The organism is Paraburkholderia sp. J94 (genome assembly GCF_905220285.1).
GTDB lineage: Bacteria > Pseudomonadota > Gammaproteobacteria > Burkholderiales > Burkholderiaceae > Paraburkholderia > Paraburkholderia tropica_A.
Window position 1 is genome coordinate 1 of sequence record NZ_CAJMZH010000014.1, and the last position, 115343, is coordinate 115343.

Sequence of the window (115343 nt, forward strand, 5' to 3'; positions counted from 1 at the left end):
GGCGAGCGGCGAGGGCGCCTCGCGCGCTGCCGCTGACGCCGCCTCCTGAGGCGTATCCGGCTTGCTCAAGGCTGCACCTGCGTCGGGCTCGTGAGCGGCTGTTGCTGCTGCACGGGCGACGTTTGCACAGGCACGGTCTGCACCGGAATCGTCTGCACCGGCACGGCGGGCTGCATCTGCGTGGCGTTCGCGGGCTGCGCGCCCTGAATCGTGTGCACGGCCTGCTCGCGGCGCATCTTGTCGAGGTCGAACAGGTTCAGCGCCGAACCGCCTTCAGCCGGGCCGACAGGCATCGGCGGCACGACCGGATCGTCCTTATCCTTGATCAGATTGTTGTCGGACTTGTACGCGCCCGACACGCCCTGGATGTAGTCGTAGCGATTCGACGTCACCGCCTGCGCCGTGCTGCGATCGCTGATGATCACCGGACGCAGGAACACCATCAGATTGGTCTTCGCGCGCGTCTTGTTCTCCGAGCGGAACAGCTGGCCGATCCACGGAATGTCGCCGAGCAGCGGCACCTTGCTGTTGCTGACCTGGTAGTTGTCCTGCATCAGGCCGCCGAGCACGATGATTTCGCCGTTGTCGGCGAGCACGGTCGACTGGATCGAGCGCTTGGTGAATTCGGGACCGGCCGGATTCGTCGACGCGTTGGTCGTGCCGTTCACAATCGCCGAATCTTCCGTGTAGAGCTGCAGCTTCAGAATGCCGCCTTCGGTGATCTGCGGCTTGATGTGCAGCGTCAGGCCCACGTCGACGCGGTCGTAAGTGTTGAACGCCGAACTCGTCGAACCGCTCGTGAGGTTCGAATACGAACCCGTCTGGATCGGCACGTTGGTCCCGACGACGATCTTCGCTTCCTGGTTGTCGAGCGTGATGAGGTTAGGCGTCGAGAGCACGTTCGCGTCGCTCGACTGCGACAGCGCCTGGAGCAGCGCGCCGAGACCCTGCACGCCGAACAGATTGTGGATCCAGCCCACGTTCAGGCCTTGCTGGAGATTGCCCAGCGAGCTCACGAGGCTGCCGCTCGTCACGGCGTCCGCCGTGAGGTTGATGATGCTGTTGCCGCCGCCCGTGGCGAGATTGGTGCCGGCCAGCACGTTGCCCGTGCCGATCTGCCACTGGATGCCCAGGTTGGCGTTGGTGTTCGAATTCAGCTCGACGATCAGCGCTTCGATATAGACCTGCGCGCGGCGCGCGTCGAGCTGGTCGATCACGGCGCGCAGGTTGCGGTACACCGCGTCGGGCGCCGTGATGATCAGCGAGTTCGTCGCGGCGTCGGCCTGGATCATGCCGCCGCCCGAGTTGTCGTCGCCCTTGTCCTTGCTGTTGTCGCCGAGGAAGTCGCTGTTGCCGCCCGACGACGAGCCGCCCGACATCGGATTGCTCGACGCGCTGCTGCCGCCCAGCGAGCTGGGCAGCGGCGGGCTGCCCGACATGCCGGTGGAGTTGCTGTTGCTGCCGCCTGCGCCGCCGCTATTGCCGTTCTGGTTGAACGAATTCGCGCCGCTGCCCGACGACGACGAATCGTTGCCGCCCTTGCCCAGCATGCCGCGCAGCGTCTTCGCGAGCGTCACGGCGTCGGCGTTGCGCAGCGACACGACGTGCATGTTGCCCGGCATGCTCGTGGGCGCGTCGAGCTGCTGCGCGAGCTGCTTCGCCGCGGCGAGGCGCGCGGCGTTCGAGGCGCGCAACATGATGGAATTGGTGCGCGCGTCGGCGAGCACCGTGACCTTGAGCGTGGGATCGGAGCCGCCGATCGCGCCCGGATCGAGCATCTTTTGCAGCGTGGGCGCGATGTCGATGGCGTTGGCGTTGCGCAGCGGCACCACCTGCACCTGCTGGCCCGCGGCCGTATCCACACCGGCGATGATCGCAGCAATGCGGCGCACGTTGTCCGCGTAATCGGTCACGACGAGCGCGTTGTTGCCCGGATAGGCGGCGATCGTGTTGTTCGGCGAGATGAGCGGGCGCAGCACCGGCAGCAGATTGTTCGCCGACTCGTTCTTGAGCTGGAACACCTGCGTGATAACCTGATCGCCGCGCGCGGCGGGCGCGTTGCCCACATAGGTGGGCACGCCTTGCAGCTTGGCGTCGGCTTCCGGCACGACCTTGAGCACGCCGTGGTCCTGCACCAGCGCGAAGCCCTGCATGCGCAGCGCCGATTGCAGCGTCTTGAGCGCCTGATCCTCGGGTACGGTGTTCTCGGAAACGAGATTGAGCTGCCCCTTCACGCGGGGATCGACGATGATCGTTTTGCCCGTGGCCGCGCCGATCGCCTTCGCTACCTGATCGATGTCGGCGTTGACGAAGTTGAGCGTGACCTGGGCATGCGCGAGCTGCGCCGAAATGAGCCCGCTCACGAGCAGCGCCGTGGCGAGGCGACGCAAAGCCATACGATTTCTTCTCATGGATGTCATATCGAAGCCGGCAGCGGACGCCGCCGGCTAGTCGTGCTTATCGTGCTCAACGTGTGCATCGTGCCCGGACGGATGGTTCGCGCGTTGCGCTAGCCGCGCGCCGCTGACCGCACGCGCAAAACGCGCACGAAACGAACCGCAGACCCCTTCGATCGACCCGACTCGAACTGCCGGCGCTCCTCTCCCCGGCAACCGATGCACACCAAAAGGAGGAACAGTAGCAGCTTTTCATGTCGAATTTGTCACAAAGAAAGCCCACCCGGGGATTTCTTCTAAAGAAGAAGCTTTTTGAAGGATTTTGTAAGCATCGGGCGCGCCGGCTGTGAAGACTTTGTGCTGAACCGGCCCGCTTAGGCCTGCGTACGCCGTCCGGTTGGCTTGACGCGTTATCGGCTGCCGGTATGATACGGGCGGTCCGCAAGCTCGAAAATGAGCCGAAGACACGGGTTTTCCCCAGATTCGCGAGCGCGTTCTTCCCGCTTCATGCAGGAAATTGCCGCTTGCCATGTCCTCTTCGGCCCTAGTCCGGCGTCAGAATGAATAAGGTTGCGTCCGCCACGATCGCCGCTCTCGCCCTTGCGCTCGCCTGCGCGAGCACGGCCGCGCGCGCCGATTGCTTCGACGAGGCGGCGCGCTACCAGAAGGTGAATCCGCTGATCCTGCGCGCGATCGCCTGGCAGGAATCGCACAACACGCCCGACGCACTGCACAGGAATGCGAACGGATCGGTCGATTACGGCGTCATGCAGATCAACTCGATCCATTTGCCGGCGCTCGCCCAATACGGCATTTCGCAAAGCACGCTGATGGAGCCGTGCAAGAACGTCTATATCGCGGCCTGGCATCTGCGCCAGAAGATGAACAAATACGGCAATACCTGGGCTGCGGTGGGCGCGTATCACTCGGAAACGCCCACGCTGCGCGATCAATATGCGCAGCAGATCGCCGCGATTCTGCGCAAGTGGAAGCTGATGCCCTGACGGGCGCCGCGTCCGCGCGAGTCCGCACATTCGCCGGCCGGCTCATCCGGCCCCGATCACAGTCTCCCTCGTCACGCCGCACGCCCGCAGCGCCGCCCGCGCGCATGGTGCACAATTGAGGCTTGCGCCGCGCCGCCGCGCGCGGCCCGCTTCTTCCCGTCTTCTCTTACTGCTCACTGCGATGAACCAGCCGCCACTGCCCGTCACCGTGCTCTCCGGGTTTCTGGGCGCGGGCAAAACCACGCTGCTCAACCATGTCCTCGCCAATCGCGCCGGCCTGCGCGTGGCCGTGATCGTCAACGATCTGGCCGCCGTCAACATCGACGCCGCGCTGGTGCGCGACGCCTCCGCGCTCGCGCACGTCGAGGAACGGCTCGTCGAGTTGTCGAACGGCTGCATCTGCTGCACGCTGCGCGGCGACCTGCTGACCGAGATCCGCCGCCTCGCCGATCCGGCCCAGGCGGGCCAGCGCTTCGACGCCATACTGATCGAATCGACCGGCGTCGCCGAGCCCTTGCCGGTCGCCGAGAGCTTCGCGTTCGCCGATGAAGACGGCCACGCGCTCTCCGATTTCGCGCACCTCGACACGATGGTCACGGTCGTCGACGCCTTCAACTTCCTGCGCGACTACGCGAGCGCCGACCCGCTGGCCGAACGCGGCGTGACGGTGGGCGAGGGCGACGACCGCACGATCGTCGAATTGCTGATCGAGCAGGTGGAATTCTGCGACGTGCTGGTGCTGAACAAGGCCGATCTCGTGAGCGCCGAGGACCTGGCGCGCCTTCAGCAGATTCTCAAGCAGATCAATCCGCGCGCCGTGCAGGTGGTGAGCCGCTTCGGCGACGTGCCGCTCGATCTCGTGCTGAACACGGGCCGCTTCGATTTCGACGACGCGGCGAGCGCGCCGGGCTGGCAGGCGTCGCTGCGCGAACATCGGCACGAGCACGGTCACGATCATGATCACGGCCACGCGCATGACCACGCTCACGATCACGACCACAGCGCGTGCGGCGATCCCGATTGCGGCCACGCGCACCACGATCAGACCGACGCCTACGGCATCGGCAGCTTCGTTTATCGTGCGCGCCGGCCGTTCCATCCCGCGCGTCTGTGGGCGCTGCTGAACCAGGAATGGCCGGGCGTGCTGCGCTCGAAGGGCTTCTTCTGGCTCGCCACGCGCAACGACATCACCGGCTCGCTGTCGCAGGCGGGCGGCGTGTGCCGTCACGGCCCGGCGGGCACCTGGTGGGCCGCGCTGCCGCGCGAGGAATGGCCGCAGGACGCCGGTATCGAAGCGGAAATCGCCGCCGACTGGCACGGCGATGCCAACGACACGAGCATCGGCGACCGTCGTCAGGAACTGGTGCTGATCGGCGTGGATCTCGACCGCGCCGCGTGGCAGGCCAAGCTCGACGCGTGCCTGCTGACCGACGCCGAATACGCCGCCGGCCCCGACGCCTGGCAAGGCTACGACGACCCGTTCCCCGACTGGGATTTCGACGACGACGAACACGATCACGACCACGAAGACGAGATCGTTCACCGTCATTGAGCGCGTCGGAAAGCGCTTGAACGCGCTCAATCAGCGCTACGTCGACAATGAAAAACGGCGCCGCGTCGAACTCGATTCGACGCGGCGCCGTTGTCTTTTCAGCCGAAATTCAGGCGAAAAAAAACCCGCCAGGGGCGGGTGTCAACTTAAAGCGGTAATGCCTTAACGCTTGTTGACGGCGTCCTTGAACGCCTTGCCAGCCGTGAACTTGACGGTCTTGGCAGCCGGAATCTTGATGGTTTCGCCCGTCTTCGGGTTACGGCCGGTGCGCGCAGCGCGCTTGCCCGAGCCGAAGCTGCCGAAGCCGATCAGCTGAACCGCGTCGCCTTTCGACACAGCCTTCTTGACCACTTCGAGGAGCGTGTCCAGCGTTTCGCCGGTTTGTGCCTTGCTAGCGCCCGTCTGTGCGGCGACGGCGTCGATCAGTTCCTGTTTATTCATTGAGATGTTCCTTTCTGTGTTTAGGTTGACACGAACAGCGCGAACGCGCCGATTATACGGTCGCGTGCCGCGCCGTCGAGCAGCGACGGACCCGGAGCACCCCGGGGATTTGCGTGCGGTGGCAAGCGTATGGCTCGACCCGCGACGTCCGTGCTGCCGCTTCCCTGGGCGGCGCTTGCTATGATAGCGCAGCGCAAACCCAATAACGACAAGGGTTTCGTAGATTTCGAGGGGTAAGCGCGGGTTTTTTCGCATCGCCGTGCGCTTTTGATGCGCGCAGCACGGCGAACACCCTGCGCAGACGTGTTTTTGCTGCATGCCGCGTTGCGCCGAGCCAACGTTTTGCGCCCGCAAACCCAGAGCGGGCGGGCGTTTGCGGCCTCACCTCGCGCATTTGCCCGCATCGTCGCCGCGCCCGGCACCTCCCGATCTTCACGATTGCCCTCGCTGCCAGCCTTCGCGTAAGTCATGACCGCCACTCTGATTCCCGCCACGCTCGCCTTCCGCGACGACGGCACCCCGTTCTCGCCGCGTTACGGCGACGTCTATCACAGCCCGTCCGGCGCGCTCGAACAATCCGAATATGTGTTCCTGCGCGGCAATCATTTGCCCGGACGCTGGCAAAACAAGCGCGTCTTCACCGTGCTGGAAACGGGCTTCGGCATGGGCGTGAACTTCCTCGCGACGTGGGCCGCGTGGCGCGCCGATCCCGCGCGTTGCGAGCGGCTGCACTTCGTTTCGACGGAAATGCACCCGTTTTCGCGCGACGATCTGCGCATCGCGCTGGCAGCGGTGGTCGAACGCACCGCGCGCGCGGATCTCGCAGATCTCGCGCATGCACTCGCCGACGCCTGGCCCATGCTCGTGCCCGGCACGCACCGGCTCGAATTCGAGGGCGGCCGCGTGACGCTTACGCTCGCGTTCGGCGACGCGCTGGAGGTGCTGCCCAAACTCTGGCTACGCGCCGACGCGATCTATCTCGACGGTTTCGCGCCCGCGAAAAATCCCGAACTGTGGTCGCCGCCGATCTTCAAGGCGCTCGCGCGCGTTGCAGGCGAGGACTGCACGTTCGCGACCTGGAGCAGCGCGGGCGACGTCAAACGCGCGCTTCAGCAAAGCGGCTTCGAATACCACAAGGAAACCGGCTTCGGCGACAAATGGACGATGCTGACGGGCCGCTTCGCGCCGCGCTGGCGCGTGCGCCGTCACGAGCCGCCATTGCCGGTCGCGCTCGACGAACGTCATGCGGTGGTGATCGGCGCGGGCCTCGCGGGCAGCGCGCTGGTCGAACGGCTCGCGGCTCGCGGCTGGCGCGTCACGCTGATCGAGCGTCATGCCGAGCCCGCGCGCGAGGCGTCGGGCAATCCCGCCGGCGTGTTCCATCCGCTGATTTCGCGCGACGACAGCAGCGCCTCGCGCATCACGCGCGCAGGCTTTTTCTACGCGCTGCAGCGCTGGGCCGCGCTCGATGCGGCCGGTCACGCGCCGTCGCGTACGCACGCGGGCCTGTTGCATCTGGCCACCGACGACGAAGCGCAGGCCGTGGCCGCAGCGCTCGAATCGTTTGGTTATTCCGATGAATTCGTGCGCGGCGTGTCGCGCGAAGAAGCCGAAGCCATTGCGGGCACCTCGCTCGCGCAGGGCGGCTGGTTCTATCCGCTCGGCGGCGCGATCGATCCGGCTTCGCTGTGCCGCGCGCAGATCGCCGCCGCGCGCGCGCTGCCCGGCGCGCAAATCGACGTGCGCTACGGCGTGGCCGTCGCTCGCATCGAGCGCGACGAGCGCGACGAAGTCAGCGCGGAAAAAGCAGGAAGCTGGCGCGTCTATGACGATGCGGGCGCACTCGTCGCGCAGGCGGGCGTCGTGATCTTCGCCAACGCGCACGACGCCTCGCGCGCCGCCGCGCTCGACTTCGCGCCCACGCGCAACGTGCGCGGCCAGCTCACGCTGCTCGACGCGAGCCCGCTGGCGTCCTTGCGCGTGCCCGTGATCGGCGACGGCTACGCGGTGCCGCTGCCCGACGACGTCACGCTCGTAGGCGCCACCTACGAAGTCGACGATACCGATACGACACTGCGCGCGGGCGGTCACACGGAAAACATCGAGCGCGTCGCGCAGATGCTGCCCGCGCTCGACGCCTTGCGCGACGCATCGTCGGACGATCAGGAACGGCGCGGCCGCGTGGCGTTGCGCTGCGTGACCAGCGACCGCCTGCCGATGATCGGCCAGCTCGGCGACGAACAGGCCGCCCGCCACGACGCGCAACGTCTCTCGGGCGCCTGGCCGCTCGATCTGCCGCGCACGCCGGGACTGTACGGCGCGTTTGCATTCGGTTCGCGCGGACTCGTCTGGGCCGCGTTGGGCGCGGAGCTGATCGCGTCGCAGCTCGAAGGCGAACCGTGGCCGATCGAACGCGAGCTGGTCGAACATCTCGATCCGGCACGCTTTCTCCAGCGCGCCCTGCGTCTGCGCGCGCTCTGATCGCCGCCAACACAGCGGGCTGCCTACTGTTGAGGCGACCAATACAGTTATCCACGCCGGGCTGTGGATAAGCGCGCGGATTGTGGGCAAGTTCGGCAGGGACACGATGTGGACGTAAACGGGGTAACTCGGCGGCTTTTTCGAGACCCAAAAAAGTTGTTCTTCGCTGCCCCATACCCCCGCACAAGCTTTGCATGCGGTTGTGCGAACGCCAAGCCGATGATTCACATAGGTATACAGGGGTTATCCACAGGAAATCGCCGCCTTTGTTAACTGTTACTACGTATACATACGGTAAACCGTAAACCCGAGGCTAACGCCATCGCTATCGGACGAGCCCAACACCAGCGGCGCTCGCGCGCCGTCTGCACCCGTTCCGGCCGCGACGGTCATTTTTTCCTTATCATCGTGAAAGCTCGGCGATTACGGACGCAATTACCGGCTTCGTGGTCGTTTGCCGCCGGGCGGGGACAATTGCAAAAAAGCTATGGCACAATCGCCGTTCTTTTCCGCGTTGCACGCCGCGCAAGACGGCCGACGCTTTCCACGGAACGGATGTCGCCCGGCCTGAATCTGAGTTCAGACGTACTGGCAGCGTCCGGTCCATCCAACAGCGGGCGCTGACTTCCACACGAATGCGCCCGTACCGGCTGTTCGCCGCGCAAGCGGCACCGGTGCTGAGTTTCCCGTCGTCGTTCGTCGTCCCTGGCCGCTGCCTTGTCTGGCTGCGCGCCTGCGCGCCCCGTGCAGGAGTCGGTGCCGCCGGGCATGATGACGTGGGCGCGAAACTCGCCCGGGATACGTCGCGCATGGCTGCCGCCGGGTCATGCGAGAGCGGCACGCGGCTTGCCTGTCTGCCTGGCCGCCCGTGCCACACGCTGGACCTGCGCGACGGGCGCAGGCAGCACCAGCGGATGCGTTGTGCATCTCGACGTCGGATAGCCGGTTTGTCTTCTGCCAAAGGAGAAACCACCACGATGAAGTCGGCGTTTTCGTTCTTTCCCGACTGGCCCTTGCAGCCAGACGGCATTTTCTGGGCAGGTCTCGCGCTGCTGGCCGCCGGTTTGTGCGGCGAACTCTGCTACCGCGCCTGGCGGCTGCCGCGCATTTCGGGCTATGCGGTCATTGGCCTGATCGCGGGCGCGGCGGGTTTCGGCGTGATCGACGTCGATACCGCCATGGCCGCGCGGCCGCTGCTCGACGTCGCGCTCGGCCTGCTGCTGTTCGAACTCGGCAGCCGCCTCGACCTGCGCTGGATCCGCCGTAATCCCTGGATCATTCTGTCGAGTCTCGCGGAAGCGTCGCTCACGTTCGTGCTCGTGCTCGTCGTGCTGCTGTTCCTTTCGGTGCCCGCGATGGTCGCGATCGTGGTGGCGTCGATCGCCATGGCGACGTCGCCCGCGATGGTGATCCAGCTGAAAACCGAACTGCGCGCCGAAGGCCAGGTCACGCAGCGCCTGCTCACGCTCACGGCGCTCAACAGCATGTACGCCGTGGTGATCGAGAAGCTCGCGTCGAGCTGGCTGCATCAGGAAATCTACGGCAACGTGTTCGCCACGATCATCCAGCCGCTCTATCTGCTGATCGGCTCGATCGTGGTCGCGTACGTGCTCGCGCGCGCCTGCACCTTGTTCTACCGGCGCCTGAGCCCGCAGGACGAGCATTCGTTCGTCGCGCTGTTCGGCCTCGTGCTGCTCGCGATCGCGGTCGCGCACCTGCTCAAGCTGTCGACGATCCTGAGCCTGCTGGCCGCCGGCATCATCGTGAAGAATCTCGAACTGCGCCCGCAGCTGTGGCCGCAGCATTTCGGCACGGCCGGCTGGCTGCTCACCGTGATCCTGTTCGTGCTGACGATGACCACCTTCGAATGGCACGACATTCTCGTGGGCGGCGCGGCCGCGGCGGGCCTGATCGTCGCGCGTTTCGTCGGCAAAATGATCGGTGTGCTGATCTTTGCGCGGCCGAGCGGGCTCGAATGGAAGCAGGGCGTGGCGCTCGGCGTGGCGCTCACGCCCATGTCGGCGCTCGCGCTGCTGCTTGTCGAGGACACCTACGATCTGTATCCGTCGTTCGATCCGCGCCTGCGCGCGATCATGATGTGCGCGATCGTCGCGTTGCAGCTGGTCGGGCCGTGGCTCGTCTACCGCGCGCTCGCGCTCGTCGGCGAACGCGGCGAACAATGACCCCGGCGCCGCCGCCGCCTCGCCCGAGGCGCGGACCGGCCGCCGCACCGTAACACTGCCCGCCGCCGCGCGCGCCTCGCCGGACGATTCGCTCAACGATTCGCTAACGATTCGTCGAACGAGAGGCGAGACGCGTGGCGTGCGGCGTGGCCGAAAGAGAGGACGTCATGTCACTGGAAACTTTTGTCGATTCGAAGCCGTTCACCTTCGGCGTCGAGCTCGAAATGCAGATCGTCAACACGCATGATTACGATCTGACCAAAGCGGGCAGCGACCTCATGCGCCTCATCAAGGATCAGGAGATTCCGGGCAATATCACGCCCGAAATCACCGAAAGCATGATCGAGCTGTCGACCGGCATCTGCACGACGCACGAGCAGGCGGTCGCCGACCTGCGCCGCATCCGCGACGTGCTGGTCACGGCCGCCGACCGGCTGAACGTCGGCCTGTGCGGCGGCGGCACGCACGCGTTCCAGCAATGGAGCGACCGCCGCATCGTCGATACGCCGCGCTTTCAATACCTTTCGGAGCTCTACGGATATCTCGCGAAGCAGTTCACGGTGTTCGGCCAGCACGTGCACATCGGCTGCCCCGACGCGGACAGCGCGCTATTCCTGCTGCATTCGCTGTCGCGCTATATCCCGCATTTCATCGCGTTGTCGGCCTCGTCGCCGTATGTGCAGGGCGTCGATACCGGATTTCACTCGGCACGCCTGAATTCCGTGTTCGCGTTTCCACTGTCGGGCCGCGCGCCGTTCGTGCTGAGCTGGGAGGAGTTCAAGGAGTACTTCTCGAAGATGGTCCACACGGGCGTCGTCAACAGCATGAAAGACTTCTACTGGGACATTCGCCCGAAGCCCGGTTTCGGCACGATCGAGGTCCGCGTGATGGATACGCCGCTGTCGGTCGAGCGCGCGGCGGCGATTGCCTGCTACATTCAGACGCTCGCGCGCCATCTGCTGACCGACCGGCCGATCCAGCCGCTCGAGGACGATTACCTCGTCTATACGTTCAACCGCTTCCAGGCGTGCCGGTTCGGGCTGGGCGGCACCTGCGTCGATCCGCAGACGGGCGAGCGCCGCACCATCTCCGAGGACATCCTCGCGACGCTGGAGACCATCGCGCCGCACGGCGAGGCGCTGGGCTCGATGCGCGCGCTGACCGAGATCGGCACGATCGCGCGGGCGCAGAGCAACGACGCGACCTGGCTGCGCAGCGTGGTCGCCGACGAAAAGTCCTTGCACGAGGCCGTGCGGCAGCAGTGTCTGCGCTGGCGCGCTTGATGCCGGGGCGCTGACGCCGGCGCCACCAGTCGCGTAATCGCGTAAAAAGAGGGCAGCCCACGGGCTGCCCTCGTGCTTTCCGGGCGGACGTGGCGCGATTCGGGTATTCGCATGCCCTCGGAGGGCGCTTCGCATACCGCGTCACATGCCGCTTCAGATGCCGCTTTACATGCCTTTTCGCATACCGATCGGCATTGCGTTAGACGTCGTAAAAAATTTTTTTGGCCGTTGCAAGATACCAGGGGGTTCTTACTTTTTTTTGATCTTTGCCGCTGAATGGCCGATAGTAGTTGACGTGCGCGGGCGAAGCCTGTGGGTAACGTGGAAAATGCCTGAAAACTCAACGGCCTGCACGATGGAAAACTCGGGGAAAAGTCAGGGAAAACCGGGTGTGGTCAGGTGAATGACGGTTCCTTACCGCCTCGAAATTCTGGCTAACGAAGCCTTCATTTCAGAGGTATTGCGCGTTATCAAGAATCCACTCACATAGTATTGGCGCAGTTACCAACGGGTTATCCACAATTCGCGTTGGATAAGTTAGCTGTGCGATTCGCCACTCTCGCATAGAATGTCGGTTTGCCGCGCAGGACCGGGGATATGAAGGATGCCTGGGAGAGCGATCGGTAAGAAAGAATGACTGTGTGCGATGTGGCGCGGTGTGATTCCGGCGCATGCGAAGCAGGAAATTTTTGAGATGGTGCGCTCGATTCCTCGGGATCGAACGCAAAGTTCCCACAAGGCCGTCGGCACGATCGACGGCTGACGATGCAGCGCAAGCTGCCTATAACCAGCGAAAGACTATGAGCGAAGGCGTATACGGAGAGCAGGCAGCCGGGCGGGTGACCCATAGCCTGCTGCGACTTAGCACGGCAATGCGGAGCCAGGCGTGGGACTGGGCCGAAGGCGCAGGACTCACGCCGACCCAGGGCGAAATTCTCGTGCTGCTGATGCAGCGTAAGGGGCCGATGCGCCTCGGCGAGATCGCACGCGAGACGGCACTGACCGCCGCGACCACCAGCGACGCGGTGAGCACGCTCGAAACCAAGGGTCTCGTCGAAAAGCGCCGCGCGCTCGACGACGGCCGCGCACTCGCGGTGCGCTTGACCTCGCGTGGCCGCACGGCCGCGAAGAAGGCCGCGCAATGGCCGGACTTCCTCTCGAAGGCGGTCGGCGGCCTGAAGGCCGAAGAGCAGTCGGCGCTTTATCGCACGCTGCTGAAGACGGTCTACGTGCTCGAAGCCCAGGACACGATGCCGCAGCACCGCATGTGCCTCTCCTGCTCGCACTTCGAGCCGAGCAAGAACCCGAAGAAGACGCCGCATCACTGCACGGCACTGAACATCGACATGGCGGACACCGATCTGCGTCTCGATTGCTCGGTGTACGAACAGGCCGACGCGACGACCCAGAAGAAAAACTGGAAGATCTTCGCGGCTTGATGCCGGATGGCCGCCCGAGCGAGGGCGGCCCGTGGCGGGTGCGGACTCGACCGTGCCGGCCGCCTCGATCGCGCGGCGGCCGCATGGCGCGTCCGCGATCGGCGCCTGGCTTCGGCCTTGCGCGTTTTCTGCCTGTCCCCGTTGACCTTGTTACGCCGCGTTTGTGCACTTGCGCGCCGGTGCGCTCATGCGCCAGGGCGTGGCGTCTGTGTGTCCCCGGCATTCGCGCCACGGCAACGTGGTGCGCCGCGCGCCGGATTGTGTAGCTGACCCAGGGATTTGTCGATGAATCGCGAGGTTTTGGCCGTACGTCACGTCTATTTCGAAGACCTCGGCAGCTTCGAGCGCGTATTCGGCGACCGCGGGCGTCCCGTGCGCTACGTCGATGTCGGCTTCGCGCGCGTGGCCGCGCTCAATCCCGTTTCGCCGTCGCTGATGGTGATACTCGGCGGTCCGATCAATGCGTGCGACGACGCACGCTATCCCACGCTTACTCCCCTTGCCGCGCTGATCGAAAAGCGCATCGCCGCCGGTTTGCCGACGCTCGGCATCTGCCTCGGCGCGCAGCTGATCGCGCGTGTGCTCGGCGCGCGCGTCTACGCTTCGGGTCAGCAGGAAATCGGCTGGACGCCGCTCACGCTCACCGACGCCGGCCGTGCTTCGCCGCTGCGTCATCTCGATGGTGGCGCAACCTCGATGCTGCACTGGCACGGCGACACCTTCGACCTGCCGCAAGGCGCGACGCGTCTCGCGTCCACGCCGCTGTGCGAGAACCAGGCATTCGCGTGGGGCGAGCATGTGCTCGGCCTGCAATGCCATCCCGAAGTGCGCGCCGACCGGTTCGAGCCCTGGCTGATCGGCCATGCCGCCGAAATCGCATCGGCAGGCGTCGACGTCAATGCGCTGCGCGCGCAGACGGCGCAGCACGCGCCGCGACTCGAAGCGCAAGCGAGCCGCATGCTGCATGAGTGGCTCGACGCCGTCGACAAGCTCGCCGCCGCGAAGCAGCCTTAAACCCGCGCGCAATCCTTCGCGAACTCCTGCGCGCGTTCCCTCGCGCATTCCCTCGACTCTTGCATCGAACGCCGCCGTATTCGCGCAAGCCGCCGTGCGCGGGACGGCTTAGGCGCGCGTTCCGCCGTCGCCAGCACCGAAAAAAGCCGCGTGCTATTCTCGGACGCTTCTCATCTTCATCCGCGCCATCCCCGCGCCATCCCCATGAGCAAGCTCTTTACACCGTTCGCGCTGCGTGGCGTGACGCTCGCGAACCGCATCGTCGTGTCGCCGATGTGTCAGTACTCCGCCGAACGCGGCGAGGCAACCGACTGGCACATGATCCACCTCGGCCATCTCGCGCTCTCGGGCGCGGGCATGTTGTGCATCGAAGCCACCGCCGTCGAGCCGACCGGCCGCATCACGCCCGCCGATCTCGGTCTCTGGGACGACGCCACCGAAGCCGCGCTCGAACCGGTGATCGCCGCGATCCGCCGTCATTCGCCGATCCGCATCGCCATGCAGATCTCGCACGCGGGCCGCAAGGCATCGAGTCACGTGCCCTGGGAAGGCGGCCAGCTGATCTCGGTCGCCGATGGTGGATGGCTGCCGCACGCGCCCTCGGCGCTGCCGCACAAGGCCGACGAAACGCCGCCGCTCGCGCTCGACGTCGCGGGCCTGATGCGCGTGAAGGAAGCGTTCGTGGCGACCGCGCGCCGCGCCGCACGTCTGGGTATCGACGCGCTCGAAGTGCATGCGGCGCACGGCTATCTGCTGCATCAGTTCCTCTCGCCGATCGCGAATCAGCGCACCGACGAATACGGCGGCTCGCTCGAAAACCGCATGCGCTTTCCGCTCGAAGTTTTCGACGCGGTGCGCGCCGTGTTTCCCGACGATCGTCCGGTTGGCGTGCGCGTGTCGGCGACCGATTGGGTCGAAGGCGGCTGGACGCCGGAAGAGACCGTCGTGTTCGCGCAGGCGCTCAAGGCGCGCGGCTGCGACTGGATCGACGTGTCGACGGGCGGTGTGTCGCCGCTGCAGAAGATTCCGCTCGAACCCGGTTATCAGGTGCCGTTCGCGCGCAAGGTGAAGCAGGAGACCGGCATCAACACGATGGCCGTGGGTCTCATCACCGACCCGTTGCAGGCGAACCAGATCGTCGAAGATGGCGAAGCCGACATGATCGCGATGGCGCGCGCGATGCTCTACGATCCGCGCTGGCCGTGGCACGCGGCGGCACAACTCGGCGCGACGGTGAGCGCGCCGCCGCAGTACTGGCGCTCGCAGCCGCGCGACCAGAAACATCTGTTCGGCGAGACGACGCTCGGTCAACGTTGAGTCTCTATGCGGCGTACGGGTTGAACGAAGGCGCCGCGAACGTGTACGATTCCAGATGTGACGCGCTTCGCGCTTCGACTCGTGGTTCGAGACCGATGCCTGCGCGTTCACGAGCGCGGCGCCGACAAGGCGCCGCATTCACGTGGAAGCACGCAATGCATCGCGGGGGCAAGGCAACGTAACGCAGCGCCTCGCATTGCACGCGCGCTTTCACGCAGGACGCACGCACCGGGCAGCGAATGCCGCGAGCGGGAAACGTCTCCCCAGTACTTCACAAGGATTCATTCAATGAGTGTACGCAGGATCGTCGTGCGCCAGTCGGGCGTACACGGCAAGGGCGTATTTGCGGTTGGTCCGATCGCGGCTGGCGAACGTCTGATCGAATACAAGGGCGAGCGCATTTCGTGGAAAGAGGCGCTGCGCCGTCATCCGCACAATCCCGACGAACCGAATCACACCTTCTATTTCGCACTCGATGACGGCGACGTGATCGACGGCAAGGTGAAGGGCAACAGCGCGCGCTGGATCAATCATTCGTGCGCGCCGAACTGCGAAGCCGAAGAGATCGACGGCCACGTCTACATTCACGCGCTGCGTGAAATCGACGGCGGCGAAGAACTGTTCTACGACTACGGTCTCGTGATCGACGCGAAGCAGACGAAGAAGCTCAAGCGCGAATACGAATGCCGCTGCGGCGCGCGCAAGTGCCGCGGCACGATGCTCGCGCCGCCCGAGGAAGAGAAGGGCGGCAAGAAGTCGAAGGGCAAGAAAAAGAAGTGATCGAGAAGTCGCGACGCGGCGGGCATGTCTTCCTGCGCGTTCGCTTCACGACTGACGACTGAAATGAACAAGGGCCGCGTTTGCGGCCCTTGTTGTTTGCGATGCGCTTTGACGGCTTAGAGATCGATCGGCGCGTCGTGCGCGGGCTTGTTCGTGGACGCCGGTGTGTCCGCGCTCGCGGCGGGAGCGCTCGTTGGCAGCGCGGTTTGCAGCGCCGTTTGCTCCGGCGTTTGCGGTGTCGTTTGCTCCGTCGTCTGTGCGGCGGCCGGACGCTGCGCGTGATCGCCGCTCGCGATCGCGATGCGACGGTTCACGAGCGGCACGCGCACGATGAAACGCGCGCCGCCTTCGGGCGCATCTTCGTAATGCACGCTGCCGCGATGCAGCGCCATGATGTCGTGCACGATCGCGAGACCGAGGCCCGCGCCGCTATCGACGCCGCTCTCGCTCTGACCGTCGCCGCGGAAGAAGCGCTTGAACAGATCGGCTTGCTGCGCGAGCGGCACGCCGCGGCCATTGTCCTCGACGATGATTTCGGCCATCGGCAAACCTTCGGCGAGCGTCTGCGACACGGTGACCGTGATGCGGCCGCCATCGGCGCGCGCGGGCGGCAGATACTTGAGCGCGTTGTCGAGCAGATTGGCGATCACTTCGTGCAGCAGCACGGGATTGCCGCGCACCATCAGCGGCGTGCCGTTCTCGGGATCGTCGAGACGCTGGAAGCCCAGATCGACGTGGCTCGCGAGCGCGCGCGGCACCCACTCGGCGCCCGTTTCGAACGCGAGCGCGGCCATGTCGATATCGACGAAACGCGCGGCCTGTTCACCCGGCTCCGCGCGTGCGAGCGAAAGCAGCTGATTCGATAGGCGCACCGCGCGGTCGGCGGCGGCACGCAGTTCGCGCACGGCATCGTTGACCTTTTGCGGCTCGCGCGCGTTGACGGCCTGTTCGGCGTGCAGCTTCACGGCGGTGAGCGGCGTGCGCAACTGATGCGCGGCGTCGGCGATGAATTTGCGCTGGCCTTCGAGCGCGGTCTTCAGTCGGCCGAGCAGCGCGTTCAGCGCACCCGTGAGCGGACGGATCTCGACGGGCACGAAGGTTTCGTCGACCGGTTCGAGCGAGGTGTGGGTCTGACGGTTCAGCGAATCGGCGAGATCGGTCAGCGGGTTGAGCTGCTGATTCACCACGCGCCACACAATCACCCAGCCCGCGAGCAGCAGCAGCAACAGCGGCATCATGATCGCGACGAGAAACTCGGCCGCGATGCGGAAGCGATGATGCACGGGCTGGCCGACTTCGACCACGATCGGATTGCCGGTGGGCTGTTCCACGCGCACCTGCGCCACGCGCACGCTCACGCCGTGATACAGGGTCTCGAACACGTAGGCGTAGTGCATGCGGCGCACGTTCGTGCCTTGCAGCGGCAGATCGTGGTCGCCGGCGATTTCGGTTTCGCCGTTGCTGATGCGGTAGACGAGGTGCTCGACCGGATCGGAGAACATCGCCTGCGCGAGCGGCGGCACCGTCACGGGCGCTTCGGGGCCGGCGATCTGGATCTGTTTGGAGATGGCCGTGGCGAGGTCGGCGAGCGAGCGGTCGACCACGTGCTGCGTGTACTGCCACGCCAGCCAATAGGCGATCAGGCCGCTCATCAACGCGAGCAGCGAAAGTGGGGCGGCGAGGCGCCGCAGCAGCGTACGCCGCAGGCTCGTTGCGGCCGGAAGGGACATGATCGATTCGGGCGAAAAGGGAGGGCTCACAGGCGCGGCGCGTGGGCGCGCCGGGCGGTCCCGGACCATTTTACGCGGGTGCGCAGACAAGCGGCAGAGTTGGACCGGTGCGCCCATTTTCTGGGCATGAGCCGGGCCATGCCGGGCGCGCGAACGAGGCGCGAGGCACTGGCCGAAACAATCAGGAGACCTGCCGATTTTGCGGCGAAAAAAACGCGGCGCATGCAGAGTGCGGCGCCGCGTTTTTCGTGGATCGGCCTCAGGCGGCCTGGCGGATTTCCTGCAGCAGATAGCCGAAACCGCGCACCGTGACGATCTCGACACGGCAGTTTTCGAGTTTCTTGCGCACTCGGTGCACGTAGACTTCGATCGCGGTGTCGCCGAGATCGCCGCCGAAGTGCGTGAGGTGATCCTGCAGTTGCGCCTTGCTCACGACGCGGCCGTGACGCAGCAGCAGCATTTCGAGCACGGCGAATTCGCGCGGCGAGAGTTCGAGCGGCTTGTCGTCGTTGAAGATGCGGCGGTCGACGCCCGACAGGCGCACGCCGCCGAGCGACACTTCAGGACGCGGCACGTCGCCGTGCGGGCCGCTGCGGCGCATCACGGCGCGAATACGCGCTTCGAGTTCGGCAGGCTCGAACGGCTTGAGCATGTAGTCGTCGGCGCCCGAATTGAGGCCTTGCACGCGGTCGTTCAGCTCGTCGCGCGCGGTGAGGACGATCACCGGCGTGTGACGGTTGCTTTGACGGAAACGCGACAGCAGCGTCATGCCGTCGATGCCGGGCAAGCCCAGATCGAGGATCACGAGCTCATGGCGATTCTGCGTGAGTGCCTGTTCGGCGAAGATGCCGTCGTGGACCATGTCGACCGTGAAGCCGGCTTGTTCGAGGCTGGACTGGATACCGCGTGCGATGGGGCGGTCGTCTTCGATCAGAAGGAGTCGCATGGATTTCGCTCAAGTACAATGGGTTTAGCGTTCAGGCACGCAGTTCGCAAAGCGCCGCTTGGTTCGAAAGCACAGCGATTGAGCGGCACTGCGTGCGACGGTTGCACGGTCACGACCCCATGTCCGATATTTCGATCACCGAACTCGAAGCCGCAATCAACTTCTGGCGCAACCGTTCGCCATCGAGCGGCGACGAACTCGCGTTGTGCAAGGAGGCAAGCGCGCTCTCCAGGCCGTATGCGCTGCTGATTGTACAGCGTCAGAACGTCTTCTCACCGGAACGTTTAGACCCCGTTGCACGTGCTGCCTGGGAGTCTTACGTGTCCCTCAAGAATGGCCTTCAAAGCTGAAGGTTTGGACGCCTGATTCCCTGCATTATGCTTTCATTGCAGCGGTTTTGCCTGTTGCGCGCCATGCTCACCTCTACCTAACGCGCGATACACGCAATGCGTTTACCTGCGATTCGCGCATTCGTATCGAACACGCTGTGCCGCGCGCGGCGATCGCGTGCTTCAAGGCGTGCTTCAAGGCGTATTTCGCGCCGTAATTAAAGGCGCGTTTAAACAGCGAGCGGTCCCGGCGAAATCGAATCGATGAAACGAGCGAGCGCGACATCGCGTTCGGTGAGTCCGTCGGCTTCGTGCGTCGAGAGCGTGATTTCGACGCGGTTATAGACGTTGAACCATTCGGGATGGTGATTCATTTCCTGCGCCTTGATCGCCACGCGCGTCATGAAGCCGAAGGCCTCGTTGAAATCGGCGAAGCGGAATTGACGCTGGATCGCATCGCGGCCCGCGACGGCATGCCAGCCGTGCAGTTCGGCGAGTTGCGTGGCGCGCTCGTCGGATGTAAGTCGGTTGATCATCGTGGCACCTGTTGAGCTGGGTTGTGCGACTGGGTTGTGCGAGATTGCGCCGGTCCATTTTTTCACGGATGCGCGGCGCGTGCCTGCGAGCCCGGCAGCGCGCGGCGGGCAGGCGGAGTTCGATGGCAGGGCGCGCCGCGCGTCATGCGGCGCTGCACACTCAGACGTCGCCGTCGGCGAGCCAGCCTTCGCGCGTGCCGCGCGTGTAGATCGTGTCGCTGTGCAGCACGTCGCCGGCCGCGTGCGGTTCGGTGGCGATCAGCGCGGCGGGATCGCCCAGACGTGCCGCAATGCCCGCGCCCAACGCGTCGAATAGCTGCGCGAACGAGTCGATCACGAAATACGTCTTCTGGAACGTGTCGATGCGATAGCGCGTGCGCAGCACGCGGTCGAGATCGAAGCCGAGCCGGTTGGGCGCGGCGCTTTCCACACTGTAGAGCGATTCGCCCTTGCTGGAGACGATACCCGCGCCGTAGATCTTCACGCCGTGCGGCGCGCTCGCGTCGCGCATCAGGCCGAATTCGACCGTGTACCAGTAGAGGCGCGCGAGCAGCGGCAGCGCGCGGTCCTCGACGGTCAGCGCGGCGCGTCCGTAGGCGTGGATCGCATCGGCGAAAACGGGGTCGGTCAGCAGCGGCACGTGGCCGAACAGATCGTGGAAGCAGTCGGGTTCCTGCAGATAATCGAGCTGATCGGGGCGGCGCATCCACCATGTGACGGGAAAGCGGCGGTTCGCGAGATGCTCGAAGAAGATGCGGTCGGGCACGAGGCCCGGCACGGCGACGATGCGCCAGCCCGTGGCGGCCATCAGGCGCTCGCTGACGGCGTCGAACGACGGCACGTGCGCGACGTTCAGGCCGATGCGCCGCGCACCTTCGATGAAGGCCTCGGAAGCGTGGCCCTCAAGGAGCGCCATTTGCCGCCGATAAAGCTGGTCCCACACCGCGTGATCGACCGCGCCGTAACGTTCGAGCGGCTGGTCGATGGTGAAATCGGGGCGGGTTTCCAGGCCCGCGTCGAACTGCTCCTGCAGTTTCGCGGTAGCGGCGGCGGCCATGCGTGATGCTCCTTTCAATGCGCTTGCTGAAGCACCAGTGTAGAGCGGAGCCCGCGCGGCATGCGCGCAATATCGGTGTTGTTTCGTCTTGATATGCAATAATCCTGCATCAATCAGTCAATCAATGCAGGATTCATTCATGCTGGAACTCGATCACTTCGATCTCGCGCTTCTCGACGTTTTGCAGCGCTTCGGCCGCGCCACGCATCAGCAACTGGGCGAGCAGGTGCCGCTGTCGCCGTCGCAGATCGGCCGGCGTTTGCAGCGGCTGGAGGCGTCGGGCGTGATCGACGGCTATCGCGTCGTGCTGCGGCCCGAGAAGCTCGGGCTCGGCGTGACGGCGTTCACGAGCCTGAAGCTCAAGCATCACGGGGATTCGATCATCGAGCAGTTCCAGCAGCAGATCGACGTGCTGCCGGAAGTGCTCGAATGCCACGCGGTGGTGGGCGACGCCGATTATCTGCTGCGGATCGTGGCGCCGGATCTGAACGCGCTGTCGTCGTTCGTGATGAAGAAGCTGATGCGCGTGCCCGGCGTGGACAGCGTGCGCTCGAACATCGTGCTCACCACGTTCAAGCGCAATGGGCCGCTGCCGCTCGGGCACCTGGAGCCGGGCGCGGCGGCGCCTTGAAGTGCGTCTTCAAGGGCGCGCGAGGCGCCGCTTCCAGGCGCGCTTTCAGGCGCGCTTGTGGGCGCGTTTGCAGGCGCGTCAGGCCGCCTGCGCGGGCGTATTGAGCAGATCGACGTAGGCCACGGCCACGAGGTCGCTCTCGTCCACGCCAAGCTGCTTGAACACGGCGTGCGCTTCGGCTTCGCCGCCTTGCTCGTCGTCGTCGGGCGCGAGCACCACTTCCAGCTCGACGAAATCGCCGAGACCGTCCACGCGGTCCAGATGAATGCGCGTGCGGCCCGCGAGATACACGTGGCGCTCCTTCGAGACGATGCCGCGCGTGGTCAGCGCCGTCGCCAGCAGCGAGTGCATGGCTTCGGCGTTCGTGACGGGGCTGCGCGTGTAATACGAGGCCTTCGGGCCGTCGCGGTCGTCGCGCTGGTAGAAGATCAGCTCGGGCGGCGTGCCGTCGTCGAACTGGCGCAGCTTCAGGCGGCCGCGCGGCACGTCGTAGAAGAAGTCCTGCTGGCGAAAGATCAGCGGCGCATCGGTGGCGAGCTGGGCGGCGCGCTCGCGCAGGGCGTCGAACTGACGGGCGCGGGCTTTGATTTCGATGTTGCGGGCCATGCAAGCTCCTGTGGAACGAGGGAACAATGGGCGAGGCTCGGAGCGCGCCGCGTCGCGTGCAAAAACGCGGAGCGAATGTCGAATCTAGCAAAACTTGCGTGACCGCGCTGTTACATCCGCTCAAGTCGGCACGCGTCGATGCGTGTTCGATGCGCCTTCGATCGATTTATCCGATTCGTCTGACCAACGGGCGGCCGCAAAGCGCGTGCTCGTCATGAGCGCGGCTCATATCGCGCCTACAAACCCCACTGCGTTTCGATCGACTTGAGCGCGGCCGCGATTACCGGTTCGTCGCGGCGCGCGGCGAGCGTGATGAAGGTGAGTTCGGTCGGCACCGTCACGCCTTCGACGATGGTCAGCCCGTGCGCATGCGCTTCGGCGATGGCGGTCGCGTCGCGCGCGAGCGTGAGGCCCACGCCCGATTTCACGAGATCGAGCATCGACGGTTCCTGATCCACTTCCGCGACCTTGACCGGCTTCGCCTGCGCGGCTTCGAACAGGCCCGAGAGCAGCCGGTTATGCGCCGACGCGGGCGGCGTCCAGATCCACGGCAACGCGGCGAGCGCACGCCAGTCGCGCGCGTCCTTCACGCGCTCCTTCCAGCCCGCGGGCGCGAGCACGCGGTACTGAAAGTGCGTGAGCGTGAGTGTGTGGAAGGTGTCGGTATCGGCAGCGGATTGTGAAGCGGATTGCGAGGCAGGTTGGCCGATGTAATAGCCCACGTCGAGTTCGCGCGCGCGCACCTGATCGAGCACCCAGCCCGACATGCCATGGCGCAGCGCCGTTTCGATCTGCGGCCAGGTTTCCACGAGTTGCCGCAGAAAGCCGCCGAGGCGCAGGAACGCGGGATCGAGAATGGTGCCGATACGCAGCCGCCCGCGCACCTCATGCCGCAATGCAGCAGCGGCGCGCTGCACGTCGCTGGCCGCGTTGAGCGCGCGTTCGGCATGCGGCAGCAGCGCCTGACCATCGCGCGTCAAGGCGAGGCCGTGCGACGTGCGCGTGAACAGCGTCACGCCCAGCGTCTCCTGCAGATGCTTGATCTGCAGGCTCACCGCGGGCTGCGTGAGATGCAGATGCGTCGCCGCGCGCGTGAGGTTGCCCTCGCGCGCGACCGTCACGAATGCCCGCAACAAGGTCAGGTCCATCCACTGATATTAACTCGCCTTATATCGCTGTTGAGGATTAATCATTGGATCGGCGCGGCCTCGCGCGATTACGCTGAATGTCTGAATCCAAAGCGGCCGTGGGCGAAGCGTATTCACGGTGCGCATACAACAACCTCCACCGAAGAGGCACACATGGGCGAGACACATCGAAGCGAGGCCGGCGTCAGCACGCCCGCCACCTTGACGCACTACGTGAACGGCAAGCCGCTCGACGCGACGAGCGGGCGTTACGCCGACGTCTTCAATCCGGCCACCGGCGCGGTCGCCGCGCGCGTGCCGCTCGCGAGCGTCGCCGAAGTCGACGCGGCCGTGGCCGCCGCGCACGCCGCGTTTCCCGCGTGGAGCGAAATGGCGCCCATCAAGCGCGCGCGCATTCTCTTCAAGTTCAAGGATCTGCTCGACCAGCATCACGACGAACTGGCCGAACTCGTCACGCGCGAACACGGCAAGGTGTTCTCCGACGCGAAAGGCGAGGTGATGCGCGGCATCGAGATCGTCGAGTTCGCGTGCGGCATTCCCAATCTGCTGAAGACCGATTTCACCGACCAGATCGGCGGCGGCATCGACAACTGGAATCTGCGCCAGCCGCTCGGCGTGGTCGCGGGCGTCACGCCGTTCAACTTTCCGATGATGGTGCCGTGCTGGATGTTCCCGATCGCGATCGCGTGCGGCAACACCTTCGTGCTCAAGCCCTCGGAACGCGATCCGTCGGCGTCGCTGCGGCTCGCCGAACTGCTGCACGAAGCGGGTTTGCCCGACGGCGTGTTCAACGTCGTGCACGGCGACAAGGTGGCCGTCGACGCGCTGCTCGCGCATCCCGACATCGCCGCGCTGTCGTTCGTCGGCTCCACGCCGATCGCGGAATACATCTACACGGAAGGCACGAAACACGGCAAGCGCGTGCAGGCGCTCGGCGGCGCGAAGAATCATCTCGTCGTGATGCCCGACGCCGATCTCGATCAGGCCGTCGATGCGCTGATCGGCGCGGCCTATGGATCGGCGGGCGAGCGCTGCATGGCGATTTCGGTGGCGGTGGCCGTGGGCCATATCGCCGACGAACTGATCGAGCGTCTCACGCCGCGCGTGAAAGCGCTCAACATCGGCGACGGCATGAACGAGGCCTCGGAAATGGGGCCGCTCGTGACCGCCGCGCATCGCGCGAAAGTGCAGGGCTATATCGATGCCGGCGTGGCCGCGGGCGCGAAGCTCGTGGTGGACGGACGCGGTCACGAAGTGCCCGGACGCGAGAGCGGTTTCTTCCTCGGCGGCACGCTGTTCGACGACGTCAAAACCGATATGTCGATCTATCGCGAGGAGATTTTCGGGCCGGTGTTGAGCGTGGTGCGCGTGCCCGATTTCGCGAGCGCGGTCGAGCTGATCAATGGGCATGAGTTCGCGAACGGCGTGTCATGCTTCACGTCGGACGGCGGCGTGGCGCGCGCGTTCTCGCGGCAGATCAAGGTGGGCATGGTGGGCATCAACGTGCCGATTCCGGTGCCAATGGCCTGGCATTCGTTCGGCGGCTGGAAGCGTTCGCTGTTCGGCGATCATCACGCTTACGGCGAAGAGGGCGTGCGCTTCTACACGCGCTACAAGAGCATCATGCAGCGCTGGCCGGACAGCATCGCGAAGGGCGCGGAATTCACCATGCCCGTGGCGAAGTGAGGCGGTCATGGTGGCATTGAGCGAAACGCCGGGCGCAACGTCGACGGCGCGCCGGCAAGAAGGCGAGTTCGATTACGTGATCGTCGGCGCGGGCACGGCGGGCTGCGTGCTCGCCAACCGGCTCTCGCAGGACGCGGATGTTTCCGTGCTGCTGATCGAGGCGGGCGGCAAGGACGACTATCACTGGATTCACATTCCGGTCGGCTATCTGCACTGCATCGGCAATCCGCGCACGGACTGGCTCTATAAAACCGTCGAGGAAAAAGGGCTCAACGGACGCGCACTGTCGTATCCGCGCGGGCGCGTGCTCGGCGGCTCGTCGTCGATCAACGGCATGATCTATATGCGCGGCCAGCGCGAGGATTACGACGGCTGGGCGCGCGAGACCGGCGACTCGGGCTGGTCGTGGGACGCCGTGCTGCCCGTGTTCAAACGCAGCGAGGATTATCACGGCGGCGCGGGCGAATTTCACGGCGCGGGCGGCGAATGGCGCGTCGAAAAACAGCGCCTCAAATGGAAGATTCTCGAAACCTTTTCGCAGGCCGCGCAGGAGCAGGGCATTCCGGCGACGAGCGATTTCAATCGCGGCAACAACGAAGGCGTCGGTTACTTCGACGTGAACCAGAAGCGCGGCGTGCGCTGGAATGCATCGAAGGCCTTCCTGCGTGCGGCGATGAAGCGGCCCAATCTCACGGTGGTCACGGGCGGGCTCACCGAACGCGTGATCTTCGAGGGCAAGCGCTGCGTGGGCGTGGAATATCGCGGCGATGTGCCGTACTTCGCGCGGGCGCGCTGCGAAGTGATTCTGTGTTCGGGCGCGGTGAATTCGCCGCAACTGCTCGAACGCTCGGGCGTCGGCCAGGCGGCGCGGCTCGCGCAACTGGGCGTGGGTGTCGTGCAGGATCTGCGCGGCGTCGGTGAGAATCTCCAGGACCATCTGCAACTGCGTATGGCGTATCGCGTGAACGGCGTGCGTACGCTCAACACGGCGTCGGCGCACTGGTGGGGCAAGCTGATGATCGGCATGGAATACGCGCTGATGCAAAGCGGACCGATGTCGATGGCGCCGTCGCAACTCGGCGTGTTCGCGAAGTCGGACGTCAGCGATCCGGGACTCACGCGCCCCGATTTGCAGTATCACGTGCAGCCTTTGTCGCTCGATCGCTTCGGCGAGCCGCTGCATCGCTTCAATGCGTTCACGGCTTCGGTGTGCAATCTGCGGCCCACGTCGCGCGGCAGCATTCACGCGGCGTCGGCGGACCCGTCGATTGCGCCCGTGATCGCGCCGAACTATCTCTCGACGGAACACGACTTGTGCGTGGCCGCGAACGCGTTGCGGCTCACGCGGCGCATCGCGGCGTCGCCGGCGCTCGCGCACTATCAGCCGCACGAGATCCTGCCGGGGCTCGCGTTTCAGAGCGAGGCCGAATTGCGCGAGGCGGCGGGCAATATCGGCACGACGATTTTTCATCCGGTGGGCACCTGCCGCATGGGCCGCGCCGACGATGACGACGCCGTCGTCGACGCGCGTTTGCGCGTGCGCGGCGTAGAGGGCTTGCGTGTGGCCGATGCGTCGGTGATGCCGTTCATCACGTCGGGCAATACGAATTCGCCGACGCTGATGATCGCCGAGCGCGCCGCGGACATGGTGCGCGAAGACCGTCGCGCGGGCGCGAGTTCGATGCTGCGAACCGATACGCGCGCGCCGGTTGCGGCTGGTTGAAAAAGGCGTTGTAACAGGGTTTAAAGCAGGGCTCGAAGCGAGATTCGAAACACCGACTTCAGCGCGTGCTTAACTGCCGCGCGCGAGGTCGGAAAAAACGTTTCGGATCACTATCCAGGACGTGCGCCGCTCACGCGGCGTGCGTGTTTTTGCACGTCCGGCATCAAAGCGTGATGCGTCTAACGTGCGCGCATCACGCTGCCAACGCGCGCCTATTTGACGCGAAATCGCGTGCGTTCGATTGGTGTACATCGCCATTCTCCAGTAAGTGCAAATCCCAATGATTGCGGTGCATCATTGGCGAGACAATGGCGCTCACAGACAACAGTGGATAACGACAGCGGGCAGCGCGCGCCGCAACATGGCGCGCGAAACACGAGCCGTACACAGGCCCCGCAATCTGAAGTGTTACGCCTTACTTCACGTGGAAGGGGACATGATTCTCGGCGACACGATTCTGGAAACGCGCGGCCTCACGAAACAGTTCAAGGGCTTCACGGCCGTGAATGGCGTGAACCTGCGCGTGTGCCGCGGCTCCATCCATGCGCTGATCGGACCGAACGGCGCGGGCAAGACCACCTGCTTCAATCTGCTCACCAAATTTCTCGTGCCGAGCGCGGGGCGCATCGTCTTCAACGGCATCGACATCACGCATGAGCGGCCCGCGCAGATCGCGCGGCGCGGCATCATCCGCTCGTTCCAGATTTCGGCGGTGTTTCCGCATTTGACGGCGCTGCAGAACGTGCGCATCGGCTTGCAGCGTTCGCTCGGCAGCGCGTATCACTTCTGGAAAAGCGAGCGCACGCTCGCCGAACTCAACGACCGCGCGATGGATCTGCTCACGCAAGTGGGCCTCACCGATTTCGCCGATGTGCCCACGGTCGAACTCGCCTACGGCCGCAAACGCGCGCTCGAAATCGCGACCACGCTCGCGATGGAACCCGAGTTGATGCTGCTCGACGAACCCACGCAAGGCATGGGTCACGAAGACGTGGACCGCGTGACCGCGCTCATCAAGAAGGTCTCGGCAGGGCGCACGATCCTGATGGTCGAGCACAACATGAACGTGATTGCGGGCATCTCCGACACCATCACCGTGCTTCAGCGCGGCGAGGTGCTGGCCGAGGGCAGCTACGCGGAAGTGTCGAAGAATCCGCTCGTCGCCGAAGCCTATATGGGCAGCGCCGACGCCGCGCTCGCGGGGGCGCACGCATGAGCACCGTGACCGAACAACGCGGCCAGGACGAGAGCCTCGCCGCGCCGCCGGGCGAGAGCGCGCTCGACATCACGGGCTTGCAGACGTGGTACGGCGAATCGCACATCCTGCATGGCGTCGATCTGAACGTCGCGCGCGGCGAGGTCGTCACGCTGCTCGGCCGCAACGGCGCGGGGCGCACGACCACGCTGCGCGCCATCATGGGCCTCACGGGGCGGCGCACGGGCTCGATCCGTATCGGCGGGCGCGAGACCATCAACATGCCGACCTATCGCATCGCGCACTGCGGCGTCGGCTATTGCCCCGAGGAGCGCGGCATCTTCGCGAGCCTGTCGTGCGAGGAGAACCTGCTGCTGCCGCCCGCCATTGGTGTGAAAAACGGTACGAACAGCGGCGCGCAGGGCATGTCGCTCGACGAGATCTACACGATGTTCCCCAATCTCGCGGAGCGCCGCCATAGCCAGGGCACGCGGCTCTCGGGCGGCGAGCAGCAGATGCTCGCGGTCGCGCGCATCCTGCGCACGGGCGCGAACCTGCTGTTGCTCGACGAGATTTCCGAAGGCCTCGCGCCGGTGATCGTGCAGACGCTCGCGCGCATGATCGTCACGCTGAAATCGCGCGGCTACACCATCGTGATGGTGGAGCAGAACTTCCGTTTCGCGGCGCCGCTCGCGGACCGCTTCTATGTGATGGAGCACGGGCGCATCGTCGAGCGTTTCGGCGTCGCCGAGCTTGAGGGCAAGATGCCCGTGCTGCACGACCTGTTGGGAGTCTGACCGTTTCGATCCGCCTCGCGCGCGCTCGTCGAACGCGCCGCGTGATGCGTTTGTCTTGTCTGATCCGCAGCGCTGAATAACACGTAACCAACGAAGGAGACTGCAATGAAGAAGACCCCGTTCGCGCGGCTCGCGGCGCTCTTTACCGCCACGGTGGCCGCAGCGGCGCTCGGCGCAGGTAGCGCGCACGCTGCCGACGACGCGGTGAAGATCGGCTTCATCACCGACATGTCGGGCCTCTATGCAGACGACGACGGCCAGGGCGGCCTCACGGCGATCAAGATGGCGATCGCCGACTTCGGCGGCAAGGTGAACGGCAAGCCGATCCAGATCATGTACGCGGATCACCAGAACAAGGCCGATATCGCGGCGTCGAAGGCGCGCGAATGGATGGACCGCGACGGGCTCGACATGCTGCTCGGCGGCACGAACTCGGCCACCGCGCTCGCGATGAATCAGGTCGCGCAGGAGAAGAAGCGCGTCTACTTCAACACGGGCGCGGGCACCGATGCGCTGACCAACGAGCAGTGCACGCCGTACACGGTCCACTACGGCTACGACACGGTCGCGCTCGCGAAGGGCACGGGCCTCGCGGTGCTCAAGCAGGGCGGCAAGACGTGGTTCTTCCTGACCGCCGACTACGCGTTCGGCAAGTCGCTGGAGAAGAACACCGCCGACGTCGTGAAGGCGAACGGCGGCCAGGTGCTCGGCGAAGTGCGGCATCCGCTGTCGGCCTCGGATTTCTCGTCGTTCCTGCTGCAGGCGCAGTCGTCGAAAGCGCAGATCCTCGGTCTCGCGAACGCGGGCGGCGACACGGTCAATGCGATCAAGGCGTCGAAGGAATTCGGCATCACCAAGACGATGAAGATCGCGGCGCTGCTGATGTTCCTGCCCGACGTGCACAGCCTCGGACTCGAAACCACGCAGGGCCTCGTGCTGACGACCGGCTGGTACTGGGATCAGAACGACGCGACGCGCAAGTGGGCGCAGCGCTATTTCGACCAGACGAAGAAGATGCCGTCCGAGCTTCAGGCCGCCGATTACTCGGCCGTGACGAACTACCTGAAGGCGGTGCAGGCCGTCGGCTCGACCGACGCCGACAAGGTCATGGCGCAACTGAAGAAGACCAAGATCGACGACTTCTACACGAAGGGCGGCTATATCCGCCAGGACGGCGTGCTGATCCACGACATGTATCTGGTCGAGGTGAAGAAGCCGTCCGAATCGAAGAAGCCGTGGGACTACTACAAGATCGTGCAGACGATTCCGGGCGAACAGGCCTACACGACGAAGCAGGAAAGCCGCTGCGCGCTCTGGAAGTAAGCGCGGCGACGCTGGAGCTTGAGCGGTACGCGGCGCGGCGGTCCCGATGGATGAGGGCCGCCGCGCCGCGCGCCGCATGAATGCGATCTTGAGGAGATGGCGGCTTTCATGACGATCTTTGGCATTCCGCTGCCGGCCATGCTGAGCCAGTTGCTGCTCGGGCTCGTGAACGGATCGTTCTACGCGATCCTGAGCCTGGGCCTCGCGGTGATCTTCGGCATGCTCAACGTGATCAACTTCGCGCACGGCGCGTTGTTCATGTTGGGCGCGATGCTCACGTGGATGGGGCTCGCGTATTTCAACCTGCCGTACTGGGCGATGATTGTGATCGCGCCCATCGTGGTGGGCCTGTTCGGCATGGTGATCGAACGCTCGATGCTGCGCTGGCTGTATCGGCTCGATCATTTGTACGGACTCCTGCTGACTTTCGGCTTGACGCTGGTGGTCGAAGGCGTGTTCCGCTCGATCTATGGCGCGTCGGGTCAGCCTTACGACGTGCCCAATCTGCTCGCGGGCGCGACCAATCTCGGCTTCATGTATCTGCCGAACTATCGCGCGTGGGTCGTGGTGGCGTCGCTCGCCGTGTGCTTCGCGACGTGGTTCGTCATCGAGAAAACGCGGCTGGGCGCGTATCTGCGCGCGGGCACCGAAAACCCGAAACTCGTCGAGGCGTTCGGCATCAACGTGCCGCTGATGATCACGCTGACCTATGGCTTCGGCGTGGCGCTCGCGGCCTTCGCGGGCGTGCTCGCCGCGCCCGTCATTCAGGTGTCGCCGCTGATGGGGCAGCCGATGATCATCACCGTGTTCGCCGTGGTCGTGATCGGCGGCATGGGCTCGATCATGGGCTCGATCCTCACGGGCTTGCTGCTCGGTGTGATCGAGGGCTTCACGCGCGTGTTCTGGCCCGAGGCCTCCGCGACCGTGGTGTTCGTGATCATGGCGATCGTGCTGCTGATCCGCCCCGCAGGCCTCTTCGGCAAGGAACGATGATGCAAAGAAAAGCGCTTTATGGGCTGTTGCTGATCGGGTTGATCGTCGCGCCGTTCGCGGGCGCGTATCCGCTGTTCGTGATGAAGGTGCTGTGCTTCGCGCTGTTCGCCGCCGCGTTCAATCTGCTGATCGGCTATACGGGGCTGCTGTCGTTCGGCCACGCGATGTTCCTCGCGAGCGCGGGCTACACCACGGGCTACGCGATCCAGTCGCTCGGCTTCACGCCTGAACTGGGCGTGGCGGCGGGTACGGCGGTGGCGACGCTGCTCGGCGTGATCGTCGGCATTTTCGCGATCCGCCGCCAGGGCATCTACTTCGCGATGGTCACGCTCGCGCTCGCGCAGATGGTCTACTTCGTGTTCCTGCAGGCGCCGTTCACGCATGGCGAGGACGGCTTGCAGGGCGTGCCGCGCGGCAAGCTGTTCGGCGTGCTGCCGCTCGATTCCGATCTCACGCTCTACTACGTCGTGCTCGTGGTGATGGTGCTGGCGTTCGCGCTGATCGTGCGCATCGTGCATTCGCCGTTCGGGCAGGTGCTGGTGGCGATCAAGGAGAACGAGCCGCGCGCCATTTCGCTCGGCTACGACACCGACCGCTTCAAGCTGCTCGCGTTCGTGCTCTCGGCGGGGCTCGCGGGGCTGGCCGGTTCGCTCAAGGTGCTCGTGCTCGGCTTCGAAACGCTCGGCGACGCCTACTGGACCATGTCCGGCCTCGTGGTCCTGATGACGCTCGTGGGCGGCATGGGGACGCTGTTCGGACCGCTGCTGGGCGCGGCGCTGATTGTCGCGCTGGAGGATCGGCTGGGCGATATCGGCACAGCGCTCGCACAGGTGACCGGCGTCGAATGGTTTCGCTCGTTGGGTGAGTCCGCAACGATCGTCACGGGGCTCATTTTCATCGCCTGCGTGCTGGCCTTCCGACGCGGCATCGTGGGCGAGATCGTGGCGCGCGTGCGGCCGCTGAGAGCCTGAATGCGGCGTGAATTACTGTGTGGATGGCGGCCTGCACGAAGGCGTCGAATGCAGTAGGCGAGGGGACGCCGCAGTGGTATGCTCCAAGCCTCGCTCAGACGCTGAAACGCAGGCTGCTCAAGCCTTGCAAACCGCGCCTCCCGTGCGACAAAGCTGTGACGGTGCGCCCCAATTCGGTGCCGCACTGCACCACTAGGGTAAATGCTAGTTGGCAGCCAGGGGGCCGAAGTTTAAAGTTTCACCTAGTTCTGATGCACCGAATTTGCAGGTGGAGAACGAGGAGACAACTGAGGCACAAAGTGCCCGGACAAGGAAGCGCTGTTGGATGGGAATCCAACAGCGCTTTTTATATTCTCTTTCGATTTTCACCGTCCTCAAGCAATGCGTTCGCATTGCTGTTTTTATCCCCGCCTTGTTGTTTTTCTTCGCGCCTTTGTTCGTGCTTTATTCAGCGTGCGCGCCTCTGAATTTTCCCCAATCTGATTTACGCAAATAGCGCGAGAAAAGCGTCGAACGCCCGCCGCACAAGGCCGCGCGCGTTACGCATTTCGGCGCCCTTTTCAGGTGTGTTGCGTTGGCGTTGTAAGCCGATGGAAAGCGCTTGCCGCGCCAAACGGCACTCCGTTACACTCGCCATTCGCCGACCATGCGGTCAGCATTAATCGCCGAAGCGGCCCGCGTGGGACCGCGGCGATTAATCCCGCCATGCTGGTTCTGGCGGCAGCACTGCCTGATTCGAACCCGGAAATCGCCTCAAAATCCGGGGCAATAAAGAAAACGATGATCGAAGGAGTGGAGATGCAGTCGGTTTGGCGTTGGATGAACGCGGCATGCGTCGCGACCGGAATGCTGGCCGCCACGGCGGGCGCCGCGCACGCAGAGGTGAAAATTGGCGTGACCTTGTCGGCCACGGGCCCGGCGGCTTCGCTGGGCATTCCCGAGAAGAACACCGTCGCGCTGCTGCCCAAGGAGATTGGGGGCCAGAAAATCGATTACCTCGTGCTCGACGACGCGACGGATTCCACCCAGGCCGTGAAGAACGCGCGCAAGCTCACGAGCGAGGATCACGTCGATGCGCTGATCGGTTCCACGGTCGTGCCCAACTCGCTCGCCATGATCGACGTCGCCGCCGAAACTGCCACGCCGATGATCTCGATGGCCGCCGCCGCCTCGATCGTCGAGCCGATGGATGCGAAGCGCGCGTGGGTCTTGAAGACGCCGCAGAACGATCAGTTGATGGCCGGCGCGATCGCGCAGCACATGGCCGCTCATGGCGTGAAGTCCGTGGCCTTCATCGGCTTCTCGGATGCGTATGGCGAGAGCTGGTACAAGGAGTTCGGCGCGGCGGCGGCGAAGCAGGGCATCAAGATCGTCGCGAACGAGCGCTTCGCGCGCAACGATGCCTCGGTCACGGGGCAGGTGCTCAAGATGATCTCGCAGCATCCCGACGCCGTGCTGATCGCGGGCGCGGGCACGCCGGCCGCGCTGCCGCAGAAGGCACTCAAGGAGCGCGGCTACGCGGGCAAGTACTACCAGACGCACGGCGTCGCCAACAACGACTTCCTGCGCGTGTGCGGCAAGGACTGCGAGGGCACCTGGCTGCCCGCCGGTCCGCTGCTGGTCGCCGATCAGTTGCCCGATTCGAATCCGGTCAAGCAGTCGGCGCTGGCCTATAAGAGCGCCTACGAAAAGGCCTATGGCGCGGGCTCGATCTCGACGTTCGGCGGTCACGCGTGGGACGCGGGCTTGCTCCTGCAGCACGCGATTCCTGTCGCGCTGAAGGCGGGGCAACCGGGCACGAAGGCGTTCCGCGAGGCGTTGCGCAAAGCGCTCGAAGACTCGCACGACGTCGCGGGCGCGCACGGCATCTTCAACATGAGCGCAACCGATCACGCGGGCCTCGATCAGCGGGCGCGCGTGATGGTGCAGATCGTCGGCGGCAAGTGGAAGCTGGCCGGCGATTGAGTTTCACGGGAAACCACGCGACATTCGCTACTCGACAAAAAAGGCACGCTCAATCGACGTGCCTTTTTTGTTGCCGCTGCAACGGCTTTCGGGCGCAGTTGCATCGATGTGAAACGTGGCAAGGAGCAGGGCAGGGAGCAGTCGATAAAGCGGACGCGCGGGCAGGGAAAACCATGCATCACACGCGCGATCCCGATTACTACACTCGAAGGCCGGCGTTAGCCAACCGAACACGCGGCGCGGCGCCGGAATATAAATCGACACGCAGACAAAGCGTTTGGAGACGCGCAATGAAAACGAAGTTGGCGATGAAGAAGTGGTCCACGAGAGCCCTCCATGCCGGACTCGCAGCGGCATGGATGAGCGTGACCGGTGTGGCCGTCGCGCAAGTGAAGATCGGCGTGACGCTGTCGGCGACGGGGCCGGCGGCGTCGCTCGGCATTCCCGAGAAGAACACGATTGCGCTGCTACCCAAGGAGATCGGCGGCAAGAGCGTGCAGTACATCGTGCTCGACGACGCCTCGGACACGAGCAAGGCCGTGCAGAACACGCACAAGCTGATCGACGAGGATCACGTGGACGCGATCATCGGTTCGTCGGTGACGCCGAACTCGCTCGCGATGCTCGACGTCGTCGCGCAGGGCAAGACGCCGATGATCTCGCTCGCGGCGTCGGCGGCGATCGTGCAGCCGGTGGACGACAAGCGCAAGTGGGCCTTCAAGCCGCCGCAGAACGACAGCCTGATGGCCGACGCGATCGCGGGCTATATGGAGAAGCACGGCGTGAAGACGGTGGGCTTCATCGGTTTCACGGATGCCTACGGCGACAGCTGGTTCAAGGAGTTCAGCGCGGCGGCGGCGAAGCACAACGTCAAGATCGTCGCGAGCGAGCGCTATAACCGCACGGATTCGTCGGTGACGGGGCAGGCGCTCAAGCTGATGTCGGCGAACCCCGACGCGGTGCTGATCGCGGGCTCGGGCACGCCGTCGGCGCTGCCGGCGACCACGCTGAAGGATCGCGGCTACAAGGGCAAGATTTATCAGACGCACGGCGTCGCCAATAACGACTTCCTGCGCGTCTGCGGCAAGGACTGCGAGGGTGAGTTGCTGCCCGCTGGTCCGATTCTCGTCGCCGATCAGCTGCCCGACTCGAATCCGGTCAAGAAGTCGGCGCTCGCCTATAAGGCCGCCTACGAGAAGGCCTATGGCGCGGGTTCGGTCGCGACCTTCGGCGGCCACGCCTGGGACGCGGGCCAGATGCTCCAGCGCGCGATTCCGGTCGCGCTCAAGTCGGCGCAGCCGGGCACCGAGGCGTTCCGTGTCTCGCTGCGCGACGCGCTCGAGAACATCAAGGATCTGCCGGTCTCGCACGGCATCATGAACACCACGGCCACCGATCACAACGGTCTCGACGACCGCGCCCGCGTGATCGTGGAGGTCGTCAACGGCAAGTGGAAGCTGCAGGGCGAGTAAGCGCGCTCGACGCGTGACGCCGCGCCGCGCGCGCGGTGTCACGTGAAACGCGCGCGGCATTTCACGTTGCGCGCTGCCGTTGCCGCTTCATTTCGGCCACCGACAATGGCTGCGTCGCGCTCGCCGGAATCCAGCCGGTGGCGCACACCGATCCGGCGCGGCCGCGCCGCGTGCTTTCCCCACACTGTCCCGCATCGCCGTTTCCCGACGCTACCGCCGACGGTCCGAGTTTCACGCGTTCCAGAAAGAGAGGTTGGAAGGGTATGGATTTATCGATTGCCGCAATCCTCGCGCAGGACGGCATCACCACCGGGGCGATTTACGCGCTGCTCGCGCTCGCGCTGGTGCTGGTGTTTTCCGTCACGCGGGTCATCTTCATTCCGCAGGGCGAATTCGTTTCCTACGGCGCTCTGACGCTCGCCGCACTGCAATCGCAGAAATTTCCGGCGACGTGCTGGCTGCTGGTCGCGCTGGGCGCCGCCTGTTTCGTCGTCGAGACGGCGGGGCTCGTGCGCCACGCCGAGCGCCGCAAGCATGCGCCGCGCACGCTGGTCACGCTCGCGGGCAAGTATCTGCTGTTTCCCATCGCGCTCTACGCGCTGACGCGCGGCGTGGCGGGGCAGTCCTTGCCGATGCTCGCGCAGATCGCACTGACGCTCGCCATCGTGGTGCCGATGGGGCCGTTCGTCTATCGGCTTGCCTATGAGCCGATCGCCGAAGCCACCACGCTGCTGCTGCTGATCGTGGCCGTGGCCGTGCATTTCGCGATGGTCGGCCTCGGCCTCGTGATGTTCGGCGCCGAAGGCTCGCGCACGAGCGCGTTCTCGGACGCCACGTTCAACCTCGGCGCGCTGTCGATCTCGGGGCAGAGCCTCTGGGTGGTCGGCACGGCGGCCGTGCTGATCGTCGCGCTGTACTTCTATTTCGACCGCACGATCTCCGGCAAGGCGCTGCGCGCAACCTCGGTGAACCGGCTGGGCGCGCGCCTCGTCGGCATCGGCACGACCCAGGCCGGGCGGCTCGCGTTCACGCTGGCTGCGGGGCTCGGCGCGCTCTGCGGCGTGCTCGTCGCGCCGCTGACGACGATCTACTACGACTCGGGCTTCCTGATCGGCCTCAAGGGCTTCGTGGGCGCGATCATCGGCGGTCTGGTTAGCTATCCGCTGGCTGCGGCGGGCTCCGTGCTCGTGGGCCTGCTGGAGTCGTATTCGTCGTTCTGGGCGAGCGCGTACAAGGAAGTGATTGTGTTCACGCTGATCATCCCGGTGCTGCTGTGGCGCAGTCTGTCCACGCCGCACGCCGAAGAGGAAGAGGAGTGACGCGATGAAACGACTCGTTTTGCATAACCGCTTCTTCTGGCTGTTCCTCGTGGTGATGTTCGCGCTGCCGGTGCTGCCGGGCGGGGTGCGCGTGCCCGAATACTGGATCACGCTGCTCAACTACATCGGCCTCTATTCGATCGTGGCGATCGGGCTTGTGCTGCTCACCGGTATCGGCGGCATGACGAGCTTCGGGCAGGCCGCGTTCGTCGGGCTCGGCGCCTACGCGACCGCGTATCTGACGACGCAGTACGGCGTCTCGCCGTGGCTCGCGCTGATCGTCGGCGTGCTGATCACGGCGCTCGTCGCGCTCGTGCTGGGCCTCGTGACGATGCGTCTGTCGGGCCACTTCCTGCCGCTCGGCACGATCGCCTGGGGGCTTGCGCTGTTCTTCCTGTTCGGCAATCTGGACATGCTCGGCAAGTACGACGGCATCAACGGCATTCCCGTGCTCAACGTGTTCGGCGTCGCGCTGGAGTCCGGGCGGCATATCTACTACCTGATTTGGGTGGTGGTGCTGGCGTCGGTCGTGTCGGTGCAGAACCTGCTCAACAGCCGCACCGGCCGGGCGATTCGCGCGCTGCGCGGCGGCGGCCTGATGGCCGAGGCGATGGGCGTGAACACGGCCTGGATGCGCGTGGTGATCTTCGTCTACGCGGCGGTTCTGGCGGCCGTCTCGGGCTTCCTGTACGCGCATTTGCAGCGCGCCGTGAACCCGACGCCGTTCGGCCTGAATCACGGCATCGAGTATCTGTTCATGGCCGTTGTGGGCGGCGTCGCGCACGTTTGGGGCGCGGTGCTGGGCGCGGCGATCCTGACGGTGCTGCAAGACTGGCTGCAGACGCTGCTGCCCAAGCTGCTCGGCGAGAACGGCAACTTCGAGATCATCGTGTTCGGCATTCTGATGGTGCTGCTGCTGCAATATGCGCGGCGCGGGGTCTGGCCGTTCGTGGCGCGCTTCTTCCCGCGCGGACCGCAGGCGCACGTGCCCGCGAATGCCGAGCCTTTGCCGCAACGCAGCAAGCCCGAGGCGGGCGAGATGCTGCTCACCGTCGACAAGGCGCGCAAGCAGTTCGGCGGGCTGGTCGCCGTCAACGACGTGAGTTTCGAGGTGAAAGCGGGGCAGATCATCGGTTTGATCGGCCCGAACGGCGCCGGGAAATCGACCACCTTCAACCTTGTCACCGGCGTGCTGCAACCGACGAGCGGCGCCATCACGTTCCGCGGCGAGCGCATCGACCGGCTGACTTCACGTGAAATCGTCGCGCGCGGCATCGGCCGCACGTTCCAGCACGTCAAGCTGCTGCCGACGATGACGGTGCTGGAGAACGTCGCGATCGGCGCGCATCTGCGCGGCCACTCGGGCGTGCTGCGCAGCGTGGTGAAGCTCAACGCGGTGGAGGAGGGGCGGCTGATGAGCGAGGCGGCGAAGCAATTGCGCCGCGTGGGCCTGGAGCAGCATATGTACGACGAGGCGGGCAGTCTCGCGCTCGGTCAACAGCGGATTCTGGAAATCGCGCGCGCGCTGTGCTGCGATCCGACCTTGCTGTTGCTCGACGAGCCGGCGGCGGGGCTGCGTTATCAGGAGAAACAGCAGCTGGCCGCGTTGCTGCGCAAGCTGAGGGAAGAGGGGATGAGCGTGCTGCTGGTTGAACACGACATGGATTTCGTGATGAATCTCACCGACCGGCTGGTCGTGATGGAGTTCGGCACACGCATTGCCGAGGGCTTGCCGGAAGACGTGCAGAAGGATCCGGCCGTGCTCGAAGCCTATCTGGGCGGGGTGGAATGATGGCGACGCCCGTACTCGAAGTCTCCAACCTCGCGGTGCGCTACGGCAAGATCGAGGCGCTGCATCAGGCCGCCATCAAGGTAGGCGCAGGGCAAATCGTCTCGGTGATCGGCCCGAACGGCGCGGGCAAGTCGACGCTCTTGAACGCCATCATGGGCGCGTTGCCCCAGACCGGACATGCGAGCGGCCGGATTGCCTACCTCGGCGAGGAAATCGGCGCGCTGCCGATCGAGCGTCGTGTCGCGCGCGGCATGTGCCTCGTGCCCGAAAAGCGCGAGCTATTCGCCTCGATGACGGTCGAGGACAACCTCGTGCTTGGCGCGTATCGGCGCAAGCGGGCAGGGGAGCGCAACTTCCTCGATCAGCTCGATCACGTTTTTCAGCTGTTTCCGCGCTTGAAGGAGCGACGCGCGCAGGCGGCGGGCACGTTGTCGGGTGGCGAGCGGCAGATGTTGGCCGTCGGCCGCGCGCTGATGGGCAAGCCAGATCTGCTGATGCTCGATGAACCCAGCCTTGGACTCGCGCCGCTCATCGTGAAGGAGATCTTCCATATCATCAGCGCGCTGCGGCAGACGGGCGTTGCCACGCTGCTGATCGAGCAGAATGCACGCGCGGCTCTGCAAATCTCTGACTATGGCTATGTGCTGGAGACCGGTGATTTGGCGCTCGAAGGGCCGGCGAGCGAACTGGCGCAGAACCCGCGAGTGATCGAAACGTATCTGGGCTTGGCCAAGAAACCCGTCTGATCTCGTCAGTTTCTGCAGAGCTGAGCGGCGTGTTTCACGTGAAACACGCCGCTTTTTTTCGCTAAAGCGTGGAACGAAATTCGGGCGTGAACGGCCCAAAACCTGAAACCGTTATAATTCGCGCATACCACTTTTTCTGAGAAGGCTCACGCGGTCAATTTGTCCGTGCGTGAGGTCCCGCCATGCTTTTTCCAACAGAATTTGACGTAATTGTCGTCGGCGGCGGTCACGCCGGCACTGAGGCCGCGCTTGCCGCTGCCCGCATGGGCGTAAAGACGCTCCTGCTCACGCACAACATCGAGACGCTCGGTCAGATGAGCTGCAATCCGTCGATCGGCGGCATTGGCAAAGGCCATCTGGTCAAGGAAGTCGATGCACTCGGCGGCGCGATGGCCGCTGCGACGGACGAGGGCGGCATTCAGTTCCGTATCCTCAACTCGTCGAAGGGTCCCGCTGTGCGTGCGACGCGTGCCCAGGCTGACCGCATTCTGTACAAGGCCGCGATCCGCCATCGCCTGGAGAATCAGCCGAATCTGTGGCTGTTCCAGCAGGCCGTGGAAGACCTGATGGTCGAAGGCGACCGAGTAGTTGGCGCCGTGACGCAGGTCGGCCTGCGCTTCCGCGCACGCGCTGTGGTGCTGACGGCCGGTACGTTCCTCGACGGCAAGATTCACGTGGGCCTCAACAACTACACGGGCGGCCGCGCTGGCGATCCCGCTGCGGTGACGTTGTCGGCGCGCCTGAAGGAGTTGAAGCTGCCGCAGGGCCGCCTCAAGACTGGCACGCCGCCGCGTATCGACGGCCGCACGATCGATTTTTCGGTGCTCGAGGAGCAGCCGGGCGACCTCGATCCGGTGCCAGTCTTCTCGTTCCTTGGCCGCGCGGAGCAGCATCCGAAGCAGATCCCGTGCTGGGTCACGCATACCAACGAGCGCACGCACGACATCATTCGCGGCGGTCTCGACCGTTCGCCGATGTACACGGGCGTGATCGAAGGGGTGGGGCCGCGCTACTGTCCGTCGATCGAAGACAAGATTCATCGCTTTGCGTCGAAGGAGTCGCACCAGATCTATCTGGAGCCGGAAGGCCTGACGACGAACGAGTTCTATCCGAACGGGATCTCGACGAGCCTGCCGTTCGACGTCCAGCTTGAGTTGGTGCACTCGATGCGTGGCCTCGAGCACGCGCACATCCTGCGGCCTGGCTATGCGATCGAATACGACTATTTCGACCCGCGCGGGCTGAAGGCATCGCTTGAAACGAAGGTCATCAACGGCCTGTTTTTTGCGGGTCAGATCAACGGCACGACCGGCTACGAAGAAGCTGCGGCGCAAGGCTTGCTCGCGGGTATCAACGCCGGTCTACAGGTGCAAGGCAAGGACGCATGGTGCCCGCGCCGTGATCAGGCTTACCTCGGCGTGCTGGTCGACGATCTGGTGACGCGTGGCGTGTCGGAGCCGTATCGCATGTTCACGAGCCGCGCGGAGTATCGCCTGAGCCTGCGCGAAGACAACGCCGATATGCGCCTGACCGAAATCGGCCGCGAACTCGGTGTCGTTGAGGACGCGCGCTGGGATGCATTCAGCCGCAAACGCGACGCTGTTTCACGTGAAACCGAACGCCTGAAGTCGACGTGGGTGAACCCCAAGACGCTGGGCGCGGAAGAGGCGACCGCTTTGCTCGGCAAGCCCATTGACCACGAATACAATCTCGCGGACTTGCTGCGCCGTCCGGGTGTGAGCTACGACGGTGTGTGCGGCCTGCGCGGCGGCGCATGCGGCCCCGAAGTGCCGCTTGCCGACGACGAGGTCCTGCTCGCGCAGATCAAGGAGCAGATCGAGATCGGCGTCAAATATCAGGGCTATATCGATCGTCAGGCCGACGAGATCGAGCGCAACGGCACGCACGAGAACACGCGTCTGCCCGAAGGCATCGATTACGCAGAAGTGCGCGGCCTGTCGTTCGAAGCACGCCAGAAGCTCAATCAGTTCCGCCCGGAAACCATCGGTCAGGCCTCGCGTATCTCGGGCATCACGCCCGCCGCGATTTCGCTGCTGATGGTGCATCTCAAGCGTGGCCTCGGCCGTCGCCGCCAGAAGCCCGCCGATTCGGGTAACGACACGACGCCGGTGGCTCAATGAGCGGCCGCGCACGTCAACCCGGGATCGCCGATCGCGGCGCACTCGCGCAGATGCTGAAAGAGGGCGCTCAAGCGCTCTCCATCGAATTGAGCGAGCGGCAGCACGAAAAACTGCTGGACTACGTCGCCTTGCTCGTGAAGTGGAACGCCGTCTACAACCTGACGGCGATTCGCGACCCGCGCCAGATGCTGATCCAGCACATCCTCGATTCGCTTTCGATCGTGCCGCATCTGCCTTCACGTGAAAACGCCGCGGTGCTCGATGTGGGTTCGGGCGGCGGTTTGCCGGGCATCGTGCTCGCGATCGTGCGTCCCGACTGGCAGGTCACGCTGAACGACATCGTGCAGAAGAAGTCGGCGTTTCAGTCGCAGGCGAAGGCTGAACTCGGCCTCGCGAATCTCTCGGTGGTGACCGGACGAGTCGAATCGCTGCGACCTGGTGTCGAAGTTCCGAAAAAATTCGATCTGATCGTCTCGCGGGCATTCGCGGAACTGGCCGATTTCGTTACACTGGCCCGTCACCTCGTTGCGGACGGCGGCGCGATCTGGGCGATGAAGGGTGTGCGTCCCGAAGGCGAGATCGAACGCTTGCCGGAAGGCGCGACGGCAGTCCAGACGATTCGCCTCGCCGTGCCGATGCTCGACGCCGAACGGCACCTGACGGAAGTCACCGTCGAACCGGTTGCGGCAGCCTGAGCGCGGCTTGAGTTATCGCGCAGGCAAGTTCGTTGGCCGATCGGCCGAGTAGTGCGGCAGTGTTGAGCGCGCTATAACGTAAGCAAACTTTTTAAGGCAGTAAAGGGACACCCAAAAGATGGCAAAAATCTTCTGCGTTGCGAACCAGAAGGGCGGCGTCGGCAAGACGACGACAACGGTCAATCTCGCCGCGAGCCTCGCATCGCAGGGACAACGTGTCCTTCTCATCGACCTCGACCCGCAAGGCAATGCCACGATGGGCAGCGGCATCGACAAGGCGGCGTGCGAGTACACCGTCTATGAAGTGCTGGTCGACGGCATTACCGTGCCGCAGGCGCGTACGAGCCCGGAGCAGGTGGGCTACGACGTGCTGCCGGCCAACCGCGAACTCGCCGGCGCCGAAGTGGAGCTGGTCTCCGTGGAACAGCGCGAGCGACGCCTGAAGAACGCGCTGGCGCAGGTGGACGATCAATACGACTTCGTGCTGATCGACTGCCCGCCGGCGCTCTCGCTGCTCACGCTCAATGGCTTGTGCGCGGCGCATGGCGTCGTGATCCCGATGCAGTGCGAGTACTTCGCGCTCGAAGGTCTGTCGGATCTCGTGAACACCATCAAGCAGGTGCACGCGAACATGAATCGCGACCTGAAGGTGATCGGGCTTTTGCGCGTGATGTTCGATCCGCGCATCACGCTGCAGCAGCAGGTTTCCGAGCAACTCAAGGAGCACTTTGGCGACAAGGTGTTCGACGCCGTGATCCCGCGCAATGTGCGGCTTGCGGAGGCGCCCAGCTACGGTTTGCCGGGCGTGGTGTTCGATCGCGCGTCGCGCGGCGCGCAGGCCTATGTGCAATTCGGCGCGGAAATGATCGAGCGCGTACGCGCACTCTGACGCAGACTGGAGAAGCACGATGAACGCAGTAGCACGGAAGAAGGGGCTGGGTCGAGGACTGGAAGCGCTGCTCGGCGGCAGCGCGGACATCACCGAGGCGGTGAAGATCGAGGGCGCGCCCAACACGCTGCCGCTCACGCAGATGCAGGCGGGCAAGTATCAGCCGCGTACGCGTATGGACGAGGGCGCGCTGCAGGAACTGGCCGCGAGCATTCGCGCGCAGGGTTTGATGCAGCCGATTCTCGTGCGTCCGGTTAGCGCGGATCGCTACGAAATCATCGCGGGTGAGCGACGTTTTCGCGCGGCGCATATCGCCGGGCTGACCGAGGTGCCGGTGCTCGTGAAGGACGTGCCCGATCAAGCCGCCGCCGCGATGGCGCTGATCGAGAACATCCAGCGCGAAGACCTGAATCCGCTCGAAGAGGCGCAGGGCATCCAGCGTCTGCTCGACGAGTTCAGTTTCACGCACGAACAGGCGGCGGAGTCGGTGGGGCGCTCGCGCAGCGCCGTGTCGAATCTGCTGCGTTTGCTGAACCTCGCTGCGCCGGTGCAGACCATGTTGCTCGCGGGCGACCTGGACATGGGTCATGCGCGCGCGCTGCTCGCGGTCGATGCCGCCACGCAGATCACGCTTGCGAACCAGGTGGTCAACAAGCGCATGTCGGTGCGTGAAACCGAGAAGCTCGTTTCGGCGACGACCAAGGCCGCACCCGCGGTGAAGGCGAAGGCTGCGCACGACGGCGGCCGCGACACGCGCCGCCTCGAAGAAGAACTGTCGGACTTGTTGTCCGCCACGGTGAAGATCAAGCTCGGCCGTCGCGGTCGCGGTCAGCTTAGCGTCGACTTCGGCGATCTCGATGCACTTGACGGCATTTTGCTGCGTTTGCGCGGCGAAGCCGCCGTTTGACGCACGTTCGCGCCTAAGGTGCGGGAGCCTGACGCCGCGCAACGCGGCCCCCTGAGTCTGCTGCGCCGGGTCGGCGCGTTCGCGGCGGGCGAGCCGGTGCTGACGATACTCGTCGCCGCGCTCGTGCTGCTGCAGGTTTTCGCGCCGCGCGCGTGGAGCACGCTGCCCGCGCTCGTCGACTGGCAAACGGTGATGACGCTCGCGGGCCTGCTCATCCTCACGAAGGCCATCGAATATTCAGGATTCCTGACCTGGGTTGCGCACAAACTCGTGCATCGCATCCGCTCCGAGCGCGCGCTGGCGTTTCTGCTGATCGGTCTGGCGGCGGCCCTGTCGACGGTCGTGACCAACGACGTCGCGCTGTTCGTCGTCGTGCCGCTGGTGTTGTCGCTGCACAAATTGACGCCATTGCCCCTGAAGCGGCTCGTGATCGTCATCGCGCTCGCCGTGAACGCGGGCTCCATCCTGACGCCGCTCGGCAATCCGCAAAACCTGTTTCTCTGGCAATTGAGTGGTGCGGCATTTGGTCGCTTCGTCGCCGCACTGGCGCCGCTGTGCGCGGTGCTGATGGCGATGTTGTTCGCGCTGGCCGCGTTTCTTTTCAGGCCAAAAACGCTCGATCTGAGCCGCGACGCCGAGGCGCATGGCGTCGATCGCGCGCTGGCCGGTGTCGCGGCCGTCCTCTTCGTGGCGTTCGTGCTGCTCGCCGACGCGCATCGCGCCGGCATCGCCCTCGCGGGCGTCGCCGCCGGTTTCCTGATCTGGCGCGCGCGCATCGTGCTGAAGATCGACTGGCTGCTGCTGCTGATCTTCGTGCTGATGTTCATCGTCCTGCGCAGCGCGGCGGCGCTGCCGTGGATCCATCACGCGCTGGAAGGCCTCGCGCTGCAGACGCCGCTACGCGCCTATCTGGCCGGCGCCGTGCTCTCTCAGGCCATCAGCAACGTGCCGGCGGCCATCGTGCTCGCGGGCTTCACGCACGACTGGCGCGCGCTGGCATTCGGCGTGAGCGTCGGCGGCTTCGGTCTCGCGATCGGCTCGCTCGCGAACCTGATCGCCGTGCGTCTGTCGGGCGAGCGCGGCGTCTGGCTGCCGTTCCACCTCATCGCGATCCCGTTCTGGTTCGCTGCGACAATTTGCGGCGGCCTGCTGTTGTATTTTTTCTGACAGAAATGAAACAGATCAGCGACATGAGCGTCGTTACAAGGTAAAATCGCGCCCCGTTTTGCCTGGCTCTCCTGAGTGCAAACCGTGTGTCGAACGCTCCCTTACATTTTCCGTTACCCCGCGGGTAATGGCGCGTTTTCCGCATGATGAAGTAGCATTTCACGGGTGTTATTGAGCGGGCTAAAGTCTTGAATTGGCTGCAACTATCGCTTACAATCGCCCGGATTTATTTGGTTGGCGATGCTGTAAGCACGTTGTAATAAAACGCGCGAAAGGCAAATATCCGGAATAACGCGATGGTGGGTCAGAGGCCAGACGAAGCGCCGCAGGCGCATGAAGGGCCCGATGGTCCGCGTAGCGCGAGCGAAGCATCCCGCCGGGGGCAGGATGCAGGGACGGATAAGGCAGGAGCCGCAGGTTCGCGTGGCGATCACAACGAACGCTGGGACCAGTTGGACGCCGATCAGCAAGATAACAACGACATCGTTCCGCTCACCCGGATTGAGGCCGAGCAGCTGTTCGGCGCACAGGTGAGTCGCCCATCGCGCGTCACGCCGTTTCGCGTCGTGGCGGCGCAAGTGGTTTTGTCCCTGGTTGCTACGTTGTTGTGGTGGCTGTTTTATAAGCCACCGGTTGCGGCTGCGCCGAGCAGTGTGCCGCTCTCCGCGTTGCTGGGTGGAGCGATCTGCTGGGTGCCCGGAGCGTTGTTCGCGGCCCGCCTCAAGCAGTTGAGCGGCGCCGGCACCGTAATGAACTGGATGCTCGGTGAAGCATTCAAGATGGGGGCGACGATTGCGATGTTCGTCGCCATCGCGTTCTGGTATCGCGACGTGCAGTGGATTCCGCTGCTCATCACGTACCTGATCGCACTGAAGACATACTGGATCGCGCTCGCGTGGCGCTGAATCCCGCCAACATCGCGCCGCCTGCGGGCGTAGAGGCGATGGAGGCGAAGATCAGCTGGCCCATGCGGAGCAGATAAGACACGATCCGCGGCGGTGCGTTCCCGCAAACTGGTAGGTGCGGGAACGGCCGGAAACGATTTTCGACAATTTGGGTGGTTTTAACGATATGGCAGCCAGCGAAGGAACGCGCGCTCTGGATCCGTCCGAGTACATTGCGCACCACTTGCAGAATTTTTCCACCTCGCATCAGACGTCGATCGTCGATTTCCACGTCTGGAACATCGACACGCTGTTCTGGTCGATCCTGTGCGGCCTCGCCACCATCCTGCTGCTGTTTGTCGCCGCGCGTAAGGCTACGTCCGGCGTGCCGGGCCGCTTCCAGTGCGCCATCGAAATGCTGGTCGAAATGGTCGAAGACCAGTCGAAGTCCATCATTCACGGCAACCGCAAATTCATCGCTCCTCTGGCCCTGACGGTCTTCGTCTGGGTGGCGCTGATGAACTGCCTCGACTTCATCCCCGTCGACCTGCCGGGCCGCGTGATCGGCTGGCTGGGTCTGTCCGAAGCACTCCCGCACCAGCGCATCGTCCCGACCGCCGACCTCAACGGCACGTTCGGCATCGCGCTCGGCGTGTTCGTGCTGATGATCTATTACAACCTCAAGATCAAGGGCCCCGGCGGCTTCGTTCACGAGCTGCTGTCGGCTCCGTTCGGCTCGCATCCGCTGCTGTGGATCCCGAACCTTGCACTCAACATCATCGAATTCGTCGCCAAGACGGTTTCGCTCGCCCTGCGGTTGTTCGGCAACATGTATGCAGGCGAACTGCTGTTCCTGCTGATCGCCCTGCTGGGCAGTCTGTGGACCTTCGGCGCGGATTCGACGGTGCTTGGCTTCATCGGCCACGTGATTGCGGGCAGCGTCTGGGCGATCTTCCACATTCTGATCGTTCTGCTGCAGGCGTTCATTTTCATGATGCTGACGCTGGTGTACATCGGCCAGGCACACGACAGCCACTAAACGGCGGTCGTACCAGATTTGCAGTTTAAGTTTTAAATCCCCAGTTCCAGAAAATCTCACAAAGGAGTGATCATGCAAGCTTTCATCGCCAACATCCAGGGTTTCACGGCCATCGGTATCGGCATCATCATCGGCCTGGGTGCAATCGGCGCCTGTATCGGTATCGGCCTGATGGGCGGCAAGTACATCGAAGCGTGCGCACGTCAGCCTGAACTGATGAACCCGCTGCAAACGAAGATGTTCCTGCTGGCTGGTCTGATCGATGCAGCGTTCCTGATTGGCGTGGGTGTTGCAATGCTGTTCGCGTTCGCTAACCCGCTGCTCTCGAAGCTCGCGGGCTAAGTTCCCTGGAAGGTTGCGCCTGATCTATAACGGTTAAGGGCGCATGGCGGAACGGGAGACGAGGCGCTGATCGAGTTTCACAACCGATGAGCGCCTTGCCGTTTCAATTCCCCGGAATAGCAACGTTTAAGGAAACACCGTGAATCTCAACGCAACCCTGTTTGCGCAAATGGTCGTGTTCCTGATCCTCGCGTGGTTCACGATGAAGTTCGTGTGGCCGCCGTTGATCAACGCCCTCGACGAGCGCTCGAAGAAGATCGCGGACGGCCTCGCCGCTGCGGAAAAGGGCAAGGCGGAACTCGAAGCCGCGCATAAGCGCGTGGGCGAGGAACTCGCTACGGCCCGTAACGAGGGCCAAAACCGCATTGCCGACGCGGAAAAGCGCGCTCTCGCAGTCGCTGAAGAAATCAAGGCCCAGGCCCACGCCGAAGCAGCGCGCATCATCGCGCAAGCGAAGGCCGACGCGGACCAGCAAGTCGTCAAGGCACGCGAAGTTCTGCGCGCTGAAGTCGCCGCGCTCGCCGTGCAAGGCGCCGAGCAGATCCTGAAGCGCGAAGTCGATCAGTCGGCGCACGCCGAACTGCTGAATCAACTGAAAGCCGAGCTCTGATCATGGCCGAACTTGCAACCATCGCCCGCCCGTACGCAGAAGCCCTGTTTGGCGTGGCCGAAGCTGGTGACACCGCCGCCTGGTCCACGCTCGTTACGGAGCTGGCACAGGTTGCGGCCATGTCCGACGTGCTGTCGGTCGCGACGAGCCCGAAAGTAAGCCATGCCCAGGTCGTCGAGCTGCTGCTCGCGGCGGTGAAGTCCCCGCTCAAGGATTCGGCCGAGGCCAGGAACCTCGTCCAGATGCTGGTCGCGAATCACCGCCTGGAACTGCTGCCGGAAATCCATGCACAGTTCGAAGCGCTCAAGAATGCGAAGGCCGGTGCGGCCGACGCGCTGATCGTCAGCGCGTTCCCGCTCGAAGGCACCCAGTTGAACGACCTCGTGGCCAGCCTCGAACGCAAGTTCAAATGCAAGCTGAAGCCCACCGTTGAAATCGACAAGTCGCTGATTGGCGGCGTGCGCGTCACGGTCGGCGACGAAGTGCTCGATACCTCGGTCCGCGCGCGGCTCGCCAGCATGCAGGTGGCTCTGACCGCTTGAGCGTCCCGGTGAACACACCGAACGCAGCGGCTGGCACGCAACAGAATTGAACATCAGGAGCGAATAATGCAACTCAATCCCTCTGAGATCAGCGAGCTGATCAAGAGCCGGATCCAGGGCCTTGAAGCGAGCGCAGACGTTCGCAACCAGGGCACCGTGATCTCCGTGACCGACGGCATCGTGCGCATCCACGGCCTGTCGGACGTGATGCAAGGCGAAATGCTCGAATTCCCGGGCAACACCTTCGGTCTCGCGCTGAACCTCGAGCGTGACTCGGTCGGCGCCGTGATTCTCGGTGAATACGAACACATTTCGGAAGGCGACATCGTCAAGACGACGGGCCGCATTCTGGAAGTCCCGGTTGGTCCGGAACTGATCGGCCGCGTGGTCGATCCGCTCGGCAACCCGATCGACGGCAAGGGCCCGATCAACGCCAAGGCGACCGACGCGATCGAAAAGATCGCTCCGGGCGTGATCTGGCGTGAAGGCGTGTCGCAGCCGGTGCAAACCGGTCTGAAGTCGATCGACGCAATGGTGCCGATCGGCCGTGGCCAGCGTGAGCTGATCATCGGCGACCGTCAGTGCGGCAAGACCGCAGTGGCCGTCGACACGATCATCAACCAGAAGGGCAAGGACCTGATCTGTATCTACGTCGCCATCGGCCAGAAGGCGTCGTCGATCCAGAACGTGCTGCGCAAGCTCGAAGAAACCGGCGCGATCGAGTACACGATCGTCGTGGCGGCCTCGGCTTCGGAATCGGCTGCGCTGCAGTACCTCGCACCGTACGCCGGCTGCACGATGGGCGAATACTTCCGCGATCGCGGTCAAGACGCCCTGATCATTTATGACGATCTGACCAAGCAAGCCTGGGCCTATCGCCAGATCTCGCTGCTGCTGCGCCGCCCGCCGGGCCGCGAAGCTTACCCCGGCGACGTGTTCTATCTCCACTCGCGTCTGCTCGAGCGCGCTGCACGCGTGTCGGCCGACTACGTCGAGAAGTTCACGAACGGCGAAGTCAAGGGCAAGACGGGTTCGCTGACGGCACTGCCGATCATCGAAACGCAGGCAGGCGACGTCACGGCATTCGTTCCGACGAACGTGATCTCGATTACCGACGGCCAGATCTTCCTGGAAACCGACCTGTTCAACGCAGGCATCCGCCCGGCAATCAACGCCGGCGTGTCGGTGTCGCGTGTTGGCGGTGCGGCTCAGACCAAGGTCGTGAAGAAGCTGTCGGGCGGTATCCGTACCGACCTCGCGCAGTACCGTGAACTGGCTGCATTCGCCCAGTTCGCCTCGGACCTCGACGAAGCGACCCGCAAGCAGCTCGAGCGCGGCCGCCGCGTGACGGAACTGCTCAAGCAGCCGCAGTATCAGCCGCTGCAGGTCTGGGAACTGGCGGTTGCGCTGTTCTCGGCCAACAACGGCTACCTCGACGACATCGACGTCAAGGACGTCCTGCCGTTCGAAAAGGGCCTGCGCGAATACCTGAAGTCGAAGCACGCCGACCTCGTCGCGCGCATCGAGGACAAGAAGGACCTGTCGAAGGACGACGAGAACGCGCTGCACGCGGTTCTCAAGGACTTCAAGAAGTCCGGCGCATATTGATCCGTCCGGGAATCAATCTAGATAAACGGACATTGGGGCGGCGCGGGGTTCGGTGAATCCCGCTCCGCTTCGATCAAGGAGCAAGCAATGGCTGGAATGAAGGAAATTCGCGGCAAGATCAAGAGCGTGCAAAACACGCGCAAGATCACCAAGGCGATGGAAATGGTCGCGGCGTCGAAAATGCGCCGTGCCCAGGAGCGCATGCGCGCCGCCCGCCCGTATGCCGACAAGGTCCGCGACATCGCTGCGCACATGAGCCGTGCGAACCCCGAGTATCGCCACCCGTTCATGGTGGAAAACAACGATGCGAAGGTCGCCGGCGTGATTCTCGTCACCACGGACAAGGGTCTGTGCGGCGGGATGAACACCAACGTGCTGCGCGCGACGCTGCAGAAGTTCAAGGATCTGGAAGCATCCGGCACGTCGATCGAAGCTACGGCGATCGGCAGCAAGGGCCTCGGTTTCCTGAACCGTCTGCGCGCGAAAGTCGTCTCGAATGTCGTGCAACTCGGCGACACGCCGCATCTGGAAAAGCTGATCGGCGCGATCAAGGTGCAGCTCGACCAGTACTCGGAAGGCAAGCTTTCGGCGGTGTACCTCGCGTACACGCGCTTCGTCAACACGATGAAGCAGGAGCCGGTGATCGAGCAGCTGCTGCCGCTGTCGGCCGAGCGCCTGGAAAGCAACGACGACGGCACGACGCCGAAGTCGGCGTGGGACTACATCTACGAGCCGGACGCGCAAACCGTCGTGGACGAACTGCTGGTCCGCTATGTCGAAGCTCTGGTCTATCAGGCCGTGGCGGAAAACATGGCGTCGGAGCAGTCGGCCCGTATGGTCGCGATGAAGGCGGCGTCGGACAACGCGAAGACGGTCATCAACGAACTGCAGCTCTCGTACAACAAGAGCCGCCAGGCCGCGATTACGAAGGAACTTTCGGAAATCGTCGGCGGCGCAGCAGCCGTCTGATAGTCGCGAACCGATTGCGAAACCGCGCCGGTGTTGAACCGGTGGGCGAGTGAAGAATTCAGGTATCTAAAGGAAAATCGATGAGTACAACTGCTTTGGTAGAAGGCAAGATCGTACAGTGCATCGGCGCGGTGATCGACGTGGAATTCCCGCGCGAGACCATGCCGAAGATCTACGACGCGCTGATTCTCGACGGGTCGGAACTGACCCTGGAAGTGCAGCAGCAGCTGGGCGACGGCGTTGTCCGCACCATCTGTCTGGGTGCGTCGGACGGCCTGCGCCGCGGCACCGTGGTGAAGAACACGGGCAAGCCCATCAGCGTGCCGGTCGGCAAGCCGACGCTCGGCCGTATCATGGACGTGCTCGGCCGTCCGATCGACGAAGCCGGCCCGATCGTCAGCGAAACGACGCGCGCGATCCACCAGAAGGCTCCGGCGTTCGAAGATCTGTCGCCGTCGGCTGAACTGCTCGAAACCGGCATCAAGGTTATCGACCTGATCTGCCCGTTCGCAAAGGGCGGCAAGGTTGGCCTGTTCGGTGGTGCTGGCGTGGGCAAGACCGTCAACATGATGGAGCTCATCAACAACATCGCGAAGGAGCACGGCGGTTTCTCCGTGTTCGCGGGCGTGGGCGAGCGTACCCGTGAGGGCAACGACTTCTACCACGAAATGAAGGACTCGAACGTTCTCGACAAGGTCGCGCTGGTCTACGGCCAGATGAACGAGCCGCCGGGCAACCGTCTGCGCGTCGCGCTGACCGGTCTGACGATGGCCGAGCACTTCCGTGACGAAGGCCTCGACGTGCTGTTCTTCGTCGACAACATCTACCGTTTCACGCTGGCTGGCACGGAAGTGTCGGCACTGCTCGGCCGTATGCCGTCGGCAGTGGGCTATCAGCCGACGCTGGCTGAAGAAATGGGCAAGCTGCAAGAGCGCATCACGTCGACCAAGAAGGGCTCGATTACGTCGGTTCAGGCCGTGTACGTCCCTGCGGACGACTTGACCGACCCGTCGCCGGCTACGACCTTCGGCCACCTGGACGCAACCGTCGTGCTGTCGCGTGACATCGCCTCGCTGGGTATCTACCCGGCAGTCGACCCGCTCGACTCGACCTCGCGCCAGATCGACCCGAACGTGATCGGTGAAGAGCACTACTCGATCACGCGCCGCGTGCAGCAGACGCTCCAGCGCTACAAGGAACTGCGTGACATCATCGCAATTCTGGGCATGGACGAACTGTCGCCGGAAGACAAGCTGACCGTCGCCCGCGCACGTAAGATCCAGCGTTTCCTGTCGCAGCCGTTCCACGTCGCGGAAGTCTTCACGGGCTCGCCGGGCAAGTACGTGCCGCTGAAGGAAACCATCCGCGGCTTCAAGATGATCGTCGAAGGCGAGTGCGATCACCTGCCGGAGCAGGCGTTCTACATGGTCGGCACGATCGACGAAGCCTTCGAAAAGGCCAAGAAGATCCAGTAAGGGTCGCGTTGCAGGCAAAGAGGCGAGATTTGTCGCGCGGGTTTCCATCAGCGTTGATCGGTCTCGCCGCCGCAACCCCTTGACCCCAGGAGTTCGACACATATGGCAGCAACCATCAAGGTAGACGTCGTCAGCGCCGAAGAGAGCATCTATGACGGCCAGGCGAAGTTCGTCGCGCTTCCGGGTGAAGCCGGCGAGCTGGGCATTCTGCCTGGCCACACGCCGCTCATCACGCGGATTCGTCCGGGTGCGGTGCGCATCGTCGGTGAAAGTGGCGACGAAGAGTTCGTGTTCGTTGCAGGCGGCATTCTCGAAGTGCAGCCGGGCGCCGTGACGGTGCTCGCCGACACCGCGATCCGCGGCAAGGATCTCGACGAAGCGAAGGCCGCCGAAGCGCGCAAGCGCGCTGAAGAGGCGCTGCAGAACGCCGGCTCGAACCTCGAGTACGCCACCGCGCAGGCCGAACTGGCCTACGCCGTTGCGCAACTCGCGGCGATCCAGCGTCTGCGCAAGCAACACCAGCATTGATTCCCGCGCGCGCCTTCGCGGCGCGTGCGACCGAATCGAAAAGGCTCCCCGGCCGTTGTGCCGGGGAGCCTTTTTTATGCGCGCACGCTGGCTGACGCTTAGCCGCGTCCGCTGTCGTTGAGCACCTCGACGCGCATCACGCCCTGGCGCTCCGCCAACGAGCGCGGATTGGAGAACAGGTAGTCGCCGACCTGCACGTGCTTGAGGATCAGCGCGCGGCCTGCGGGCGTGAGCTTGGGTTCGGCGAGCAGGGCGTCGAGATCGGCTTCGGTGATGCGGCGCTGATGCTCGTTGTCGCGCCAGTCCTCGCCCTGACGCAGCGCACCCTGAAGCTTGAATTCCGAGGTGAACATCAGCGCGCCGTTGAGGCCGTAGACGCTCATGCTGATCGGCATGATGCCGTTGTCGTAGACGTCCTGCGGCACGATCTCGTGGATAAACACGTTATTGCCCGACGTGAAGCCATCGAACCGCACCGTGCCGCCCGGACCCGTCACGCCGAGACGCACGATCGCGCGGTCATTGCCGTTGCCGCTATTGCGGACGTCGGAGAGCGGCAGCACGCCCCGATACGAGCTCGTGGCGATAAACAGGATGCCTTCCTTTTCCTTCGCTTGAGCGCCGGGCGTGAAGCGTTTCTCGATCTGCACGCTCAGCGATTTGTTGATGCCCACGACCTCGACCAGCGAGGTTTGCGCGCCGATCTCGAAGGCCACCGCGCCATCGATGTCGTCGACGGGCGCGCGGCGCTCGCCATCGATCAGCGCCGTGAAGTCCCAGCCGGTGCGCTGGAAGTAGTGCAGCGAGACGCCGTCGTCGTCGCGCGCGATCACGAATTCGTAGAGCCAGTACTGGCCGGGTTCGAGCTGCAATTCGACAGCGTTCGCGCCCACCACCGTGAGCACGCCGCCGATGAGCTTGCTCGTGTCGACCGCGCCGTCGGCCAGCGCGATGTCGCCGTAATGCGTGCCCGCTGGCACGACGCCGAACGCGTACTGAATCGTGTCGTCGGGATTCGAATAGCCGTTGGCATCGGCGCCCGGCACGCCGGCCCAGATCTTCTTCGTGAGCCGCAGCTTGCCCTTCTTGCCGTTGTTGTTCGTCACCTCGACGCGCATCACGCCCTGGCGCTGATAGAAGTAATTCTGGTTCGTGAACAGCCAGTCGCCGACGTGCATATTCGCGCGGATCAACGCGCGCCCGGCTTCGGTGAACTTCGGGCTGCTCAGCAACGCGTTCAGTTCCTCCGCGGTAATTTCGTGCGCATCGGGGAACCCGGCGCTGAACCAGAACGAGCCGTCGAGCTGATGCACGTCCATTTTCTCGGGCCGCACGCCCGCGTCGTAGCTCGCCTTGGGCACGACTTCGTGAATGAACACGTTGTTGCCTGAGACGAAGCCGTCGAGCCGCACCTTGCCGTCCGCGCCCGTGACGCCGAGACGCACAACCGCGTTGCCGTCGAAATTTTCGGATCCCAGTTGCGTGAGACCGCGGTAGGAACTCGTGGCGAAGAACAGCACGCCGCTCGTGCGGCCGGTGCCCGCGCTCATGCGCTTGTCGATTTCGACGCACAGTGATTTGTTGATGCCGACGATGTTCACGTCCACCACATTCGCGCCGATCTCGAACGCGACGGCGCCGTCGATATCGTCGACCGGCGCGTGTCGCACGCCATCGAGCAGCGCCGTGTAATCCCAGCCGCCACGCTGCGAATAGCGCGGCGAAACGCCGTCGGGATCGCGGCCGATCACAAACTCGTAGAGCCAGTACTGGCCGGGTTCGAGCATCAGCTCGACCGTGTTCGCGCCGACCACCGTCAACACGCCGCCGATCAGCTTGCTGGTGTCGACTGCGCCGTCGACCAGCGCGATCTCGCTGTAGTGCGTGCCCGCCGGCACGACGCCGAACGCGTACTGGATCGTATCGGCGGGATCGGAATAGCCGTTGGCGTCGGAGCCCGGCACGCCCGCCCAGATTTTCTTCGACAGCCGCAGCTTGCCCTTCTTGCCGGTGTTGTTCGTCACCTCGACGCGCATCAGCCCCTGACGCTCGGCAAAGTAGTTCTGGTTCGTGAACAGCCAGTCGCCCACGTGCAGGTTCGCGCGGATCAGCGCGCGCCCGGCAGCCGTGAACTTGGGATTGGCGAGCAGCGCGTCGAGTTCAACCTGGGTGACTTCGTGCGCATCCGGGAATCCCGCGCTGTACCAGAACGAGCCGTCGAGCCGGTGCACGTCCATCTTCTCGGGCCGCACGCCCGCGTCGTAACTCGCCTTGGGCACGACTTCGTGGATGAAGACGTTGTTGCCCGAGGTGAAGCCGTCGAGCCGCACCGTGCCGTCCACGCCCGTCACGCCGAGACGCACCACGGCTTTGTCGTCGAAAAACGGCGAGCCCAGCTGCGTGAGGCCAAGATACGAACTCGTGCCGAAGAACAGCACGCCGTTCGTGCGCCCCGTGCCGCTGCTCAAGCGCTTGTCGATCTGCACGCACACCGATTTGTTGATGCCGACGATGCTCAATTCGCGCGTTTGCGCACCGACCTCGAACAGCACGGCGCCGTCGATGTCGTCGACCGGCGCGCGTCGTTCGCCATCGACGAGCGCCGTGAAGTCCCAGCCGCCGCGCTGCGAATAGCGCGGCGAGACGCCGTCGGCATCGCGGCCGATCACGAATTCGTAGAGCCAGTAGCGCCCGGGTGGGAGTTCCAGAGAGGTCTTGTTGTCGCCTGTCACGATCAGGACGCCGCCGGTCAGTTTGCGCGCGTCGACCGAGCCGTCCGCGTTCGCGAAGTCGCGGAAATGCGTGCCTTCCGACACAACGCCGAACGCGTACTGGATCGTGTCGGCGGGATCGGAATAACCGTTGGCGTCGGAGCCGGGCACGGCGGCCCAGATTTTCTTCGTGAGGATGAGGCGGCAATAAGCGGTGGTGTTCATCGAGACTCCAGGTGGCGAAATTTCCTACGCATCAAGTTGATAAGAACTACGAACTAATAGGCCGAAGTCAAAACTTCGTTAGACGTCTGAAAAGCAGCGGCGATTGCATTACGAAACGTCGTTAAAGTCCATCAGACGTTTGAGAGAGCGTGACGCGATGTCGCAATGCGGCGTGGGAAAAGCGCCAAAACTTGCGCGGGAATAAGCCAGAGAGGCGACCCGCAGCGCGCAGATCACCAGCGGAAAAACGAGCCGAAGCGCACCGAAGCGCCGGTCGCCGCGAGCCGGGCGGCAAGCCGGGAACAAACTACTTGACGTTTACGGAAAGGTAATGCGAAATCATGCCTTCGAGCGTGCCGCCGCGCGGCGTTGCGCCCGGGCCTGGCAGCCTGCGCTGCGGGTAAAACTTGATGCCGCCGCCGCCCGTCGCGGTGGAGAATAGATTTCAAAATCATTTCAACGGGAGCGCGACTCCCGCAGGAGACAGCCACCATGGCAATCGACGCAGCACGCGCGGCGGCCGCGCGCGAAGCGCTCATCGCGCCGCAGGACGGTCTTTCCTACGTGCGCGGCACGACCGCCACACCGCTCTCCGACGCCACCATCAGTGATTTCCTGCGCGAAACCGTCAGCCGGTTCCCCGAGCGGCCCGCCGTGGTGTTTCGTGAGCAAGGAATTCGATGGAATTGGCGTGAATTCGCGACCGAAGTCGACGTGATGGCGGCAGGTCTCGCGGAACTGGGCATCGAGAAGGGCGACCGCGTGGGCATCTGGTCGCCCAATCGCTGCGAATGGCTGCTCACGCAGTTCGCGACCGCGCGCCTCGGCGCGGTGCTCGTCAACATCAATCCGGCTTACCGGCTCGCGGAGCTCGAATACGCGCTGAACAAGGTCGGCTGCAAGGCGATCGTGGCGGCGGAAAGCTTCAAGACCTCGAAGTATCTGGAGATGCTGCAGACGCTCGCGCCCGAACTCGCGAGCGCGCAGCCCAGCGATCTGCACGCGGAGCGGCTGCCGGCGCTGCGCACGGTGATCCGCATGTGCGACACCGCGTCGCCCGGCATGCTCAACTTCAGCGAGCTGATCGAACTGGGCCGCGAGCGGCTCGCGCGCGACGGCACCGCCTGGCTCGACGCGCTGGGCGCCACGCTCTCGCCCGACGATCCGATCAACATCCAGTTCACGAGCGGCACGACCGGCAACCCGAAGGGCGCGACGCTCACGCATCGCAACGTCGTCAACAACGGCCGCTTCATTGCGATGGCCATGCGTTTGAGCGAGGACGATTCGCTCTGTATCCCGGTGCCGCTTTATCACTGTTTCGGCATGGTGCTCGCGGTGCTCGCGTGCGTGTCGGTCGGCGCGAACATGGTGTTCCCCGGCGAGGCTTTCGATCCGCGCGCGACGCTCGAAGCCGTGTCCGAGGAAGGCTGCACGGCGCTGCATGGCGTGCCGACGATGTTCATCGCCGAACTCGATCACCCGGACTTCGCGAAGTTCGATCTTTCGCGCCTGCGCACGGGCATCATGGCCGGTTCGCCGTGTCCGATCGAAACGATGAAGCGCGTGGTCTCGAAGATGCATCTGGCCGAGATCACCATCGCCTACGGCATGACGGAGACAAGCCCGGTCTCGTTCCAGAGCGCGACCACCGATCCGCTCGACAAGCGCACGACCACGGTGGGCCGCATCCAGCCGCATCTCGAAGTGAAGATCGTCGATCCGCTCGGCAACGTCGTGCCGGTGGGCGAGACGGGCGAGTTGTGCACGCGCGGCTATTCGGTGATGTGCGGCTACTGGGGCGATGAGGCCCGGACGGCGGAATCGATCATCGACGGCTGGATGCACACGGGCGACCTCGCGACGCTCGACGCCGAAGGCTACTGCAACATCGTGGGCCGCCTGAAGGACATGCTGATTCGCGGCGGCGAGAACATCTATCCGCGCGAGATCGAGGAGTTCCTGTTCCGGCATCCGAAGGTGCAGACCGTGCAGGTGTTCGGCGTGCCGGACGCGAAGTACGGCGAGGAAGTCTGCGCGTGGATCGTGCTGCGTCCGGGCGAGGCCGCGACGGCCGAGGAGATCCAGACGTTCTGCCAGGGGCAGATTGCGCACTACAAGATCCCGAAGTACATCCGTTTCGTCGACGAACTGCCGATGACGGTGACGGGCAAGGTGCAGAAGTTCGTGATGCGCGCACAGATGATCGCCGAACTGAAGATCAGCGAGCCGAAGACGGCGTGAGCGGGCAAGAAGGGGCGGCGAGACTGCCGCTCCTTTTGGGCTTCACGGCGCGTCGGTGTGGCAAAAAGATAATCTGGATGCCGAATCAATCGCGGGGATATGCAAGTGCGCAAACAGTCGAAAGATCGGAAAAACGCGGGAAAAAACCGAGGGAAAACGAGAGGGAAGGGAAAACGCGGACGAAAAAAAAGCGGGCCTGGAGCCCGCTAAAAACCACACGCTACGGGGTTAGCGCGAGGAGACCAAAGGAGGAGCCGGCTGATGAAACGTACGAGACGCCGGTCACGGCTCCAGCAAGGATGCCCCTAAGGAGGGCTTCGGCATAAAGCCGACCGGCTGGTGTATCGTGTCCGCTCACACTTGCACCAAGCCACATCCGTGTTGAAACCGTTGAAGGCATTGTGGGCGAATTAATGAACCTTCGCGGTAACAAAGTGTTTCAGGTTGTAACGCCCGCCAGATAAGGCTCCGCGGGATTTTTTGCCGTCCTGAGCGTTTCCGAGCCGTCATTTTTACCGGCATTTTCGGGCGCTGTCAGACCGCGCGCAAACGTTAGCGTCGAGCGAAATTCCTTTCGCATGAAGAAAGTCCCGCCATGCGGGCGATACGCCGTTTCTGTCACCTGAGTGCCGCGCATATCGCGGCGGATGCATGCGGCATCCGCACATCGTCGCGCGCGCATCGTTTGCGCGACGATCATGTGGCGGTGCAACGAGTCGTTGCAACTCGTCATATCGTTTAACGAATGAGCGAGCGGTGCGAGCCGCGTCAGTGACGCAAGCCGCATCGATGCAGAGCGCGTCGATGCATCGTGAGTCTACGCCTCGTGAGTCTACGCCTCGGCAAGATCCTTGGCGCTCACTTCAGCCACTTGTCCGAGATCGACTGATACTCGCCGCTCGCGCGCGCGAGATGCAGCCATTGATCGACGTACTGCTGGAACACCACGTCGCCGCGCGGCACCATCCACGCTTTCTCGCCGTACTGGAATGGCTTGTCGGGATGCACCGAGCACAGGCCCGGATTGAGCTTTTGCTGCAGGAGCGTTTCGGAGGCGTCGGTCACCATGACATCGGCCTTGCCCGCGAGGATCTGCTTGAAGATCGTCACGTTGTCGGGATACACGGTGAGGTTCGCGTGCGGAAAGAACTGCTTCGCGAAGCGCTCGTTCGTGCCGCCCGGATTCACGATCACGCGCGTGCCGGGCTGATCGATCTGCGCGACGCTCTGATACTTGTTCACGTCGTCGCAGCGCACGATGGGCGTCTTGCCGTCGACCTGATACGCCTCGGTGAAGAACGCGCGCTTCTGACGTTCGAGCGTGGTCGAGACGCCGCCCACCGCGACGTCGCACTTCGCGAGGAAGTCGGTCATGAGGTTGGACCACGTGGTCTTCACGAACTCGGCCTTCACGCCCAGCGACTTCGCGAGCGACTCCGCCATGTCGATGTCGATGCCTTCGAACGTGCCATCCGGCTTGTAGAACGAGTAGGGCTTGTAGTCGCCGGTCGTGCAGGCACGCAGCGTGCCGCGCGCGAGCACGTCGTCGAGACGCGAGGGCGCGGCGGCGTTCGGATTCGAACTCGGGGCCGCACCGGGATTCGACTGCGCGAATGCGCTCGGCGTGCCCGCGAGCGCGGCCAGCAAGGCGGCGATGAGCGCGCCAGTGGCGGCGAGCGCCTTGTTCTTCTTCATGCTGCGTGTCTCCTCGTCCTTTGTTGGATGCGATGTATTGATTCGGAAAGGCAGTCGATCATAGTCCGCGCGTCCTCACGCGTTAAGCATGGACAGACCTGGTAGCGCGCGGGCGCGGCGGCGGCATCCCGGTGGTGCGGCGAGTGGTCGCCGTTCCATGGCCGCAGGCGCGACGCAGCGCCTGATCGAGACCTTTTGGGGCCTTCGTGGTGTCCGTGTCTTGCGCTTATGCCGTCCATCAACGCCATGCCGTACGCGCCGGTCCGGTAAAATAGCGGTCTGCTTCCGAATCTCGCGCGCAAGCGCCTCCGCACGTGGCCCACACCCTTCTGAACGACACCTTCCTGCGCGCATTGCTGCGTCAGCCGACCGAGTACACGCCGATCTGGCTGATGCGCCAGGCAGGCCGTTATCTGCCGGAATACAACGCCACGCGCAGCCGCGCGGGCAGTTTCCTCGGCCTCGCGAAGAATCCCGATTACGCGACCGAAGTCACGCTGCAGCCGCTCGAACGCTATCCGCTCGACGCCGCCATCCTGTTCTCGGACATCCTCACGATTCCCGATGCGATGGGTCTCGGCCTGTCGTTCCAGGCGGGCGAGGGTCCGAAGTTCGCGCATCCGGTGCGCACCGAGGAAGACGTGGCGAAGCTCGCCGTGCCCGACATCGGCGAGACGCTCGGCTATGTGACCGACGCCGTGCGCGAAATCCGCCGCGCGCTCACCGACGGCCAGGGCCGTCAGCGCGTGCCGCTGATCGGATTCTCGGGCAGCCCGTGGACGCTCGCGTGCTATATGGTCGAAGGCGGCGGCTCGGACGATTTCCGCACCGTGAAGTCGATGCTGTACGCGCGCCCCGACCTCATGGAGCGCATTCTCGAAGTCAACGCGCAGGCCGTGGCCGCGTATCTGAACGCGCAGATCGAAGCGGGCGCGCAGGCCGTGATGATCTTCGACACGTGGGGCGGCGCGCTCGCGGACGGCATCTATCAGCGCTTCTCGCTTGCTTACATCCAGCGCGTGGTCGCGCAGCTCAAGCGCGAGCACGACGGCGAACGCGTACCGGTGATCACCTTCACGAAGGGCGGCGGGCTGTGGCTCGACGAGATCGCCAACACGGGCGTCGACGCGGTCGGCCTCGACTGGACCGTGAACCTCAGCCGCGCGCGCGAGCGCGTGGGCGACCGCGTGGCGCTGCAAGGCAATCTGGACCCGAACGTGCTGTTCGCGTCGCCGGCCGCGATCCGCGAACAGGCGCGCGCGGTGCTCGACAGCTTCGGCGCGCATCCGGGTCACGTCTTCAATCTCGGCCACGGCATTTCGCAGTTCACGCCGCCCGAAAGCGTCGCTGAACTCGTCGACGAAGTGCATCGCCATAGCCGCGCGCTGCACGCTGCGTCTGCGTGAAGTTTTTGTTGCAACGCAGCGCGTAGGGCAGGGGCTGGGCTCCGGGCACCAGGGTAACACCGGGCTCAAGAGGCCAGCCAGACGCCCTCCGGGCTCTGTCAAGCATTGACTTATGCACACTTGTCTCGTTGCGGCGCGCAAGAGGGAAAAATTGCCGCAGCGAGCGAGGACGGGCTCGAAAGAATCAATCAGACCCTTGACAGATAAGGCTTTCGCCGCTCCATGGCGTTTTGTGCGGTTTCCCACATAGGCGCGTCAAAATGGCTGGCGCGGCGGGCCGACATCAAGTTCTCAACAAAGTTATCCACAGGCGCGACGACGGGGAGCGCGATTGTTCTGCGGAATCCAAAACTTAGCGCGCAAAGTGAAGGTTTACTTTAAGTTCGGGCGTCGGTGCGCCAGCGCACATAGCGCAGCCGCTGCGCGCGGGGGCGCTGCATGAGCACGCGTTTCGCGCGGGTCGCGCTCGACCATCCGCTGGATGCGCTCTACGACTATCGCTACCCCGACGGCTGGCCCGAACCCCGGCCGGGTATGCTCGTGCGCGTGCCGTTCGGACGACGAGAGTCCGTGGGCCTCATCGTGGAAGTGAGCACTCACAGCGAGGTGCCCGCGAACAAGCTGCGCGACGTGATCGAGGTCTGCGCGTCGTGCCCGCCGCTGTCGCAGCAATGGCTCGCGCTCGTGGAATTCGCCGCCGATTATTACCAGCGCGGTCTGGGCGAAGTCGCGTTGCCGGCGCTGCCGCAGGCGTTGCGCGATCCGCCGCGCTGGCCGCGTCTGCTGGCGCCCGAGGAGCGTTACCGGCTGCTGCCTGCGGGCCGCGAGGCCTTGCCCGACGCACTGCCCGCCCGCGCGGCCGCGCTGCGACGTCTCGCCGAAGCGCTCGTGGCTGCGGGCGAACTCGATCTCGGCGATGCGCGCGCGCTGCATCCGAAGGCCGCCGCAACGCTCGATTCGTGGCGCGATGCGGGTTGGGTCGAATACGAGTGCGTCGAGTTCGGCGCCGCGCCGCGCGCATCCGGGCAAATCCCGACCGTAAAATCTACCGACGAATGCGACGGTGCGAGTGGCGGCGCAATCTCGTCCGTCAGCACGAATGGAAACATCGGTGCCCGCGCAACGATCGCGCCGCATCGGCTCAGCGACGAGCAGCAGGAAGCCGTCGAAGCGATTGTCGATTCGAGCGGTTTCGCGCCGTTTCTGCTGCATGGCGTAACGGGCAGCGGCAAGACCGAGGTCTATCTGCGCGCGCTGGCCGCGCGGCTCGAACGCGAGCCCGACGCGCAGGCGCTGGTGCTGGTCCCCGAAATCAATCTCACGCCGCAGTTCGAGGCGGCGTTCCGCACGCGCTTCGCGGGCGTGCTGCCCGAAGGCGCGATCGTCACACTCCACAGCGGGCTGGCCGAAGGTGAGCGCGCGCGCCACTGGCTCGCCGCGCACACGGGCCGCGCGCGCATCGTGCTGGGCACGCGGCTGGCCGTGATGGCTTCGCTGCCGCGTCTGGCGATGATCGTCGTCGATGAGGAGCACGATCCCGCCTACAAGCAGCAGGAAGGGCTGCGCTACTCGGCGCGCGATCTGGCCGTCTGGCGCGCCAAGCAGCTCGCCATTCCGGTCGTGCTGGGCTCGGCCACGCCGTCGCTGGAAAGCTGGTGGCAGGCCGATCAGGGCCGCTATACGCGCCTCACGCTGTCACGGCGCGCGATGGCCGACGCCGTGCTGCCGACGGTCAAGCTGATCGATCTGGAAGAGGAGCGGCGGCGCGGGCGCGCCTCGTTCGAGGGGCTGTCCGGTCCGCTGGTCGCGGCCATGAAGGCGCGCCTGGAACGCGGCGAGCAGAGCCTGATTTTCCTGAACCGGCGCGGCTATGCGCCGACGCTCGCCTGCGACGCCTGCGGCTGGGTCGCGGGCTGTCCGCGCTGCAGCGCCTACGTCGTGCTGCACAAGCCCGAACGGGCGCTGCGCTGCCATCACTGCGGCTGGGAAGCGCGCATTCCGCATTCGTGCCCGGAGTGCGGCAACGTCGATATCGCGCCGATGGGACGCGGCACGCAACGCATCGAGGAAGCGCTCGCGAGCGCGGTGCCGGGCGCGCGGGTGCTGCGCATCGACGCCGACAGCACGCGCCGCAAAGGCAGCGCGCAGGCGCTCTTTTCCGACGTGCACGCGGGCGAAGTCGATATCCTCGTGGGCACGCAGATGGTCGCGAAGGGGCACGACTTCCAGCGCGTTTCGCTGGTGGGCGTGCTGAACGCCGACAACGCGCTGTTCTCGCACGATTTCCGCGCGAGCGAGCGCCTGTTCGCGCAACTGATGCAGGTGAGCGGGCGCGCGGGCCGCGCCGGATTGCCCGGCGAGGTGCTGGTGCAGACGCGTTATCCGCGTCACGCGATCTACCACGCGCTCGCGCGCCACGATTACGTGGGTTTCGCGAATTCGCAGGTCAAGGAGCGCCACGACGCGCATCTGCCGCCGTTCGTCTATCAGGCCTTGCTGCGCGCCGAAGGGCGCACGCTCGAAGCCGCGCTCGCGTTTCTCGCCGAAGCGGCCGCCGCGCTCACGGCGATTCCCGCCGCCTCGCGCGTGATGGCCTACGACGCCGTGCCGCTCACCATCGTCAAGGTGATGAACGTGCACCGCGCGCAGTTGCTCATCGAGAGCCAGTCGCGCGCGGCCCTGCAGGCGACGCTGCACGCGTGGCAACCGGCGCTGCGCGCGCTACGCGGCGTGCTGCGCTGGAATCTCGAAGTCGATCCGCTCGATATCTGACGCGCCTGGCGGGCAACCCCCGTTGCCTGCTGTCCGCGCGTTAGCGCTTCGCCGCGCCCGACGCGTCTCCCTGATCGGCGCGGGCGACGCGCAGCTTGCGCGTCTCCGACAACGTCGCGCCACGAATGAACAGCACGGCGCACAGCGCGCACATGCTCCAGACACCTGCCACCACCAGCCACTTTTCCATTTTTTGGTCCTCGCGCCGGTTCGAACGTCCGGCTCCCCGTTGTTCTTTGTATAACGGCACGGCGACAGAAACGATTAGGGTTACCCAGAAAGTGTGGGCCAGGGAAAATACCGAGTGCAGCCGCACTGCCACGACTGGCGGGCATCCGGCGCAAACCCAGGCCACACGGGGCTTCACGCGGGGTGCAACCAGACATTTTGAATGGTTGCACCTTTTTAATTGGAGGGGTACGATTCGCCAACTTTTTCAGTCTTGGCCGGTGCGGGTCAGCCGGCATACGAAGGAAACATGGCTAGCACCACCCTTGGCGTCAAGGTCGACGACCTCCTCCGCTCGCGGCTCAAAGACGCCGCCACGCGCCTCGAGCGCACCCCGCACTGGCTCATCAAGCAGGCCATCTTCGCCTACCTCGAGAAGATCGAGCACGGCCAGCTGCCGCCGGAACTGAACGGCCACGTCGGCGCCACCGATCTGGGCGACGGTTCCACCGACGGCCCCGACGAGTACGCCTCGCATCCCTTCCTCGAATTCGCGCAAAACGTGCAACCGCAGTCGGTGCTGCGCGCGGCCATCACGGCCGCGTACCGCCGCCCGGAGCCGGAGTGCGTGCCGTTCCTGATCGGCGAAGCGCGCCTGCCCGCGAATCTCACCGGCGACGTCACCAAGCTCGCGACCAAGCTCGTCGAAACGCTGCGCGCCAAGCGCACGGGCGGCGGCGTCGAAGGCCTGATCCACGAGTTCTCGCTGTCGAGCCAGGAGGGCGTGGCGCTGATGTGCCTCGCCGAAGCGCTGCTGCGCATTCCCGACCGCGCCACGCGCGACGCGCTGATCCGCGACAAGATCAGCAAGGGCGACTGGAAATCGCACGTCGGCCACGCGCCGTCGCTGTTCGTGAACGCCGCGACCTGGGGCCTCATGATCACCGGCAAGCTGGTCACGACGAATAGCGAAACGGGTCTGTCGTCGGCGCTCACGCGCATGATCGGCAAGGGCGGCGAGCCGCTGATCCGCAAGGGCGTCGACATGGCGATGCGCCTGATGGGCGAGCAGTTCGTCACCGGCGAAAACATCTCCGAAGCGCTCGCGAACAGCCGCAAGTTCGAAGCGCGCGGCTTCCGCTACTCGTACGACATGCTCGGCGAAGCGGCCACGACCGAAGCCGACGCGCAGCGCTACTACGCCTCGTATGAGCAGGCGATCCACGCGATCGGCAAGGCCGCGGGCGGACGCGGCATCTACGAAGGCCCGGGCATCTCGATCAAGCTTTCCGCGCTGCATCCGCGCTACTCGCGCGCGCAGCAGGAACGCACGATGAACGAACTGCTGCCGCGCGTGCGTGCGCTCGCGGTTCTCGCGCGCCGCTACGACATCGGCCTCAATATCGACGCCGAAGAAGCCGACCGCCTCGAACTCTCGCTCGACCTGCTCGAAGCGCTTTGTTTCGACTCGGAACTCGCGGGCTGGAACGGTATCGGTTTCGTGGTGCAGGCGTACCAGAAGCGCTGCCCGTTCGTGATCGACTACATCGTCGATCTGGCTCGCCGCAGCCGTCACCGCATCATGGTGCGCCTCGTGAAGGGCGCGTACTGGGACACGGAAATCAAGCGTGCGCAGCTCGACGGCCTCGAAGGCTATCCGGTCTACACGCGCAAGATCTACACCGACGTCTCGTACCTCGCCTGCGCGAAGAAGCTGCTCGGCGCGCCCGACGCGGTGTATCCGCAGTTCGCCACGCATAACGCGTACACGCTCGCGGCGATCTATCACCTCGCGGGCAACAACTACTATCCCGGCCAGTACGAATTCCAGTGCCTGCACGGCATGGGCGAGCCGCTGTACGAAGAAGTCACGGGCCCGCTCGCGCAGGGCAAGCTGAACCGTCCGTGCCGCGTCTACGCGCCGGTCGGCACGCACGAAACGCTGCTCGCGTACCTCGTGCGCCGTCTGCTCGAAAACGGCGCGAACACGTCGTTCGTGAACCGCATCGCCGATGAAACCGTGCCGGTCGCCGAACTCGTGACGAACCCCGTCGACGACGCCGCGAAGGTCGTGCCGCCGGGCGCGCCGCACACGAAGATTCCGCTGCCGCGCGAACTGTTCGGCGCCGAGCGTCTGAATTCGATGGGCCTCGATCTCTCGAACGAACATCGCCTCGCGTCGCTGTCGTCGGCGCTGCTGGCGAGCGCGCATCATCCGTGGCGCGCCGCGCCGATGCTCGCCGATATCGATCAGGCCGAAGGCACCGCACGCGACGTGCGCAATCCGGCCGATCATCGCGATCTGGTCGGCACGGTGGTGGAAGCGACGAGCGAGCACGTGAGCGCCGCGCTCTCGCACGCCGTGGCCGCCGCGCCGATCTGGCAGGCCACGCCCGTCGATGCGCGCGCCGACTGCCTCGCGCGCGCCGCCGATCTGCTCGAAGCGCAGATGCACACGCTGATGGGCCTGATCGTGCGCGAAGCGGGCAAGTCGCTGCCGAACGCCGTTGCGGAAATCCGCGAAGCGATCGACTTCCTGCGCTATTACTCGACGCAGATCCGCGAGGAATTCTCGAACGACACGCATCGTCCGCTCGGGCCGGTCGTCTGTATCAGCCCGTGGAATTTCCCGCTGGCGATCTTCATGGGCCAGGTCGCCGCCGCGCTCGCCGCCGGCAACACGGTGCTCGCGAAGCCCGCCGAACAAACGCCGCTGATCGCCGCGCAAGCCGTGCGCATCCTGCGCGAAGCGGGCGTGCCTGCCGGTGCGGTGCAACTGCTGCCGGGCGATGGCGAAACGGTGGGCGCGGCGCTGGTCGCCGATCACCGCACGCGCGCCGTCATGTTCACGGGCTCGACCGAAGTCGCGCGCCTCATCAACAAGACGCTCTCGCAACGTCTGGATTCGGATGGCCGTCCGATTCCGCTGATCGCCGAAACGGGCGGCCAGAACGCGATGATCGTCGATTCGTCGGCGCTCGCGGAACAGGTGGTCGCCGACGTGCTGCAAAGCGCGTTCGACTCGGCGGGCCAGCGCTGCTCGGCGCTGCGCGTGCTGTGTCTGCAAGACGACGTGGCCGAGCGCACGCTCGAAATGCTCACGGGCGCGATGAAGGAACTGGCGATTGGCAATCCTGATCGTCTCTCGGCCGACGTCGGCCCGGTGATCGACGTGGAAGCGAAGCGCGGCATCGACACGCACGTCGCGACGATGCGCGAGAAGGGCCGCAAGGTCACGCAGATGTCGATGGCCGACAGCTGCGGCGCAGGCACCTTCGTGCCGCCGACGCTGATCGAAATCGACAGCCTCGACGAACTCAAGCGCGAAGTGTTCGGCCCGGTGCTGCACGTGATCCGCTATCGCCGCAGCCAGCTCGACAAGCTGCTCGAACAGATCCGCGCGACGGGTTACGGCCTCACGCTCGGCATCCACACGCGTATCGACGAAACGATCGCGCACGTCGTGGGCCGCGCGCATGTGGGCAACATCTACGTGAACCGCAATGTGATCGGCGCGGTGGTCGGCGTGCAGCCGTTCGGCGGCGAAGGTCTGTCGGGCACGGGTCCGAAGGCCGGTGGCGCGCTGTATCTGTCGCGTCTGCTGGCCAAGCGTCCGGCGGGTCTGCCGCAATCGCTCACGAAGGCGCTGGTGGTCGACATGCCGCAAGGCGAGAACGGCGAGCGTCCGCAGTCGGCGCAAGCGAATCTCGCGGTGCTGCGCGACTGGCTGATCGCCGAACGCGAACCGGCGCTCGCAGCGCGCTGCGAAGGCTATCTGGAATACGTGCTCGCGGGCGCCACGGCCGTGCTGCCTGGCCCGACGGGCGAGCGCAACACCTACACGCTTTCGGCGCGCGGCACGGTGCTGTGCGTGGCCTCGACGCCGACCGGCGCGCGTGCGCAACTCGCGGTCGTGCTGGCGACGGGCAACCGCGCGCTGTTCCAGGGCGCGGCCGGTGAAGCGCTGGTGACCGCGCTGCCCGCCTCGCTGAAGCCGCACGTTGCGATCAAGAAGACGGCCGATGCCGACTTCGACGCCGTGCTGTTCGAAGGCGACAGCGACGAACTGCTCGGTCTCGTGAAGGAAGTGGCGAAGCGCGGCGGTCCGATCGTCTCGGTGCAAGGCGTGGCGGCGCATGCGCTCGCCAACGGCGACGAAGATTACGCGCTCGAACGCCTGCTCACGGAACGCTCGGTGAGCGTGAATACCGCAGCCGCAGGCGGTAATGCAAATCTGATGACGATCGGCTAAGCACAGTCCATACTGTCGATCGTCTCAAGACAAGGAAGCGGCAAGGCTCGCGCCGAAGCCGCTCATTTGATACCTGGTACCAAGGAGAAGCTATGCAACACACGATGAAGCAGCTGGCAGGCGCAGCGCTGGTTGCGGCCCTGTCGCTGGCGGGGACCGCGCAGGCGCAGCAGGCGGAAGACGTCAAGATTGGTTTCGCGGGCCCGATGACCGGTGCGCAGGCGCACTACGGCAAGGACTTCCAGAACGGCATCACGCTGGCCGTCGAGGAAATGAACGCGACCAAGCCGGTGATCGGCGGCAAGCCGGTTCACTTCGTGCTGGATTCGGCGGACGACCAGGCTGACCCGCGTACCGGCACGACGGTCGCGCAGAAGCTCGTCGACGACGGCATCAAGGGCATGCTCGGCCACTTCAACTCGGGCACGACGATCCCGGCTTCGCGCATCTACGCGAACGCAGGCATCCCGCAGATCGCCATGGCGACCGCGCCTGAGTACACGCAGCAAGGCTTCAAGACCACGTTCCGCATGATGACCTCGGACACGCAGCAAGGCTCGGTGGCCGGCGCGTTCGCGGTGAAGAACCTGGGCCTGAAGAAGATCGTCGTGATCGACGACCGCACGGCTTACGGCCAGGGTCTCGCCGACGAATTCGCAAAGGCTGCGAAGGCAGCGGGCGGCAACATCATCGACCGTGAATACACCAACGACAAGGCCGTCGACTTCAAGTCGGTCCTGACGAAGGCCAAGGCGATGAACCCCGACCTCGTCTACTTCGGCGGCGCCGATTCGCAAGCCGCGCCGATGGTCAAGCAGATGAAGTCGCTGGGCATCAAGGCGCCGCTGATGGGCGGCGAAATGGTCCACACGCCGACGTTCCTGAAGATCGCGGGCGACGCGGCCAACGGTACGGTGGCCTCGCTGGCCGGCCTGCCGCTCGACCAGATGCCTGGCGGCAAGGACTACGTCGAGAAGTACAAGAAGCGCTTCGGTGAAGACGTCCAGACGTACTCGCCGTACGCTTACGACGGCGCGATGGCCATGTTCGACGCCATGAAGAAGGCCAACTCGACGGATCCGGCGAAGTACCTGCCGTTCCTCGCGAAGACGAGCATGCCGTCGGTCACGTCGTCGGACCTCGCGTATGACGCGAAGGGCGACCTGAAGAACGGCGGCATCACGCTGTACAAGGTCGTCGACGGCAAGTGGACGACGCTGCAAAGCGTGGGCGGCAAGTAATCGCTGCCTGACCCTGACCGCTCTGCGCGGTCAGGCACTGTAAAAAAGCCCCGCAGGCTTCAATCCTGCGGGGCTTTTTGTTTGGGCTTCGATCGCGCCGGTGCGTGATTCGCGCGAAAGGTGAGGCTATTCAGGATCGCTAACGACTTGATGACGCTTCACTGCGCCCGCGCCTTGCGCCCCTGTTCGCGAACCTGTTCGAGCGTGGCGGCGGGCGTGCTCGCTTCCTTCGTCACGCGAATCTCGATCAGCGCGGGCTTGCCCGCGTTCAACGCGCGATCGAGCGCGCCCGCAAACTGCGCCGTGCTCGTCACCGTTTCGCCGTGCGCGCCGAACGACTGCGCGAAAGCCGCGAAATCCGGGTTCGTGAGCTGCGTGCCGTGCACGCGGTTCGGATAATTGCGCTCCTGATGCATGCGGATCGTGCCGTAGTGGCTGTTGTTCACGACGATGAACACCACGTTCAGGCCGTATTGCATGGCCGTTGCGAGTTCGGACGAGGCCATCATGAAGCAGCCGTCGCCCGCGAGCGCGACGACGGCGCGTTGCGGATAGAGCGACTTCGCCGCGATGGCCGCGGGCACGCCGTAACCCATCGCGCCGCTGGTGGGCGCGAGCTGCGAGCGGAAGTGCCGATACGCGAAATGCCGATGCAGCCACGTCGCGTAGTTGCCCGCGCCGTTGGTGACGATGGCGTCGTCGGGCAGGCGCGCGCGCAGTTGCTGCATCACTTCGCCGAGTTGCACGTCGCCGGGCATCGGGCGCGGCGCGCGCCACGCGAGATACGCATCGTGCGCCTGCGTCGCGCTGCCGGTCCAGGCGACCGAATCGGGCGCGGGCAGCGCGGCCAGTTGCGCGGCGAACTCCGCGAGACCGGAGACGATCGGCAGATCGGCGGCATAGACGCGCCCGAGTTCTTCCGCGCCCTGATGCACGTGAATGAGCGTCTGCTTCGTCTTCGGAATATCGAGCAGCGCATAGCCCGCCGTGGTGGCTTCGCCCAGACGCGGCCCGAGCGCGAGCAGCACATCGGCTTCGCGAATGCGCGCGCTCAGCGCCGGATTCGCGCCGAGGCCCACGTCGCCCGCGTAGTTCGGATGATCGTTGTCGAGCGTGTCCTGGAAGCGGAACGCGAGGCCCACCGGCAATTGCCAGTTCTCGACGAAACGTTGCAGATCGGCGCAGGCCTGCGGCGTCCAGCCGTGGCCGCCCGCGATCACGAACGGCTGCTTCGCGTTCGCGAGCAGATCGCGCACGCGCTCGATCTGCGCCTGCGACGGCGAGGCCTGCACGCGCTGCGCGGCGGGCGGCGTGGCTTGCGCCTCGGCGGCGGGAATCGCGCCGCTGAGCATGTCTTCGGGCAGCGCGAGCACGACGGGACCGGGACGCCCCGACATCGCCACATGAAAGGCGTGGCTCAGGTATTCGGGCACGCGGCGCGCGTCGTCGATCTGCGCGACCCACTTCGCCATCTGCCCGAACATGCGCCGATAGTCGATTTCCTGAAACGCCTCGCGGTCCATCTGCTCGCGCGCGACCTGGCCGATCAGCAGGATCATCGGCGACGAATCCTGAAACGCGGTGTGCACGCCGATCGAGGCGTGCGTCGCGCCCGGTCCGCGCGTGACGAGCGCCACGCCCGGCTTGCCCGTGAGCTTGCCGACCGCTTCGGCCATGTTGGCGGCGGCGGCTTCGTGACGGCACACGAGGGTGTCGATGCGCGTGGTCTCGTCGGCGAGCGCGTCGAGCACGGCAAGATAGCTCTCGCCGGGCACGCAAAACACGCGCTCGACGCCATTGGCGACGAGCGCATCGACGACGAGGCGCGCGCCGGTCACGCTCGCCTTGTTGTCGTGATCGGCGCGATTCGGTTCGTTCGGCTGCTGCATGGCGATGCAATCTCCTTCGTTCTTGTCGTGAATCGGGTGGATCGTTTCGAGTTGCTTCCAGTCGCTTCGGGTGACGTCAGCAGCCGCACGCACTCACATCAGCATTCGACGATGTTGACCGCGAGCCCGCCGCGCGACGTTTCCTTGTATTTGGTCTTCATGTCGGCGCCGGTTTCGCGCATCGTCTTGATGACCGAATCGAGCGAGACGTAGTGCGCGCCGTCGCCGCGCAGCGCCATGCGCGCGGCGTTCACGGCCTTCACCGAGGCCATCGCGTTGCGCTCGATGCAGGGAATCTGCACCATGCCGCCGACCGGATCGCAGGTCAGGCCGAGGTTGTGTTCCATGCCGATTTCGGCGGCGTTCTCCACCTGCAGCGGCGTGCCGCCGAGCACGGCGGCGAGCGCGCCCGCCGCCATCGAGCAGGCCACGCCCACTTCGCCCTGGCAGCCGACTTCCGCGCCCGAGATCGACGCGTTGAGCTTGTAGAGAATGCCGATCGCGGCAGCCGTGAGCAGGAAGTCGATCACGCCTTGCTCGTTCGCGCCCGGCGTGAAGCGCACGTAGTAGTGCAGCACGGCGGGGATGATGCCGGCCGCGCCGTTGGTCGGCGCGGTGACGACGCGGCCGCCCGCGGCGTTTTCCTCGTTCACGGCGATCGCGTAGAGGTTGATCCAGTCGATCATCGAGAGCGGGTCTTGCAGCGCGCGTTCGGGATGCGCGGTGAGGGCGCGATAGAGCGTCGGCGCGCGGCGCTTGACCTGGAACGGGCCGGGCAGCGTGCCGTCGGCGTCGGGATTGTTGATGCCGCAGCCGCGCGACACGCAGGCCTGCATCACGTCCCAGATGCGCAGCAGACCGGTGCGGATTTCCTCGTCGCTATGCCAGATGCGCTCGTTTTCGAGCATCAGCTGCGCGATGCTCTTGCCCGTCGACGCACACAGCGCGAGCAGTTCCGCGCCGGAGGTGAACGCATGCGGCATCTGCTGCGCGGCGGCCAGCACCTTGGTGTTCGGCGCGCCCGCCGTGACGACGAAACCGCCGCCCACCGAGAGGTAGGTGCTTTCGCGCAGCGTCGCGCCGTTGGCGTCGAGCGCGCGCAGCTTCATGCCGTTCGGATGCTCGGGCAGCGCCTGGCGATAGAAGGCGATGTGCTCCTTCATCACGAACGGAATCGTGTGATGGCCGAGCAGCGCGAGCAGGCGCGAGGTGCGCACGGCTTCGAGACGCTGGTTGATGGTCTCGGGGTCGACGGTGTCGGGCGCGTCGCCCATCAGGCCGAGCATGACGCCGCGGTCGGTGCCGTGGCCCTTGCCGGTCGCGCCGAGCGAGCCGTACAGCTCGACCTTCACCGAGGCGGTGGGCGCGAGCAGCCCGTCGCGCTCGAGTCCTTCGGCGAACATCAGGGCCGCGCGCATCGGTCCGACCGTGTGCGAGCTGGACGGCCCGATGCCGATTTTGAAAAGATCGAAAACGCTGACTGCCATGGGTACTGCTCCTGCTTGATCGTGTCGGTTTCAGGGGATGCAGCGCGGTGCGGTGCGCGGCATCGAATACATGCGCCACCGCTGCAACCCGAAACGCGCGATCAGCGCGCCGGCAACGGCAGGCAGACGGCAAGCCACGCGGGTGGCGTGGCTGCCAGTTTCAGGGCGATCGGCGCATAGCGGCCGTCGAGCCGCGCAGCGAGGTGAAACAGTTCGGCGGCGTTCTTCGGGTCCCAGGCGCCGGTGTAGCCGGGCAGACCGGCCTCGCGGCGCTTGGCGTCGAACGGCACGCTCGAATGCACGAACTCGTCGTGCGTCTTCTCGCCGAGCGCGTACGGCGTGAGCCAGTCGAGCGCGCCCGCGAGCGTCGCGCCGTTGGCCGCGCGCTCGGGCAGCCAGTTGCGGTTGTGGCGGCGCGCGGCGAGCGCGGCCGTCACGAGCGGCTGCAAATCGTAGGTCACGTAGTGCAGCGCGTCGCGCTCGGTGAAATCGAGCGTGGAACCGTCGGGCGCGACGTTGTCGCCGATATGCTCGACGAACAGGCGCTGCGCCGTGGCAATCATCTTGCGGTTGTCGAGCGTGAACGCCGTCATCGCAATGAGTTTGACCCGATGGCTCTGCCAGTTGTTCGCGAACGTGCCCTTGAGCGGGCGCGGCTGCGCATCCACCTGCTGGATGTAGCCGTTTGCGAACTTGTTCAGAAACAGCATGGTCGCGTTGCGCGTTTTCACCGGCAGCGCGCTCGCGGTCATGTCGTAGGCGAGGATCAGCGCCTCGAAGCGCGTTTCGTCGATCGGGTTGAAGCTCGGCTGATAGGTCGTGACCCACGCGAACAGGAAGCGGTCGACGAGCTTCAGGAAGCGGTCGTCGCTGGTGGCGCGCCAGGCGAGCGCCGCGTTGCGCATCAGGTCGAGTTCCTTCTCGGCCTCGACGCTCTGGTCGTAGATGCCCTCGTGCGGCAGCGTGCCTTCCGTATGCAGTTTCGCGAGCGGATGCGGCACGTCGTTCACGTGCGCCTGCACCTCGGCCACCAGCGCTTTCACGCCGGGGTCCGCATTGGTGCGCTCGCTGGTCTGCAGGGCGGGCGCCGCGCAGAAGTTCATCGCCGCGCGCGCCGGCTGCGCCGCGCTCAAGGCCGCGAGGCCCGCACTCACGAGACACGCCGCCGCAAGCGTGCGCGCGCGGCCGCGCGCCATGCGGCCCGTGGCCTGCGTGATTGCCGGATGCCCGGCAAAGGCCGTTCCCACCTTCCGCGCCATGCGCGACTCCCTGGTTCAAGGCTGACAGGTGTGTGATGTTAACGGTTTGGCGGGTTTTGGCGAAGTTTCGCGGCGGCAAATGTAACGAAAGTAATGGCGTCGGTCGGGGCGCAAGGCGAGACACGAGGCGGGTCGCAGGGCGGCGCGCACGCCGCCGCGTCAACCGGAGGTCGCGCGGCGGCATGGCGGTGTCCAACACCTGTGACTCGTTCGTGACCCGACTGTTACTCGCCTGTTACGGTCATTCGCCCGCGGTTTCGTCGGCGTAATCGGCGATCGGCACGCACGAGCAGAACAGGTTGCGGTCGCCGTAGACGTTGTCGGCGCGGCCGACCGGCGGCCAGTACTTGCGCGCGACCAGCGACGCAACCGGATACGCCGCCTGCTCGCGCGAGTAGGCGTGCGCCCAGCCGTCGGCGACCACCACGGCGGCCGTGTGCGGCGCGTGACGCAGCGGGTTGTCTTCCGCGTCGGCGCGGCCGTCTTCCACGGCGCGGATTTCCTCGCGGATCGCGATCATCGCGTCGATGAAGCGGTCCAGCTCCTCCTTCGACTCCGACTCGGTCGGCTCGACCATCAGCGTGCCCGGCACCGGGAAGCTCATGGTCGGCGCGTGGAAGCCGTAGTCCATCAGGCGCTTGGCGACGTCGTCGACGGTGATGCCGCTCGCGTCCTTGATCGGGCGCAGGTCGAGAATGCACTCGTGCGCGACGAGGCCGCCGGGGCCGCTGTAGAGCACCGGGAAGTGCGGCGCGAGCTTGTTCGCCACGTAGTTCGCGTTGAGGATCGCGGTTTCGGTGGCGGCGGTGAGGTTCGCCGCGCCCATCATCGCGATGTACATCCACGAAATCGGCAGGATCGAGGCCGAGCCGTAGGGCGCCGCGCTGACCGCGCCGATGCCGTGGCCCTGATCGGTCGAGCGCTTGTAGCCCGACGAAAGCTGGTTCGGCAGGAACTGCGCGAGGTGCGCGCCGACCGCGACCGGACCGACGCCCGGGCCGCCGCCGCCGTGCGGAATGCAGAAGGTCTTGTGCAGGTTCAGGTGCGAGACGTCGCCGCCGAACTGGCCCGGCGCCGCGAGACCGACCATCGCGTTCATGTTGGCGCCGTCCACGTAGACCTGGCCGCCCGCCGCGTGCACGATCTCGCAGACTTCGCGCACGTTTTCCTCGAACACGCCGTGCGTGGACGGGTAGGTGATCATGATCGCCGCGAGCTTCGCCGCGTGCTGGTCGGCCTTGGCCTTGAGGTCGGCGAGATCGATGTTGCCTTGCGCGTCGCACGCGACCACCACGACCTGCATGCCGGCCATCTGCGCCGACGCCGGGTTCGTGCCGTGCGCCGAAGCGGGAATCAGGCAGACGTTGCGGTGCGCTTCACCGCGCGAGGCGTGGTACGCCTGGATGATCAGCAGACCGGCGTACTCGCCCTGCGAGCCGGCGTTCGGCTGGAGCGAGACGGCGGCGTAGCCGGTCGCGGCCACGAGCATCTGTTCGAGCTGATCGACCATTTCGCGGTAGCCGACGGTTTGCTCGGCGGGCGCGAACGGGTGGATGCGGCCGAACTCGGGCCACGTGACCGGCAGCATTTCCGAGGTCGCGTTGAGCTTCATCGTGCACGAGCCGAGCGGGATCATCGAACGGTCGAGCGCGAGATCCTTGTCCGACAGGCTGCGCAGATAGCGCAGCATTTCCGTTTCCGAATGGTGACGGTTGAAGACCGGATGCGTGAGGTAGGCGCTTTCGCGCGCGAGCGATGCCGGGAAAGTTGCGGCGCTGGCGGCGGCGAGTTCGGCGTCGAGCGCGTCGACCGACGGCGTTTCGCCCGCGAACGCGGCTTGCGCGAACACGGCGAGCAGATCGGCCAGATCGCCGCGCGTGGTGGTTTCGTCGACGGAGACGCCCACGCGCGTGTCGCTCACGCGGCGCAGGTTCATGCCGCGCGCGAGTGCCGCGTCCTGCAGCGCCTGGGTGCGCGCGCCCGCTTCGAACGTGATCGTGTCGAAGAACGACGTGTTGACGAGCGTGTAGCCGAGCTTTTGCGCGCCCGCGGCGAGGATCGCGGCCACGCGGTTCACGCGCTGCGCGATGCGCTTCAGACCCTGCGGGCCGTGATAGACCGCGTACATGCTGGCCATGATCGCGAGCAGCGCCTGCGCCGTGCAGACGTTCGAGGTGGCCTTTTCGCGGCGGATATGCTGTTCGCGCGTTTGCAGCGCGAGGCGCAGCGCCGGGTTGCCCTGCGCGTCGACGGTCACGCCGACGAGACGGCCCGGCATCTGGCGCTTGAAGTCGTCCTTCACCGCGAGGTAGGCGGCGTGCGGGCCGCCGAAGCCCATCGGCACGCCGAAGCGCTGCGAGTTGCCCACAGCCACGTCCGCGCCCCATTCGCCGGGCGGCGTGAGCAGCGTGAGCGCGAGCAGGTCGGCGGCGGCGATCACCGCGCCGCCCGTGGCGTGCACGGCTTGAGCGAGTTCGCGGTAGTCGCGCACGTCGCCGTTCACGCCCGGATATTGCAGCAGCACGCCGAAGGCGTTCGCCTGCGCGGCCTCGGCGGCCGGACCGACCTTCACTTCGATGCCGATCGGTTTGGCGCGCGTCTGCACGACTTCGATCGTTTGCGGCAGCACGTCGTCGGCGACGAAGAACACGTTCGACTTCGACTTGCCCACGCGCTGCACGAGCGTCATCGCTTCGGCGGCGGCGGTGCCTTCGTCGAGCAGCGATGCGTTGGAGATGGCGAGGCCCGTCAGGTCGACGATCATCTGCTGATAGTTCAGCAGCGCCTCCAGACGGCCCTGCGAGATTTCCGGCTGGTACGGCGTGTAGGCCGTGTACCACGCCGGGTTTTCGAGCACGTTGCGCAGGATGACGGCCGGCGTGTGCGTGTCGAAATAGCCCTGCCCGATGTACGAGCGGAACACCTGGTTCTTGTCCGCGAGCACGCGCAGCGCGGCGAGCGCTTCGGCTTCCGAGCGCGGCTGCGAGAACGGCCCGAGCGGCAGCGTTTCGGTGCGGCGGATCTTCGCCGGAATCACCGCGTCGATCAGCGCCGCGCGCGACGCGAAGCCGAGCGCGTCGAGCATCGCCTGCTGGTCGGCCGTGTCGGGGCCGATGTGGCGGGCGGCGAAGGCGTCGTGCGCTTCGAGCGCCGCGAGCGAGAGAGCCGTGGGCGAGGTGTTCATCAGACGATCCGGGTGTTCGAGCTTCATGAGGTTTCCTGCCGGCGCGGGCGGCGCGTCGCGTGTGCCGCGATGCCGCCGCGCCTGTGCGTTGGGACGGGCTTTCGACGAAAGCCGTCCCGGGGTTTAGGCGCCGATGGCCTTCTCGTAGGCGGCGGCGTCGATCAGCGCGTCGAGCTTGGCGTCGGCGGCCGGCTTGATCTTGAACAGCCACGATTCGTAGGGCGCGCCGTTCACGCCTTCGGGGGCGTCGACGAGCGCGGCGTTCGATTCGACGATCTCGCCCGACACCGGCGCGTAGATGTCCGAGGCGGCCTTGACCGATTCGATGACGGCGATGGCGTCGCCCGCCGTGACGGCGCGGCCGGCTTCGGGCAGTTCGAGGAAGACGATGTCACCGAGCGCTTCCTGCGCGTGATCGGTGATGCCGACGGTCAGCGTGCCGTCGGCTTCGGTGCGGATCCACTCGTGCGATTCGGTGTATTTCAGATCGGCCGGGATGCTCATGGTTGCTCCAGTGCGTGGTTCGGTTTTATGGCTTGAAAAAGGGTGGGCGTGCGCGCCGGAATCCTTGCGGATCAGGCGACCAGCACCTTGCCGTTGCGCACGAACGGCAGTTTTACCACGCTTGCGGGAAGGGCTTTGTCACGGATCTGCACCTGCACGACGTCGCCCGGCTGCACGCCCGCGGGCACGCGCGCGAAGGCGATCGATTCCTGCATCGTCGGCGAGAAGGTGCCGCTCGTGATCTCGCCGTCGCCGTGCGGCGTCAGCACTTTCTGGTGGGCGCGCAGCACGCCGCCGGCCTTGCCGTTTTCCTTCTGCAGGATCAGGCCGACGAAGGTCGAGCGCGTGCCGTTCGCTTCGAGCGCGGCGCGGCCGACGAACGCGCGCGGCGTCTTCAGATCGACGGTCCAGGCGAGGCCCGCGTCGAGCGGCGAGACGGCGTCGTCCATGTCCTGGCCGTAGAGGTTCATGCCCGCTTCGAGACGCAGCGTGTCGCGCGCGCCGAGGCCGCAGGGCTTCACGCCCTGATGTTGCAGCGCGTCCCAGAATTCGCAGACGGCGGCGGCGGGCAGCACGACTTCGAAGCCGTCCTCGCCCGTGTAGCCGGTGCGCGCGATCATCAGCTCGCCGAACGGCGTGGCTTCGATCTTCGCGGCGTTGAAGGGCTTGAGGATTTCGGTGGCGCTGCGCGAGGAGGGCGCGACCGCCCAGATTTTCTCGCGCGCGTTCGGACCTTGCACGGCGACGATCGCGAGATCGCGGCGCGGCGTGATGGTGAGGCCGAAGCCGCCTTCGGCGTTGAGCTTCTCGAACCAGGCGATGTCTTTTTCGGCCGTGCCCGCGTTGACGACGGTGCGGAACGTGTCCTCGGCGAAGTAATAGACGATCAGGTCGTCGATCACGCCGCCTTCGGGGTTGAGCATGCAGGAGTAGAGCGCCTTGCCGGGCGTCGTCAGCTTGGCGACGTTGTTGGCGAGCGCGTGCGAGAAGAAGTCGCGCGCCTTGGCGCCCGAGAAGTCGACGACGCACATGTGCGAGACATCGAACATGCCGGCGTCGGTGCGCACGGCGCGATGTTCGTCGATCTGCGAGCCGTAGTTGACGGGCATGTCCCAGCCGCCGAAGTCGACCATGCGGGCGTTCAGCGCGCGGTGCGTGTCGTTCAGCGGGGTGCGTTTGAGTTCGGTCATGAGGCCTCAGGCGGTCGCGAGGTTTTCCGTGCGAAATTCGCGCGAAAACGAAAAAGGCCATGCAGGACTCGCCGCAGGCACGATGCCCGTGGTCGGTTCTTGCATGGCCCCTCTGTCCTCGGTACCTGAGAGATTGCGTCGGGAAAGACGCGCGCCCCTTCGGTGGGCAGCCTGAACGCCAGGGTTACGATCCCTCCGCCGTTCTACTGCCGCTCTCCAGAGTTGCGGACCTGAGTGCCGTCTCGCGCGTCTCGCACGCGGGTGCGAAACAGGCGAAGCAGCGGTCCGGCGCGCACGGTCCTTTTGCCTGAGAGTTTGTGGGTTGCCCCTTCGGCGGCGGCGTTCGGATCTGACTCGCGAACGTCGCGCTCTCCCGGCGCGCGCAGCGATTGTGCGGGACGCCGGCGGGCTGTGTCAATGCGGAAAAATTGGGCGCGCTTTGTGGGCGCGTTGTGTCCACGTTCTGTGCGCTTGGGGCGTGCTTTGGGCGGGGAACGGGTGTGGAACGTGCGGACACCGCTCGCGCTTGCTCGCGGACGATGCGCCGAACGCCGTCGCGCAAGGCTCGCCGTCATGCGGCCCCGAAAAATCCGCGCGCGCGCCGCGAGCGCGATCCGCGAATCCGCGCCAAAAGAAACGGGCCGCGCAGGGCGGCCCGTGGGATCGCGATGAGTTCGCCGACTTATTCGCGGACTTATTCGCCGACTTATTCGCCGATCGCGCGCGCCGCCGTATCGAGTTCCTGATTGAGCACGTGCTGCTCGTCGCCGGAGATGCCGCCACCGTGCTGCGTGGCCATGTCGTGCGCTTCGGCGCGGATCGTGTCGAGACGATGATGGAGCGCGGCGCCCTGCGGCGGCGGATAGTAGCCCTGGCTCACGCGCGCGTCGATGCGGTGGCCGAGGTTGTCGATGCGTCCGTCGATCTGGTGCAGACGGTCGACAGCCGCTTCATGCGGATTCGGGCCGGAGCGCGGCGCGGGCTGCTGGTTGACGACGCACGCGGCGAGCGTCGAAACGAGTGCGGTGGCGCAGACCAGCCGGATGGCACGGTTGAATCGGGTCATTGAGACTCTCCTTGTTGTCGACCTGGCGCGGGCTTGCGCACCGCGCCGGTCCCCCGCAACCCGGAGGTTGCGGAGTGTTGTTGCGCTGTTTTTCGGCGTTGTCCGTCGGCAAACGCGTCGCGCGCGCCGCGCGATGACGTCGCGGCGGCACGGACTTGTAACCGTTTGTATGGACCTTTCGGATGCGTCGGCGGATTGCAAGCCGCGCGGCCGTGGGTGACACGGCGCGCGATTCAGCTTTGGGTTCGGCTTGTGGTACGGCCAGTGACTCGGCCTGTGATTCAGCCCGCGCGCGTGAAAGCGAGCGTGCGGCCTTCCTCGGCGCTTTGCATCGCCAGCTCGACGATCGTCATCACGTCGATGGCGTCCTGCGGGCTCACCGGGAACGGCTTGCCCTCGCGGATCGCGGCAGCGAGCGCGCGGTACAGGTCGGCGTAATTGCCCGCGGCGTTGGGCACTTCGCGATCGGACTCCTGGCCGTCGTCGGCCATGACATGCAGACGGCCTGCTTCGTTGCCGTCGCCGAAACCGGGCTGGCCGGGGCGCAGGCCCGCCTTCAACTGATCTTCCTGCGTATCGAGCCCGTTCTTCAGATAGCTGCCGCGCGTGCCGTGAATCGCGAAGCGCGGCGCATACGCGGCCAGCGCGCTCGCATGCAGCACGGCGTCGAGCCCGGCGTAGCGCAGCACGAGGTGCGCGTAGTCGGGCGCGCTGGCGTTGTCGCGGCGCGTGTGCACAAAGGCCGTGACCGACTCGGGCGCGCCGAACAGCGCGAGCGTCTGGTCGATCAGATGCGGCCCGAGGTCGTAGAGCAGGCCGCCGCCGCGCGTGGCGTCCTCGCGCCAGCGCTGGCGCACCTGCGGACGGAAGCGGTCGAAGTGCGATTCGTAATGCGTGACGCGGCCCAGCTCGCCGTTCTCGATCAGCCGCTTCACGGTGAGGAAGTCGCCGTCCCAGCGGCGGTTGTGGAACGGCGCGAACACGAGGCCGCGCTGCTGCGCGATCGCCGCGAGCGTGCGCGCTTCGTCGGCGGTCAGCGTGACCGGCTTGTCGACGAGCACGTGCTTGCCGCGCTCCAGCGTGCGGCGCGCGAGGTCGTAATGCGTGTCGTTGGGCGTGGCGATCACGACGCATTCGATCGCGTCGAGCGAGAGCAGCGCGTCGAGGTCGGGGACGATCGCGGCGTCCGGGTAGTCGGCTTGCGCGCGCTCGGCCTGGCTCGTGGCGATGGCGGCAAGTTGCGCCGCGCCGCTATGGGCGATCACGGGTGCATGGAAGGTCTGGCCGGCGAAGCCGTAGCCCATCAGGCCGATTTGCAGCGGTGCTGTCATGTAAGCGCGTCCTCTTTCCAGCGTGGGAGCGGCACGGCGGGTAGCGATGCCGCGGGTGGCGGGAGCCCGTTATTGTGGCACGCGCGGTGGCGCTCGGGTGGCACGTACAGCTCGCGGCGCGCCACGCAGCGAACGGGGACGGATCGGCGTATCGGCGTATGGGCATATCGACGTAGCGCCTCGCCGCCCAGCCGTTCCGTCCCGCAAGGGCGCGAACGAGGCGGCACAGGACCCGCCGTCGCGCCATTAGCGGGGCGACATCGGTGCGACGCCGCGTCGTGTTAACATCGCTGCTCTCGCGTGAAGGGCCGCCGCGCCATGAGCATCGTCTGCATCATGCGCAGGTCTTGCGCCGCACGCCTCCCGGCAGTACCACCCGTTTTTCCAATCCAGCAACGATGTCCGCAGGCCTGAATCCCGCCCAGAACGAAGCGGTACGCTATCTCGACGGTCCCTGTCTCGTGCTCGCCGGCGCGGGCAGCGGCAAGACGCGCGTCATTACGCAGAAGATCGCGCATCTGATCGAAGCGAAAGGCTTCGAGCCGCGCCATATCGCCGCCGTCACCTTCACCAACAAGGCCGCCGCCGAAATGCGCGAGCGCGTGGGCAAGCTGCTCGAAGGCAAGACGCTCACGACGCCCGGCAAGGAAGGCCGCAAGGTGCCGGCCAACCAGCTGACCGTCTGTACGTTCCACTCGCTGGGCGTGCAGATCCTGCGTCAGGAAGCCGAGCATCTGGGACTCAAGCCCCAGTTCTCGATCATGGATTCGGACGACTGCTTCTCCATGATCCAGGAGCAGGTGGGCTCGACCGACAAGGGCTTCATCCGCAAGATCCAGTCGATCATCTCGCTCTGGAAGAACGGCCTCGTGATGCCCGAGGAAGCGCTGGCCACGGCCTCGAACGAGGACGAGCACCAGGCCGCCATCGTCTACCGCAACTACATGGCGACGCTGCACGCTTATCAGGCCGTCGATTTCGACGATCTGATCCGCCTGCCCGCCGAGCTGTTCGCGAAGAACGAGCCGGTGCGCGAGCGCTGGCAGAACAAGCTGCGCTATCTGCTGGTCGACGAGTATCAGGACACCAACACCTGCCAGTACGAGCTGCTCAAGCTGCTGGCGGGCCCGCGCGCGGCGTTCACGGCGGTGGGCGACGACGACCAGGCGATCTACGGCTGGCGCGGCGCGACCATCGAAAACCTCGCGCAGCTGGGCAAGGATTATCCGAAGCTGCACGTCGTGAAGCTGGAGCAGAACTACCGCTCGACGGTGCGCATTCTCACGGCGGCGAACAATGTGATCGCCAATAACCCGAAGCTGTTCGAGAAGAAGCTCTGGTCCGAGCACGGCATGGGCGACACGATCACCGTCACGCCCTGTAACGACGAGGAGCACGAGGCCGAATCGGTCGTGTTCCGCCTCTCGGCGCACAAGTTCGAGCGCCGCGCGCAGTTCCGCGACTACGCGATTCTGTATCGCGGCAATTTCCAGGCGCGCATCTTCGAACAGGTGCTGCGCCGCGAGCGCATTCCGTACGTGCTCTCGGGCGGCCAGTCGTTCTTCGACAAGGCCGAAATCAAGGACATCTGCGCGTATCTGCGCCTGATCGCCAATCACGACGACGATCCCGCGTTCATCCGCGCGATCACGACGCCGCGCCGCGGCGTGGGCAACACCACGCTCGAAGCGCTCGGCTCGTTCGCGGGGCAGGCGAAGGTGTCGCTGTTCGAGGCGGTGTACATGGGCGGCATCGAGGCGCGGCTGTCCGCGCGCCAGGTCGAGCCGATGCGCGTGTTCTGCGACTTCATGCAGCGTCTGGCCGAGCGCGCGGTGAAAGATCCGGCGACCGTCGTGCTCGACGAACTGATGGACGCGATCCACTACGAGGCGTATCTGTACGACGCCTTCGACGAGCGCCAGGCGCAGTCGAAGTGGCAGAACGTGCTCGAATTCCTGGAGTGGCTCAAGCGCAAGGGCACCAAGCCCGAGCAGGAAATTGGCGAAGACAGCGAGGCGACCGGTTACGACAACACCGACGGTCTCGCCGACACCGGCAAGAACCTGATGGGCCTGATCCAGACCGTCGCGCTGATGTCGATGCTCGAAGGCAAGGAAGAGGACCCGGACGCGGTGCGCCTGTCGACGGTGCATGCGTCGAAGGGGCTGGAGTATCCGCACGTGTTCCTGGTGGGCGTCGAGGAAGGGATCATGCCGCATCGCGGCGGCTCGGAAGACGACGTCATCGACGATTCGCGCATCGAGGAAGAACGCCGCCTGATGTACGTGGCGATCACGCGCGCGCAGCGCAGCCTGCATCTGAACTGGTGCAAGAAGCGCAAGCGGGCGCGCGAGACGGTGGTGTGCGAGGCGTCGCGCTTCATCCCCGAAATGGGACTCGACGACGCGCCGCCGCCCACCGCCGAGGAAGCGCCGATGTCGCCGAAAGACCGGCTCGCGAGTTTGAAGGCGCTGCTGCAGAAGGGCTGATTTTTTCCCGCTTTTCGCGCGCGCGGGTTTGGCGTGAACTGGAAACGAGAAGGGCCGCATCGAAATTCGATGCGGCCCTTTGTTTTTGCCGCGTGGGTACGTAAGCGGCGGTCGGCTTACTTCGCGGCGCTCACCATGTAATCGACGGCGGCCTTCACGTCGGCGTCCGAGGCGTTCGAGCCGCCCTTGGGCGGCATCGCGCCCTTGCCGTGGAGCGCATAGTTGTAGACGGTGTCCATCGGTTCCTTCAGGCGCGGCGCCCAGTCGTCCTTGTTGCCGAATTTCGGCGCGTTGAGTACGCCTGCCGCGTGGCACGCCTGGCAAACCTGCGTGTAGAGCGCCTTGCCGGCCTGCGAGGCGTCGGCGCTTTGCGTGGCGCCGCCGGCTGCGGCGGCTGCATTGCCCGACGCGGCTTGCGGAATTGCCGCGATGGCGGCTGCGGCGGCGGAAGCCTGCGCGGCGTTCGCATCGGCGCCCGATGCGGCCGGAGCGGCTGCCGCCGCACCCGAGGCGGCGTTCGCCGCGCCCGGCGCGGGTTTCGGCGGGTCCTGGAAGTTCGCGCCGCCGTGATTCGCCATGTAGGCGACGGCGAGGCCGATTTCGTAGTCGCTGTAGTCGTCGGGGCTGGTGCCGCCGCGCGGCGGCATGGCGCCCTTGCCGGAGAGCGCGGTGTGCCAGAGCGTGTCGTAGCCCTGCGCGATGCGCGGCGCCCAGTCGCCCGCGTTGCCGAACTTCGGCGCGCCCGCCGCGCCGCTCGAATGGCAGGCGGAACAGACGGCCTGGTAAACCTGCTCGCCGGTCTTGTAGACGCGCGGCGCGTTGGCGTCGCGGACCGAGACCTGCGCGATCGGTGCGATGCGCGAGGCGATCTGCTGGGCGGAGAGTTCTTCGGTGCCCGCGCCGGTGCGCGTCGTGTTGTCGACGTAATAGGCGAGCAGAACGATGATGACGATAGGGACGGCAAACCCGGCGATGACAGCGGCGATCAACTGGCCGGGCGTTTTGATCGGGGCTCCGTGGGGTGCTTCGCTCATGCTTGTCTCGACTCCCGTTGGTATTGTGGTGAGCGGTACAGCAGGACGGCAATGGCCTTGAGAATGATCAAACAGGAACGATTATAGACGCAAGGTTTCGCGCCCGGTGGCGGCGCGCGGGGGCGCTTAAGCGGGCGTTTACCCGCATTTTTAACCGCATTGCCGCGTGCCGCGCGAGGTGCTGTGTAAACGGTGTCGGATCATAACGCATCGTGTGCCTGTGGTCCGTCGTGCGTCGGCTTTGGGGCCGCGCTGGAACCGTCCGGGACCCGCCGTGGCCGCGATCGCGGCGGCCCGCGCGCGGTGGACGTTGTCACCGAAACCGGGTATCCTCTCGGTCTCTACGGCGCTGCTATCCCCGTATTTTTCGGTCTGGCTGGCAGCGCTTTCGCACGAATAGGCCCGGAGTGCATCACCTGGCCGGTTCGCGCGAGTCTCGCGCCCGTAGCTCAATGGATAGAGTACTGCCCTCCGAAGGCAGGGGTTGCTGGTTCGATCCCAGCCGGGCGCGCCAGAATTTAGCATCACGCGGTATCGAGCAAGGCCCTACGGCGAAAGCCTGGGGCCTTTGTTTTTTGCGCCGCGTTTTGTGTCTGCCAAAACGCGCCCGCCAGAACACGACACCCGCCTCACACGCCCAGCCACTCGGCGCACGCCGCGCGCACGCGCTCCACGACGGCGGGCCACGGCTCATCCCTTCCGCGTCTGAACAGCCGGACCGTCCCCGGATACCACGGCGAGTCGTCGCGGCCATGCATCCAGCGCCAGTCGACGTCGTGCGACGGCAGCAGCACCCAGCACGGTTTGCCCAGCGACGCCGCGAGATGCGCCGTCGAGGTATCCACGCAGATCACGAGATCGAGTTGCGCGATCAGCGCCGCCGTGTCGGTGAAATCGCCAAGCTCCGCGCCGAGCGGCAGGATCGGGAAAAACGCCGGCAAGGACAGCGCCTCGTCTTCCCCCGCGCCTTTTTGCAGGCTCACGAACTTCGCGCCCGGCAGGCTCCAGAGCGGCGAGAGCGCGTTGAGCAGCGGCAACGAGCGATGCGCGTCGTTGTGATGTTTCGGGTTGCCCTTCCAGACGAGGCCGATGCGCGGCCCCGCGCCCAGTTCGTCGAGGCGCGCGCGCCAATGCTCGACGCGTGCCGGACGCGGCGCGATGCGCAGCGGCGGCGGAATCGTGTCGGGCGTGGTGCCGAGTCGCAGCGGCGCGCTCAGCGGACTGATCCAGTAATCGAATTCGCCGGCGCGCGCGATCGCGATCGCGGCTTCGTGACTGAGCACGGCGTCGACGCCATCGGCATCGGCGAACAAGGCGTGCAGCGGCGGCATGCACGCAAACTCGACGCGCGCCGCGCCTAGGGCCTTCAGCATGCGCAGATAACGGCCGAACTGCAGCATGTCGCCGAGCCCGTCCTCCTGCCAGACGAGCAGCGATTTCCCGTCGAGCGGCTCACCTTGCCAGCGCGCGCACGGCAGCATCGACTGCGTCGCGTGCGGCGCGAAGCCGGGCATGCCGTAACGGCACTCATAGAGCAGAAAGCCTTCCTCGAAACGTCCCACGCTGATGAGCAGCATGGCGAGCCGGAACATTGCATCGCCGTAATCCGGGCGCAGCGCGAGCGCGCGGCGATAGGCGGTTTCGGCGTGTTCGAGCTCGCCGAGCTCTTTCATGATGCTGCCGATGTTGAAATGCGTTTCGGCGATGTCGGCACGCAGCGTGAGCGCGTGGTGAAACGCGGCGAGCGCATCGTGCAGACGTCCGCGCGCGAGCAGCGTGCAGCCCAGATTGTTGGCCGCTTCGACGCGGTTCGGCGCCAGCCTGAGCGCGTCGCGATAGGCGGATTCGGCATCGGCCAGCCGCTCCGTCGCGTGCAGCAGGCAACCGAGGTTGTAGTGCGCTTCGGCGAAGTCGGGGCGCAGCGCGAGCGTCTGGCGGTAGGCGTTTTCCGCTTCGGGCACACGCTTGAGCGCGGCGAGCACGCAGCCGAGATTGTTGAGCGCCTCCACGTAATCCGGGCGCATCTGCAGCGCGAGACGGCAGGCGAGTTCGGCTTCCTGATTGCGGCCGCGCTGTTTATAGAGCGCGGCGAGGTTGTTGAGCGCCTCGGGATACTGCGGCTGCGCGAGCAGCGCCTGGCGAAACGCCTCTTCGGCTTCGTCGAGCTGACCGCGTTCGCGCAGCAGATTGCCGAGGTCGTGATGCGCGAGCGCGAACTGCGGATGCGCCGCGATCGCCTTGCGCCAGGCCGCTTCCGCTTCGGCAGGCCGGCCGTGCGCCGCGTGGATCAAGCCGAGGCCGTGATGCGCGTTGGCGCAATCCGGCTTCGCTTCGATGCAGCGCTGCCAGAACGCGTGCGCCTGCGCAGCCTGGCCCGCGCGCATCGCGCACGCGGCGGCGAGTTCGAGCGCATCGATCCGCTGGGCGTCCTCGGACGTGGTCGCCGCGCCGACGAGCGGCGCCAGCAGCGCCAGGGCTTCTTCGAACCGCTGGCTGAGGCCGAGGGTCGCGGCTTCGCTCAGGATGGACGGGAGCGAGGGAGAGCGGGTTGCAGTCACAGTGATCGCGGCAGGGGGAGGCTGCACAGATTAAGCGATGCGCGCGCGCGACGACGGCTCGATCTGAGCGCATAGCACGGCTCAATTCTGCCGATCGGCTATTGCGCGGCGTGTCGGTTAGCCAGGCGTAAGGTGGCCCGCGCGCCCGGCGCGGAACGTCATGACGTTATTGCGGCAATTAAAGCAATACGCATCGCGACACGAAATCGCCGATCAAAGACGCCGTATTTCCGCCTCCGCCGCGCCACCGTGCCGAACCCGCTCGAAACCCGCGCCAGCCCAGCGTGCACGGGCTGTTGCGGCGACTGGCCCACGCCCTGTCCGCGTGAAATATCCGCATCAATCGTGTAAGGAATTGGGCGCGTCGCTAAAGATTTTCCAGGCCGGGTCGTTATCACAAACAAGGCGGCCGGCCATCGCACCGCTGCCGTTACCAGGGCTGACTGGCCCCATCTGGAGAATATCCATGCTTGGAATCAATACCAACATCAACTCGCTCGTCTCGCAGCAGAATCTGACGGGCTCGGGTAGCGCACTTTCGCAGGCGATCACGCGCCTCTCGTCGGGCAAGCGCATCAACAGCGCGGCAGACGATGCAGCAGGTCTGGCGATCTCGAACATCATGCAGACCCAGATCAACGGTCTGAATCAGGGCGTGTCGAACTCGAACGACGGTACGTCGATGGTCCAAACCGCATCGAGCGGTCTGGCTTCGCTGACGAGCAGCCTGCAACGTATCCGCCAGCTGGCTACGCAAGCAGCTAACGGTTCGATGACCGACGACGATCGTGCAGCACTCCAGAAGGAAGTGACGCAGCAGATCTCGGAAGTGAACCGTATTGCGTCGCAAACGACGTACAACGGCATGAACCTGCTCGACGGCTCGATGGGCACGGTCACGTTCCAGGTCGGCGCAAACGTCGGTCAGTCGATCACGCTGAACCTGTCGCAAGACATGTCGTCGGCCAACCTGGGCACGGGCGTTCCGCAAGCTGGCAACACGCTGGGTTCGTTCACGAACCTGTCGCTCGACTCGGCCGGCGCGCTGAGCACGGGCGCAGGCGGCACGGGCGGTACGGCAACGATCACGCAGATCAACGTTCTGTCGGACGGCAGCGGCGGTTTCACCCTCACGGACCAGAACAACCAGGCGCTGGGCACCGACGCAGCCACCGCGCTGTTCACGGGCGGCACGGTCGCGACGGACGCCAACGGCAACACGACTATCACGGGCGTCGCCGGCTCGGATATGTCCGCGGACATCGATGCTGCGATGTCGGCAGCAGCGACGGACGTCGGCTTCACGTCGGCAGCTGACGATGCAGTCGGTACGCAGATCGACTACCTGAACTCGACGTCGAAGGTGTCGGATATCGACATCAGCACGGCGAGCGGCGCAAGCATGGCGATGGAATCGATTGACAACGCGCTGACCACGCTGAACAACCTGCAAGCAACGCTCGGCGCTGCACAAAACCGCTTCAGCGCAATCGGCTCGACGCAGCAAGCTCAGGCAACCGACCTGTCGAGCGCACAGTCGTCGATCCAGGACGCGGACTTCGCACAGGAAACCGCGAACCTGAGCAAGGCGCAGGTTCTGCAGCAAGCGGGTATCTCGGTGCTGGCACAAGCGAACTCGCAGCCGCAGCAGATCCTGAAGCTCCTCCAGTAAGGCGCTTCCGGCTGCAGGCACACGGCGCGTGGCTCATCGCGCGCCGGTCGTGCACCCGTCGGGAGGCTCGCCTCCCGATTGTCGTTTTTAGCGTTACCCCGTTCCAACCGCACGTTACAGCACGCTAACCCGCGCTAACCCGCCTTGCCGACGCACGGAGCCTTTTCATGTCCACCGTAACCGGATCCACCACCAGCGCGATCGCCAGTGCCGTCGCCACCACGACAGCCGCCGCCAACGCAACGGTGCAGTCAGCCGCCCAGTCGATCATCAGCGGCTCGACGAATTCGTCGATGGACACCAACTCGCTCGTTACCGCGCTCGTCAATGCGAAAACTGCTGGCCAGGCTGCGACCATCGCCGCCACGCAGACGCAGGACAACACGCTGATCTCGGCCTACGGCACGCTCTCCGCGGCACTTTCCGCGTTGCAGGCAGCCGTCGAGCCGCTGAGCGATGGCGCGACGCTCGGTACGTTTTCCACCACGCTGAGCGGCACCGGCGTGACCGCCTCGGCGACCACCGGCGCAGTCGCGGGCTCGTACTCGCTCAACGTGTCGCAGGTCGCCACGACCCAGGTGCTCACCTCGGCGGGCTACACGGCGACCACGAGCCTGGCTTCCGGCCCGGCCACGATGACGCTGAGCGTCAACGGCAAGTCCAGCACGATCAACCTGACCAGCTCGAACAGCACGATTTCGGGCATCGCGTCGGCGATCAATTCGGCCAGCGACAATCCTGGCGTGATCGCGACCGTGGTGACCGGCTCGGACGGCGCCCACCTCGTGCTGCAATCGTCCTCGACCGGCGCGTCGAACGGCATCAGCATCAAGGTCAACGACACCAATACCGATTCGAGCGGCAACGCCGACGCGCTGAACAATCTCGCCGTGACGACCACCGCCGGCGGATCGATTTCGAGCGCCAGCGACCTGACCGCCACGGACAGCGGCGGCAAGACGTATAACCCCAGCCAGTCGACCATTTCCGGTTCGGGCTGGACGCAGACGCAGGCCGCCCAGAACGCCTACTTCACGCTCGGCGGCGTGGGCGTGACGAGCGACACGAATGCCGTGAAATCGGCGCTGACCGGCGTGACGGTGAACCTCACGTCGGCGGCCGTCGGCACGACGCAGACGCTCACGATCGCGCAGGATACCGACGCGGAATCCGCGGCGATCGACAATTTCGTCACGCTCTACAACACGCTCGTCACGACGGTGAACTCGCTGACGGCGTACTCGTCGACCTCGACTTCGCAGGGCGTGCTGCTCGGCGATTCGACGGTCAACATGATCCAGAATCAGCTCGCCAAGATCGTGGGCAGCGGCGTGGGCAGCGGCACGGCGAAGTCGACGCTGGCGGCCATCGGCATCACGCTGCAGGCGGACGGCACGCTGTCCGTCGACGACACGACGCTGAGCGACGCGCTGAAGAACAACCAGTCGGTCGTGGCTTCGCTGTTCAATCCGACGACCGGCATCGCCGCGCAGCTCGACGACAGCATCACGACCTACACGTCGGCGGGCGGTATCATCCAGAACCGTACGGATGCGATCAACTCCGACCTGACGAGCCTGACGAACCAGCAGACGCAGCTCACCACGTGGCAGGCGCAGCTCACGAGCATGTACACGGAGAAGTTCTCCGCGCTCGACACGCTGATGGCGACGATGAACAACAACTCGCAGTACCTCACGCAGCTGTTCGGCGGCACCAACAGCGCGGGTGCGCTGGCCACCAACAAGAGCTAACCCTCGGCAGGGAGCGAAGCATGCAGAACGTAAGCACGATCGAGCGCATCTGGGCGATGACGAAGGACCTCGAGCTGGCGGCCGCCGTCGGCGAGTGGGAGCGCGCAACGGAGCTCGCGAACGAGCGCTCGCCGCTGCTGACGTCGCTCGGCGCGCAGCCGTCTCAGGAAGTCATGGCGCGGCTGCGGGCGATCCACGAGATCGACGCGCGCATCGTCGAAGCCGCGCGCGCCGCGCAGGTCGCGCTGGGCAGCGAGTATCAGGCGAACATGCAGGCGAGCCGCAATGCGGGGCGCTATCTGAGCATGGCGCGTTACTGACACGACTGTCGCTCCTGCTCGCTGCGTCCTTCGCGGCGCACACGTTGTTGATGAAGCCCGCCTTGCGCGGGCTTTTTTGCGGCCATCGTTTGGCGCAGCGCCTTTTTTCGTGCCGCCGGGGAGCAGGCCGCACGCGCGCTTCGCGCGGCAGAAAGGAGGGCCGCGCCCGTCCGCTATCTGGCGTTCCCTAATTCCCTTCGGACTCCGCGCGTTTTCGCCGGATTTCCCGCGCGAAACGCACTTCGAGGGCAAATTAGCGCCCGTTTTGGCGCTAGCTCGGCCCATCGACGCGCGAGCCCCCGCCTCATAATTTGACGGTTCCGACTATCCGACGCATGCGCGCCTTTTTGTCATGACCGCCTTCCTTACTCCCGATCGCACGGCCTCGCCTGCGGCCGACGCGCAGCACAATCGCGACCTGGCGTTCGCCATGCAGAGCGCGATCGAACATCATCGCCAGCAGCAATTCGATACGGCCGCCGCGCTCTATCGCTCCGTGCTGCAAATCGCGGGCGATCACGCCGACGCGCACTATCACCTCGGCGTGCTGTTCATGCAAACGGGGCGTCCCGCCGAAGCCGTGCCGCATTTCGAGGCGGCGCTCGGCCAGGTGCCGAAGAACGGACAGATCTGGGTCTATTACATCAACGCGCTGGTCGCCAGCCAGCAGACCGAGGCGGCGCGCATGGCGCTCGACCTCGCGCGGCAGCAGGGCTTGCCGCAAGACGCCGTCGATACATTGCTCGGGCGTATCGCACAGGCGAGCGGGGCGCTTGAGTCTGCGCCGGAACCGGCTTCTGCCCCGACGCAGGATGACGCGCCGGCACTCGAAGAACCCGGTGCGACATCTACCACGATGGTCGACACGCGCCGGGCGAGCGTCAAGGAATTGCGCCAGTTCCAGAATCTCTTCGATAGCGAGAAGTTCGACGCAGCGCTGAAAGTCGCCCGACGTCTGACGGAGAACTATCCTTCGCACGGAGAGTGCTGGTTCGAACTTGGGCGCGTGCTTCAACGCACTGGCGGCTTCGCGGAGTCGATGGTCGCGGGCGAACAGGCTGCTCGCCTGCTGCCAAACCATATCGCCGCTCAGATTGTTCAGGCCGATCGGCTCGTTGTTCTGCGTCAGTTTCAGCGTGCCGAAGTGCACTGTCGCGAGGCGTTGGAGAAGTTCCCCGAGAGCGCGCCGTTGCATCGCGACCTGGGCACGGCGCTGATGGAGACCGGCCGGTTCGCGGAAGGGCTCGTTCATCTTCGCCGTGCGGTCGAGCTGGCGCCGAATAGCTCGGTCGAATTCGACGCGCTCGCCGGTGCATACGGCAAGCATGGGCTGTACGACGAGGCCGAGGCCGCATTGCGCCGTGCGCTCGAGCTGGGGCCCATGCAGGCTGCGACCCACAGCAACCTGCTGTTCTATCTGATGCACAAGCCCGATCTCGATGCCGCTAGCGCATTCGCAGAGTTCAGGGAATTCGCCGCGCGTCACGAGGCGTCACCCAGCGCGCGCCGTCACCGCCACACCAACGATCGTGATCCGTCGCGGCGCCTGCGCATCGGCTTCGTTTCGGGCGACCTCGTCAATCACCCGGTGGCGTCCTTCTTCTTGTCGGTGCTGGAGCATCTGGCGAGTGACACGAGTCTGTCGCTGCACATCTATTCGAATTACTCGGTGACTGACAGCTTTACCGAGCGCGTTCGCGCCCACGCCCAGACGTGGAGCGAAACATTCGGTATGACCAACGAAGCCGTCGTGCAGAAGATTCGCGACGACAAGATCGACATTCTTGTCGACCTGTCTGGTCATACCGGCCGTAACCGCCTTGTCGCCTTTGCGCAGAAAGCGGCGCCGGTCCAGGCGAGCTGGATCGGCAACCCGTCCACGACGGGGCTGGATGCTGTCGACTATTACCTGTCGGACCGGTTTGTCACGCCGCTTGCGCAATTCGAGCACCTGTTCTCGGAAAAGCTGGTGTTTCTGCCTGCGCTCGCGCCGTTCAAGCCGTACGCGCAAGCTCCGGACGTCAACGAACTGCCGGCACTGAAAAACGGCTACATCACGTTCGGGAGTTTCAGTCGCATCGTCAAGATCGGGCCGAAAGTGGTCGCGCTCTGGGCGCGCGTGCTGCGCGAGGTCCCGAATTCGCGCATGTTGATCGGCGCGATCACGGCGCCGGAGCAGATGATCAAGCTGACCGAGCAATTCGTTAGCGAAGGCATCGACGTGAGCCGAGTCAGCTTCTTGAAGCGCGGTGGCGTCACGACCTACTTGCAGCAACACAACCTGATCGACGTCTGTCTCGACACGTTCCCCTTCGGCAATTCGACCACGACCATGCAGGCGCTGTGGATGGGCGTGCCGACGATGACGCTGCCGGGCGGGTCGATGGCAAGCCGCAGCAGCACGGGTTGGCTTTCGCACCTCGGAATCGAGGCGCCTTTCGTCGCGGAGGATAAAGACGACTTCGTGCGTAAGTGCGCTGTACTCGCTGCCGATCCCGAAGCGCTTGCAGTCGTGCGGCGTGAGCTGCGTGAGTACTGCCGGAAGTCGGTCCTCATCGACGCAGCCGCGATTTCGCATGCGGCGTCGCGAGCATTTCGAACCATGTGGCAGCGTTGGTGCAAGGGGCTCAAGCCTGAGCACTTCGAGGTGCTGGTGCAGGAGGAGGACGGCGTGGCAGTCACGCCCGCCGCCCACCCCCCGGCCGTTGAGCCGAAGCAGCCGGACGCGGCATCGCGTGGTGCAATCGCGCCCGCGCCGATCAGGGCCGTTGGCACGCAAGCCGTATCCGCGGCGGTGAAACCCATCCGCTTCGTTTGCGGCACCCGTTGCAGCGGGCAACAGTTTGCGGACAAGACCGCATTGGGTCGCTCGTTGAAGCTCTACGAGCACAAGGCGAACATACAACTCCAGTTGTTCGACAATAATGCGCATGGTTTGTCCAGCATCTACAACGCGGCGATCGATGCGGCGAAGAAGAGTCCCGCCATACTCGTGTTCGTTCATGACGATGTCTGGCTTACCGATGTGTTTTGGGATGAGCGCATCCGCGAATCGCTTGGCCATTTCGATGTGGTCGGTCTGGCCGGCAACGTACGTCGGGTGCCGCGACAACCGGCATGGTGCTTCACGCCGGATATGCGCCCGGAAGAACGCAAATTCCTGAGCGGAACCGTTGCTCACGGCAAGGGTTTCCCGGGCGAGAACGTGTTGAACTTCGGTCCGTCCGGACTGGAATGCAAGCTCCTCGACGGCCTCTTGATGATTGCCGATAGCGACACGCTGGTGAACAGCAAATTGCGTTTCGATGAGCAGTTCAAATTCCATTTCTACGACATGGATTTTTGCCGCCAGGCCGAACTGAAAGGACTGCGCATGGGCACCTGGCCATTGAGCGTCGTTCACGAGAGCAAGGGCGGTTGCGACTCCGCTGACTGGCGTCAGAGCTACGATCTTTATCTGCGCAAATACGAAGGCCGTGAGGCTGCGTTGATGCACGGCGCCGCGTCCGCAACGCCGTTCTTTTCGATCATCATCCCGACGCATCAACGCCCGAAGCTGCTTCGACGCGCACTGCAATCGGTCAAATCGCAAGCGATGCCGGTGCCGTTCGAGATACTGGTGGTCGCCGATACGAGCGACGACGAAACGGATGTCGTTTGCGAGGAGATGTTGGGCGAGGCGGATCGTTACATGCGGCGTATCGGCAAGGCCGGCCCGTCGGAGAGTCGCAATCTTGCGCTCGACCAGGCCAAAGGCCGCTACGTGCTGTTCCTTGACGACGACGATGCGCTGCATCCGGGCGCGTTGGCGGAGTTGTACGCACACCCCTCGGTGCAACGAGGAGAGCCGGTCTACTTCAATTGTTCGGTTGTCGAGGAGCGGCGTTCGCCCGCGCATACTGAAACACTGAGTGAGAAGACAGTCGACCAGCGCGGTCGCCTGACCGACGACAGTTTCACCAAGAATCAGTTGCCGCTCTCTTGCTATGCGTTTCCGCGAGCGCTGATGGACGGTATCCGATTCGATCCGTTCATGCGTGCCTATGAGGATTGGGAATTCCTGCTTGCGGTATTCGAGCGACAGATGCCGACGCACGTTCCTGTCTTGGGGCCGCGCGTGCATCTGGTATCGGAAGGGCCCAGCGACCGGCGCGGTTCAGCCGCCGTGGCGAAGGACTTCAATGCGGTGCTCGACTACCTTTACGTATACCGTCGCCGTCCCGCGCCGACTGAATCGCTCAAGGCGAAGCGTTCGGAATTCCTGCAGCGCATGATCAATCTAAGCGTTCCAGCCGCTACGCTTTGACGCGATGCGGGCGAGTTGCGCACTCGCGAAACGTGATTGTGAGAAGTGCGGAATGCCCGGTGCACCGAACTTCTCACGCTCCGGGACTGTTGGCGTGAATGGCGAGTCGCATCGACGACGCTCGCTGCGGATAGCTTCTTCGCCATGTGACGGACGACGCGAAGGCTGCTCGGCTGTGCGTCGGAGAGTCTGAGCGCCTGCGGCAAGCGCAGAAAATATGTCGGTCGCGCTCAAGCAATTGCGCCGGGCGTCATCGCGCCGATGTTCGATGCGATCCAGCGAAGCGCCGCTGGGCACTGCACCCTGGCGCAAGGCAGCGTATGCTTTTGCGTCTTGGGGCCGCTTCGTGTGGATGGTCCCAGGCTGTTCGCTCTCTACACAATCTGGAGCCACCATGGAACAACGCAGGATCGGCACTTCCGCCTTGCAGGTCGCACCGCTCATGTTCGGCGGCAACGTGTTCGGCTGGACCGCCGACGAAGCCACCTCGTTCTCGATTCTCGACGCCTTCACCGACGCGGGCCTGAACTTCATCGATACCGCCGACGTCTACTCCGCCTGGGTGCCGGGCAACGAGGGCGGCGAATCGGAGACGATCATCGGCAAGTGGCTCGCGCGCAGCGGCAAGCGCGACAAGGTGGTGATCGCCACCAAGGTCGCGAAGTCGGCGCGCCGTCCGGGCCTCTCGGCCGCGAACATCGAGGCCGCCGTCGAGGATTCGCTGCGCCGCTTGCAGACCGATTACATCGACGTGTACTTCTCGCACGAAGATGACCAGAAGGTGCCGCTCGAAGAAACGCTGGGCGCATACCAGCGCCTGATCGACGCCGGCAAGATTCGCGTGGCGGGCGCGTCGAACTACACGGGCGCGCGCATCGAGGAAGCGCTCGCGGTCGCGCAGAAGCACGGCCTGCCGAAGTACCAGATCATGCAGCCGGAGTACAACCTGTACGACCGCGCCGCCTATGAAGCCGATCTGGAACCGGTCGCGCTGGCCCAGCAGATCGCGGTCGTGCCCTATTACAGCCTCGCAAGCGGCTTTCTGTCGGGCAAATACCGTTCGCGCGAGGATCTGTCCAAGAGCGCGCGCGGCTCGCGCGTGGAGAAGTATCTGGATCACCGCGGCATCCGCATTCTCGCGGCGCTCGATTTCGTGGCGGAACGCCACGGCAGCACGCTCGCGGCGGTGGCGCTCGCGTGGCTGATCGCGCGTCCGAGCATCACGGCGCCGATCGCGAGCGCGACGTCGCTCGAACAACTCGAAAGTCTCGTCGCGGCGGTGCGCCTGACACTCGACCCGGCGGATATCCAGGCGCTCAACGACGCGAGCGCCTGATCAGACGATTGCCGGCGAACGACCGCCTGACGGCCGCGCGAGCGGCGCTGGGCGGTTAATCCAGGTGTCCTAACGGACATGGCGGACGGGCCGGATGCCGCCTGCCACGCAAGTCACTGAGTAGAATCAAGAAAGTGTGGTCTGTAAGATCGTTTCCTGATATCATTGAGAGTGAATTGAGATCTTTGCCTGTTTTGTTGCCGTGTTCGTTACTGTTGGCGGCCGCAAACCGGCGGTCAGGTGTGTTGCAGCAAGGTCAACCTGATCGCGTTCCGCTGTGAACCCCCTACTTCTCTTTTCCGGCCTCCGTGGCCGCCTTGCCTCTCGTTCAGCCCCCGTGTGGCGAACGACCGGAGGGCCGGTGCGTGAAACGTCATTCGACGTTTGCGCCTTTGAACATATCAAGTGTTTTGAGTTAGGAAATACATGACGACGATTCTTCTGAAGGAAAACGAGCCGTTTGAAGTGGCTATCCGCCGCTTCCGCCGCGCAATCGAAAAGAACGGCCTGATCGCTGAACTGCGTGAGCGCCAATCGTACGAAAAGCCGACGGCCGTTCGTAAGCGCAAGAAGGCTGCTGCAGTCAAGCGCCTGCACAAGCGCCTGCGTAGCCAGATGCTGCCGAAGAAGCTCCACTAAGAGCTTTTTCAGCGCTTCGGCGTTCCGCCAGACGGCGGCGCATGCTTCGAAAGAAGCTGCGCCGCCGTTTGCATTTCTGCGCGGTTTTCGTCGATTACGTGTTCAGGCGGCTCGCATCAAGTAGCGGCTTGCGCGCGCGATTTCGCGGGTGCCGCCTTGGTCTTCGCCTTCGCTTTTGGCTTGACGCCGCCGAGCGCGGCACAGGCGGCGCGACAACTGCAATCGCGTTCGTGGTCGTTCACCATGCCGACCGCCTGCATGAACGCATAGCAGATCGTCGTGCCGATGAACTTGCAGCCGTACTGCTTGAGCGCCTTGCTGAGCGCGTCCGAAACTTCCGTGGACGTGGGCGCGTCGCGATACGAGGCGAGGTCGTTTTGAATGGGCGTGTCGTCGACGAATGACCAGATGAACTGCGCGAGCGAGCCATGCTCGGCACGAATCTGCTGCACGGCGCGCGCATTGAGAATGGTCGCTTCGATCTTGGCGCGGTTGCGCACGATCGAGGTGTCCTGCATGAGCGCTTCGACGTGCTTCGGCGTGAAGCGCGCGACCTTGTCGACGTCGAAGCCCGCGAATGCGCGGCGATAGCCTTCGCGCTTGTTCAGGATCGTCGACCACGACAGCCCTGCCTGCGCGCCTTCGAGAATGAGCATTTCGTAGAGGTGCTGGTCGTCGCGCGAAGGCACGCCCCACTCTTCGTCGTGGTAGCGCGCGAGTGCATCGCTCGTCACCCAGTTGCAGCGGTGTGTCACGTTGAGTTCTCCTAGCCAGTGGCGCGTGCGGTGATGTCCGGTCGTGGCGCGTTGTGGTCTGCGTTTTGATCTGCGTTGCGGTCTGTTTAGTCTATTGCGCCAGGCAAGGATAGCGGATCGTGCTCGCCGCGCCACCTGGCCGTCCGGCTAATTGTGCGAACGCCGCCAAGCCGTTAGTCTCTGCGGCACGGCGGGATTTCGCGGTTTCGTGATGTATCGGCGAAACTTCGGCCCAACTTCGGCAAAACATCGATTCAACATTCAACGGCGCGCGCGGCGCGGCAAACACTATGCAGACAGAGACCTGGTTGATCGGCGTGGACGGCGGCGGCACCGGCACGCGCGTCGCGCTCGGCAACGTTCAGGGCGAGGAGATCGCGCGGGCGTCGGCGGGACCGTCGGGGCTCGGCCTCGGCATCGCGCGCGCCTGGCAGGCGATCGAGGAAGGCGCACGCGGCGCGTTCGAGCAGGCCGGCATCGCGTTCGACTGGTCGCGCTGCGTGCTCGGCTGCGGGCTCGCGGGCGTGAACAATCCCGACTGGCTCGCGCCGTTTCTCGCCACTGCGCCGCCGGTCGCGGGCCTCGTGGTCGAAAGCGACGTCTACACCACGCTGCTCGGCGCCTACGGCGGCGAACCCGGCGTGGTGGTCGCGCTCGGCACCGGCAGCATCGCGGCGGCGCTCGATGACCAGGGCGTGTGCCGTATCGCTGGCGGCTTCGGCTTTCCGTCCGGCGACGAAGCGAGCGGCGCGTGGTTCGGCCTGCGCGCGATCGCCTGGGCGCAGCAGTCGCTCGACGGCCGCGTCGAGCCCGACGCGCTCTCGCAGGCGCTGCTCGCGCAAACGCAATCGAGCGATCGCGAGAGCTTGATCGTCTGGCAGTGCGCGGCCAACCAGACCGCCTACGCGAGCCTTGCGCCCGTGGTGCTCGCGCATCGCGAGCATCCGTTCGTGCGCAAGCTGCTGGCCGAAGCCGGCGAGGCCGTCGCGCGGCTGATCGATGCGCTCGATCCGGTGGCGTCGCTGCCCGTCGCGCTCGCCGGTGGGCTCGGTCAGCCTTTGCGCGAATGGGTGCCGGAAACCGTGCGCAAACGTCTGCGCGCGCCACTGGCCGATTCCGCGAGCGGCGCGCTGCGTCTCGCCCAGCGCGAAGCGGCGCGGCTCGGGCGCGCTTGAAGGTATTTGAATCGGGTCGAAACCGTTTGAGCGCGCGGCGCGGGTAGCGCCGTGCGACTCACCCCGCCGCTGCCACGCCGCCTCGCACAAGGTGCTAGCATTCGGGGTTTCCCCGCTCATCGACTGAATTGCCATGTACAAGGTCATCGCAACCGATCTCGACGGAACGCTGCTCAACGCCGACCATCAGGTCGATCCGTTCACGGTTGCCACGCTCCAGACGCTCGACGCCCAGGGCATCCAGTTCATCATCGCGACCGGACGCCATTACTGCGACGTCGCGGCCATTCGCGGCGTGCTGGGCGTGCCCGCGTATCTGATCACCTCGAACGGCGCGCGCGTGCATGCGCCCGACGACGCGCTGATCCACGCGAGCAATCTGCCCGAGCCGATGATCCGCCGCCTCGTCGCGCCCGACACCGTGGGCGCGCATGGCCGCGTGATCGTGAGCCTCTACACCGACAAGGAATGGTTCATCGACCGCGACGCGCGCGAACTGCTCGCCTTCCATCAGGATTCGGGCTTTACGTATAACGTCACGGACGATCTGGCGTCGCTCGGCGGCGCGGGCATCGCGAAGGCGTTGTATATCGGCGAACCGGCCGATCTCGCGCATGTGAGACACAGCCTCGAACGCGAGTTCGGCGACGCGCTCTATATCACCTACTCGCTGCCCGACTGTCTCGAAGTGATGGTCGCGGGCGTGTCGAAGGGCCGTGCGCTGCGCGTCGTGCTCGAACGACTCAACGCGGAAGCCGCGCGCTGTGTTGCTTTCGGCGACAACATGAACGACATCGACATGCTCGAAACGGCGGGTCATCCGTTCATGATGAACAACGCGAATCCCGATCTGATCGCGCGCTTGCCGCAGGTGCCGCGCATCGGCAACAACTTCGAAGCGGGCGTGGCGCATCATCTGCGCAAACTGTTCGCGATCGAAGACGAAATCGCGCGTTAATTCCGGCGGTATTTTTAAGCGGTATTTTTTAGGGATTCGGGAGGCTTGTGTGCCGGTCAAGCGCCGCGTGGAATGCGCGGCGCTCGCTCACCTGGCTCGCTGAAATCCTATTGCGCCGAAGGCAGCGCCGCGCACGGACAGTCGTCCGCGCGGCCGTCGAGACCTTCGCGGTCGTGCGCGAAACTCGCGCGCGGCGTCTCCCCGCTCCAGTCGATACGCACCACGTAGATGCTGTCGAAATCGGCACTCTTCCATTTCGGCACATCGGTCGCCGCGCCGCCGTGCTCGGTGACGATCTTGCGCACGAGCGATTCGATCTCGCGATGCTCCCAGCCGATCAATACCGTGCGCTTGTTCCACGTCGGATCGAGCAGCGTTTTTTCGAGCGCGTCGGTGCTCGAATGGCCGTAAGGCGTTTGAATCGGCAAGCCGAACTGGATGGCGGTTGGTTCGACGGTCGCGAGCGGGCGCACATAGTAATAGGCGTGGCCGCGGTCGTCTTTTTGCTCGCCCGGATCGGGTGCGAACACGGCGTCGGGCTTGCCGTATTTCGCGGCGATCACCGCAGGCAGCGCGAGCGCGCGATTCAATCCCTTGCAGTTGAGCTGGCCGAGCCCCGCATCGGGCTTCTCGCCATGGCGCACGAAGATCAGCGTTTCGACATCGTGGCTGGCTTTTGCCTGTGCGGCGCTCGCACCCACAGGCGTACCCACCAGCGTGGCCACGGCCAGGGCGGCGCACATCGCAGCACGTTTCGCGAACGGGATCGGAAGGCGTTTCGCGCGAGGCGCCAGCGCCGAATATCGTGAATGCGTCATGCCGGGCGCCTTGATGTCGGGGTGAACGGGTCGCCCGATTCTAGCCGAGCCAACGAAAACGGGCGCCGCAGCGCCCGTGACCGTCGCGATGCGGGCGTGGCCCGCACCTGCTGTTGCCGTGTTCGATCAGGCTTCGCGGCGGCCCGCGATCATCGGATAAACCACGCCCGCGATCACCGCGCCGATGATCGGCGCAACCCAGAACAGCCAGAGCTGCGAGACGGCTTCGCCGCCCACGAAGAGTGCCGGGCCGGTCGAGCGCGCCGGGTTCACCGACGTGTTGGTGACGGGAATCGAGATCAGGTGGATGAGCGTGAGGCAGAAGCCGATCGCGATGGGCGCGAAGCCGGCAGGCGCACGCTTGTCGGTGGCGCCGAGGATCACGAACAGGAAGAACGCGGTCATCACGACTTCGCAGACGAAGGCGGCGACGAGCGTGTAGTGGCCCGGCGAATGGTCGCCGTAGCCGTTGGTGGCGAAGCCGCTCGCGACGAGGTCGAAGCCCGGCTTGCCCGTGGCGATGCACGCGAGCACCGCCGCGCCGATGATGGCGCCGATGACTTGCGCGACGATATACGGCACGAGGTCACGCACCGGGAAGCGGCCCGCGACCGTGAGGCCGACGCTGACCGCCGGGTTCAGGTGGCAGCCCGAGATATGGCCGATGGCGTAGGCCATGGTCAGGACGGTGAGGCCGAATGCGAGCGCGACGCCCATGAAGCCGATGCCGAGCCCGTGCTCCGGGCCGGCGAAGCTGGCGGCGAGCACTGCGCTGCCGCAACCGCCGAGTACGAGCCAGAACGTGCCGAACATCTCGGCGAAAAGCCGTTTGGATAAGTGCATTGTGTGACGCCTCAATAAGTCATTTGATGGGGCCGCTTAATGCACCGGCTCCAGGAAATGCCAGATTCTAGGCAGTCGCGTAAAGAGTGGGTGTCAAGGATTGTCAATTCTGATGTAATTGTTCTCATTATTGCGACGGATGCGTTCCGAATTTCATCGCCTCTGCCGAATGGCTATTTATCCGAATAACGGCATAAAACAGTATTAATAGCGATTGCTAATTCGCTGCATTGCGTCTAATCTCCGTTCGAGTCGGTTACATTGACAAAGAAGGGGGGAGGAAAAATGTCGCAATATTCAGAACTCAAAGCCCAGATCGCGCGTCTCCAGGAACAGGCCGACGAGGCGCGGCGCACCGAAATCTCCGACGTGATCACCATGATTCGCGAGAAGATCGCGGAATACGGTTTGTCGGCGCAGGACCTCGGCTTTGCCGTGGCCGCACGTCGCGGACGCCCGCCCAAGAAGGCGCCGCTGCCCGCGCGCTATCAGGACCCCAAGACCGGCGCCACGTGGAGCGGGCGCGGCAAGCCGCCGAAATGGATCGCCGGCAAGAATCGCGAACGCTATCTGATCGCCTGAGCGTCGGGGCGTCCGGCCACGCGGCGCGCTCGTCTGCATTCGTGCGCCGCATTAGCGCGCAGACGTTCGCATTCACTCACATTCGCGCGCATTCACTCGCATTTGCAGATTGCTTATCCAATAAAAAGAGCCGCATGGATCATGCGGCTCTTTTTTGTGACATGCGCTAAATCGGTGCTAATGTGCGCTACCGATCGTTCATGCATTGCGCAATTACAGCTGGCGCAAACGATTCACTTTGCGTTTTCTTCTGGTTTCCAGTCATTTATCCCAGAAAAAGGCATGCAGTCTGATTAGCCGCCCGCGGCGACACGGCGCAGCACCGGACGGCGAGCCGCTTCGATCAGCGTCGAATAGCTTTCGAGATAATTACTGGCCATGATGTGCGAAGTGAAACGATGCTCGAATTGCGCGCGAATGGCTTCGCGCGAGAGCGAATCGATGTTCTGCAGTGCCGCCACCGCACCCTGCACGTCCTCGCAGATATAGCCCGTCACGCCCGGCTCGATCACTTCGGGCACCGAGCCGCGGTTGAAGGCGACCACCGGCGTGCCGCAGGCCATCGCCTCGATCATCACGAGGCCGAACGGCTCCGACCAGTCGATCGGGAACAGCAGCGCCTTGGCGCCCGACAGGAACTCGGGCTTCTGCGCCTCGTTGATTTCGCCGACGAACTCCACGTGCGCCTGCGACAGCAGCGGCTCGATCTCGGTCTTGAAGTATTCCTGGTCGACCTTGTCGACCTTGGCGGCGATTTTCAGCGGCAGGCCGGACAGCGCGGCGATCTTGATCGCCGTGTCCACGCGCTTTTCCGGGCAGATGCGGCCGAGGAACGCGAGGTACTCGGGCTTCTTGCCGGTGCGCGGCGTGAGCAGGTCCTTCGGCAGGCCGTGATAGATCGTGTTCAGCCAGTTCGCCTGATGCAGCGGCTGGCGCTGCGAATCCGAAATGGAAATCACCGGCGCTTCGGGGAACGAGTCGAACACCGGCTGCAGTTCGGGCAGGTCGAGACGGCCGTGCAGCGTCGTGACGAACGGCGTGTCGAGCGTCGAGAACAGCGGGAACGGCAGATAGTCGAGGTGGAAATGCAGCACGTCGAACTCGTGGGCCATGCGGCGCACGCGTTCGAGCAGCACGATGTGCGGCGCGAGCGCGTCGCGCACGGTCGGGTCGAGCCGCAGCGCGCGCGGCCAGGCGGATTCGAGCTGGGCCGAGGTGACCGAATCGCCGCTGGCGAACAGCGTCACGTCGTGGCCGAGATCGACGAGCGCTTCGGTCAGGTAGGACACGACACGCTCGGTGCCGCCGTAGAGTTTCGGCGGAACGGCTTCGTAAAGTGGCGCAATTTGGGCGATTCGCATAGGTCTGATCTCCTTGGCAAAGACCGCGTGAAAGGCGTCTGACAACGCGGTCACTGCGGTGGGTCACACAGTGGTTCACTGCGGTTTCGGGTTATCCCTGAGTCCGATTATGAAGATTTGAGGATACGTGACGAGTTGTTTTTCAATCACTTAATGTTGTTACAGCGGGAAACACCCGCTGTAAGGACGCGTTGCAAAGCGTGACGCGCGTCGCGCGGCGATTGAGCAATCCGCGTGCCCGAATAAATGAATAGGTTCCGTCCCTGTGAAATAAAGGCGAATGACCGTGCACATCTCTGTTACGCGTCAATGAATTCGCTTTTATAATCTCCAGAGGATTCGGGCTGTTATGCCAATAACATCGTTAGTTGCCCTTCCTCTCTCCCTTTTCTAGTCTTTGTCAGAAAAACACCTACACAACATGCGGTGTTTTTCTCGCATTGCGTCGCGGCATCCTTCCGATTTCCATTTGGGGCCACCCTAGCCACAATGCGGGGACGACCACTAAACGGGCCGTTCGCCTCGCTTTTGCGCTGTCCGCGCTGCGTCGAACGAGCAAACGTTTCCGCACCAGGCCTGACCAGCCGCTACGTTTCGAATTCGGGGGTATCCATGAGCGCGACGACGCCAAGCGACATGCTCAGCGAGATCAAGGAAGTGAATCTGTCGTACCTGTTGCTCGCGCAACGACTGCTGCGCGAAGACCGGCCGACGGGCATGTTCCGTATGGGCATCTCGGAGCAGCTGGCCGACGTGCTGGCCAATCTGACCTTCGCGCAGACGGTGCGGCTCGCCGCATCGAATCAACTGCTGTGCCGCTTCCGTTTCGACGACCACGCCATCCTCGGCGCGCTCGCCGACAAGGGCAAGGCCGCGCAAACCCATTCCGCCATCCTGATGGCCGGCCAGGGCGTCGAGCAGGTCAACTGACCCGCCGCCCGGCTCACCTCGCGGCCCCCAGGCGCCGCGTCCATCACGGATCCACGCGTGATCCATTCGGGGGTCTATGGCGACACTACCGGCGACGCATGCCGCGGCAGGCGCAGTCTCTCAGGCTGCGCCCGGCGCGCTGCTGAATCCCGCGGCCGGTTCCGCGGACGAGAGCGACACCCACAGCGGCACGCAGAACGCTATCCAGCCGGACAGCGCGACGAAGCCCGCAACGAAGAAAGGCGCGACGAAGAGCGCGACCCGCGGCCCGTCGCGCAGCGTGGTGCTCGAAGTCAAGGAGATCGCGCTCGCGATCGAGATGATCGAACTCGGCGCGCGCCTGCAGATGCTCGAAGCGGAAACCTCGCTGTCGCGCGACCGCCTGATCCGTCTGTACAAGGAAGTGAAGGGCGAATCGCCGCCCAAGGGCATGCTGCCGTTCTCGACCGACTGGTTCATGACGTGGCAGCCGAACGTGCACTCCTCGCTTTTTTACAACACCTTCCTGTTCATGAGCGGGCAGGGGCGCTGCGACACCGTGCGCGCGATCGTGAAAAGCTACCGGCTCTATCTCGAACACATGCGCCTGCACGAAGAGGAGCCTGCGCTGAGCCTCACGCGCGCCTGGACGCTGGTGCGCTATTTCGCCTCCGGCCTGTTGCAGATGACGTCGTGCACGCGCTGCGGCGGCCGCTTCGTCGCGCACGCGCACGATCCGCAGCGCGGCTTCGTCTGCGGGCTGTGCCAGCCGCCCTCGCGCGCGGGGCGCACGCGCCGCAACAGCGTGGCGGCGCACGCTTCCTGAGCCCGGCGCGCGCATGCTCGGGGTAAACACCGCGCACCCGGAAACGGCGACAGATTGCCGCTGTGCGCATCCCCCGTCATCGTCGCTCATCTCGCCGCTGTCTTGCCCGAAGCCGCCCGCACCGCCTGACGCGGGCTGGCGGTCCGGCCCTCCAACGTTTGCGTGCGCGAGGGCCGCGCTCCCATCCAATCCCAAAGTTTTTCGCACCCGTGCCGTAAACCCAACTAAGGGAGCGGGCCAATGACGGCTCGCCACGCATTCTTCCAGTGAGGATCCGGCAGTGCTGATTATCGTGGGAACACTCGTGACGTTGTTGTCGGTCTTCGGCGGCTATGCGATGGAGGGCGGCCATCTCGGCGCGCTCATGCAGCCCGTGGAAGTGCTGATGATCGCCGGTGCGGGCGTCGGCGCGTTCATCCTCGGCAACGGCATCAAGACGATCAAGGCCACGCTCGGCGTCCTTCCGACGCTGTTCAAGGGCGCGAAATACAACAAGGACGTCTACATGGAGCTGCTCGCGCTGCTCTATGTCCTGCTCGCCAAGGCGCGTAAGGAAGGGACGCTCACGCTCGAAGCGGATATCGACGATCCGCAGAAAAGCCCGATCTTCACGCAATACCCGAAGATCCTGGCCGACAAGCACGTCGTCGAATTCCTGAGCGACTACCTGCGTCTGATGGTGGGCGGCAACATGAACGCCTTCGAAATCGAAAGCCTGATGGACGAGGAAATCGAAACCCATCACGCCGAAGGCGAAGCGCCCGCGCACGCGCTCTCGAAGGTGGGCGACGCGATGCCGGCGTTCGGTATCGTGGCCGCGGTGATGGGCGTGGTGCACACCATGGCGTCGGCCGACAAGCCGCCCGCGGTGCTCGGCGAGATGATCGCCCAGGCGCTGGTCGGCACCTTCCTCGGCATTCTGCTTTCGTACGGTCTGATCGGCCCGCTCGCCTCGCTCGCCGAGCAGCGCGTGACCGAGTCGACCAAGATGTTCCAGTGCATCAAGGTGACGATCCTCGCGAGCCTGAACGGCTATGCGCCGGCGATCGCCGTGGAATTCGGCCGCAAGGTGCTGTTCTCGACCGAGCGCCCGTCGTTCTCCGAACTGGAAGAACACGTGCGCCGCGTCAAGGCGAAATAAGGCGGGCGGCCCGATGAGCAACAACAAGGATCGCGCCATCGTCGTGAAGCGCGTCGCCCCGAAAAAGGGCGGCCATCACGGCGGCGCATGGAAGCTGGCCTACGCGGACTTCATGACCGCGATGATGGCGTTCTTCCTGCTGATGTGGCTGCTCAGCTCGGCCTCGACGGTGACGTTGAAGGGCATTGCCGACTACTTCAACGAGCCGCTCAAGGTCACGCTCTGGGGCGGCGACCGCAGCGCCGAAGATTCGTCGATCGTGAAGGGCGGCGGCCGCGACATCTCCTCGCAGGACGACGGCGTCACGCGCCGCAGCGACGGCATGAGCTCGCGCACCGACCGCAGCACGGTCAAGCACAACGACGACGAGGCCTCGAAGACGCAGCAAGGCTCGCTCGAACGCCAGGAACAGGTGCGCCTGCACGATCTGCAGGTGAAGCTGATGGCGGCGATCGAGGCGAATCCGGTGCTGCGCCAGTTCAAGCAGCAGATCCGCATCGATTCGACGCTGCAGGGCTTGCGCATCGAGATCGTCGACTCGCAGAAGCGGCCGATGTTCGCGACGGCGCGCGACGTGGTCGAGCCGTACATGCGCGACATCCTGCAGGCGATCGGCAAGACGCTCAACGACGTGCCCAACCGCATCGTCGTGCAAGGCCACACCGACGCCGTGCCGTACGCGGGCGGCGAGAAGGGCTATAGCAACTGGGAACTGTCGGCGGACCGCGCGAACGCGTCGCGCCGCGAGCTGATCGCGGGCGGTATGGACGAAGCGAAGGTGCTGCGCGTGCTGGGTCTCGCGTCGACGCAGAACCTGAACAAGGCCGATCCGCTCGATCCCGAGAACCGGCGCATCAGCATCATCGTATTGAACAAGAAGTCGGAAGACGCGCTGATGCGCGACGACTCGACCACGACCACGCTCTCCGACGACGCGGCGGGCTCCGGCAAGGCGCTGTCTGCAGGCTCGCTGATGTCGGGCGGTCCGGCGGGCACGACGGGCGGATCGCCGGCGGACGCCGCGCAGGCGCCGCAGAAACTGCCGCCGCTGCTGTCGCCCACGCCCACGAGGCGCGCGCCGGTGGCCGCGGTCGCGCCGCCGGCACCGGCGGTGGCTCCCGCGATTGCTCCCGAGATGGCGCCTGCGTTGCCCGCCAAACCGGAGGCGCCGTGAGGGCGCGGAACAACAACAACGGGACAACGGCGGCGTGGCAAGCGCGAACGAGGAACGGATGATCAGAAATATTCTGGCGATCGACGATTCGGCGTCCATGCGGGAGATCCTGCGTGCGGCGTTCGGCTCGGCGGGTTACGAGGTCACGGTGGCCAACGACGGCGAGGACGGTCTCGAGCATGCGCTCGCGCAGCGCTTCGACCTCGTGCTCACCGACCTGTACATGCCGCGCATGGGCGGGCTCGACCTGATCAAGCGCTTGCGCGACAACCCGTCGTACCAGGAAACGCCGATCCTCGTCTTGACCACGGAGTCGGATGAAGGCTTCAAGGCAGCCGTTCGCGAGGCAGGCGCGACCGGCTGGATCGAAAAACCGGTGGACCCGGAGCTGCTCGTCGATCTGGCGAGCGCCCTCGGTGAAACGAATACATGACATGAGGCGCGCTGCGGCGGTCGATCAGCACTGCCAACGGCAGACGCAGCGGCTACCCACGCATTAATCGCGGTGAAAGAGCAATGACTCTCGACATCACTCAGTTCTATCAGACGTTTTTCGACGAGGCGGACGAGCTGCTCGCGCAGATGGAGCAGCTTCTCCTGAACCTGAACGTCGGCCGCCCCGATCCCGAAGATCTGGCGGCAATCTTCCGCGCGGCGCACTCGATCAAGGGTGGCGCGGCGACGTTCGGCTTCACGGCGCTCACCGAGACGACCCACATCCTGGAGTCGCTGCTCGATCGCGCGCGCAACAACGAACTCGTACTGCGCAAGGACATGATCGACACGTTCCTTGAAACCAAGGACGTGCTCTCCGACCAGCTCGCCGCCTACCGCGCGAGCGCCGAGCCCGACGCGGCGGCCGCAGCGGCCGTGTGCGCGAAGCTCGAGCGTCTCTACGCGGAAAGCCGTGGCTTGCCCGCAGCCGCCGAAGCGGCGCCGGCGCCCGTCGCGGCTCCGGCACCGGTTGCGGCGGCGCCCGCACCCGCACCGGCGATGGATTCGGAAGAAGATCTCGACGCCGCCTTCGAGGCGAACCTGCCGTCGGCGACCGCCGCTGCCGCGTCCGGCAACGGCGCGCCCGAGCACGTCGTCGACGAGGCGATGCAGGCTGCGCCGGCCGCGCCCGCCGCCGCTCCGGCTGCGCCCGCAGCGGGTGCAGCAGGCGGCGCCGCCGAAGGCCCGCATCTGCGCATCACGCTGCGCAGTGTCGACGCGAAGGATCAGGAACTGCTCGCCGAAGAACTGGGCAACCTGGGCCGCATCGTCGGTCAGCTCAAGACCGGCAGCGACATCACGCTCTGGCTCGAAACCGACGTGCCGTCCGACGACATCGTCGCGGTCTGCTGCTTCGTGATCGACGAAAGCCAGATCTCGATCGGCCGTGGCTCCGCGCCGCAGAGCGACGCGCCCGCCGAACCGGCGCCGCTCGCCGAGATTCCCCCGGCGCCCGCGATGCCGGCCGCACCCGCGCCTGTCGCGGCCGCCCCGGTCGCGCAAGCGGCCCCGGCCGCTGTGGCAGTGGCGCCTGCCGCCGCACCGGCCGCGCCGGTTGCTGCGCCTGCGCCGGCCGCACCCGCCGCCGCGCACGCCGACCACGAACGCAAGGCGCGTCCGGCCGCCGCCGCTTCGGCGGAAGGCAGCTCGATTCGCGTCGGCGTGGAAAAGGTCGACCAGCTGATCAACCTCGTGGGCGAGCTTGTGATCACCCAGGCGATGCTGGCGGAAACCAGCAGCGCCTTCGATCCGGCGCTGCACGACCGCCTCTTCAACGGCATGGCGCAGCTCGAACGCAACGCGCGCGATCTGCAGGAAGCGGTGATGTCGATCCGCATGATGCCGATGGATTACGTGTTCAGCCGCTTCCCGCGTCTCGTGCGCGACCTCGCCGCGAAGCTCGGCAAGGAAGTGGAACTGGTCACGTTCGGTCAGGCGACCGAACTCGACAAGAGCCTGATCGAGCGCATCATCGATCCGCTGACCCACCTCGTGCGTAACTCGCTCGACCACGGCATCGAAACCGTGGAAGCGCGCCGCGCCGCGGGCAAGGACGCGACCGGCCAGCTCGTGCTGTCCGCCGCGCACCACGGCGGCAACATCGTGATCGAAGTGAGCGACGACGGCGCGGGCCTGCGCCGCGACAAGATTCTCGCCAAGGCGGCCAAGCAGGGCATGACGGTCAGCGACACGATGACCGACGAGGAAGTCTGGAACCTGATCTTCCTGCCGGGCTTCTCGACGGCCGAACAGGTCACCGACGTCTCGGGCCGCGGCGTGGGCATGGACGTGGTCAAGCGAAACATCCAGGCGATGGGCGGCCACGTGGAGATCAGCTCGCACGCGGGCAAGGGCAGCACGACGCGCATCGTCCTGCCGCTCACGCTGGCGATTCTCGACGGCATGTCGGTGAAGGTCGGCAACGAGATCTTCATTCTGCCGCTGAACTTCGTGATGGAGTCGCTGCAGCCGCGCCACGAAGACATCTACACCGTCACCAACGGCGACCGCGTGGTGCGCGTGCGCGGCGAATATCTGCCGCTCGTCGCGCTGCACCAGTGCTTCAACGTCGATGGCGCGCGCACGGATCCGACGCAGGGCATCGTCACCATCATGGAGACCGAAGGCCGCCGCTTCGCGATGCTGATCGACGAACTGGTCGGCCAGCAGCAGGTCGTGGTGAAGAACCTCGAAACGAACTACCGCAAGGTGCACGGCATTTCGGCGGCGACCATTCTGGGCGACGGCAGCGTCGCGCTGATTGTCGACGTGGCCGCGCTGAACCGCGAAACGCGCGCGTCGCATGGCGTGGGCGCTGGCATGAAGAGCGCCAACGCCGGTTCGTTCCAGGAATTCGCCTGAGCGCGCCCCAACGGGCGGGCGCTTGACGCCCGCTCGAAGCACGCTCGATACAGAACGCATCAACCAACCATTTCCCAACCGTTCAGGGGCTAACGTGGCAGAAGTCCAATCCATCCAGGGCGGCGGCGCACAGGGCGCTGTCGCTGGCGCGCACCGCCGCGACGCGCAACAGGCCGACGCAGGCGGTCAGGAGTTCCTCGTCTTCACGCTGGGCGCGGAAGAGTACGGCATCGACATTCTCAAGGTCCAGGAAATCCGCGGCTACGAGAGCGTCACGCGCATCGCCAACGCGCCCGATTTCATCAAGGGCGTCATCAATCTGCGCGGCATCATCGTGCCGATCGTGGATATGCGCATCAAGTTTCATCTGGGCCGCGTCGAGTACGACCACCAGACCGTCGTGATCATCCTGAACGTCGCGCATCGCGTGGTGGGCATGGTGGTCGACGGCGTGTCGGACGTGCTCACGCTGCAAGCCGACCAGATCATGCCGGCGCCGGAATTCGGCGCGACGCTCACGACCGAGTACCTCACGGGTCTCGGCACCGTGGACGGCCGCATGCTGATCCTGATGGACATCGAGAAGCTCATGACGAGCCGCGAGATGGAACTCATCGAGGCGCTCACCGCTTAACGCGGCGCAGCACACGGCATACGGTATCGGCACGGCAGCGCAGGCACGCACAGTACGAGCAGGCACGACAGGGCAACAAGGCGAGGTAGCTTCGGGGGTGAGGCCGCAAGGCCCGCGTTAGAGGAAAGAGCGGAGAGCCGCCGGCATCAGACCGGTCAGAGCGGCACACCGCCATCGTCCCGACGCGTCCGCACAATCCGGCGCCACCTTGACGAAGCCGCCCGCGAACGTCGCACAGGACAGGAGCAAACGATGTTGCACAGATGGTCGATCCGCACGACGCTCACGGGCGTCGGGGTCATTCTCCTGGCGCTGACCGTGCTGGTCGGCGCGCTCGGGCTCGTCGCGCTCGGCAACGCGAGCGACTCGCTTGCCACGATCGCGCGCGGCGATCTCGTCGCGATGCGCTCGCTCAACGACACGTCGTCGTATCTGCTGCGCTCGCGCGTCTCGCTCGACCGCGCCAACTCGCTCTATGCGGCCGGTCAGAACGACGAGGCGAAGAAGGTCATCGACCGCGCCGACTTCCTGCTCGGCAAATCGAACGACGCCTGGAAGGCTTTCCAGTCCGCGCCGAAGACCGGCCTCGACGCCGCCGCGCTCGATGCGCTCAACACGAAGCGCGCGTCGCTGCTCAACGACGGCGTGCAGCCCGAGTTCGCGGCGCTGCGGGCCAACGATCAGGCGGCCTATCACGCGATCGCGGACACGAAGATCAGCCCGATGTTCGTCGACTACGACAACTCGGCGGCGCCGATCGCTCAACAGCTGCAGGACGGCGCGCAGGCGCGCGAGGAAGGCGCTCGCTCGCAGATCGCGCTGATGCGCACGCTGATCGGCGTGGCGATTGCCGTGGCGCTCGTGCTGGTGGTGGCGATCCGCTTCGCGATGCGCGGTCTGATCGTGCAGCCGCTCGAAGACGCGGTGCAGGCCTTCGAGCGCATCGCGCAGGGCGATCTCACCGAACGCATCGAGGTCTACAGCAACAACGAGATCGGGCGTCTGTTCGCGGGCGTCAAGCGCATGCAGGACAGCCTCGTTTCGCTCGTCTCCGCCGTCCATAACGGCGCGGGTTCGATCGACGTGGGCGCGCGCGAGATCGCGATGGGCAACACCGATCTGTCGCAGCGCACCGAGCAGCAGGCCGCGTCGCTGCAGGAGACGGCGTCGAGCATGGAGCAGCTCACCGGCACCGTGCGTCAGAACGCCGAGAACGCGCGCCAGGCGAGCCAGCTTGCCGTGAACGCGTCCGATATCGCGACGCGCGGCGGCGAGGTGGTCGGCGAAGTGGTGCATACGATGCAGGACATCGCCGCGAGTTCGGCGAAGGTCGTCGACATCATCAGCGTGATCGAAGGCATCGCGTTCCAGACCAATATTCTCGCGCTCAACGCGGCCGTGGAAGCGGCGCGCGCGGGCGAGCAGGGCCGCGGTTTCGCCGTGGTCGCGGGCGAGGTGCGCACGCTCGCGCAGCGCAGCGCGGGCGCGGCCAAGGAAATCAAGGAACTCATCAGCGATTCCGCGCAGAAGGTGCAAAGCGGCTCGCAACTGGTGGGCCGCGCGGGCACGACGATGGACGAGATCCTTCAGGCCGTGCGTCGCGTGACCGACATCATGGGTGAGATCAGCGCGGCATCCGAGGAACAGTCGAGCGGCATCGAGCAGGTCAATCGCGCGGTCACGCAGATGGACACGGTCACGCAGCAGAACGCGGCGCTCGTGGAAGAGGCGGCGGCTGCGGCGGCATCGCTCGAAGAACAGACGCGCAATCTGCAAGGCGTGCTGGGCACGTGGCGCACGAATGGCGGCGATCGCGGCGCTTCGAATGGCGCTTCGAATGCTGCTTCAAGCGGCATGGCACGCAGCCATAACGTAACAAAGCCTTCAGTTTCCGCCGCGCCTGCCGTTGCTGCAAAGACGGATGCGAAGTTTGCGGCGGCGTCCGCGAAGCGCGTGACGCCGACGGCGTCGAAGCCCGCCGCTTCGGCACCGGCTGCGAAGGCGGCGAAACCGGCGGCAGTGCGCGCCGAGCCGCAAGCGGCGCCGGTCAGCGTGGCGGCTTCCGCGAAGGACGATTCCGATTGGGAGACGTTCTGATCGACTCAAGACGGCCACGCAGGCAGAGCACGTAGAACACGCAGTCAAACGGCAGCAAAAAAAGCAGTCGAAAAAGCAGTCGAAAAATTAGCACCGGCAGCACGGCAATCATCCACGCAACAACCAGAAGTAGACATAGGCAGACGAGAACGGCAATGCAACTGAGCGCAACACCCCGGCATGATTCGCACCGCGCCGCTGCCCGCCTGGCAGCGAGCGCACCGCGCGCCGCGCTTACGCTGGCATTGCAGGAGGCCGGAAGTGCGCAGTCACACGCGGCAGTGCGCGCAGCGCGCGTAGGGGCAGGGTCATGAGGTCCCGCACCGAACGCAACACCCAGGCCGATCGTGGCGACGCAACGCGTCTCGCATCCGGCGCATCGGGCGAAGGCGCCACGCGCGACTTCGACTTCACGACGGCGGATTTCGAGCGCATCCGCGCGCTGATCCATCGCCGCGCGGGCATTTCGCTCTCGGACCACAAGCGCGACATGGCCTACAGCCGTCTCGCGCGGCGTCTGCGCGCGCTCGGCCTCGACAGCTTCCGCGAATACCTCGACGAACTCGAAAAGCGCAACGACGCGAGCGAGTGGGAAGCGTTCACCAACGCGCTCACGACCAACCTCACGGCGTTCTTCCGCGAGGCGCATCACTTCCCGATCCTCGCGGATTTCGTGAAGCGCCGCGCGCAGCCGGTCTCGGTCTGGTGCTCGGCGGCCTCGACGGGCGAGGAGCCGTACTCGATCGCGATGACGCTGATCGAAGCGCTCGGCGACCGCGCCGCCCGCGAGGCGCGCGTGCTGGCCACCGATCTGGACACCCAGGTGCTCGCGAAAGCGGACGCGGGCGTCTACGCCTGGGATCAGGTCAAGCACCTGACGCCCGAGCGCCTGAAGCGCTTCTTCCTGAAGGGCACGGGCTCGCACGCGGGTCTCGTGAAGGTGCGCCCGGAACTGCGCCAGATGATCAAGTTCGAGCAGCTCAATCTGACCGATTCGGACTACGGCCTGCGCCAGAACTTCGACGCGATTTTCTGCCGCAACGTGATGATCTACTTCGACAAGCCGACCCAGGCGCAGGTGCTCACGCGCTTCGAGCCGCTGATGAAGCCGGACGGCCTGCTGTTCGCCGGCCATTCGGAGAACTTCACGTACGTCACGCAGGCCTTCCGTCTGCGCGGCCAGACCGTCTACGAACTCACGCGCGGACGCGGCGCGAGTCCGTCGGCTACGAGTACGACGAGCGCCGCGAGCACGGTTAGCGGCGCGAAGACGCCCGCGAAGTCCGAACCGCTGGGAGCGAGCGTATGAGCACCCGTCTGCCGATCGCGACCAACCGCTACTTCGACGCGCACTTTCAACGCCCCGGCGTGAAGCTGCTGCCGAACGAATTCTTCACGACGAACGAAGACATGGTGCTCGTCACCGTGCTCGGCTCGTGCGTGGCGGCCTGCATCCAGGACCGCACTGCCGGCATCGGCGGCATGAATCACTTCATGCTGCCCGACGACGGCGCCGACGCGGGCACCGCGCCGGTCGGTTCCGACGCGATGCGCTATGGCGCCTACGCGATGGAAGTGCTGATCAACGAATTGATCAAGGCGGGCGGCCGCCGCGAGCGCTTCGAAGCCAAGGTGTTCGGCGGCGCGGCCGTGCTGGCGGGCATGACGACGATGAACATCGGCGACCGCAACGCCGCGTTCGTGCGCCGCTATCTCGCGACCGAAAGCATCCGCATCGTCGCCGAGGATCTGCAGGGCTCGCATCCGCGCAAGGTCGCGTTCCTGCCACGCACCGGCCAGGTGATGGTCAAGAAGCTGCGCCTGTCGCAGG

Annotated in this window: 90 protein-coding genes, 1 tRNA gene and 2 riboswitches (1 of these 93 running past the window's edge); of the genes, 63 read left to right on the plus strand and 28 right to left on the minus strand. The window is 65.1% G+C overall.

The window, feature by feature from the left end:
- Window positions 1-65 precede the first annotated feature (65 nt).
- Entirely contained in the window at window positions 66-2396 is a 2331-nt protein-coding gene (gene gspD / locus U4Y88_RS26820) for a type II secretion system secretin GspD (RefSeq protein ID WP_224006738.1), read from the minus strand.
- A gap of 560 nt (window positions 2397-2956) precedes the next feature.
- Here gspD and U4Y88_RS26825 point away from each other — a divergent pair.
- Together U4Y88_RS26825 and U4Y88_RS26830 are read left to right on the plus strand one after the other, a co-directional pair.
- Window positions 2957-3400, plus strand: coding sequence for a lytic transglycosylase domain-containing protein (locus tag U4Y88_RS26825; protein WP_224006735.1), 444 nt, complete (start codon window positions 2957-2959; stop codon window positions 3398-3400).
- A gap of 181 nt (window positions 3401-3581) precedes the next feature.
- Window positions 3582-4952, plus strand: coding sequence for a GTP-binding protein (locus U4Y88_RS26830; RefSeq protein WP_321787552.1), 1371 nt, complete (start codon window positions 3582-3584; stop codon window positions 4950-4952).
- Between the two features lie 162 nt (window positions 4953-5114).
- On the opposite strand, the gene U4Y88_RS26835 is transcribed toward U4Y88_RS26830, so the two are convergent.
- Window positions 5115-5393 (minus strand): HU family DNA-binding protein, encoded by a 279-nt coding sequence (locus U4Y88_RS26835; protein WP_027815965.1) that lies wholly within the window; start codon window positions 5391-5393, stop codon window positions 5115-5117.
- Between the two features lie 468 nt (window positions 5394-5861).
- Between U4Y88_RS26835 and mnmC the strand changes: the two genes are divergently transcribed.
- The 7 genes from mnmC to U4Y88_RS26870 all read left to right on the plus strand — a co-directional run bounded on the left by mnmC (window position 5862) and on the right by U4Y88_RS26870 (window position 15890).
- A complete protein-coding gene (gene mnmC / locus U4Y88_RS26840; RefSeq protein WP_321787553.1) occupies window positions 5862-7874 on the plus strand; it encodes a bifunctional tRNA (5-methylaminomethyl-2-thiouridine)(34)-methyltransferase MnmD/FAD-dependent 5-carboxymethylaminomethyl-2-thiouridine(34) oxidoreductase MnmC in 2013 nt (670 codons plus the stop codon).
- Between the two features lie 977 nt (window positions 7875-8851).
- Window positions 8852-10057, plus strand: a complete 1206-nt coding sequence (locus U4Y88_RS26845) for a cation:proton antiporter (RefSeq protein WP_310632941.1) — start codon at window positions 8852-8854, stop codon at window positions 10055-10057.
- A gap of 167 nt (window positions 10058-10224) precedes the next feature.
- Entirely contained in the window at window positions 10225-11340 is a 1116-nt protein-coding gene (locus tag U4Y88_RS26850; RefSeq protein WP_224006726.1) for a YbdK family carboxylate-amine ligase, read from the plus strand.
- 800 nt (window positions 11341-12140) lie between these two features.
- Window positions 12141-12779: a MarR family winged helix-turn-helix transcriptional regulator gene (locus tag U4Y88_RS26855; RefSeq protein ID WP_310632940.1), complete on the plus strand. Its 639-nt coding sequence runs from the start codon at window positions 12141-12143 to the stop codon at window positions 12777-12779.
- Window positions 12780-13064: 285 nt separating this feature from the next.
- Window positions 13065-13793, plus strand: a complete 729-nt coding sequence (locus U4Y88_RS26860; RefSeq protein ID WP_224006720.1) for a glutamine amidotransferase — start codon at window positions 13065-13067, stop codon at window positions 13791-13793.
- Between the two features lie 204 nt (window positions 13794-13997).
- Window positions 13998-15110, plus strand: a complete 1113-nt coding sequence (locus U4Y88_RS26865; protein ID WP_321787554.1) for an NADH:flavin oxidoreductase/NADH oxidase — start codon at window positions 13998-14000, stop codon at window positions 15108-15110.
- A 288-nt stretch (window positions 15111-15398) separates the two neighbouring features.
- On the plus strand, window positions 15399-15890 hold the full coding sequence (locus tag U4Y88_RS26870) for an SET domain-containing protein (protein ID WP_224006715.1): 492 nt from the start codon (window positions 15399-15401) through the stop codon (window positions 15888-15890).
- A gap of 116 nt (window positions 15891-16006) precedes the next feature.
- Here the strand turns inward: U4Y88_RS26870 and U4Y88_RS26875 are convergent, their stop codons facing one another.
- The gene (locus tag U4Y88_RS26875; protein WP_321787555.1) at window positions 16007-17620 is read right to left on the minus strand and encodes a sensor histidine kinase; all 1614 of its coding nucleotides are present in this window, start codon (window positions 17618-17620) and stop codon (window positions 16007-16009) included.
- 259 nt (window positions 17621-17879) lie between these two features.
- Entirely contained in the window at window positions 17880-18566 is a 687-nt protein-coding gene (locus U4Y88_RS26880; RefSeq protein ID WP_027815974.1) for a response regulator transcription factor, read from the minus strand.
- A 119-nt stretch (window positions 18567-18685) separates the two neighbouring features.
- Here U4Y88_RS26880 and U4Y88_RS26885 point away from each other — a divergent pair, with 119 nt between their 5' ends.
- Window positions 18686-18916, plus strand: a complete 231-nt coding sequence (locus tag U4Y88_RS26885; RefSeq protein WP_224006709.1) for a DUF3717 domain-containing protein — start codon at window positions 18686-18688, stop codon at window positions 18914-18916.
- Between the two features lie 209 nt (window positions 18917-19125).
- On the opposite strand, the gene U4Y88_RS26890 is transcribed toward U4Y88_RS26885, so the two are convergent.
- Window positions 19126-19476 carry a 4a-hydroxytetrahydrobiopterin dehydratase gene (locus U4Y88_RS26890; protein WP_321787683.1) on the minus strand — a complete coding sequence of 117 codons (351 nt, stop codon included), beginning with the start codon at window positions 19474-19476 and terminating at the stop codon, window positions 19126-19128.
- A gap of 115 nt (window positions 19477-19591) precedes the next feature.
- Entirely contained in the window at window positions 19592-20488 is an 897-nt protein-coding gene (phhA, locus tag U4Y88_RS26895; protein WP_321787556.1) for a phenylalanine 4-monooxygenase, read from the minus strand.
- A gap of 139 nt (window positions 20489-20627) precedes the next feature.
- On the opposite strand from phhA, the gene U4Y88_RS26900 reads away from it, so the two are divergent.
- Window positions 20628-21119 (plus strand): Lrp/AsnC family transcriptional regulator, encoded by a 492-nt coding sequence (locus U4Y88_RS26900; RefSeq protein ID WP_065062258.1) that lies wholly within the window; start codon window positions 20628-20630, stop codon window positions 21117-21119.
- Between the two features lie 78 nt (window positions 21120-21197).
- Here the strand turns inward: U4Y88_RS26900 and U4Y88_RS26905 are convergent, their stop codons facing one another.
- Window positions 21198-21725: a class IV adenylate cyclase gene (locus U4Y88_RS26905; RefSeq protein ID WP_065061770.1), complete on the minus strand. Its 528-nt coding sequence runs from the start codon at window positions 21723-21725 to the stop codon at window positions 21198-21200.
- A gap of 236 nt (window positions 21726-21961) precedes the next feature.
- The gene (locus U4Y88_RS26910; protein ID WP_321787557.1) at window positions 21962-22873 is read right to left on the minus strand and encodes a LysR family transcriptional regulator; all 912 of its coding nucleotides are present in this window, start codon (window positions 22871-22873) and stop codon (window positions 21962-21964) included.
- A 153-nt stretch (window positions 22874-23026) separates the two neighbouring features.
- Here U4Y88_RS26910 and U4Y88_RS26915 point away from each other — a divergent pair, with 153 nt between their 5' ends.
- From U4Y88_RS26915 to U4Y88_RS26945, 7 genes are all read left to right on the plus strand, one after another.
- A complete protein-coding gene (locus U4Y88_RS26915; RefSeq protein WP_321787558.1) occupies window positions 23027-24559 on the plus strand; it encodes a CoA-acylating methylmalonate-semialdehyde dehydrogenase in 1533 nt (510 codons plus the stop codon).
- Window positions 24560-24566: 7 nt separating this feature from the next.
- Window positions 24567-26282 carry a GMC family oxidoreductase gene (locus U4Y88_RS26920; protein ID WP_321787559.1) on the plus strand — a complete coding sequence of 572 codons (1716 nt, stop codon included), beginning with the start codon at window positions 24567-24569 and terminating at the stop codon, window positions 26280-26282.
- Window positions 26283-26718: 436 nt separating this feature from the next.
- Window positions 26719-27498: an ABC transporter ATP-binding protein gene (locus tag U4Y88_RS26925; RefSeq protein WP_065061766.1), complete on the plus strand. Its 780-nt coding sequence runs from the start codon at window positions 26719-26721 to the stop codon at window positions 27496-27498.
- Window positions 27495-28274: an ABC transporter ATP-binding protein gene (locus tag U4Y88_RS26930; RefSeq protein WP_321787560.1), complete on the plus strand. Its 780-nt coding sequence runs from the start codon at window positions 27495-27497 to the stop codon at window positions 28272-28274. The genes U4Y88_RS26925 and U4Y88_RS26930 overlap by 4 nt, the downstream gene beginning before the upstream one ends.
- Window positions 28275-28379: 105 nt before the next feature.
- A complete protein-coding gene (locus tag U4Y88_RS26935; protein ID WP_224006687.1) occupies window positions 28380-29597 on the plus strand; it encodes an ABC transporter substrate-binding protein in 1218 nt (405 codons plus the stop codon).
- 108 nt (window positions 29598-29705) lie between these two features.
- Window positions 29706-30590 carry a branched-chain amino acid ABC transporter permease gene (locus tag U4Y88_RS26940; protein WP_224006685.1) on the plus strand — a complete coding sequence of 295 codons (885 nt, stop codon included), beginning with the start codon at window positions 29706-29708 and terminating at the stop codon, window positions 30588-30590.
- On the plus strand, window positions 30590-31561 hold the full coding sequence (locus tag U4Y88_RS26945) for a branched-chain amino acid ABC transporter permease (protein WP_224006777.1): 972 nt from the start codon (window positions 30590-30592) through the stop codon (window positions 31559-31561). Before U4Y88_RS26940 ends, U4Y88_RS26945 begins: the two co-directional genes overlap by 1 nt.
- Before the next feature lie 560 nt (window positions 31562-32121).
- On the opposite strand, the gene U4Y88_RS26950 is transcribed toward U4Y88_RS26945, so the two are convergent.
- Window positions 32122-32472, minus strand: a complete 351-nt coding sequence (locus U4Y88_RS26950) for a hypothetical protein (RefSeq protein ID WP_321787698.1) — start codon at window positions 32470-32472, stop codon at window positions 32122-32124.
- Between U4Y88_RS26950 and U4Y88_RS26955 the strand changes: the two genes are divergently transcribed.
- From U4Y88_RS26955 to U4Y88_RS27045, 19 genes are all read left to right on the plus strand, one after another.
- On the plus strand, window positions 32360-33526 hold the full coding sequence (locus tag U4Y88_RS26955; RefSeq protein WP_321787561.1) for an ABC transporter substrate-binding protein: 1167 nt from the start codon (window positions 32360-32362) through the stop codon (window positions 33524-33526). The genes U4Y88_RS26950 and U4Y88_RS26955 overlap by 113 nt on opposite strands.
- Window positions 33527-33834: 308 nt before the next feature.
- The gene (locus tag U4Y88_RS26960; protein ID WP_415774509.1) at window positions 33835-34998 is read left to right on the plus strand and encodes an ABC transporter substrate-binding protein; all 1164 of its coding nucleotides are present in this window, start codon (window positions 33835-33837) and stop codon (window positions 34996-34998) included.
- A 263-nt stretch (window positions 34999-35261) separates the two neighbouring features.
- Window positions 35262-36317 (plus strand): branched-chain amino acid ABC transporter permease, encoded by a 1056-nt coding sequence (locus U4Y88_RS26965; RefSeq protein ID WP_224006679.1) that lies wholly within the window; start codon window positions 35262-35264, stop codon window positions 36315-36317.
- 4 nt (window positions 36318-36321) lie between these two features.
- Window positions 36322-38109 (plus strand): branched-chain amino acid ABC transporter ATP-binding protein/permease, encoded by a 1788-nt coding sequence (locus U4Y88_RS26970; RefSeq protein WP_321787562.1) that lies wholly within the window; start codon window positions 36322-36324, stop codon window positions 38107-38109.
- Window positions 38106-38855 carry an ABC transporter ATP-binding protein gene (locus U4Y88_RS26975; RefSeq protein ID WP_224006661.1) on the plus strand — a complete coding sequence of 250 codons (750 nt, stop codon included), beginning with the start codon at window positions 38106-38108 and terminating at the stop codon, window positions 38853-38855. The genes U4Y88_RS26970 and U4Y88_RS26975 overlap by 4 nt, the downstream gene beginning before the upstream one ends.
- A gap of 182 nt (window positions 38856-39037) precedes the next feature.
- Entirely contained in the window at window positions 39038-40996 is a 1959-nt protein-coding gene (gene mnmG, locus U4Y88_RS26980; protein WP_321787563.1) for a tRNA uridine-5-carboxymethylaminomethyl(34) synthesis enzyme MnmG, read from the plus strand.
- Window positions 40993-41691 (plus strand): 16S rRNA (guanine(527)-N(7))-methyltransferase RsmG, encoded by a 699-nt coding sequence (gene rsmG, locus U4Y88_RS26985; RefSeq protein WP_321787564.1) that lies wholly within the window; start codon window positions 40993-40995, stop codon window positions 41689-41691. The genes mnmG and rsmG overlap by 4 nt, the downstream gene beginning before the upstream one ends.
- A gap of 118 nt (window positions 41692-41809) precedes the next feature.
- Window positions 41810-42580, plus strand: coding sequence for a ParA family protein (locus U4Y88_RS26990; RefSeq protein WP_205992020.1), 771 nt, complete (start codon window positions 41810-41812; stop codon window positions 42578-42580).
- Window positions 42581-42599: 19 nt separating this feature from the next.
- Window positions 42600-43487, plus strand: a complete 888-nt coding sequence (locus U4Y88_RS26995) for a ParB/RepB/Spo0J family partition protein (protein WP_224006652.1) — start codon at window positions 42600-42602, stop codon at window positions 43485-43487.
- A 51-nt stretch (window positions 43488-43538) separates the two neighbouring features.
- Complete coding sequence (locus tag U4Y88_RS27000) at window positions 43539-44654, plus strand: SLC13 family permease (RefSeq protein WP_321787687.1); 1116 nt, start codon at window positions 43539-43541, stop codon at window positions 44652-44654.
- Between the two features lie 296 nt (window positions 44655-44950).
- Entirely contained in the window at window positions 44951-45559 is a 609-nt protein-coding gene (locus tag U4Y88_RS27005; protein WP_224006649.1) for an ATP synthase subunit I, read from the plus strand.
- A 166-nt stretch (window positions 45560-45725) separates the two neighbouring features.
- On the plus strand, window positions 45726-46577 hold the full coding sequence (gene atpB / locus U4Y88_RS27010; protein WP_224006768.1) for a F0F1 ATP synthase subunit A: 852 nt from the start codon (window positions 45726-45728) through the stop codon (window positions 46575-46577).
- A gap of 72 nt (window positions 46578-46649) precedes the next feature.
- Entirely contained in the window at window positions 46650-46919 is a 270-nt protein-coding gene (gene atpE, locus U4Y88_RS27015) for a F0F1 ATP synthase subunit C (RefSeq protein WP_028203308.1), read from the plus strand.
- 139 nt (window positions 46920-47058) lie between these two features.
- Complete coding sequence (locus U4Y88_RS27020) at window positions 47059-47529, plus strand: F0F1 ATP synthase subunit B (protein ID WP_224006632.1); 471 nt, start codon at window positions 47059-47061, stop codon at window positions 47527-47529.
- A 2-nt stretch (window positions 47530-47531) separates the two neighbouring features.
- Complete coding sequence (locus tag U4Y88_RS27025) at window positions 47532-48071, plus strand: F0F1 ATP synthase subunit delta (protein WP_224006629.1); 540 nt, start codon at window positions 47532-47534, stop codon at window positions 48069-48071.
- A gap of 66 nt (window positions 48072-48137) precedes the next feature.
- Window positions 48138-49679 carry a F0F1 ATP synthase subunit alpha gene (gene atpA / locus U4Y88_RS27030; protein WP_224006625.1) on the plus strand — a complete coding sequence of 514 codons (1542 nt, stop codon included), beginning with the start codon at window positions 48138-48140 and terminating at the stop codon, window positions 49677-49679.
- A gap of 87 nt (window positions 49680-49766) precedes the next feature.
- Window positions 49767-50648 (plus strand): F0F1 ATP synthase subunit gamma, encoded by an 882-nt coding sequence (gene atpG, locus U4Y88_RS27035; RefSeq protein ID WP_224006623.1) that lies wholly within the window; start codon window positions 49767-49769, stop codon window positions 50646-50648.
- 80 nt (window positions 50649-50728) lie between these two features.
- Window positions 50729-52123 carry a F0F1 ATP synthase subunit beta gene (gene atpD, locus U4Y88_RS27040; RefSeq protein WP_224006620.1) on the plus strand — a complete coding sequence of 465 codons (1395 nt, stop codon included), beginning with the start codon at window positions 50729-50731 and terminating at the stop codon, window positions 52121-52123.
- A gap of 102 nt (window positions 52124-52225) precedes the next feature.
- Entirely contained in the window at window positions 52226-52651 is a 426-nt protein-coding gene (locus U4Y88_RS27045; RefSeq protein WP_224006617.1) for a F0F1 ATP synthase subunit epsilon, read from the plus strand.
- A gap of 98 nt (window positions 52652-52749) precedes the next feature.
- Here U4Y88_RS27045 and U4Y88_RS27050 read toward each other — a convergent pair whose 3' ends face one another.
- A complete protein-coding gene (locus U4Y88_RS27050; protein ID WP_321787565.1) occupies window positions 52750-55587 on the minus strand; it encodes a hypothetical protein in 2838 nt (945 codons plus the stop codon).
- 492 nt (window positions 55588-56079) lie between these two features.
- Between U4Y88_RS27050 and U4Y88_RS27055 the strand changes: the two genes are divergently transcribed.
- Window positions 56080-57831 (plus strand): AMP-binding protein, encoded by a 1752-nt coding sequence (locus U4Y88_RS27055; protein WP_321787566.1) that lies wholly within the window; start codon window positions 56080-56082, stop codon window positions 57829-57831.
- Window positions 57832-58270: 439 nt separating this feature from the next.
- On the opposite strand, the gene U4Y88_RS27060 is transcribed toward U4Y88_RS27055, so the two are convergent.
- Window positions 58271-58531: a hypothetical protein gene (locus U4Y88_RS27060; RefSeq protein WP_321787567.1), complete on the minus strand. Its 261-nt coding sequence runs from the start codon at window positions 58529-58531 to the stop codon at window positions 58271-58273.
- Window positions 58532-58689: 158 nt separating this feature from the next.
- Window positions 58690-59526 (minus strand): transporter substrate-binding domain-containing protein, encoded by an 837-nt coding sequence (locus U4Y88_RS27065; RefSeq protein WP_321787568.1) that lies wholly within the window; start codon window positions 59524-59526, stop codon window positions 58690-58692.
- A gap of 314 nt (window positions 59527-59840) precedes the next feature.
- On the opposite strand from U4Y88_RS27065, the gene hemE reads away from it, so the two are divergent.
- Complete coding sequence (hemE, locus tag U4Y88_RS27070) at window positions 59841-60932, plus strand: uroporphyrinogen decarboxylase (protein ID WP_321787569.1); 1092 nt, start codon at window positions 59841-59843, stop codon at window positions 60930-60932.
- Window positions 60933-61370: 438 nt separating this feature from the next.
- A complete protein-coding gene (locus tag U4Y88_RS27075) occupies window positions 61371-63704 on the plus strand; it encodes a primosomal protein N' (protein ID WP_321787570.1) in 2334 nt (777 codons plus the stop codon).
- A gap of 40 nt (window positions 63705-63744) precedes the next feature.
- On the opposite strand, the gene U4Y88_RS27080 is transcribed toward U4Y88_RS27075, so the two are convergent.
- Complete coding sequence (locus tag U4Y88_RS27080) at window positions 63745-64026, minus strand: hypothetical protein (RefSeq protein ID WP_310630943.1); 282 nt, start codon at window positions 64024-64026, stop codon at window positions 63745-63747.
- Window positions 64027-64182: 156 nt separating this feature from the next.
- On the opposite strand from U4Y88_RS27080, the gene putA reads away from it, so the two are divergent.
- Both putA and U4Y88_RS27090 read left to right on the plus strand, forming a co-directional pair.
- Complete coding sequence (gene putA / locus U4Y88_RS27085; protein ID WP_321787571.1) at window positions 64183-68124, plus strand: trifunctional transcriptional regulator/proline dehydrogenase/L-glutamate gamma-semialdehyde dehydrogenase; 3942 nt, start codon at window positions 64183-64185, stop codon at window positions 68122-68124.
- 92 nt (window positions 68125-68216) lie between these two features.
- Window positions 68217-69365, plus strand: a complete 1149-nt coding sequence (locus tag U4Y88_RS27090; RefSeq protein ID WP_321787572.1) for a branched-chain amino acid ABC transporter substrate-binding protein — start codon at window positions 68217-68219, stop codon at window positions 69363-69365.
- 158 nt (window positions 69366-69523) lie between these two features.
- Here the strand turns inward: U4Y88_RS27090 and U4Y88_RS27095 are convergent, their stop codons facing one another.
- From U4Y88_RS27095 to U4Y88_RS27130, 8 genes are all read right to left on the minus strand, one after another.
- Window positions 69524-71254 carry a thiamine pyrophosphate-binding protein gene (locus tag U4Y88_RS27095; RefSeq protein ID WP_321787573.1) on the minus strand — a complete coding sequence of 577 codons (1731 nt, stop codon included), beginning with the start codon at window positions 71252-71254 and terminating at the stop codon, window positions 69524-69526.
- A gap of 98 nt (window positions 71255-71352) precedes the next feature.
- The gene (locus U4Y88_RS27100; RefSeq protein WP_224006583.1) at window positions 71353-72741 is read right to left on the minus strand and encodes an L-serine ammonia-lyase; all 1389 of its coding nucleotides are present in this window, start codon (window positions 72739-72741) and stop codon (window positions 71353-71355) included.
- 101 nt (window positions 72742-72842) lie between these two features.
- Window positions 72843-73937: an alginate lyase family protein gene (locus U4Y88_RS27105; protein WP_405045154.1), complete on the minus strand. Its 1095-nt coding sequence runs from the start codon at window positions 73935-73937 to the stop codon at window positions 72843-72845.
- 304 nt (window positions 73938-74241) lie between these two features.
- The gene (gene gcvP / locus U4Y88_RS27110; RefSeq protein WP_321787574.1) at window positions 74242-77211 is read right to left on the minus strand and encodes an aminomethyl-transferring glycine dehydrogenase; all 2970 of its coding nucleotides are present in this window, start codon (window positions 77209-77211) and stop codon (window positions 74242-74244) included.
- A 96-nt stretch (window positions 77212-77307) separates the two neighbouring features.
- Window positions 77308-77688: a glycine cleavage system protein GcvH gene (gene gcvH / locus U4Y88_RS27115; protein WP_310634199.1), complete on the minus strand. Its 381-nt coding sequence runs from the start codon at window positions 77686-77688 to the stop codon at window positions 77308-77310.
- Between the two features lie 71 nt (window positions 77689-77759).
- The gene (gene gcvT / locus U4Y88_RS27120) at window positions 77760-78878 is read right to left on the minus strand and encodes a glycine cleavage system aminomethyltransferase GcvT (protein ID WP_321787575.1); all 1119 of its coding nucleotides are present in this window, start codon (window positions 78876-78878) and stop codon (window positions 77760-77762) included.
- A gap of 102 nt (window positions 78879-78980) precedes the next feature.
- Window positions 78981-79108, minus strand: a riboswitch (glycine riboswitch).
- A 56-nt stretch (window positions 79109-79164) separates the two neighbouring features.
- A riboswitch (glycine riboswitch) is annotated at window positions 79165-79264 on the minus strand.
- A 320-nt stretch (window positions 79265-79584) separates the two neighbouring features.
- Window positions 79585-79944, minus strand: a complete 360-nt coding sequence (locus U4Y88_RS27125; protein ID WP_310634197.1) for a hypothetical protein — start codon at window positions 79942-79944, stop codon at window positions 79585-79587.
- A 281-nt stretch (window positions 79945-80225) separates the two neighbouring features.
- Window positions 80226-81275, minus strand: a complete 1050-nt coding sequence (locus U4Y88_RS27130) for an oxidoreductase (RefSeq protein WP_321787577.1) — start codon at window positions 81273-81275, stop codon at window positions 80226-80228.
- A 398-nt stretch (window positions 81276-81673) separates the two neighbouring features.
- Here U4Y88_RS27130 and U4Y88_RS27135 point away from each other — a divergent pair, with 398 nt between their 5' ends.
- A complete protein-coding gene (locus U4Y88_RS27135; RefSeq protein ID WP_224006566.1) occupies window positions 81674-83764 on the plus strand; it encodes a UvrD-helicase domain-containing protein in 2091 nt (696 codons plus the stop codon).
- 116 nt (window positions 83765-83880) lie between these two features.
- Here U4Y88_RS27135 and U4Y88_RS27140 read toward each other — a convergent pair whose 3' ends face one another.
- Complete coding sequence (locus U4Y88_RS27140; protein ID WP_321787579.1) at window positions 83881-84798, minus strand: c-type cytochrome; 918 nt, start codon at window positions 84796-84798, stop codon at window positions 83881-83883.
- Between the two features lie 438 nt (window positions 84799-85236).
- Between U4Y88_RS27140 and U4Y88_RS27145 the strand changes: the two genes are divergently transcribed.
- Window positions 85237-85312 (plus strand) — tRNA-Arg (locus U4Y88_RS27145).
- A 115-nt stretch (window positions 85313-85427) separates the two neighbouring features.
- On the opposite strand, the gene U4Y88_RS27150 is transcribed toward U4Y88_RS27145, so the two are convergent.
- Together U4Y88_RS27150 and U4Y88_RS27155 are read right to left on the minus strand one after the other, a co-directional pair.
- A complete protein-coding gene (locus U4Y88_RS27150) occupies window positions 85428-87362 on the minus strand; it encodes a tetratricopeptide repeat protein (protein ID WP_415774510.1) in 1935 nt (644 codons plus the stop codon).
- A 333-nt stretch (window positions 87363-87695) separates the two neighbouring features.
- On the minus strand, window positions 87696-87824 hold the full coding sequence (locus tag U4Y88_RS27155; protein ID WP_321787583.1) for a hypothetical protein: 129 nt from the start codon (window positions 87822-87824) through the stop codon (window positions 87696-87698).
- Between U4Y88_RS27155 and U4Y88_RS27160 the strand changes: the two genes are divergently transcribed.
- The 6 genes from U4Y88_RS27160 to rpsU all read left to right on the plus strand — a co-directional run bounded on the left by U4Y88_RS27160 (window position 87823) and on the right by rpsU (window position 97383).
- A complete protein-coding gene (locus tag U4Y88_RS27160) occupies window positions 87823-89028 on the plus strand; it encodes a flagellin (RefSeq protein ID WP_321787584.1) in 1206 nt (401 codons plus the stop codon). The two genes, U4Y88_RS27155 and U4Y88_RS27160, sit on opposite strands and share 2 nt — an antisense overlap.
- Window positions 89029-89195: 167 nt before the next feature.
- Window positions 89196-90782, plus strand: a complete 1587-nt coding sequence (fliD, locus tag U4Y88_RS27165; RefSeq protein ID WP_321787586.1) for a flagellar filament capping protein FliD — start codon at window positions 89196-89198, stop codon at window positions 90780-90782.
- A gap of 20 nt (window positions 90783-90802) precedes the next feature.
- Window positions 90803-91102 carry a flagellar protein FliT gene (gene fliT, locus U4Y88_RS27170; protein ID WP_224006496.1) on the plus strand — a complete coding sequence of 100 codons (300 nt, stop codon included), beginning with the start codon at window positions 90803-90805 and terminating at the stop codon, window positions 91100-91102.
- Window positions 91103-91454: 352 nt separating this feature from the next.
- The gene (locus U4Y88_RS27175; RefSeq protein ID WP_321787588.1) at window positions 91455-95408 is read left to right on the plus strand and encodes a tetratricopeptide repeat protein; all 3954 of its coding nucleotides are present in this window, start codon (window positions 91455-91457) and stop codon (window positions 95406-95408) included.
- A 394-nt stretch (window positions 95409-95802) separates the two neighbouring features.
- Window positions 95803-96744, plus strand: a complete 942-nt coding sequence (locus U4Y88_RS27180) for an aldo/keto reductase (RefSeq protein ID WP_310634032.1) — start codon at window positions 95803-95805, stop codon at window positions 96742-96744.
- 426 nt (window positions 96745-97170) lie between these two features.
- Entirely contained in the window at window positions 97171-97383 is a 213-nt protein-coding gene (gene rpsU / locus U4Y88_RS27185; RefSeq protein ID WP_006401410.1) for a 30S ribosomal protein S21, read from the plus strand.
- Window positions 97384-97499: 116 nt separating this feature from the next.
- Here the strand turns inward: rpsU and U4Y88_RS27190 are convergent, their stop codons facing one another.
- Entirely contained in the window at window positions 97500-98138 is a 639-nt protein-coding gene (locus U4Y88_RS27190) for a DNA-3-methyladenine glycosylase I (RefSeq protein WP_321787590.1), read from the minus strand.
- 290 nt (window positions 98139-98428) lie between these two features.
- On the opposite strand from U4Y88_RS27190, the gene U4Y88_RS27195 reads away from it, so the two are divergent.
- Complete coding sequence (locus U4Y88_RS27195; protein WP_321787592.1) at window positions 98429-99313, plus strand: BadF/BadG/BcrA/BcrD ATPase family protein; 885 nt, start codon at window positions 98429-98431, stop codon at window positions 99311-99313.
- A gap of 133 nt (window positions 99314-99446) precedes the next feature.
- The gene (locus tag U4Y88_RS27200; RefSeq protein ID WP_224006480.1) at window positions 99447-100271 is read left to right on the plus strand and encodes a Cof-type HAD-IIB family hydrolase; all 825 of its coding nucleotides are present in this window, start codon (window positions 99447-99449) and stop codon (window positions 100269-100271) included.
- Between the two features lie 107 nt (window positions 100272-100378).
- On the opposite strand, the gene U4Y88_RS27205 is transcribed toward U4Y88_RS27200, so the two are convergent.
- Window positions 100379-101014 carry a histidine phosphatase family protein gene (locus U4Y88_RS27205; RefSeq protein ID WP_321787594.1) on the minus strand — a complete coding sequence of 212 codons (636 nt, stop codon included), beginning with the start codon at window positions 101012-101014 and terminating at the stop codon, window positions 100379-100381.
- A gap of 201 nt (window positions 101015-101215) precedes the next feature.
- Window positions 101216-101932, minus strand: coding sequence for an aquaporin Z (aqpZ, locus tag U4Y88_RS27210; RefSeq protein WP_224006475.1), 717 nt, complete (start codon window positions 101930-101932; stop codon window positions 101216-101218).
- Between the two features lie 285 nt (window positions 101933-102217).
- On the opposite strand from aqpZ, the gene U4Y88_RS27215 reads away from it, so the two are divergent.
- Window positions 102218-102514, plus strand: a complete 297-nt coding sequence (locus tag U4Y88_RS27215; RefSeq protein ID WP_224006472.1) for an H-NS histone family protein — start codon at window positions 102218-102220, stop codon at window positions 102512-102514.
- Between the two features lie 293 nt (window positions 102515-102807).
- On the opposite strand, the gene U4Y88_RS27220 is transcribed toward U4Y88_RS27215, so the two are convergent.
- The gene (locus tag U4Y88_RS27220) at window positions 102808-103875 is read right to left on the minus strand and encodes a glycosyltransferase family 4 protein (RefSeq protein WP_321787596.1); all 1068 of its coding nucleotides are present in this window, start codon (window positions 103873-103875) and stop codon (window positions 102808-102810) included.
- 612 nt (window positions 103876-104487) lie between these two features.
- Between U4Y88_RS27220 and flhD the strand changes: the two genes are divergently transcribed.
- From flhD to cheD, 10 genes are all read left to right on the plus strand, one after another.
- Window positions 104488-104805, plus strand: a complete 318-nt coding sequence (gene flhD, locus U4Y88_RS27225; protein WP_253074369.1) for a flagellar transcriptional regulator FlhD — start codon at window positions 104488-104490, stop codon at window positions 104803-104805.
- A gap of 280 nt (window positions 104806-105085) precedes the next feature.
- Window positions 105086-105610 (plus strand): flagellar transcriptional regulator FlhC, encoded by a 525-nt coding sequence (gene flhC / locus U4Y88_RS27230; protein ID WP_224006758.1) that lies wholly within the window; start codon window positions 105086-105088, stop codon window positions 105608-105610.
- Between the two features lie 280 nt (window positions 105611-105890).
- Window positions 105891-106751, plus strand: a complete 861-nt coding sequence (gene motA, locus U4Y88_RS27235; protein WP_224006466.1) for a flagellar motor stator protein MotA — start codon at window positions 105891-105893, stop codon at window positions 106749-106751.
- Window positions 106752-106764: 13 nt separating this feature from the next.
- Complete coding sequence (gene motB / locus U4Y88_RS27240) at window positions 106765-107925, plus strand: flagellar motor protein MotB (protein ID WP_405045148.1); 1161 nt, start codon at window positions 106765-106767, stop codon at window positions 107923-107925.
- Window positions 107926-107983: 58 nt separating this feature from the next.
- Window positions 107984-108358: a response regulator gene (locus U4Y88_RS27245; RefSeq protein ID WP_224006463.1), complete on the plus strand. Its 375-nt coding sequence runs from the start codon at window positions 107984-107986 to the stop codon at window positions 108356-108358.
- Between the two features lie 83 nt (window positions 108359-108441).
- Window positions 108442-110781, plus strand: a complete 2340-nt coding sequence (cheA, locus tag U4Y88_RS27250; RefSeq protein WP_321787598.1) for a chemotaxis protein CheA — start codon at window positions 108442-108444, stop codon at window positions 110779-110781.
- Window positions 110782-110875: 94 nt separating this feature from the next.
- The gene (locus U4Y88_RS27255; protein WP_224015629.1) at window positions 110876-111415 is read left to right on the plus strand and encodes a chemotaxis protein CheW; all 540 of its coding nucleotides are present in this window, start codon (window positions 110876-110878) and stop codon (window positions 111413-111415) included.
- Window positions 111416-111667: 252 nt separating this feature from the next.
- Complete coding sequence (locus U4Y88_RS27260) at window positions 111668-113512, plus strand: methyl-accepting chemotaxis protein (protein WP_224015631.1); 1845 nt, start codon at window positions 111668-111670, stop codon at window positions 113510-113512.
- Window positions 113513-113822: 310 nt separating this feature from the next.
- Window positions 113823-114821 carry a CheR family methyltransferase gene (locus U4Y88_RS27265; RefSeq protein WP_224015633.1) on the plus strand — a complete coding sequence of 333 codons (999 nt, stop codon included), beginning with the start codon at window positions 113823-113825 and terminating at the stop codon, window positions 114819-114821.
- Window positions 114818-115343, plus strand: partial view of a chemoreceptor glutamine deamidase CheD gene (gene cheD / locus U4Y88_RS27270; protein WP_321787600.1) — the 5' portion only. 278 nt of this gene lie beyond the right edge of the window; only the first 526 of its 804 coding nucleotides appear in the window; its start codon is at window positions 114818-114820; the stop codon falls past the right edge of the window. The genes U4Y88_RS27265 and cheD overlap by 4 nt, the downstream gene beginning before the upstream one ends.

What these genes read in the sequence shown, in the direction of transcription:
- gcvP (WP_321787574.1), bottom strand. Translation starts at nt 77,211, where the DNA reads ATGAAGCTCGAACACCCGGATCGTCTGATGAACACCTCGCCCACGGCT.
- gspD (WP_224006738.1), bottom strand. Translation starts at nt 2,396, where the DNA reads ATGGCTTTGCGTCGCCTCGCCACGGCGCTGCTCGTGAGCGGGCTCATT.
- U4Y88_RS27200 (WP_224006480.1), top strand. Translation starts at nt 99,447, where the DNA reads ATGTACAAGGTCATCGCAACCGATCTCGACGGAACGCTGCTCAACGCC.
- U4Y88_RS27025 (WP_224006629.1), top strand. Translation starts at nt 47,532, where the DNA reads ATGGCCGAACTTGCAACCATCGCCCGCCCGTACGCAGAAGCCCTGTTT.
- U4Y88_RS26920 (WP_321787559.1), top strand. Translation starts at nt 24,567, where the DNA reads ATGGTGGCATTGAGCGAAACGCCGGGCGCAACGTCGACGGCGCGCCGG.
- U4Y88_RS27075 (WP_321787570.1), top strand. Translation starts at nt 61,371, where the DNA reads ATGAGCACGCGTTTCGCGCGGGTCGCGCTCGACCATCCGCTGGATGCG.
- U4Y88_RS27265 (WP_224015633.1), top strand. Translation starts at nt 113,823, where the DNA reads ATGAGGTCCCGCACCGAACGCAACACCCAGGCCGATCGTGGCGACGCA.
- U4Y88_RS27050 (WP_321787565.1), bottom strand. Translation starts at nt 55,587, where the DNA reads ATGAACACCACCGCTTATTGCCGCCTCATCCTCACGAAGAAAATCTGG.
- U4Y88_RS27175 (WP_321787588.1), top strand. Translation starts at nt 91,455, where the DNA reads ATGACCGCCTTCCTTACTCCCGATCGCACGGCCTCGCCTGCGGCCGAC.
- aqpZ (WP_224006475.1), bottom strand. Translation starts at nt 101,932, where the DNA reads ATGCACTTATCCAAACGGCTTTTCGCCGAGATGTTCGGCACGTTCTGG.
- U4Y88_RS26875 (WP_321787555.1), bottom strand. Translation starts at nt 17,620, where the DNA reads ATGTCCCTTCCGGCCGCAACGAGCCTGCGGCGTACGCTGCTGCGGCGC.
- U4Y88_RS26965 (WP_224006679.1), top strand. Translation starts at nt 35,262, where the DNA reads ATGGATTTATCGATTGCCGCAATCCTCGCGCAGGACGGCATCACCACC.
- U4Y88_RS26905 (WP_065061770.1), bottom strand. Translation starts at nt 21,725, where the DNA reads ATGGCCCGCAACATCGAAATCAAAGCCCGCGCCCGTCAGTTCGACGCC.
- U4Y88_RS26850 (WP_224006726.1), top strand. Translation starts at nt 10,225, where the DNA reads ATGTCACTGGAAACTTTTGTCGATTCGAAGCCGTTCACCTTCGGCGTC.
- U4Y88_RS26860 (WP_224006720.1), top strand. Translation starts at nt 13,065, where the DNA reads ATGAATCGCGAGGTTTTGGCCGTACGTCACGTCTATTTCGAAGACCTC.
- U4Y88_RS27005 (WP_224006649.1), top strand. Translation starts at nt 44,951, where the DNA reads ATGGTGGGTCAGAGGCCAGACGAAGCGCCGCAGGCGCATGAAGGGCCC.
- U4Y88_RS27155 (WP_321787583.1), bottom strand. Translation starts at nt 87,824, where the DNA reads ATGGATATTCTCCAGATGGGGCCAGTCAGCCCTGGTAACGGCAGCGGT.
- U4Y88_RS27055 (WP_321787566.1), top strand. Translation starts at nt 56,080, where the DNA reads ATGGCAATCGACGCAGCACGCGCGGCGGCCGCGCGCGAAGCGCTCATC.
- U4Y88_RS27090 (WP_321787572.1), top strand. Translation starts at nt 68,217, where the DNA reads ATGCAACACACGATGAAGCAGCTGGCAGGCGCAGCGCTGGTTGCGGCC.
- U4Y88_RS26940 (WP_224006685.1), top strand. Translation starts at nt 29,706, where the DNA reads ATGACGATCTTTGGCATTCCGCTGCCGGCCATGCTGAGCCAGTTGCTG.
- U4Y88_RS27125 (WP_310634197.1), bottom strand. Translation starts at nt 79,944, where the DNA reads ATGACCCGATTCAACCGTGCCATCCGGCTGGTCTGCGCCACCGCACTC.
- atpD (WP_224006620.1), top strand. Translation starts at nt 50,729, where the DNA reads ATGAGTACAACTGCTTTGGTAGAAGGCAAGATCGTACAGTGCATCGGC.
- U4Y88_RS27220 (WP_321787596.1), bottom strand. Translation starts at nt 103,875, where the DNA reads ATGCGAATCGCCCAAATTGCGCCACTTTACGAAGCCGTTCCGCCGAAA.
- U4Y88_RS26995 (WP_224006652.1), top strand. Translation starts at nt 42,600, where the DNA reads ATGAACGCAGTAGCACGGAAGAAGGGGCTGGGTCGAGGACTGGAAGCG.
- U4Y88_RS26910 (WP_321787557.1), bottom strand. Translation starts at nt 22,873, where the DNA reads ATGGACCTGACCTTGTTGCGGGCATTCGTGACGGTCGCGCGCGAGGGC.
- U4Y88_RS27060 (WP_321787567.1), bottom strand. Translation starts at nt 58,531, where the DNA reads ATGATCGTCGCGCAAACGATGCGCGCGCGACGATGTGCGGATGCCGCA.
- atpE (WP_028203308.1), top strand. Translation starts at nt 46,650, where the DNA reads ATGCAAGCTTTCATCGCCAACATCCAGGGTTTCACGGCCATCGGTATC.
- phhA (WP_321787556.1), bottom strand. Translation starts at nt 20,488, where the DNA reads ATGGCCGCCGCCGCTACCGCGAAACTGCAGGAGCAGTTCGACGCGGGC.
- U4Y88_RS27140 (WP_321787579.1), bottom strand. Translation starts at nt 84,798, where the DNA reads ATGAGCGAAGCACCCCACGGAGCCCCGATCAAAACGCCCGGCCAGTTG.
- U4Y88_RS26970 (WP_321787562.1), top strand. Translation starts at nt 36,322, where the DNA reads ATGAAACGACTCGTTTTGCATAACCGCTTCTTCTGGCTGTTCCTCGTG.
- U4Y88_RS26830 (WP_321787552.1), top strand. Translation starts at nt 3,582, where the DNA reads ATGAACCAGCCGCCACTGCCCGTCACCGTGCTCTCCGGGTTTCTGGGC.
- U4Y88_RS26935 (WP_224006687.1), top strand. Translation starts at nt 28,380, where the DNA reads ATGAAGAAGACCCCGTTCGCGCGGCTCGCGGCGCTCTTTACCGCCACG.
- U4Y88_RS27135 (WP_224006566.1), top strand. Translation starts at nt 81,674, where the DNA reads ATGTCCGCAGGCCTGAATCCCGCCCAGAACGAAGCGGTACGCTATCTC.
- U4Y88_RS26870 (WP_224006715.1), top strand. Translation starts at nt 15,399, where the DNA reads ATGAGTGTACGCAGGATCGTCGTGCGCCAGTCGGGCGTACACGGCAAG.
- fliD (WP_321787586.1), top strand. Translation starts at nt 89,196, where the DNA reads ATGTCCACCGTAACCGGATCCACCACCAGCGCGATCGCCAGTGCCGTC.
- U4Y88_RS27195 (WP_321787592.1), top strand. Translation starts at nt 98,429, where the DNA reads ATGCAGACAGAGACCTGGTTGATCGGCGTGGACGGCGGCGGCACCGGC.
- U4Y88_RS26855 (WP_310632940.1), top strand. Translation starts at nt 12,141, where the DNA reads ATGAGCGAAGGCGTATACGGAGAGCAGGCAGCCGGGCGGGTGACCCAT.
- U4Y88_RS27260 (WP_224015631.1), top strand. Translation starts at nt 111,668, where the DNA reads ATGTTGCACAGATGGTCGATCCGCACGACGCTCACGGGCGTCGGGGTC.
- U4Y88_RS26865 (WP_321787554.1), top strand. Translation starts at nt 13,998, where the DNA reads ATGAGCAAGCTCTTTACACCGTTCGCGCTGCGTGGCGTGACGCTCGCG.
- U4Y88_RS27100 (WP_224006583.1), bottom strand. Translation starts at nt 72,741, where the DNA reads ATGGCAGTCAGCGTTTTCGATCTTTTCAAAATCGGCATCGGGCCGTCC.
- U4Y88_RS26880 (WP_027815974.1), bottom strand. Translation starts at nt 18,566, where the DNA reads ATGCGACTCCTTCTGATCGAAGACGACCGCCCCATCGCACGCGGTATC.
- U4Y88_RS27105 (WP_405045154.1), bottom strand. Translation starts at nt 73,937, where the DNA reads ATGGCGCGCGGCCGCGCGCGCACGCTTGCGGCGGCGTGTCTCGTGAGT.
- U4Y88_RS26990 (WP_205992020.1), top strand. Translation starts at nt 41,810, where the DNA reads ATGGCAAAAATCTTCTGCGTTGCGAACCAGAAGGGCGGCGTCGGCAAG.
- atpA (WP_224006625.1), top strand. Translation starts at nt 48,138, where the DNA reads ATGCAACTCAATCCCTCTGAGATCAGCGAGCTGATCAAGAGCCGGATC.
- U4Y88_RS26975 (WP_224006661.1), top strand. Translation starts at nt 38,106, where the DNA reads ATGATGGCGACGCCCGTACTCGAAGTCTCCAACCTCGCGGTGCGCTAC.
- U4Y88_RS26945 (WP_224006777.1), top strand. Translation starts at nt 30,590, where the DNA reads ATGCAAAGAAAAGCGCTTTATGGGCTGTTGCTGATCGGGTTGATCGTC.
- rpsU (WP_006401410.1), top strand. Translation starts at nt 97,171, where the DNA reads ATGACGACGATTCTTCTGAAGGAAAACGAGCCGTTTGAAGTGGCTATC.
- fliT (WP_224006496.1), top strand. Translation starts at nt 90,803, where the DNA reads ATGCAGAACGTAAGCACGATCGAGCGCATCTGGGCGATGACGAAGGAC.
- U4Y88_RS26885 (WP_224006709.1), top strand. Translation starts at nt 18,686, where the DNA reads ATGTCCGATATTTCGATCACCGAACTCGAAGCCGCAATCAACTTCTGG.
- U4Y88_RS26835 (WP_027815965.1), bottom strand. Translation starts at nt 5,393, where the DNA reads ATGAATAAACAGGAACTGATCGACGCCGTCGCCGCACAGACGGGCGCT.
- U4Y88_RS27130 (WP_321787577.1), bottom strand. Translation starts at nt 81,275, where the DNA reads ATGACAGCACCGCTGCAAATCGGCCTGATGGGCTACGGCTTCGCCGGC.
- cheA (WP_321787598.1), top strand. Translation starts at nt 108,442, where the DNA reads ATGACTCTCGACATCACTCAGTTCTATCAGACGTTTTTCGACGAGGCG.
- putA (WP_321787571.1), top strand. Translation starts at nt 64,183, where the DNA reads ATGGCTAGCACCACCCTTGGCGTCAAGGTCGACGACCTCCTCCGCTCG.
- U4Y88_RS26845 (WP_310632941.1), top strand. Translation starts at nt 8,852, where the DNA reads ATGAAGTCGGCGTTTTCGTTCTTTCCCGACTGGCCCTTGCAGCCAGAC.
- U4Y88_RS26915 (WP_321787558.1), top strand. Translation starts at nt 23,027, where the DNA reads ATGGGCGAGACACATCGAAGCGAGGCCGGCGTCAGCACGCCCGCCACC.
- U4Y88_RS27045 (WP_224006617.1), top strand. Translation starts at nt 52,226, where the DNA reads ATGGCAGCAACCATCAAGGTAGACGTCGTCAGCGCCGAAGAGAGCATC.
- rsmG (WP_321787564.1), top strand. Translation starts at nt 40,993, where the DNA reads ATGAGCGGCCGCGCACGTCAACCCGGGATCGCCGATCGCGGCGCACTC.
- U4Y88_RS26925 (WP_065061766.1), top strand. Translation starts at nt 26,719, where the DNA reads ATGATTCTCGGCGACACGATTCTGGAAACGCGCGGCCTCACGAAACAG.
- U4Y88_RS26955 (WP_321787561.1), top strand. Translation starts at nt 32,360, where the DNA reads ATGCAGTCGGTTTGGCGTTGGATGAACGCGGCATGCGTCGCGACCGGA.
- motB (WP_405045148.1), top strand. Translation starts at nt 106,765, where the DNA reads ATGAGCAACAACAAGGATCGCGCCATCGTCGTGAAGCGCGTCGCCCCG.
- U4Y88_RS27205 (WP_321787594.1), bottom strand. Translation starts at nt 101,014, where the DNA reads ATGTGCGCCGCCCTGGCCGTGGCCACGCTGGTGGGTACGCCTGTGGGT.
- U4Y88_RS27160 (WP_321787584.1), top strand. Translation starts at nt 87,823, where the DNA reads ATGCTTGGAATCAATACCAACATCAACTCGCTCGTCTCGCAGCAGAAT.
- mnmG (WP_321787563.1), top strand. Translation starts at nt 39,038, where the DNA reads ATGCTTTTTCCAACAGAATTTGACGTAATTGTCGTCGGCGGCGGTCAC.
- U4Y88_RS27180 (WP_310634032.1), top strand. Translation starts at nt 95,803, where the DNA reads ATGGAACAACGCAGGATCGGCACTTCCGCCTTGCAGGTCGCACCGCTC.
- U4Y88_RS26960 (WP_415774509.1), top strand. Translation starts at nt 33,835, where the DNA reads ATGAAGAAGTGGTCCACGAGAGCCCTCCATGCCGGACTCGCAGCGGCA.
- U4Y88_RS26900 (WP_065062258.1), top strand. Translation starts at nt 20,628, where the DNA reads ATGCTGGAACTCGATCACTTCGATCTCGCGCTTCTCGACGTTTTGCAG.
- U4Y88_RS27095 (WP_321787573.1), bottom strand. Translation starts at nt 71,254, where the DNA reads ATGCAGCAGCCGAACGAACCGAATCGCGCCGATCACGACAACAAGGCG.
- gcvT (WP_321787575.1), bottom strand. Translation starts at nt 78,878, where the DNA reads ATGACCGAACTCAAACGCACCCCGCTGAACGACACGCACCGCGCGCTG.
- U4Y88_RS26930 (WP_321787560.1), top strand. Translation starts at nt 27,495, where the DNA reads ATGAGCACCGTGACCGAACAACGCGGCCAGGACGAGAGCCTCGCCGCG.
- atpB (WP_224006768.1), top strand. Translation starts at nt 45,726, where the DNA reads ATGGCAGCCAGCGAAGGAACGCGCGCTCTGGATCCGTCCGAGTACATT.
- U4Y88_RS27215 (WP_224006472.1), top strand. Translation starts at nt 102,218, where the DNA reads ATGTCGCAATATTCAGAACTCAAAGCCCAGATCGCGCGTCTCCAGGAA.
- flhD (WP_253074369.1), top strand. Translation starts at nt 104,488, where the DNA reads ATGAGCGCGACGACGCCAAGCGACATGCTCAGCGAGATCAAGGAAGTG.
- gcvH (WP_310634199.1), bottom strand. Translation starts at nt 77,688, where the DNA reads ATGAGCATCCCGGCCGATCTGAAATACACCGAATCGCACGAGTGGATC.
- mnmC (WP_321787553.1), top strand. Translation starts at nt 5,862, where the DNA reads ATGACCGCCACTCTGATTCCCGCCACGCTCGCCTTCCGCGACGACGGC.
- U4Y88_RS27065 (WP_321787568.1), bottom strand. Translation starts at nt 59,526, where the DNA reads ATGAAGAAGAACAAGGCGCTCGCCGCCACTGGCGCGCTCATCGCCGCC.
- U4Y88_RS26825 (WP_224006735.1), top strand. Translation starts at nt 2,957, where the DNA reads ATGAATAAGGTTGCGTCCGCCACGATCGCCGCTCTCGCCCTTGCGCTC.
- atpG (WP_224006623.1), top strand. Translation starts at nt 49,767, where the DNA reads ATGGCTGGAATGAAGGAAATTCGCGGCAAGATCAAGAGCGTGCAAAAC.
- U4Y88_RS27245 (WP_224006463.1), top strand. Translation starts at nt 107,984, where the DNA reads ATGATCAGAAATATTCTGGCGATCGACGATTCGGCGTCCATGCGGGAG.